Annotated in this window: 98 protein-coding genes, 1 tRNA gene, 5 pseudogenes and 1 riboswitch (1 of these 105 only partly in view); of the genes and pseudogenes, 63 read left to right on the forward strand and 41 right to left on the reverse strand. The window is 71.0% G+C overall.

The window, feature by feature from the left end:
- Positions 1–269: 269 nt before the first annotated feature.
- The 3 genes from ACWD3C_RS19620 to ACWD3C_RS19630 all read right to left on the reverse strand — a co-directional run bounded on the left by ACWD3C_RS19620 (position 270) and on the right by ACWD3C_RS19630 (position 2,641).
- The gene (locus tag ACWD3C_RS19620) at positions 270–626 is read right to left on the reverse strand and encodes a substrate-binding domain-containing protein (RefSeq protein WP_451145676.1); all 357 of its coding nucleotides are present in this window, start codon (positions 624–626) and stop codon (positions 270–272) included.
- A gap of 231 nt (positions 627–857) precedes the next feature.
- Complete coding sequence (locus ACWD3C_RS19625; RefSeq protein ID WP_451145489.1) at positions 858–1,808, reverse strand: DMT family transporter; 951 nt, start codon at positions 1,806–1,808, stop codon at positions 858–860.
- The gene (locus tag ACWD3C_RS19630; RefSeq protein WP_451145491.1) at positions 1,805–2,641 is read right to left on the reverse strand and encodes a phosphatase PAP2 family protein; all 837 of its coding nucleotides are present in this window, start codon (positions 2,639–2,641) and stop codon (positions 1,805–1,807) included. The genes ACWD3C_RS19625 and ACWD3C_RS19630 overlap by 4 nt, the downstream gene beginning before the upstream one ends.
- A gap of 178 nt (positions 2,642–2,819) precedes the next feature.
- Between ACWD3C_RS19630 and ACWD3C_RS19635 the strand changes: the two genes are divergently transcribed.
- Positions 2,820–3,434, forward strand: a complete 615-nt coding sequence (locus ACWD3C_RS19635) for a TetR/AcrR family transcriptional regulator (RefSeq protein ID WP_451145493.1) — start codon at positions 2,820–2,822, stop codon at positions 3,432–3,434.
- Positions 3,435–3,573: 139 nt separating this feature from the next.
- Here ACWD3C_RS19635 and ACWD3C_RS19640 read toward each other — a convergent pair whose 3' ends face one another.
- A complete protein-coding gene (locus ACWD3C_RS19640; protein ID WP_451145495.1) occupies positions 3,574–4,497 on the reverse strand; it encodes a DUF2510 domain-containing protein in 924 nt (307 codons plus the stop codon).
- Between the two features lie 182 nt (positions 4,498–4,679).
- Between ACWD3C_RS19640 and ACWD3C_RS19645 the strand changes: the two genes are divergently transcribed.
- Complete coding sequence (locus tag ACWD3C_RS19645) at positions 4,680–7,355, forward strand: ATP-binding protein (protein WP_451145497.1); 2,676 nt, start codon at positions 4,680–4,682, stop codon at positions 7,353–7,355.
- A gap of 233 nt (positions 7,356–7,588) precedes the next feature.
- Here ACWD3C_RS19645 and pcaDC read toward each other — a convergent pair whose 3' ends face one another.
- Genes pcaDC through ACWD3C_RS19680 form a run of 7 tightly spaced genes read right to left on the reverse strand, consistent with a single transcriptional unit; the run spans position 7,589 to position 14,068 of the window.
- On the reverse strand, positions 7,589–8,719 hold the full coding sequence (pcaDC, locus tag ACWD3C_RS19650) for a bifunctional 3-oxoadipate enol-lactonase/4-carboxymuconolactone decarboxylase PcaDC (RefSeq protein ID WP_451145499.1): 1,131 nt from the start codon (positions 8,717–8,719) through the stop codon (positions 7,589–7,591).
- Entirely contained in the window at positions 8,716–10,047 is a 1,332-nt protein-coding gene (gene pcaB / locus ACWD3C_RS19655) for a 3-carboxy-cis,cis-muconate cycloisomerase (RefSeq protein WP_451145501.1), read from the reverse strand. Before pcaB ends, pcaDC begins: the two co-directional genes overlap by 4 nt.
- The gene (gene pcaG / locus ACWD3C_RS19660; protein WP_451145503.1) at positions 10,044–10,649 is read right to left on the reverse strand and encodes a protocatechuate 3,4-dioxygenase subunit alpha; all 606 of its coding nucleotides are present in this window, start codon (positions 10,647–10,649) and stop codon (positions 10,044–10,046) included. The genes pcaB and pcaG overlap by 4 nt, the downstream gene beginning before the upstream one ends.
- 6 nt (positions 10,650–10,655) lie before the next feature.
- Complete coding sequence (gene pcaH, locus ACWD3C_RS19665) at positions 10,656–11,429, reverse strand: protocatechuate 3,4-dioxygenase subunit beta (RefSeq protein WP_451145505.1); 774 nt, start codon at positions 11,427–11,429, stop codon at positions 10,656–10,658.
- Positions 11,430–11,442: 13 nt separating this feature from the next.
- Positions 11,443–12,645, reverse strand: coding sequence for a thiolase family protein (locus tag ACWD3C_RS19670; RefSeq protein ID WP_451145507.1), 1,203 nt, complete (start codon positions 12,643–12,645; stop codon positions 11,443–11,445).
- The gene (locus tag ACWD3C_RS19675; RefSeq protein ID WP_451145509.1) at positions 12,642–13,286 is read right to left on the reverse strand and encodes a CoA transferase subunit B; all 645 of its coding nucleotides are present in this window, start codon (positions 13,284–13,286) and stop codon (positions 12,642–12,644) included. The genes ACWD3C_RS19670 and ACWD3C_RS19675 overlap by 4 nt, the downstream gene beginning before the upstream one ends.
- On the reverse strand, positions 13,286–14,068 hold the full coding sequence (locus ACWD3C_RS19680; RefSeq protein WP_451145511.1) for a CoA transferase subunit A: 783 nt from the start codon (positions 14,066–14,068) through the stop codon (positions 13,286–13,288). Before ACWD3C_RS19680 ends, ACWD3C_RS19675 begins: the two co-directional genes overlap by 1 nt.
- A gap of 249 nt (positions 14,069–14,317) precedes the next feature.
- Between ACWD3C_RS19680 and ACWD3C_RS19685 the strand changes: the two genes are divergently transcribed.
- Positions 14,318–14,782 (forward strand): MarR family winged helix-turn-helix transcriptional regulator, encoded by a 465-nt coding sequence (locus ACWD3C_RS19685; RefSeq protein ID WP_451145513.1) that lies wholly within the window; start codon positions 14,318–14,320, stop codon positions 14,780–14,782.
- Here the strand turns inward: ACWD3C_RS19685 and ACWD3C_RS19690 are convergent, their stop codons facing one another.
- Positions 14,783–15,787: a DUF3048 domain-containing protein gene (locus tag ACWD3C_RS19690; protein ID WP_451145515.1), complete on the reverse strand. Its 1,005-nt coding sequence runs from the start codon at positions 15,785–15,787 to the stop codon at positions 14,783–14,785.
- A 130-nt stretch (positions 15,788–15,917) separates the two neighbouring features.
- Positions 15,918–17,000, reverse strand: coding sequence for an ATP-dependent DNA ligase (locus ACWD3C_RS19695; RefSeq protein WP_451145678.1), 1,083 nt, complete (start codon positions 16,998–17,000; stop codon positions 15,918–15,920).
- 75 nt (positions 17,001–17,075) lie between these two features.
- Here ACWD3C_RS19695 and ligD point away from each other — a divergent pair, with 75 nt between their 5' ends.
- Entirely contained in the window at positions 17,076–18,101 is a 1,026-nt protein-coding gene (gene ligD / locus ACWD3C_RS19700) for a non-homologous end-joining DNA ligase (RefSeq protein WP_451145517.1), read from the forward strand.
- Positions 18,102–18,138: 37 nt separating this feature from the next.
- Here the strand turns inward: ligD and ACWD3C_RS19705 are convergent, their stop codons facing one another.
- The gene (locus ACWD3C_RS19705; RefSeq protein WP_451145519.1) at positions 18,139–20,340 is read right to left on the reverse strand and encodes an OmpL47-type beta-barrel domain-containing protein; all 2,202 of its coding nucleotides are present in this window, start codon (positions 20,338–20,340) and stop codon (positions 18,139–18,141) included.
- Positions 20,340–22,844, reverse strand: a complete 2,505-nt coding sequence (locus ACWD3C_RS19710; protein WP_451145521.1) for a ThuA domain-containing protein — start codon at positions 22,842–22,844, stop codon at positions 20,340–20,342. The genes ACWD3C_RS19705 and ACWD3C_RS19710 overlap by 1 nt, the downstream gene beginning before the upstream one ends.
- A 207-nt stretch (positions 22,845–23,051) precedes the next feature.
- Between ACWD3C_RS19710 and ACWD3C_RS19715 the strand changes: the two genes are divergently transcribed.
- The gene (locus tag ACWD3C_RS19715) at positions 23,052–23,999 is read left to right on the forward strand and encodes a multicopper oxidase domain-containing protein (RefSeq protein WP_451145523.1); all 948 of its coding nucleotides are present in this window, start codon (positions 23,052–23,054) and stop codon (positions 23,997–23,999) included.
- Between the two features lie 141 nt (positions 24,000–24,140).
- Positions 24,141–25,181 carry a LacI family DNA-binding transcriptional regulator gene (locus ACWD3C_RS19720; RefSeq protein WP_451145525.1) on the forward strand — a complete coding sequence of 347 codons (1,041 nt, stop codon included), beginning with the start codon at positions 24,141–24,143 and terminating at the stop codon, positions 25,179–25,181.
- Between the two features lie 3 nt (positions 25,182–25,184).
- Here the strand turns inward: ACWD3C_RS19720 and ACWD3C_RS19725 are convergent.
- Together ACWD3C_RS19725 and ACWD3C_RS19730 are read right to left on the reverse strand one after the other, a co-directional pair.
- Positions 25,185–25,385 (reverse strand): annotated as a pseudogene (locus tag ACWD3C_RS19725) (beta-1,3-glucanase family protein); the annotation flags it as partial.
- A 135-nt stretch (positions 25,386–25,520) separates the two neighbouring features.
- The gene (locus ACWD3C_RS19730; RefSeq protein ID WP_451145527.1) at positions 25,521–26,312 is read right to left on the reverse strand and encodes a VOC family protein; all 792 of its coding nucleotides are present in this window, start codon (positions 26,310–26,312) and stop codon (positions 25,521–25,523) included.
- A 297-nt stretch (positions 26,313–26,609) separates the two neighbouring features.
- Between ACWD3C_RS19730 and ACWD3C_RS19735 the strand changes: the two genes are divergently transcribed.
- On the forward strand, positions 26,610–26,858 hold the full coding sequence (locus ACWD3C_RS19735; RefSeq protein WP_451145680.1) for a WhiB family transcriptional regulator: 249 nt from the start codon (positions 26,610–26,612) through the stop codon (positions 26,856–26,858).
- Between the two features lie 286 nt (positions 26,859–27,144).
- Here ACWD3C_RS19735 and ACWD3C_RS19740 read toward each other — a convergent pair whose 3' ends face one another.
- The 5 genes and pseudogenes from ACWD3C_RS19740 to ACWD3C_RS19760 form a co-directional block, all read right to left on the reverse strand.
- Complete coding sequence (locus tag ACWD3C_RS19740; RefSeq protein WP_451145529.1) at positions 27,145–28,119, reverse strand: acyl-ACP desaturase; 975 nt, start codon at positions 28,117–28,119, stop codon at positions 27,145–27,147.
- Between the two features lie 200 nt (positions 28,120–28,319).
- Positions 28,320–29,096, reverse strand: coding sequence for a dimethylargininase (gene ddaH / locus ACWD3C_RS19745; RefSeq protein ID WP_451145531.1), 777 nt, complete (start codon positions 29,094–29,096; stop codon positions 28,320–28,322).
- A gap of 222 nt (positions 29,097–29,318) precedes the next feature.
- A pseudogene (locus ACWD3C_RS19750) lies at positions 29,319–29,533 on the reverse strand (hypothetical protein); the annotation flags it as partial.
- A gap of 204 nt (positions 29,534–29,737) precedes the next feature.
- Positions 29,738–31,354, reverse strand: coding sequence for an ABC-F family ATP-binding cassette domain-containing protein (locus ACWD3C_RS19755; RefSeq protein WP_451145533.1), 1,617 nt, complete (start codon positions 31,352–31,354; stop codon positions 29,738–29,740).
- A 261-nt stretch (positions 31,355–31,615) separates the two neighbouring features.
- Complete coding sequence (locus ACWD3C_RS19760; RefSeq protein WP_451145535.1) at positions 31,616–32,035, reverse strand: SsgA family sporulation/cell division regulator; 420 nt, start codon at positions 32,033–32,035, stop codon at positions 31,616–31,618.
- Between the two features lie 304 nt (positions 32,036–32,339).
- On the opposite strand from ACWD3C_RS19760, the pseudogene ACWD3C_RS19765 reads away from it, so the two are divergent.
- The 4 genes and pseudogenes from ACWD3C_RS19765 to mmpA all read left to right on the forward strand — a co-directional run bounded on the left by ACWD3C_RS19765 (position 32,340) and on the right by mmpA (position 34,914).
- A pseudogene (locus ACWD3C_RS19765) lies at positions 32,340–33,486 on the forward strand (oxidoreductase).
- A 106-nt stretch (positions 33,487–33,592) separates the two neighbouring features.
- Positions 33,593–33,919 carry a plasmid stabilization protein gene (locus ACWD3C_RS19770; RefSeq protein ID WP_451145537.1) on the forward strand — a complete coding sequence of 109 codons (327 nt, stop codon included), beginning with the start codon at positions 33,593–33,595 and terminating at the stop codon, positions 33,917–33,919.
- Between the two features lie 50 nt (positions 33,920–33,969).
- A complete protein-coding gene (locus tag ACWD3C_RS19775; protein ID WP_451145539.1) occupies positions 33,970–34,659 on the forward strand; it encodes an endonuclease V in 690 nt (229 codons plus the stop codon).
- Positions 34,660–34,767: 108 nt separating this feature from the next.
- The gene (mmpA, locus tag ACWD3C_RS19780) at positions 34,768–34,914 is read left to right on the forward strand and encodes a morphogenic membrane protein MmpA (RefSeq protein ID WP_451145541.1); all 147 of its coding nucleotides are present in this window, start codon (positions 34,768–34,770) and stop codon (positions 34,912–34,914) included.
- A 14-nt stretch (positions 34,915–34,928) separates the two neighbouring features.
- Here mmpA and ACWD3C_RS19785 read toward each other — a convergent pair whose 3' ends face one another.
- Positions 34,929–36,107 carry a saccharopine dehydrogenase family protein gene (locus tag ACWD3C_RS19785; RefSeq protein WP_451145543.1) on the reverse strand — a complete coding sequence of 393 codons (1,179 nt, stop codon included), beginning with the start codon at positions 36,105–36,107 and terminating at the stop codon, positions 34,929–34,931.
- Between the two features lie 101 nt (positions 36,108–36,208).
- Between ACWD3C_RS19785 and ACWD3C_RS19790 the strand changes: the two genes are divergently transcribed.
- From ACWD3C_RS19790 to ACWD3C_RS19810, 5 genes are all read left to right on the forward strand, one after another.
- The gene (locus tag ACWD3C_RS19790; protein ID WP_451145545.1) at positions 36,209–36,589 is read left to right on the forward strand and encodes an MmcQ/YjbR family DNA-binding protein; all 381 of its coding nucleotides are present in this window, start codon (positions 36,209–36,211) and stop codon (positions 36,587–36,589) included.
- Positions 36,590–36,747: 158 nt separating this feature from the next.
- Complete coding sequence (locus ACWD3C_RS19795) at positions 36,748–37,884, forward strand: CaiB/BaiF CoA transferase family protein (protein WP_451145546.1); 1,137 nt, start codon at positions 36,748–36,750, stop codon at positions 37,882–37,884.
- A 121-nt stretch (positions 37,885–38,005) separates the two neighbouring features.
- Positions 38,006–39,220, forward strand: a complete 1,215-nt coding sequence (locus ACWD3C_RS19800) for an acetyl-CoA C-acetyltransferase (protein WP_451145548.1) — start codon at positions 38,006–38,008, stop codon at positions 39,218–39,220.
- A 46-nt stretch (positions 39,221–39,266) separates the two neighbouring features.
- Positions 39,267–41,441, forward strand: a complete 2,175-nt coding sequence (locus ACWD3C_RS19805) for a 3-hydroxyacyl-CoA dehydrogenase NAD-binding domain-containing protein (RefSeq protein ID WP_451145550.1) — start codon at positions 39,267–39,269, stop codon at positions 41,439–41,441.
- A 312-nt stretch (positions 41,442–41,753) separates the two neighbouring features.
- The gene (locus tag ACWD3C_RS19810) at positions 41,754–42,479 is read left to right on the forward strand and encodes an SDR family NAD(P)-dependent oxidoreductase (RefSeq protein ID WP_451145552.1); all 726 of its coding nucleotides are present in this window, start codon (positions 41,754–41,756) and stop codon (positions 42,477–42,479) included.
- Between the two features lie 15 nt (positions 42,480–42,494).
- On the opposite strand, the gene ACWD3C_RS19815 is transcribed toward ACWD3C_RS19810, so the two are convergent.
- Positions 42,495–43,190 (reverse strand): MerR family transcriptional regulator, encoded by a 696-nt coding sequence (locus ACWD3C_RS19815; RefSeq protein WP_451145554.1) that lies wholly within the window; start codon positions 43,188–43,190, stop codon positions 42,495–42,497.
- Between the two features lie 181 nt (positions 43,191–43,371).
- Between ACWD3C_RS19815 and ACWD3C_RS19820 the strand changes: the two genes are divergently transcribed.
- The 3 genes from ACWD3C_RS19820 (at position 43,372) to ACWD3C_RS19830 (ending at position 47,385) form a co-directional block, all read left to right on the forward strand.
- Positions 43,372–43,848: a F0F1 ATP synthase subunit B family protein gene (locus ACWD3C_RS19820; RefSeq protein WP_451145556.1), complete on the forward strand. Its 477-nt coding sequence runs from the start codon at positions 43,372–43,374 to the stop codon at positions 43,846–43,848.
- 319 nt (positions 43,849–44,167) lie between these two features.
- Entirely contained in the window at positions 44,168–46,129 is a 1,962-nt protein-coding gene (locus ACWD3C_RS19825) for a Xaa-Pro dipeptidyl-peptidase (protein WP_451145557.1), read from the forward strand.
- Positions 46,126–47,385: a M14 family metallopeptidase gene (locus ACWD3C_RS19830; RefSeq protein ID WP_451145559.1), complete on the forward strand. Its 1,260-nt coding sequence runs from the start codon at positions 46,126–46,128 to the stop codon at positions 47,383–47,385. The genes ACWD3C_RS19825 and ACWD3C_RS19830 overlap by 4 nt, the downstream gene beginning before the upstream one ends.
- Before the next feature lie 59 nt (positions 47,386–47,444).
- Here the strand turns inward: ACWD3C_RS19830 and ACWD3C_RS19835 are convergent, their stop codons facing one another.
- Positions 47,445–48,395 carry an FAD-dependent oxidoreductase gene (locus ACWD3C_RS19835; RefSeq protein ID WP_451145682.1) on the reverse strand — a complete coding sequence of 317 codons (951 nt, stop codon included), beginning with the start codon at positions 48,393–48,395 and terminating at the stop codon, positions 47,445–47,447.
- Between the two features lie 95 nt (positions 48,396–48,490).
- On the opposite strand from ACWD3C_RS19835, the gene ACWD3C_RS19840 reads away from it, so the two are divergent.
- Both ACWD3C_RS19840 and abc-f read left to right on the forward strand, forming a co-directional pair.
- The gene (locus tag ACWD3C_RS19840) at positions 48,491–49,519 is read left to right on the forward strand and encodes an oxidoreductase (RefSeq protein WP_451145561.1); all 1,029 of its coding nucleotides are present in this window, start codon (positions 48,491–48,493) and stop codon (positions 49,517–49,519) included.
- A gap of 70 nt (positions 49,520–49,589) precedes the next feature.
- Complete coding sequence (gene abc-f, locus ACWD3C_RS19845) at positions 49,590–51,230, forward strand: ribosomal protection-like ABC-F family protein (RefSeq protein ID WP_451145563.1); 1,641 nt, start codon at positions 49,590–49,592, stop codon at positions 51,228–51,230.
- A 297-nt stretch (positions 51,231–51,527) separates the two neighbouring features.
- Here abc-f and ACWD3C_RS19850 read toward each other — a convergent pair whose 3' ends face one another.
- The 3 genes from ACWD3C_RS19850 to ACWD3C_RS19860 all read right to left on the reverse strand — a co-directional run bounded on the left by ACWD3C_RS19850 (position 51,528) and on the right by ACWD3C_RS19860 (position 55,715).
- On the reverse strand, positions 51,528–53,939 hold the full coding sequence (locus ACWD3C_RS19850) for a Tex family protein (RefSeq protein WP_451145565.1): 2,412 nt from the start codon (positions 53,937–53,939) through the stop codon (positions 51,528–51,530).
- 165 nt (positions 53,940–54,104) lie between these two features.
- The gene (locus tag ACWD3C_RS19855) at positions 54,105–54,260 is read right to left on the reverse strand and encodes an LPFR motif small protein (protein WP_451145567.1); all 156 of its coding nucleotides are present in this window, start codon (positions 54,258–54,260) and stop codon (positions 54,105–54,107) included.
- A gap of 588 nt (positions 54,261–54,848) precedes the next feature.
- On the reverse strand, positions 54,849–55,715 hold the full coding sequence (locus tag ACWD3C_RS19860) for an SCO6745 family protein (RefSeq protein WP_451145569.1): 867 nt from the start codon (positions 55,713–55,715) through the stop codon (positions 54,849–54,851).
- A gap of 179 nt (positions 55,716–55,894) precedes the next feature.
- Between ACWD3C_RS19860 and ACWD3C_RS19865 the strand changes: the two genes are divergently transcribed.
- Together ACWD3C_RS19865 and ACWD3C_RS19870 are read left to right on the forward strand one after the other, a co-directional pair.
- Positions 55,895–56,848 carry a GlxA family transcriptional regulator gene (locus ACWD3C_RS19865; RefSeq protein WP_451145571.1) on the forward strand — a complete coding sequence of 318 codons (954 nt, stop codon included), beginning with the start codon at positions 55,895–55,897 and terminating at the stop codon, positions 56,846–56,848.
- Positions 56,849–56,975: 127 nt separating this feature from the next.
- Positions 56,976–57,611, forward strand: a complete 636-nt coding sequence (locus tag ACWD3C_RS19870) for a DJ-1/PfpI family protein (RefSeq protein ID WP_451145573.1) — start codon at positions 56,976–56,978, stop codon at positions 57,609–57,611.
- Between the two features lie 46 nt (positions 57,612–57,657).
- Here ACWD3C_RS19870 and ACWD3C_RS19875 read toward each other — a convergent pair whose 3' ends face one another.
- On the reverse strand, positions 57,658–58,401 hold the full coding sequence (locus ACWD3C_RS19875; RefSeq protein WP_451145575.1) for an enoyl-CoA hydratase/isomerase family protein: 744 nt from the start codon (positions 58,399–58,401) through the stop codon (positions 57,658–57,660).
- Between the two features lie 69 nt (positions 58,402–58,470).
- Here ACWD3C_RS19875 and ACWD3C_RS19880 point away from each other — a divergent pair, with 69 nt between their 5' ends.
- Together ACWD3C_RS19880 and ACWD3C_RS19885 are read left to right on the forward strand one after the other, a co-directional pair.
- On the forward strand, positions 58,471–59,106 hold the full coding sequence (locus ACWD3C_RS19880) for an HdeD family acid-resistance protein (RefSeq protein ID WP_451145577.1): 636 nt from the start codon (positions 58,471–58,473) through the stop codon (positions 59,104–59,106).
- Positions 59,107–59,279: 173 nt separating this feature from the next.
- Positions 59,280–59,828 carry an ATP-binding protein gene (locus tag ACWD3C_RS19885; protein ID WP_451145684.1) on the forward strand — a complete coding sequence of 183 codons (549 nt, stop codon included), beginning with the start codon at positions 59,280–59,282 and terminating at the stop codon, positions 59,826–59,828.
- Here the strand turns inward: ACWD3C_RS19885 and idi are convergent.
- The 3 genes and pseudogenes from idi to ACWD3C_RS19900 all read right to left on the reverse strand — a co-directional run.
- Positions 59,794–60,420 carry an isopentenyl-diphosphate Delta-isomerase gene (idi, locus tag ACWD3C_RS19890; RefSeq protein ID WP_451145579.1) on the reverse strand — a complete coding sequence of 209 codons (627 nt, stop codon included), beginning with the start codon at positions 60,418–60,420 and terminating at the stop codon, positions 59,794–59,796. The two genes, ACWD3C_RS19885 and idi, sit on opposite strands and share 35 nt — an antisense overlap.
- Before the next feature lie 258 nt (positions 60,421–60,678).
- Positions 60,679–61,617, reverse strand: coding sequence for a cation diffusion facilitator family transporter (locus ACWD3C_RS19895; protein ID WP_451145581.1), 939 nt, complete (start codon positions 61,615–61,617; stop codon positions 60,679–60,681).
- Between the two features lie 135 nt (positions 61,618–61,752).
- Positions 61,753–62,030, reverse strand: a pseudogene (locus ACWD3C_RS19900) (UDP-glucose 4-epimerase GalE); the annotation flags it as partial.
- 367 nt (positions 62,031–62,397) lie between these two features.
- Between ACWD3C_RS19900 and ACWD3C_RS19905 the strand changes: the two are divergent.
- The 18 genes from ACWD3C_RS19905 to ACWD3C_RS19990 all read left to right on the forward strand — a co-directional run bounded on the left by ACWD3C_RS19905 (position 62,398) and on the right by ACWD3C_RS19990 (position 82,827).
- A complete protein-coding gene (locus tag ACWD3C_RS19905) occupies positions 62,398–64,221 on the forward strand; it encodes a DUF5941 domain-containing protein (protein ID WP_451145686.1) in 1,824 nt (607 codons plus the stop codon).
- Positions 64,218–64,982 carry a phosphocholine cytidylyltransferase family protein gene (locus ACWD3C_RS19910; RefSeq protein WP_451145583.1) on the forward strand — a complete coding sequence of 255 codons (765 nt, stop codon included), beginning with the start codon at positions 64,218–64,220 and terminating at the stop codon, positions 64,980–64,982. Before ACWD3C_RS19905 ends, ACWD3C_RS19910 begins: the two co-directional genes overlap by 4 nt.
- Positions 64,970–66,031 carry an iron-containing alcohol dehydrogenase family protein gene (locus tag ACWD3C_RS19915; RefSeq protein WP_451145584.1) on the forward strand — a complete coding sequence of 354 codons (1,062 nt, stop codon included), beginning with the start codon at positions 64,970–64,972 and terminating at the stop codon, positions 66,029–66,031. Before ACWD3C_RS19910 ends, ACWD3C_RS19915 begins: the two co-directional genes overlap by 13 nt.
- Entirely contained in the window at positions 66,009–66,794 is a 786-nt protein-coding gene (locus ACWD3C_RS19920; protein WP_451145586.1) for a CDP-alcohol phosphatidyltransferase family protein, read from the forward strand. Before ACWD3C_RS19915 ends, ACWD3C_RS19920 begins: the two co-directional genes overlap by 23 nt.
- Positions 66,791–67,675, forward strand: coding sequence for a glycosyltransferase family 2 protein (locus ACWD3C_RS19925; RefSeq protein WP_451145588.1), 885 nt, complete (start codon positions 66,791–66,793; stop codon positions 67,673–67,675). The genes ACWD3C_RS19920 and ACWD3C_RS19925 overlap by 4 nt, the downstream gene beginning before the upstream one ends.
- A 96-nt stretch (positions 67,676–67,771) precedes the next feature.
- Entirely contained in the window at positions 67,772–68,707 is a 936-nt protein-coding gene (locus tag ACWD3C_RS19930) for an ABC transporter permease (RefSeq protein ID WP_451145590.1), read from the forward strand.
- Positions 68,700–69,491, forward strand: coding sequence for an ABC transporter ATP-binding protein (locus tag ACWD3C_RS19935; protein ID WP_451145592.1), 792 nt, complete (start codon positions 68,700–68,702; stop codon positions 69,489–69,491). The genes ACWD3C_RS19930 and ACWD3C_RS19935 overlap by 8 nt, the downstream gene beginning before the upstream one ends.
- Before the next feature lie 360 nt (positions 69,492–69,851).
- Positions 69,852–70,754, forward strand: coding sequence for a squalene synthase HpnC (gene hpnC, locus ACWD3C_RS19940; RefSeq protein WP_451145594.1), 903 nt, complete (start codon positions 69,852–69,854; stop codon positions 70,752–70,754).
- Positions 70,751–71,701, forward strand: a complete 951-nt coding sequence (gene hpnD / locus ACWD3C_RS19945) for a presqualene diphosphate synthase HpnD (protein ID WP_451145596.1) — start codon at positions 70,751–70,753, stop codon at positions 71,699–71,701. Before hpnC ends, hpnD begins: the two co-directional genes overlap by 4 nt.
- Entirely contained in the window at positions 71,701–71,841 is a 141-nt protein-coding gene (locus ACWD3C_RS19950; RefSeq protein WP_451145598.1) for a DUF6380 family protein, read from the forward strand. Before hpnD ends, ACWD3C_RS19950 begins: the two co-directional genes overlap by 1 nt.
- Positions 71,838–73,256 (forward strand): hydroxysqualene dehydroxylase HpnE, encoded by a 1,419-nt coding sequence (hpnE, locus tag ACWD3C_RS19955; RefSeq protein ID WP_451145600.1) that lies wholly within the window; start codon positions 71,838–71,840, stop codon positions 73,254–73,256. Before ACWD3C_RS19950 ends, hpnE begins: the two co-directional genes overlap by 4 nt.
- Positions 73,253–74,392, forward strand: coding sequence for a polyprenyl synthetase family protein (locus ACWD3C_RS19960; RefSeq protein ID WP_451145602.1), 1,140 nt, complete (start codon positions 73,253–73,255; stop codon positions 74,390–74,392). Before hpnE ends, ACWD3C_RS19960 begins: the two co-directional genes overlap by 4 nt.
- 133 nt (positions 74,393–74,525) lie before the next feature.
- On the forward strand, positions 74,526–76,523 hold the full coding sequence (gene shc / locus ACWD3C_RS19965; protein WP_451145604.1) for a squalene--hopene cyclase: 1,998 nt from the start codon (positions 74,526–74,528) through the stop codon (positions 76,521–76,523).
- Positions 76,523–77,293: a phosphorylase family protein gene (locus ACWD3C_RS19970; protein WP_451145606.1), complete on the forward strand. Its 771-nt coding sequence runs from the start codon at positions 76,523–76,525 to the stop codon at positions 77,291–77,293. Before shc ends, ACWD3C_RS19970 begins: the two co-directional genes overlap by 1 nt.
- A 5-nt stretch (positions 77,294–77,298) precedes the next feature.
- Entirely contained in the window at positions 77,299–78,321 is a 1,023-nt protein-coding gene (gene hpnH / locus ACWD3C_RS19975) for an adenosyl-hopene transferase HpnH (protein WP_451145608.1), read from the forward strand.
- A gap of 4 nt (positions 78,322–78,325) precedes the next feature.
- The gene (gene ispG, locus ACWD3C_RS19980) at positions 78,326–79,483 is read left to right on the forward strand and encodes a flavodoxin-dependent (E)-4-hydroxy-3-methylbut-2-enyl-diphosphate synthase (RefSeq protein WP_451145610.1); all 1,158 of its coding nucleotides are present in this window, start codon (positions 78,326–78,328) and stop codon (positions 79,481–79,483) included.
- 42 nt (positions 79,484–79,525) lie between these two features.
- On the forward strand, positions 79,526–81,421 hold the full coding sequence (gene dxs / locus ACWD3C_RS19985) for a 1-deoxy-D-xylulose-5-phosphate synthase (protein ID WP_451145612.1): 1,896 nt from the start codon (positions 79,526–79,528) through the stop codon (positions 81,419–81,421).
- The gene (locus ACWD3C_RS19990; protein WP_451145614.1) at positions 81,418–82,827 is read left to right on the forward strand and encodes an aspartate aminotransferase family protein; all 1,410 of its coding nucleotides are present in this window, start codon (positions 81,418–81,420) and stop codon (positions 82,825–82,827) included. Before dxs ends, ACWD3C_RS19990 begins: the two co-directional genes overlap by 4 nt.
- Positions 82,828–82,984: 157 nt before the next feature.
- Here ACWD3C_RS19990 and ACWD3C_RS19995 read toward each other — a convergent pair whose 3' ends face one another.
- Positions 82,985–83,782 (reverse strand): tyrosine-protein phosphatase, encoded by a 798-nt coding sequence (locus tag ACWD3C_RS19995; RefSeq protein ID WP_451145616.1) that lies wholly within the window; start codon positions 83,780–83,782, stop codon positions 82,985–82,987.
- Positions 83,783–83,963: 181 nt separating this feature from the next.
- Here ACWD3C_RS19995 and ACWD3C_RS20000 point away from each other — a divergent pair, with 181 nt between their 5' ends.
- From ACWD3C_RS20000 to ACWD3C_RS20015, 4 genes and pseudogenes are all read left to right on the forward strand, one after another.
- Positions 83,964–86,036 carry an alpha-galactosidase gene (locus tag ACWD3C_RS20000; protein WP_451145618.1) on the forward strand — a complete coding sequence of 691 codons (2,073 nt, stop codon included), beginning with the start codon at positions 83,964–83,966 and terminating at the stop codon, positions 86,034–86,036.
- 298 nt (positions 86,037–86,334) lie between these two features.
- A riboswitch (cyclic di-AMP (ydaO/yuaA leader) is annotated at positions 86,335–86,494 on the forward strand.
- 4 nt (positions 86,495–86,498) lie between these two features.
- On the forward strand, positions 86,499–87,515 hold the full coding sequence (locus ACWD3C_RS20005) for a M23 family metallopeptidase (protein WP_451145620.1): 1,017 nt from the start codon (positions 86,499–86,501) through the stop codon (positions 87,513–87,515).
- A 166-nt stretch (positions 87,516–87,681) separates the two neighbouring features.
- Positions 87,682–87,876 (forward strand): annotated as a pseudogene (locus tag ACWD3C_RS20010) (DUF6250 domain-containing protein); the annotation flags it as partial.
- Between the two features lie 141 nt (positions 87,877–88,017).
- Positions 88,018–88,803, forward strand: coding sequence for an SGNH/GDSL hydrolase family protein (locus ACWD3C_RS20015; protein WP_451145622.1), 786 nt, complete (start codon positions 88,018–88,020; stop codon positions 88,801–88,803).
- A 297-nt stretch (positions 88,804–89,100) separates the two neighbouring features.
- On the opposite strand, the gene ACWD3C_RS20020 is transcribed toward ACWD3C_RS20015, so the two are convergent.
- Both ACWD3C_RS20020 and ACWD3C_RS20025 read right to left on the reverse strand, forming a co-directional pair.
- Positions 89,101–89,733: a TetR/AcrR family transcriptional regulator gene (locus tag ACWD3C_RS20020; protein ID WP_451145624.1), complete on the reverse strand. Its 633-nt coding sequence runs from the start codon at positions 89,731–89,733 to the stop codon at positions 89,101–89,103.
- Positions 89,734–89,776: 43 nt separating this feature from the next.
- On the reverse strand, positions 89,777–90,955 hold the full coding sequence (locus ACWD3C_RS20025) for a Glu/Leu/Phe/Val dehydrogenase dimerization domain-containing protein (protein ID WP_451145626.1): 1,179 nt from the start codon (positions 90,953–90,955) through the stop codon (positions 89,777–89,779).
- A 140-nt stretch (positions 90,956–91,095) separates the two neighbouring features.
- On the opposite strand from ACWD3C_RS20025, the gene ACWD3C_RS20030 reads away from it, so the two are divergent.
- From ACWD3C_RS20030 to ACWD3C_RS20055, 6 genes are all read left to right on the forward strand, one after another.
- Complete coding sequence (locus ACWD3C_RS20030) at positions 91,096–92,319, forward strand: MBL fold metallo-hydrolase (protein ID WP_451145628.1); 1,224 nt, start codon at positions 91,096–91,098, stop codon at positions 92,317–92,319.
- A gap of 563 nt (positions 92,320–92,882) precedes the next feature.
- Complete coding sequence (locus ACWD3C_RS20035) at positions 92,883–94,649, forward strand: ATP-binding protein (RefSeq protein WP_451145630.1); 1,767 nt, start codon at positions 92,883–92,885, stop codon at positions 94,647–94,649.
- A gap of 56 nt (positions 94,650–94,705) precedes the next feature.
- Complete coding sequence (locus ACWD3C_RS20040; RefSeq protein ID WP_451145632.1) at positions 94,706–95,140, forward strand: roadblock/LC7 domain-containing protein; 435 nt, start codon at positions 94,706–94,708, stop codon at positions 95,138–95,140.
- 2 nt (positions 95,141–95,142) lie between these two features.
- Entirely contained in the window at positions 95,143–95,514 is a 372-nt protein-coding gene (locus ACWD3C_RS20045) for a DUF742 domain-containing protein (RefSeq protein WP_451145634.1), read from the forward strand.
- Positions 95,492–96,091 (forward strand): GTP-binding protein, encoded by a 600-nt coding sequence (locus ACWD3C_RS20050; RefSeq protein WP_451145636.1) that lies wholly within the window; start codon positions 95,492–95,494, stop codon positions 96,089–96,091. Before ACWD3C_RS20045 ends, ACWD3C_RS20050 begins: the two co-directional genes overlap by 23 nt.
- A gap of 28 nt (positions 96,092–96,119) precedes the next feature.
- Positions 96,120–96,698: a GAF domain-containing protein gene (locus ACWD3C_RS20055; RefSeq protein ID WP_451145638.1), complete on the forward strand. Its 579-nt coding sequence runs from the start codon at positions 96,120–96,122 to the stop codon at positions 96,696–96,698.
- 113 nt (positions 96,699–96,811) lie between these two features.
- On the opposite strand, the gene ACWD3C_RS20060 is transcribed toward ACWD3C_RS20055, so the two are convergent.
- Positions 96,812–98,698, reverse strand: coding sequence for a DUF2264 domain-containing protein (locus ACWD3C_RS20060; RefSeq protein ID WP_451145640.1), 1,887 nt, complete (start codon positions 98,696–98,698; stop codon positions 96,812–96,814).
- A 382-nt stretch (positions 98,699–99,080) separates the two neighbouring features.
- Here ACWD3C_RS20060 and tdh point away from each other — a divergent pair, with 382 nt between their 5' ends.
- The 5 genes from tdh (at position 99,081) to ACWD3C_RS20085 (ending at position 103,458) form a co-directional block, all read left to right on the forward strand.
- The gene (gene tdh, locus ACWD3C_RS20065; RefSeq protein ID WP_451145642.1) at positions 99,081–100,109 is read left to right on the forward strand and encodes an L-threonine 3-dehydrogenase; all 1,029 of its coding nucleotides are present in this window, start codon (positions 99,081–99,083) and stop codon (positions 100,107–100,109) included.
- 9 nt (positions 100,110–100,118) lie between these two features.
- The gene (locus tag ACWD3C_RS20070; protein WP_451145688.1) at positions 100,119–101,312 is read left to right on the forward strand and encodes a glycine C-acetyltransferase; all 1,194 of its coding nucleotides are present in this window, start codon (positions 100,119–100,121) and stop codon (positions 101,310–101,312) included.
- Between the two features lie 36 nt (positions 101,313–101,348).
- Complete coding sequence (locus ACWD3C_RS20075) at positions 101,349–102,254, forward strand: LysR family transcriptional regulator (protein WP_451145644.1); 906 nt, start codon at positions 101,349–101,351, stop codon at positions 102,252–102,254.
- Between the two features lie 62 nt (positions 102,255–102,316).
- A complete protein-coding gene (locus ACWD3C_RS20080) occupies positions 102,317–102,895 on the forward strand; it encodes a helix-turn-helix domain-containing protein (RefSeq protein WP_451145646.1) in 579 nt (192 codons plus the stop codon).
- Complete coding sequence (locus ACWD3C_RS20085) at positions 102,892–103,458, forward strand: N-acetyltransferase family protein (RefSeq protein ID WP_451145648.1); 567 nt, start codon at positions 102,892–102,894, stop codon at positions 103,456–103,458. The genes ACWD3C_RS20080 and ACWD3C_RS20085 overlap by 4 nt, the downstream gene beginning before the upstream one ends.
- Before the next feature lie 218 nt (positions 103,459–103,676).
- Here ACWD3C_RS20085 and ACWD3C_RS20090 read toward each other — a convergent pair whose 3' ends face one another.
- Positions 103,677–104,198, reverse strand: a complete 522-nt coding sequence (locus tag ACWD3C_RS20090; protein WP_451145650.1) for an ATP-binding protein — start codon at positions 104,196–104,198, stop codon at positions 103,677–103,679.
- Between the two features lie 185 nt (positions 104,199–104,383).
- Here ACWD3C_RS20090 and ACWD3C_RS20095 point away from each other — a divergent pair, with 185 nt between their 5' ends.
- Positions 104,384–104,743, forward strand: coding sequence for an MmcQ/YjbR family DNA-binding protein (locus ACWD3C_RS20095; RefSeq protein ID WP_451145651.1), 360 nt, complete (start codon positions 104,384–104,386; stop codon positions 104,741–104,743).
- Positions 104,744–104,804: 61 nt separating this feature from the next.
- Here ACWD3C_RS20095 and ACWD3C_RS20100 read toward each other — a convergent pair whose 3' ends face one another.
- A complete protein-coding gene (locus tag ACWD3C_RS20100; RefSeq protein ID WP_451145653.1) occupies positions 104,805–105,716 on the reverse strand; it encodes a transketolase family protein in 912 nt (303 codons plus the stop codon).
- Between the two features lie 92 nt (positions 105,717–105,808).
- A complete protein-coding gene (locus tag ACWD3C_RS20105; RefSeq protein WP_451145690.1) occupies positions 105,809–106,459 on the reverse strand; it encodes a transketolase in 651 nt (216 codons plus the stop codon).
- A gap of 252 nt (positions 106,460–106,711) precedes the next feature.
- On the opposite strand from ACWD3C_RS20105, the gene ACWD3C_RS20110 reads away from it, so the two are divergent.
- Positions 106,712–106,785: transfer RNA gene (locus tag ACWD3C_RS20110), tRNA-Pro, on the forward strand.
- A gap of 321 nt (positions 106,786–107,106) precedes the next feature.
- Here the strand turns inward: ACWD3C_RS20110 and ACWD3C_RS20115 are convergent.
- Together ACWD3C_RS20115 and ACWD3C_RS20120 are read right to left on the reverse strand one after the other, a co-directional pair.
- Complete coding sequence (locus ACWD3C_RS20115; RefSeq protein ID WP_451145655.1) at positions 107,107–110,247, reverse strand: DUF1349 domain-containing protein; 3,141 nt, start codon at positions 110,245–110,247, stop codon at positions 107,107–107,109.
- Positions 110,248–110,472: 225 nt separating this feature from the next.
- Entirely contained in the window at positions 110,473–111,240 is a 768-nt protein-coding gene (locus ACWD3C_RS20120) for a FadR/GntR family transcriptional regulator (RefSeq protein ID WP_451145657.1), read from the reverse strand.
- 131 nt (positions 111,241–111,371) lie between these two features.
- On the opposite strand from ACWD3C_RS20120, the gene ACWD3C_RS20125 reads away from it, so the two are divergent.
- The 3 genes from ACWD3C_RS20125 to ACWD3C_RS20135 form a co-directional block, all read left to right on the forward strand.
- Positions 111,372–112,487, forward strand: a complete 1,116-nt coding sequence (locus ACWD3C_RS20125) for an enolase C-terminal domain-like protein (RefSeq protein WP_451145659.1) — start codon at positions 111,372–111,374, stop codon at positions 112,485–112,487.
- Between the two features lie 99 nt (positions 112,488–112,586).
- The gene (locus ACWD3C_RS20130) at positions 112,587–113,951 is read left to right on the forward strand and encodes an ABC transporter substrate-binding protein (protein WP_451145661.1); all 1,365 of its coding nucleotides are present in this window, start codon (positions 112,587–112,589) and stop codon (positions 113,949–113,951) included.
- A gap of 12 nt (positions 113,952–113,963) precedes the next feature.
- Positions 113,964–114,171, forward strand: the start of a protein-coding gene (locus ACWD3C_RS20135; protein WP_451145663.1) for a carbohydrate ABC transporter permease. 713 nt of this gene lie beyond the right edge of the window; 208 of the gene's 921 nt are visible here — the first part of the coding sequence; the start codon lies at positions 113,964–113,966; its stop codon lies off the right edge, out of view.

Consider the following 114,171-nt stretch of genomic DNA (forward strand, 5'->3'; position numbering starts at 1 on the left):
GGAGCTGGACTGTCACTCATCCCCCCATTGTTGCCGCAACCCACACCCCGCCGGACCACGCATCCCCAGGTTGCCCCCTTCGAGGCATACGCCGCCGATCCCGGGCGCCCCGCCTCCGCCTGGGGCATGGCCTCAGGGCCGCCGTTCCGCCGTTCACCGCCCCGGCGGCCCCGGCGGCCCCGTCCGCCGCTACGCCCCCGGGTGCAGCCCCAGCCAACCGGGCGTCGCATCCGGCTTCCACCACGCGCACGCCACCGAAGTCCACACCCTCACCCCGAGGTTCGGACCCCACGACGGCAACCGCACACGGCCACGCCGCGCCCGAAGAGCCTGAAACCCTCAGGCACACACAGAGTTCCCGAGACGCTGACCTGGACCGACGGTCTGCTCCGATCGGTGATCCGTTCGAGGAGGAGGCGGGCGGTGTTCCTGCCGATCTCGTGGCCCGCGTGGTCGACGCTGGTCAGCGAGATCGGGCCGAGCGCGGCGAACGTGGTGTTGTCGTAGCCGGCCACCGAGACGTCGCCGGGAACGGAGAGCCCCGCTTCGGCGATCGTCTCCAGCACGCCCATGGCGACGACGTCCGCTCCGGCGAAGACGGCTACGGCGAGGAAGAGTTCTGCCAGGTCAGTCGTTCAGGCGCCGCTTGCCGAGCGCCGAACCCGGCACCCCCGACCACGGCGCCATGCGCCTGCTCGACGTGACCGCGCCCCAGCCCGCCGAGCGCTCGGCACGAAGACCGAACAACAACGACGCACACAGTTCTGACCAACGCTCAACTGAGCGTTTCGTCCCGTGGTGCATGTTTGATCCCGGCTCAGGTGTCCCGCCGGTTGGAAGGCTCGACGGACTCCTGTTCAGAGCGGGGTCAGGTGTCCCGGTGCCGGGGGAGCGGGCTGTCGGGGTACCAACGCGGGCTCGTGCGGCGCCGGTCGGGGTTCCAGGGCCAGGACGGCGGCCACCGGGTGGTCGTCGGCCACGGGCTGTTGCCGGGGTGTCACGCGGGTCAGCAGCACCACGCCGCGCGAGGCCACGGCGGCTCCGGCCAGGGCGAGGAGGATGCCCGCCGGGCCGCCCCGGAGTCCCTCGCCGAGGAGGGACAGGCCGATCACGGCGGCCGCGACCGGGTTGGCGATCGTGACCATGGCGAGCGGGGCGCCGAGGCCGTCGCGGTAGGCCGTCTGCGAGAGCAGCAGACCGCCTGCCGCGAAGACCGCGACCAGCAGGGCGACCGCGACCGTCCGGGCGCTGAGCAGAGCTTCCGAGCCGGCCGTCGCGGCCACCGTCACGGTCTGCGTGAGCGCCGACGCGACGCCCGAGGCGAAGCCGGACGCGGTCGCGTGCCGCAGCCCCGGCCGGACGCCGGGCCGGGCCAGGGCGCCGATCAGGACCGCCGTGATCCCGGCGACCGCCAGGGCCTCGGACGTGCTCAGCACGTCGTCGGGCGCGGGCCCGGACGCCGCGACCAGGATCGCGGCGAGCCCGGCCAGCGTGAGCGCCGTGCCGCGCCACTCCACCGCGCTGACCTTCCGCCCGGCGATCCGCGCCCCCAGCGGCACAGCGGCCACCAGCGTCAGCGCGCCGAGCGGCTGAACCACGGTGAGCGGGCCGTACTTGAGGGCCACGACGTGCAGCACCGCCCCGGACGCGTTCAGCAGGACCGAGCCCCACCAGGCGCCGTTGACGAGGAGCCGCCGTATCCCTGTCCCGCCGCTCCTGGAGGCGAGCCGCTCCTGCGCGACGGCGGCGGAGGCGTACGCGACGGCCGAGACCAGTGACAGGACGACGGCGACGAGGGTGGCGGTCATCGGCCCGCCCCCACGAGTACGGGCCGCTCGGCCGGTACGGGCTTCTGCTCGACGAGTTCGGCGGCCGTGGCCGTCCGGGACCGTTCCCAGAGGTGGACTGCCGCGAGGGCGAGCCCGAGCAGCGCGGCCGCCACGATCGCGTCCAGCCAGTAGTGGTTCGCCGTGCCGACGATCACCAGCAGGGTCAGCAGCGGATGCAGCAGCCAGAGCAGGCGCCCGCGGGAGCGGGTCGCGGCGATCATGCCGATCGCGACCATCAGCGCCCACCCGAAGTGCAGTGAGGGCATCGCCGCGAACTGGTTCGCCATCGAGTCGGTCGCGGGAGTAGCCCCGTACACCGTGGGCCCGTACACCTGCCCGGTGTCGACGAGACCCGCGGCGCCGAGCATGCGCGGTGGAGCCAGCGGGAACACGAGGTGCACCACCAGCGCGGCGGCGGTGACCGTGGCGAGGACCCGGCGGGCCCACACGTAGTGCGCCGGGCGCCGCAGACAGAGCCAGATCAGGAAGGCCGCCGTGGCCGGGAAGTGGACGGTCGCGTAGTAGGTGTTGACCACGTGCACGAGGGTGTCGCTGTACAGCAGGGCGTTCTGTACGGCGCCCTCGCCCGGCAGGCGCAGGGCGCGCTCCCAGTCCCACACGCGGTCCGCGTTGCGGAAGGCCTCGGCGGTGTGGCCGTTCGCCAGCAGCCGGCCGGACTTGTAGACGAGGAAGAGCCCCGCGACGAGCAGGAGCTCGCGCAGGAGGGGCGGCCGCGCGGCGCTGTCGTGCGACGGCGGCCGCCTTCTGGCCGCGTCGGGTGCGGCCTCTCCAGGCTCGGTTCGTGTGGTCATCCCCCGGCCCCCTTCGCTGGCGTTCGTGGACGTTCGTAGCGGCTCACCGATACGCGAGCGTGCCGATACTAAGTCGTTTCGATACGCCAGTGTACCGAAACGAATCTGTTTCGGTACACTGGCGTATCGATGGACTGTGTGAGACAGCCCACGGATCACGGACAAGGAGAAGAGAGCCATGACGTCGCAGGCAGCGGACGGACCGGAGCCGGTCGTCGCCTCGCGCCGCTCCAAGATCACACCCCAGCGTGAGCAGGAGTTCTACGACGCCGCGCTCGAACAGATCCGCGCCTGCGGCTACGACGCGGTCACCATGGAAGGCATCGCCGCGCAGACGCGCTGCAGCAAGTCCACGCTCTACCGGCAGTGGAAGACGAAGCCGCAGTTCGTGGCCGCCGCGCTGCGCGCCAGCCGCTGCCCCCGGTTCGCGGGCATCGACACCGGCTCGCTCGCCGGGGACCTGCGCGCGGTGGCCCGGGCCGGCGCCGAGTGGGTCGCCCAGGACACGCGGTTGTTCCAGGCGCTCGGTCACGCCGCCATGGAGGACGAGGAACTGCGGCAGGCGCTGCGCGACGCGCTCATCGAGCCGGAGATCGACGCGCTCCGGAAGATGCTCGACCGCGCCGTCGCCCGCGGTGAGATCCCGGCCGGCCATCCCGCGCTGGAGTACGTCCCCGCGCAGATCTACGGCGTCCTGCGGGTCCGCCCGGTCCTGGAGGGACGCGACGCGGACGAGACGTATCTCACCCGGTTCGTGGAGGCCGCCGTGCTCCCGGCGCTCGGTCTCACCTGATGCTCAGGCCGTCGTCCGTGAGATGACCGGACGGCCGCCTGACACGCGCCGCACCGTGGGGACGGGGGCGGCGCGTACCACCGGCCGGGTGGGGTTCCTCGGGAGCGGAGAGGAACCCCGCCCGGCCGATCCAACCGCGTTATACGTTCTGCCCGTTGCCACCGCTCACCGAGGCCGCCTTGATGCCCTCGGTGATCTCGTCGATCACGGCCGGCCCGGGGGACTCGTCGCTGACGTCGACGCCGAACCGGACCACGACGAGCGAGTCGGAGTCGGCCGGAGAGGGGAACGCGAGCGACTCGACATAGCCGTCGTCCCCCTTGCTCGTGATCACCTTCCAGCGGACCAGGTAACCCTTCTGCCCGGCCACGGTCACCGCCTCGGAGGCCAGCTCCTCGTGCGAGGTGATGCTCCCGTAGGTGGTGCCGCCGTAGGACTCCTCCGCGTTCTTGGAGATGTCCTCCTCGGCGGCGGCCCTGGCCGTGGTGGCGTCCAGGCCGTGCGTCCTGGCGGGTGCCGAGTACGCCCCGCCGCGCGTGCAGGACTTCGAGGTGTCGCCGGGGCACTCGTACGTGTCCTCCGACATCACTTGCGCGCCCACCGTTATGGCGCCGCCGCTCCAGCCGTCGGGAACGGGGATGCTGATGCCGCTGATCAGGTCGGTGGCGTACCCCTCCTCCTGCTGCGGCGGCCCGGACTGCCCGGGCGCCGGGTCCTGCCCGCCCTGGCCGTTCTGACCACTTGGTCCCTGCGAGGAGGAGGCGCCGCTCCCGCCGCCGTCCCTGGTGAGGACGAACGCGCCCACCCCGATGCTCGCCAGGACGGCCGCGGCCACGGCCACGGCTATGCCCGTGCGCAGTCCGCGCCGCCGGGGTGCGGGCGGGTACGCCGGATACGCCCCGGCGGCGTTCGACGGATGCGCCGGAGCACCCCATGCGTCGGCCGAACCCACGGGCCGGATCTGGTCCGTCCATGCCTTACCGTCCCACCACCGCTCGGTGGCGGGGCCGTCACTTGTCTGCCCGGGGTCGGGGTACCAGCCGGGAGGAGTCACCTGCGTCATGGGGACACGGTATGAGGTGAGCGTGAAAGTCCTATGAGAGGGGCTCAACCCACCTCGGGTCATGGCCAGTCGGACGGTCACCCGTGACGGCAACACGTGCCCGGACCCACCTCCACGGCGGCTTCCGGACGGCTACGCTCAATGGTCTGAACGTCGTTCGGGCGACCTGGGGAGGGAGCGGGATGACGGAGGCAGGACCCGGAGCGGTCGCCACGGCTTCCCTGTGGGAGCGCGACGAGGAGCTCACCGCCATCACGGAGGCGGTCGACGCCCTGCGCGCGGACAGGACGTCCCGCGGCGGCCTGCTGGTGTTCAACGGCGAGGCGGGCATCGGCAAGACCGCGCTCCTGGCCGCGGCACGCCGTATCGCGGAGCGCCGCGACTGCAACGTGTGGTCGGCACGCGGCGGTGAGACCGTCACGTCCGTTCCCTTCAACGTCGTACGGCAGCTGCTGCAACCGGCGCTGCTCTCCCTGCTGCCCGACGAGGCGCGGGAGTACCTCGGGGACTGGTACGACATCGCCGCCCCCGCCCTCGGGATAGCGGACCCGAGCGAACGCCAGGCCGACCCGCAGGGCGTGTGCGACGGCCTGGTCACGGCCGTCAGCAGGCTCGCCCGGCGCGACTGGCCGCTCGTCCTGCTGATCGACGACGCGCACTGGGCCGACCAGGAGACCCTGCACTGGCTGGCCACGTTCGCCGAGCACATCGACGAGCAGTCCGTCCTCGTCGTGGTCGCGCGCCGCGCGGGCGAGGCCACCGGTGAACGCGCCCGGTACCTCGACTCGGTGGCCTCGGCGGCCCGCCCCACCGCCCCGCTCAGCGCCCTGACGCCCGAGGCGACCGCCGGGCTCACCCGCGCCACCGTCGGCGCCCACGCGGACGCCCCGTTCTGCCGCGAGGTGTGGGCGGTCACCGGCGGTAACCCGTACGAGACCGTGGAACTCCTCGCCAAGGTGCAGGACAGCCAGCTCGACCCGGTCGAGGCGTCGGCCGCCGAACTGCGCGCCCTGAACCGCTCGGCCCGTGGCCGCGGCCTCGTCACCCGCCTCCAGTCACTCGGCCCGGAGGCCACGCGCTTCGCCTGGGCGGCCGCCATCCTCGGCACCGGCATATCCGTGGACCTCGTGGCCCGGCTCGCCACGACCGACCGGGAGGCGGCGCTGCGGTGCGCCGGCCTGCTCACGGCGGCGCGCATCCTCACCGAGCCCGACCCGGCCAACCGCCAGGCCGACGACGGCGAGCTGGAGTTCGTGCACCCGCTGATCGCCAGCGCCGTCTACAACTCGATCCCGGAGGGCGTGCGCACCGCGATGCACGGCGTGGCCGCGCAGGTCGTCACCGAATCCGGACTCGGCGCCGCGATGGCCTCCCGCCACCTGCTCGAAGTGCACCCGGACGACGACTCCGAACTCGTCGAGCAGATGCGCGAGGCGGCCCGCGAACACCTCGCCGTCGGCGCGCCGGACGCGGCCCGCCGCTGCCTGGAGCGCGCCCTGCTCGAACCGCCCCGACCCCACGTCCACGCGCGCGTGCTCTACGAGCTGGGCTGTGCCACGCTGCTCACCTCGCCCGCCACCACCGTCGACTACCTCCAGGCCGCGCTCGCCATGCCCGGCCTCGACGGCGACGAACGCGTCGACGCCGTCTACCGCCTCTCCCAGGCACTCCTCCACAACGACCAACTGGAGGAGGCCGTCCGCACGGTCGACGCGGAGGCCGCCCGGCTCGGGCCGGGGCCCGCCCGGATGCGGATGCATGCCGTGCACTACATGTGGGAGGGCATCCACGCGGGCGAGGAGCCGTCACCGGCCTGCTCCCGGGAACTCGCCGAACTCGCGGCCACCTGCACCGGCCGGGACAACTCCGAACGCGCGCTGCTGATTCTGCGCGGCTTCGACGCGATGACCCATGGCGAGAACGCCGAGGAGGTCGTCGAGTACTGCGACCACGCCCTCGTCAACGGCCGGCTCGCACCCGGACTCGGCTGGACCGACACCGAGTGGGGCATCGAACTGCTGATGATGCTGGGCAGCGCGTACGCCTACGCCGACCGCCTCGACCGGGCGGAGAGTCTGTTCTCCGACGCCCTGCGCTCCTACACCGGCGCGGGCTGGAGCGGCGGCCACCTCGCCCTGGCCCACGCGTTCGTCGGGCTCGCCCACCGCAGGCGCGGCCGCCTCAAGGACGCCGAGGCCTCCCTGCGCGACTCGCTGCGCATCGCCGAGCGGGTCGGGCGCGGGCTGCCCCTGTACTGGTCGGCGACCTGCGGACTCGTCGACACCCTGCTCGCCCGCGGACACGTCGGCGAAGCCTGGGAGATCGCCGAGCGGTACGGCTTCGCTCCGCCCTACCCCTCCACCATCGTCCTGCCCGACACCCGCTCCGTATGCGGCCGGCTCCTGCTCGCCACCGGCCGGACGAAGGAGGGCATCAACGAACTGGAGGCCGCGGAGAAGGCGACGGCGGCCCGGGGCCACCACAACACGGTGCTGGCACCCTGGGCCGGTGACCTCGCCCGCGCACTGGCCGTCGAGGACCCTCGGCGGGCGGCCGAACTGTCGGCGGCCGTGCGGCAGCAGGCGGAGCGGTTCGGTACGGATACGGCGATCGGCGAGGCGTTGCGCCTCGCCGCCGCGTTGGAGACGGGGCAGCGGGCGGCCGCGTTGTACGGGCAGGCGGTTACTTATTTGGAGGCGTCCCCTTGTGCTTATGAGCACGCGGCGGCTCGGGTTGAGTACGGGATTGCCATTCGGTCGGTAACCGAACTGCAGAAGGGGCTGACCCTGGCGCGGTCCTGCGGGGCGGACGGTCTGGTGGTGAAGGCGCAGGGGTGGCTGGACAACCGACGGGGTTAGAGCCTGTGTCATATCCCCGGTCGGATCAGCGCACGTCGTCATGGGGGTCCCCCCCGCTCGAGCGCAGCCGAGAGTGGGGGAGCGTGCGATCGCAAGGCGCCGGAAGGTCCTTGATGGGGGAGGAGCCACCAGGGCCTTCCGGCAACGCGGCTGGGGGTCCCCCCACGCCCTTAAGGCAGTGGGGGAGTGCGTGCCGGGCGGCGGGCGCCCGGCCGGGGATATGACACAGGCTCTTAGGGGGCGCTGGACTCGTCCTCTTCTGCCAGGACCCCTTGCGCTGCCGCGAACGCCGAGTTGGCCGCCGGGACCCCGCAGTACACCGCCGTCTGGAGCAGCACCGCGCCGATCTCCTCCGGTGTGAGCCCATTGCGTCGGGCGGCTCGCACATGCATCGCCAACTCGTCGTAGTGGCCGTGGGCCACCAGGGCCGTCAGCGTGATCATGCTGCGCTCGCGGCGGGTGAGGGTCGGGTCGGTCCAGATCTCGCCCCAGGCGTAGCGGGAGATGAAGTCCTGGAAGCGGGCGGTGAACGGGGTCTGGCGGGCCTGGGCGCGGTCGACGTGGGCGTCGCCGAGGACCTGGCGGCGGACTTCCATGCCGCGCGAGGCGTGCCCGTCGAAGTGGCCGCGCAGGGCGGCGAGGACGGCCTCCGGGCACTCGGCGGGTGCGAGGTGGGAGGCGCCCGCGAGTTCCGTGAGGGAGGACCCCGGCACCGCGTCGGCGATCTCGCGCAGATGGGCGGGCGGGGTCGCCGGGTCCTCACGTCCGGCGATCAGGAGCGTGGGGGCGGTGATCGCGGGAAGCTCGTCCCGGATGTCGAACGCGGCCAGGGCGTCGCAGCAGGCGGCGTACGCCTCCGGGTCCGCGGTGCGGTGGTCGTCGACCAGCTCCGGCACGGTGAACCCGGGCGTGAACCAACGGGAGCCGGCCGTCTCCGCGAGCCCGGCGAGCCCCTCCCGGCGGACCAGTTCGGCGCGCTCCTGCCACGGCTTGGACCCGTTGAAGTGGGCCGACGAGCAGATCACCGCGAGGGAGGACACCCGCTCGGCGTGATGGGCGGCCAGGTACAGTCCCACCGCCCCGCCCAGTGAGACCCCCGCGTACGCGAACCGCCCCACCCCGAGCGAGTCCGCGAGCGCCAGCACCAGGCCGGCCAGGTCGGCGACCGTCGCGCCCGGGCCGATGAGGCCGGCGGGGGAGCCGCCGTGGCCCGGCAGGTCCCAGCGGATCACCCGGTGGGTCACGGAGAGTTCGGGGGCCAGCTTGTCCCACAGCGCGGTGGACGTGCCGAGGGAGGGGCCGAGCAGGAGCGGGGGAGCGGACGCCGGGCCCTCCGCACGGTGGTTGAGCAGCTTGTCGGTCAACGTCGCTCCAGAGCACGGTCGGTGAGGGCTCCGGCGGAGCCGGTGTAGCGGGTGGGGTCGGTGAGGTCGGCCAGGTCGAGGTCCTTCAACTCGGGCTCCTCGGCGAGCAGTTCGCCCAGCGAGCGGCCCTCGGTGTGGGTGCGCTCGGCGACCTCGGTGAGCAGTTCCCTGGCACGGGCCCGGCCGAGCACGGGCGCCAGCTCGGCGGCCAGCCGCTCCGAGACGATCAGACCCCGGGTGAGGTCGAGGTGTTGGCGCATGACGTCCGCGCGCACCTGGAGCCCTTCGGCCAGTTCCACGGCGTCCCGGGCGGCGCCACCGGCAAGGCGGAGCAGATCACGCAGCGGCTCCCACTCGGCGTGCCAGGCCCCGGCCGGCCGTTCGTCCTCCGCGGCGAGAGAGCCGTACAGCGTGGCCGCGAGCTGCGGGGCGCGCCGGGCCGCCGCCGCGATCAGCGTGGACCGTACGGGATTCGCCTTGTGCGGCATGGCCGACGAACCGCCGCCGCTGCCCTCGGCGACCTCGGCGATCTCCGTACGGGAGAGGGCGAGCACATCGACCGCGATCTTGCCGAGGGCGCCCGCGGCGAAGGCGAGCGCTCCGGCGAGGTCCGCGACCGGGGTGCGCAGGGTGTGCCAGGGCAAGTCGGGCGCGGCGAGGCCGAGTTCACGGGCGTATGCGGCGGTGAGGGCCTCGGTGGTGTCCGCGCCGAAGACGGTGAAGGCGGCCAACGTGCCTGCCGCGCCCCCGAGTTGGGCGGGCAGCGCGTCCCGTACCGCTCTCACCCGGTCCCTGGCGTCCAGCACCAGCGACCGCCAGCCCGTCGCCTTCAGGCCGAACGTCGTCGGCACCGCGTGCTGGGTGAGCGTCCGTCCGGGCATCACCGTGTCCCGGTGCCCGGCGGCGAGACGCGCGAGGGCGGCCTCCGTACGGCCCAGGTCCGCCAGCACCACGTCCAGGGTGCGGGCGGCGACCAGCATCGTCGCCGTGTCCATGATGTCCTGGCTGGTCGCGCCCCGGTGGACGTACGGCCCGTACGCCTCGCCCACCGCCGCCGTGAGGTCCGCGACCAGCGGGATCACCGGGTTGCCGCCACTGCGGGCGCGCAGCGCGAGCGAGGCGACGTCGAAGCGGGAGATGTCCGCCGCCGCGTCCACCGCCGTGGCCGCCTCCGCCGGGGCGAGCCCCAGGGAGGCCTGGGCGCGGGTCAGCGCGGCTTCCGCGTCGAGCAGCGCCTGGAGGTAGGCGGTGTCGCTGGTGGCGGCCGACGCGGGGGAACCGGCCCACCCAGGGGCGAGCAGGCCGGTGTCGGAAACCGAAGGTGTCACTGGAACTCCAGGAAGACCGTCTCGCCTTCGCCCTGAAGGCGGATGTCGAAACGGTACGTCCCGTTGCCCTTGTCCTCGGCGATCAGCGTCGCGCGCCGCTCCTCGTCCAGCCGGGAGAGCAGCGGGTCGGCGGCGAGCGCGGCCTCGTCGCCCGGCAGATAGATCCGGGTGAACAGGTGGACGAGCAGGCCGCGTGCGAAGACGCACACGCTGAGGTAGGGGGCGCTCTGCCCGCGCGGACCGGGCCGCAGCGTGCGCGCCGTCCAGTGGCCGTTCGCGTCGACCTGGACGCGGCCCCAGCCGGTGAACTCCACGCCGTTGCGGCCCAGGAAGCCGCCGCTCGACGGGTCGCGCCGCATCGAGCCGTCGGCCTGGGGCAGGCTGCCGTCCGGGTCGGGACCCCACAGCTCGACGAACGCGTCCGGCAGCGGGTTGCCCTCGCCGTCGTACACGTATCCGCGCAGGGCGATCGTGTCCGGGTGGCCGAGAGGGGCGATGTCGCCGCCGCCGGGGAACGGCAGGGCGTGGCCGTAGAAGGGGCCCACCGTGTGCGAGGGGGTGGGGAGCACGGTCTCCGGACGGCTTGTGTCGATCTTCGTCATGGCAGGTCAGCGCCCTTCTTCGATCCAGGTGGCGTTCGGCCCGTCCAGCACGATGTCCCAGTGGTACCCCATCGAGAACTCGGGCACCGACAGGCTGTGGTCGTACGTCGCGATCAGCCGCTGCCGGGCGGCGTCGTCCGTCACGGACTGAATGATCGGGTCGTACGGGAACAGCGGGTCGCTCGGGAAGTACATCTGTGTCACGAGCCGCTGTGTGAACGCCGTACCGAACATCGAGAAGTGGATGTGGGCCGGCCGCCAGGCGTTGACGTGCTGGCTCCACGGGTAAGGGCCCGGCTGGATGGTCGTGAACCGGTACCGGCCGTCGTCGTCCGTGAGCGTGCGGCCGACGCCGGTGAAGTTCGGGTCGAGCGGGGCGTCGTGCTGCTCGCGCTGGTGGGCGTACCGGCCGGCCGAGTTCGCCTGCCAGATCTCGATGAGCTGGCCACGGACGGGGCGGCCGTCGCGGTCCAGCAGCCGTCCGGAGACCGTGATCCGCTCGCCGATCGGCTCGCCGGTGTGCTGCCGGGTCAGGTCGTTGTCGATCTCGGTGATGTCGCGCTCGCCGAAGGCGGGGGAGGCCAGCTCCACCAGTTCCGGGTCCTTGGCGACGTCGATCGCGACGGGCGGCTGCTTGGGGTGGCGCAGTACGGAGGAGCGGTACGGGGCGTAGCCCCGGCGCGGGTGGTGCTCGACGGGCGCGCCTTGTGCGACGCGCTTCTCGTACGCCTCGCGCGCCGCCGTCATCTCCAGGTCGATGTCGTGCTGGGTGAGAGTCATGACAGGTGAGTTCCTAACGCTCCAGGACGAGGGCGAGGCCCTGGCCGACGCCGATGCAGAGGGTGGCGACGCCGACGCCGGAGCCCTTGGCGGCGAGCTGGTGGGCGACGGTCCCGGCGAGCCGGGCACCGGAGGCGCCCAGGGGGTGGCCGAGGGCGATGGCGCCGCCCTGCGGGTTGAGGACGGCGGGGTCGAACTCGGGCCACTCGGCCACGCAGCCGAGCACCTGGGCGGCGAAGGCCTCGTTCAGCTCCAGGACCGACAGGTCGTCGAACCCCTTGCCCGCCTTGGTGAGTGCGCGGTTGACGGCCTCGACGGGGGCGAGACCGAAGTAGTGCGGGTCGGTGGCGGAGACGCCGGTGGCGGAGACACGGGCGAGAGGCTCGCGGCCGGTGGCGCGCAGGCCCTCCTCGTCGGTCAGCAGCAGGGCGGCGGCACCGTCGTTCAGAGGCGACGCGTTGCCCGCGGTCACCGTGCCGTTCTCCGTGCGGAAGGACGGCTTGAGCTTCGCCATGGTGCCCAGGGACGCGTCCGGTCGTACGCACTCGTCGGCGGCGAAGGAGACGGGCTCGCCCTTGCGCTGCGGGACGGGCACGGGGGCGAGCTCACCGTCGAAGGCGCCCGCGGCCTGCGCGGCGGCGGCCTTCCGGTGGCTGTGGAGCGCGAACTCGTCCTGCTGCTCCCGGCCGATCTTGTGCTTGTCGGCGATCAGTTCGGCCGACTCGCCCAGCGGGACGGTCCACTGCGGGTCCATCCGGGGGTTGACCATGCGCCAGCCGAGAGTGGTCGAGTACAGGTCGGTGTGCCCGGCGGGGAAGGCCCTGTCGTTCTTGGGCAGGACATAGGGGGCGCGGGTCATCGACTCCACCCCGCCCGCGAGGGCGATCGAGGCGTCGCCGAGGGCGATGGCGCGGGCGGCCTGGATGACGGCCTCCAGGCCGGAGGCGCACAGCCGGTTGACGGTCACCCCCGGCACGCTGGTGGGCAGTCCGGCGAGCAGGGCGGCCATACGGCCGACGTTGCGGTTCTCCTCGCCGGCGCCGTTGGCATTGCCGAAGTACACGTCCTCGATCCGGGACGGGTCCAACTCCGGTGTACGGTCGAGGAGTTGCCGGATGGCATGAGCGGCCAGGTCGTCCGGGCGTACGCATGCGAGGCCGCCGTTGTACCTGCCGAACGGGGTCCTCACGGCATCGACGATGTAGACGTCCTTCATGCGAGCTCCTCGGCGAGGCGGATCTTGGCGGCTGTCTTCTCGATGATCTCCTCGACCGGCACTCCCGGCGCGGTCTCCACCAGCACCAGTCCGTCGTCGCTGACGTCCAGCACGCCCAGGTCGGTGATGATCCGGTCGACGCAGGCCTTCCCGGTCAGCGGCAGCGCGCACTCGGCCAGGATCTTCGGCGAGCCGTCCTTGGCCGTATGGGTCATGACGACGATGACCGTACGGGCGCCGTGCACGAGGTCCATCGCGCCGCCGATCCCGGTGATCATCTTGCCCGGGATGGCCCAGTTGGCCAGGTCGCCCCGCTCGGAGACCTGCATCGCGCCCAGCACGGCGACGTCGATGTGCCCGCCCCGGATCATGGAGAAGGAAAGCGCCGAGTCGAAGTACGCGGCCCCCGGCAGGACCGTCACGGTCTCCTTCCCGGCGTTGATCAGGTCCGGGTCGACCTGGTCCTCGGTCGGGTAGGGGCCGGTGCCCAGAATCCCGTTCTCCGACTCCAGGGTCACCTCCACGCCCTCCGGGAGGTAGTTGGGGATGAGGGTCGGCAGTCCGATGCCGAGGTTCACGTACTGGCCGTCCTGGAGTTCGCGCGCGGCGCGGGCGGCCATCTCTTCCCTGGTCCAGGCCATCAGGAATTCACCGTTCCTCGTGCCGAAGGCGCGGAAATCGTGCGCTGTTCGATCTTCTTGTCGGCCGCCTGCTCCGGCGTCAGGGCGAGTACGCGCTGCACGAAGACGCCCGGCAGATGTACGGCGTCGGGGTCGATCTCGCCGGGTTCGACGAGTTCCTCGACCTCGGCGACGGTCACTCGTCCGGCCATCGCGGCCAGCGGGTTGAAGTTCCGGGAGGACTTGTTGAAGACCAGGTTCCCGTGCCGGTCGCCCTTCGCGGCCCGGACGAGGGCGAAGTCGGTGCGGATGCCGCGCTCCAGCACATACTCGACCCCGTCGAACTCCCGTACCTCCTTCGGCGGCGAGGCCAGCGCGACGCCGCCCTCACCGTCGTACCGCCACGGCAGCCCGCCCTCGGCGACCTGCGTGCCCACTCCGGCCGGGGTGAAGAACGCCGGGATGCCGGCACCGCCCGCGCGCAGCCGCTCGGCGAGGGTGCCCTGCGGGATCATCTCGACCTCCAGCTCACCGGCCAGGTACTGCCGGGCGAACTCCTTGTTCGCGCCGATGTAGGAGCCGGTGACCCGGGCGATCCGTCCGGCCGCGAGCAGGACCGCGAGGCCGGACTCCATCGCGCCGCAGTTGTTGGAGACCACACCGAGTCCCGAGACCTCGCGCTCGTACAGAGCCTGGATCAGCACGTTCGGCACACCGCTCAGGCCGAAACCGCCGACCGCCAGCGTCGCGCCGTCCGGCACATCGGCCACCGCCTCCAGGGCCGTGGCGACCACTTTGTCCATCCGTGAAGCCCCATCTCTCCCGAGCGTTCAGCGCCCCGACGACATCCCTGCCAATGAGGGATATTAATCAGGGCACTGAGTATTTCTGCGAGGTTTCACTCACGCTGCCATCCGATCCCGAGGCCGTCAAGACCTCGAATGAAACAGCAGGTGGAAGCGTGGGCGGTGGGCGAGACAGGCCGGGGTGCTGCCGGGTATCGTTCAGTGCACCAACGAATCGTTCGACCCCTGCCGAGCCGAGGAGCGCACATGGCCGCGGTGGACCTCTCCACCCACCCCGGGCACCTGGCCCGGCGGCTGCAGCAGGCGCACTACCTGCTGTGGAACACGATGGTCTCCGAAGAGATCACCTCACCGCAGTTCGCGGTCCTCAACGTGCTCGTCGCCGAGCCGGGACTCGACCAGCGCACGGTGGGGGAGCGGGTGGGGCTCGACCGGTCCACCATCGCCGAGGTCATCAGCCGGCTCAGCCGCCGCGGTCTGCTCGACAAGGTCCGCGACCCGCAGGACGGCCGCCGCTTCCTGCTCCGCCTCACGGACGACGGCGTCCGTACCCACCGCAAGCTCACCGTGCGCACGGCCCGCATGAACCAGGTCTTCCTGGCCCCGCTCTCCGCCGAGGAGCAGACCCTGTTCTTCGACCTCATCCAGCGGGTCGCGGACGCCGCCGAGGGGCTGCGCAACCCGGGGGAGACGCTCACGGCCCCGCGCTGATCAGGCCTTGGCGTACACCACCCATACCTGCCCCTCGGCGAAGTTCATCGGCGTACCGTCCGCCGTCGTGAACTCCGTCCCGTCCTCCGCCCGCTCCCGCTCCCAGCGTGCGTCGAACACCCGGCCGTCGCGCAGCACCTGGGCCTTCCCCGAACCCACGGTCTCCGTGTACGGGGTGAAGTTGCCGAGGGAGTCGTGGAACTCGGACTTCCGTACCGTCACGTGCTGCACGACCACCGTCGCCGCGGCCACCCTCGTACCGTTCGTCAGTACCGTCGGCGTGCCGTCCATGGATACAAGCCAGCGGTCCCGGTCCGCGGACCAGGTGAAGGTGAAGCGGGCCGCCGGATAGCGGACCGTGCGCGAGGTCTCCGGGGTGCCGCCGGTGGGCGCCGGGCCGTGGCGGAAGCCGGTCGTCAGCGCCGCGGCACCCGGCGCGGAGCCGATCAGCCGCTCGGGGCGCAGATAGAGGTTGTGCGGTGCGGGCTTGTCGGTGCCGCGGTAGTACGCGCCGGCCGCCTCCTCCGGCGTCCTCGGCCGCAGCGGCGCCTTGTCGATCAGCGGCATCAGCCTGCCCTGCGCGCCCGAGTAGGCGAGCGTCGGCTCGTCGAACTGCCGCAGCAGTTCCAAGTCGGACTCCCGCGCGCTGCGCACCGGCCCGATGGCCTCGGGCAGCTTGGTGGCGTACACCGCCATCAGCCGGCTCAGACCGCCCTCGACCTGCTCCGCGTACACGATGTCCGCCGCGTCGAGTCCGGTCTGGGGGCGGGCCGCGCGTACGTTGTCGATCTTCACGGCGAGTAGGGAACCGGCGCCTGTGGAACCGGTGGGCGCGGAACCGGTGGGTGTCGTACTGCTTCGGCCGTCCCCGGGCTTCTGCCCGCGTCCGTCGTCGATCCCGGACCCGCTCGCCGAGCAGCCTCCCGCCATCAGGGCACCCGTCGTCACCGCGGCGAGCAGCGCCCCGGTCACCCCACCGCGCCGCATCCGAGCTCTCAGTCCCATGCCCACCGTGGCCACCTTGTCTCGCGTCTTCGATTGTGCGCTTGTATGTTCAACGGTGGCCATACCCGATTAATCCTGATTTTGCGCACTTTGATAGGCCGGTCGGCCCAGTGCGAGACCACATCCGGCGCTACGGCGCGATGCCGGGCGCCGGGCCGAGGATCTCCGCCAGGTCGTAGTTCACCGGCTCCTCCAGCTGGGCGTATGTGCAGCTCTCGGCGGTGCGGTCCGGGCGCCAGCGGCGGAAACGGGCCGTGTGGCGGAAACGGACGCCGTTCTCCATGTGGTCGTACGCCACCTCGGCGACCAGCTCGGGCCGCAGCGGCACCCAGGAGAAGTCCTTCTTCGCCGACCAGCGGCTCGGGGCGCCCGGCAGCCGTGCCGTCTCGTGCGCGGCCTCGTCCGACCAGGCCGCCCAGGGGTGTTCCGCGACGTTCTCCATCCGCAACGGCTCCAGCTCCTCCACCAGCTCCGCGCGCCGCTTCATGGGGAACGCCGCCGACACGCCCACATGCTGGAGGACGCCCTCGTCGTCGTGCAGGCCGAGCAGCAGGGAACCGACGACGGGCCCGCTCTTGTGGAGGCGGTAGCCCGCGACCACCACGTCCGCCGTGCGCTCGTGCTTGATCTTGAACATCGCGCGCTCGTCCTGCCGGTAGCGCAGCGTCAGCGGCTTGGCGATCACACCGTCGAGGCCCGCGCCCTCGTACTGCTCGAACCACTCCTCGGCCACCGCACGGTCCGTCGTCGCCGGGGCGAGATGGACGGGAGCCGTGACGCCGGAAAGGGCCGCCTCCAGCAGGGCGCGCCGGTCGGTCAGCGGGACGTTCAGGAGCGACTCGTCGGCCAGGGCGAGCAGGTCGAAGGCGACGAAGGAGGCCGGAGTCGTCCCTGCCAGCATGCGGACGCGGGAGTCCGCCGGATGGATGCGCTCGGTCAGCGCGTCGAAGTCGAGCCGCCCGTCGCGGACGATCACGATCTCGCCGTCCACCACGCAGCGCTGCGGCAACCGCTCCTTGAACGCCTCGACCAGCTCGGGGAAGTACCTGGTCAGCGTCTTGCCCGTACGGCTGCCGAGCTCCACCTCCGCCCCGTCACGGAACACGATCGCCCGGAAGCCGTCCCACTTCGCCTCGTAGTGCATGCCCGGCGGGATCTTCGCCACGGACTTGGCGAGCATCGGCTTCACGGGCGGCATCACCGGCAGGTCCATGCCTTCGATTCTGCGACCATCTGTGGTCATTCGCCCGGTGTGCGAGGTATGCGCGGTACGCCTACCGTGGCTCGCATGGGCGATGCGGTGGAGCTGGAGGCGGCGGGCAGGACGGTACGGCTGTCCAGCCCGGACAAGGTCTTCTTCCCGGAGCGCGGTTTCACCAAGCTGGACCTCGCCCGGTACTACCTCGCCGTCGGGCCCGGCATCCTGCGCGCCCTGCGCGACCGGCCCACCACCCTGGAGCGGTACCCGGACGGTGTGACCGGCGAGTCGTTCTTCCAGAAGCGGGCCCCGAAGAACATGCCCGGCTGGATTCCCACCGCCCACATCACCTTCCCCAGCGGCCGCAGCGCCGACGAGATGTGCCCCACCGAGGTCGCCGCCGTCCTGTGGGCCGCCCAGTACGGCACGCTCACCTTCCACCCCTGGCCGGTCCGCCGCGACGACGTCGACCGCCCCGACGAACTCCGCATCGACCTCGACCCCCAGCCCGGCACCGACTACGCCGACGCCGTGCGCGCCGCCCATGAACTGCGCGCCGTCCTCCACGAGTACGGCGATCTGCGCGGCTGGCCGAAGACCTCCGGCGGCCGGGGTCTGCACGTCTTCGTACCGCTCGCACCCCGCTGGACCTTCACCCAGGTCAGACGCGCCGCCATCGCCGCCGGCCGCGAACTGGAGCGCCGTATGCCGGAACAGGTGACCACGGCCTGGTGGAAGGAGGAGCGGGGCGAGAAGATCTTCGTCGACTACAACCAGACCGCCCGCGACCGCACCATCGCCTCCGCCTACTCCGTACGCCCCCGCCCGCACGCCCCTGTCTCTGCACCCCTGACATGGGACGAGGTCGGCGACGCCGTACCCCGCGACTTCGACCTCGCGACCATGCCCGGCCGCTTCGCCGAACTGGGCGACGTGCACGCCGACATGGACGACCACGCCTTTTCCCTCGAAGCCCTGCTGGAGCTCGCCTCCCGTGACGAACACGACCACGGGCTGGGGGACCTGCCGTACCCGCCCGAGTATCCGAAGATGCCGGGGGAACCCAAGCGGGTACAGCCGAGCAGGGCTCGCAAAGAGAGGCCCGCGACTTCCTGAGGCCTACAACCCCTTGATCCCTACAGTTCCTTGATCTCTACAACTCCTTGATCCGGATGTCCCGGTACGACACCACGTCCGTCGTCCCGTGCACCTGGAGCCCGAGGTAGCCGGAGGCGAACCGCCGCCCGTCCGTGCCCGGGTCGTCCGAGCGGGGCGGGACGAAGTCCTGGCCGCCGATGTTGTCGAACTCGTTGATCAGCACGCCGTTGCGGTACACCGAGTAGTGCTGGTCGACCACGCGGATCTCGTAGTCGTTCCAGGTGCCCTTCTGCGTGACGCCCGCACCGGCGAGCCCGACCCGGTCGAAGCCGTAGACCGAGCCCGTCTTGTACATGTCGCCGTCGGGCCGGTCGAGCACCTGCACCTCGTGCCCGTACTTGATGGCGACCCACTCCGGCCGCGACTCCTCCGGGTGCCCGTGGACCCGGGGGAAGCGGACGAACACCCCCGAGTTGGCGTTCCCGGTGCCCGGCGCGTCGTCACGCCACTGGAGCCGCAGCGAGAAGTCGCCGTACTTCCGCTCGGGGAACCACAGCATGCCGAGCCCGCCCACCGTCGTACCCGAGGTGATCGACCCGTCGGCGTTCATGGCGAACGAACCGCCGCCCACGTGCTGCCACTTGGCGAACGACTCCGGCGTACCGTCGAGGATCTTCCGGTAGCCCTCGGTCTGGCCGGGCCTGCCGATGCCGGACTCCCGGGCCGCCGTCCGGACGGCCGTGTACTCGCGCTGGTCGACGACCCCTTCCCCGAGGAGCCTGTCGACGACCGTCTTCACGTGCTTCAGGAACAACGCGTGGGACGTCCACTCCTTCTCGTCCTCGATCAACTCATTGATACGGCAACGGTTGTTGGTGACCCGGTTCGGCACACCCGAGTCGACCGTGCCGACGATGACGGTCAACCGCTCGTCGTACTCGGCGCAGTTGGGCGCCGGCACCCCGCCGCCCGCGACGACCGTGAAGCTCACGGTCCGGGCCTCGGAGGTGTTGCCCGCCCGGTCGCTCGCCCGGTAGGCCACCGTGTGCGTGCCCGCGCGGTCGACCAGCACGGGTGCGGTGTAGGTGAGATAGGGGCCGCCGTCGAGCGAGTACTCGATCGTGGCGACGCCGGAGCCGCCGTGCTCGTCCGTCGCGCCGACCGTCACCCTCGCGCTGGAGATGTACGCCCCGTCGGAGTTCCGGTCCCCCTCGACGGTCACCCCGGTCACCGGCGCGTTCGTGTCCTCGACGGGCGGCGCGACCACCGTGAACTCCACGCTCCGCTCGGCGGACACGTTCCCCGCCCTGTCGGTGGCGCGGTAGCGCACGGTGTGCGCGCCGACCTCGTGCACCATCACCGGGACCGTGTACGGCTGCCAGGCGCCCGAGGCCCCGAGCGCGTACTCGATGGTGTTGACGCCGGAGCCGGTGTCGGACGCCGACACGGTGACGGTCGCCATGGCGACGTACTCACCCTGCGGGTTCTGCTCACCGGTCACCGTCGCGGACGTCTGAGGCGGTGTCGTGTCGTCCGTCGGCGGTGCGACCACCGTGAACTCGACGCTCTTCTCGTCCGCCGTGTTGCCCGCCCGGTCGATCGCCCGGTAGCGGACCTTGTGGTCACCGACCTGGTCGATCACGACGGGAGTGGTGTAAGGCTGCCAGGCTCCGTCGTCGCCGATCGCGTACTCGACGCGGTCGACCCCCGAGCCCTCGTCGGTGGCGCCGACGGTCACGGTCGCCGAGCCGACGTACGCACCGTCGGAGTTCTGCGTCCCGCTCACCGAGGACGACGTCTCGGGCGCGGTGGTGTCCTCGCCGCTGCCCTCGGTCACCACGAGGATGCCCTGCATCACCCCGTGGCCGGGGATCGCGCAGTAGTAGAGGTAGCGGCCGGGCGTGAGCGTCACCTCGGCGGTGTGGCGGCCGCCCTGGTCGTCGTTGGGGTTGGCCAGGATGTTCAGCGGGACGTCGTTGTTGTACTCCGGGTCGGAGACGTCGAACGTCAACGTGTGGGGCATTCCTATGGTGTTGCCGGTCGCCTCGCTGTTCTCGAAGACGATCGTCGTCGGCCCCGCCACCGCGGTCTGCGGGGCCGACGTGTACGCGTTGATGCCACCGTCGGCGGTCCAGGTCAGCACCTGGGCGGCCGAGTCCGTCGGGGCGTCGGTCTGGCCGACGGCGGACGTCGACGTGAGCCCGAGCACCATCAGCAAGGACGCCAGCAAGGCCGTCCACAAACGTCTCTCGCGCATCACTCCGCCTTCCTCGCCAGCTGATCGGCGGCAGGCGTCGGGCCACCGCCCGTGTAAGTGACCCGCCACAGCGCCGACTTGGAGTCCGAGGTGAAGAAGCCGCGCCCGTAGTCCAGGACGTACAGCGAACCGTCGGGCCCGAACTTCCAGTCCATGAGGTTCCTGATGCCGTCGTTGCCGATGGGCACGATCTTCTTCAGCGACTCCGCGTGGATCGGCAGCCCGCCGTCGCCCTCGGTCCTGGGGTCGGTGAGCACGGCGTGGCGCGGCTGGTCGGCGTCGTAGAAGTCACCGACGAACCACTTGCCGTCCCAATAGGCGGGCCACTGACCGTCGCCGGCGACCGAGGCGTCGTACCGGTAGACCGGCCCGTTCATCGCGGCCTGTCCGCCGCCCTTCAGCCACGGCAGCAGATAGGTGGCCTCCTCGCTGTTGTACGAGGGCACGCCGTTCGCGTCGCGCGGGAAGTCCGGGGCGCCGCCCTGGGGCGCGTACCAGATGTTGTTGCCGGTCACAGGGGGAAGGTTGACGAGGCCGTCGTTGTTCGGGGACTCGTTCTTCGGGTGGTCGCAGTCGTACCAGCCGAGCGGCTGCGACGGGTCCGGCAGATTGCGGTCCCGGTAGGGCTGCTTGTTGCCCATGCAGTACGGCCAGCCCCGGTTGCCCGCCTCGGTGATGACGGCGAACGTGTCGTACTTCGCCGGGCCCCACGTCGGTGAGGGCGTACTCGCGTCCGGGCCGACCCAGCCCGCGTAGAGGGTGTCGGTCTTCTGGTCGACGAAGATGCGGGCGGGGTTCCTGACTCCCATGACGTAGATCTCGCCGCGTGTCTTGCCGCCGCCCTCGTCGGTCTCCCTGCCCGTGAAGAGGTTGCCGTCGGGGAGGGTGTACGTGCCGTCGGGCTCCGGGTGGATGCGAAGGATCTTGCCGTTGAGGTTGTTGGTGTTGCCGGCGGTGCGGCGCGCGTCCGCGAACGAGACGCCCTTGTAGTTGGGCTCGGGGTTGTTGCCCGAGTAACCGTCGCTGAAGCGGCTGGAGTTGTTGTCGCCGGTCGCGATGTACAGGTTGCCCTGGGAGTCCCAGGCCATCCCGCCGCCCGCGTGACAGCAACTGTGGATCTGCACCGGCCAGTTCAGCAGCACCTTCTCGCTGCTCAGGTCCAGCTTGTTGGTGGCGAGGTCGAGCGTGAAGCGGGAGACGCGGCGCTCGGCCATGCGGGTGTCGCGGTTGATCTGCGAGTGGGGCGTGTAGTGCAGGTATACCCAGCCGTTCCGCTGGAAGGCCGGGTCCAGCTCGATGCCGAGCAGCCCCTCCTCGACCTTGATCAGCTCGTCGCCGCCGCCCTTGTTGCCGAAGACGGTGAGCGCGCCGGCCAGGGTGATCTGCCCGGTCCTGGGGTCGTAGACGTGGATCTCGCCCTGGCCCTTGCCGATGTCCGGGTCGTTCCAGTCGATGACCACGGGCTGGGACGCGTCGGCGCCGCCCCGGCCGATGTACAGGACCCGTCCGTCGGGCGCGGTCACCAGTCCGTGCGGCTCGCCGATCTGGTCGTTCCTGCCCGGCTGGTTGGGCTGGGTCAGGCGCTCCGCCTTGTAGTTGGCGTTGATCGTCGCCGTGCAGTCGGCCTGGCTCAGGCGCGTCGTCCACATCAGGGCGCCGCGCAGATGCGTACGGAAGTCGGTCTCGTCGTACGAGGAGACGGTGCCGCCCATGCCCGTGTAGAAGGAACGGCCGCCGTCGTAGTCACGGCACCAGCTCACCGGGTGGTCCCAGCCGTTGGCACTCGCCCCCGGCTGGTACGTCGACTCCCGCACCCGGGCGACGGTGTGGACGTCACCGGACGGGTTCTTCACCCAGTTGAACCACTGGTCGGGGCGCTTCCACTGCACCGGCAGGTCCTTCGTGGCCGGATGCCGCCGGTCGCCCACCTCAACGGTCGCCCGCTGCACGGCGGTTGGGCTCGAGGCGGCCGGGCGGGCGCCGATCAGGCCCGTGAACCAGTCCGAGTACGGCTCGGCGCGGGCCGCGTCATGGACGCCGAGGAAACCGCCGCCCGCCTCCATATAGGCCTCAAGGCCCGCCTCCTGCTCGGGGGCGAGGACGTCTCCGCCGCCGGTGAGGAAGACGACGGCGTTGAAGCGGCTCAGCCGGGTGTCGTTGGTGAACACGGAGGCGTTGTCGGTGGCGACGACGTCGAAGCGCTGGTCGGTCGGTCCGGACAGGCCGATCTTCTCGATGGCCTCGATGCCCGCGTTGACGAGCGGCGACTCCTCGCCGGGCGCCGCGGAGCCGTAGAAGAGCAGCACCCTCGGGGTGGCGCTGCCCGGCGGTGACGTGATGGACATCGTTGTCAGGGTCGGGTCGGGCGCCGGGAGCGCGCCCGCGGCGGGGCCCGTGAGAACCCCGGCGGTGACAACTCCGGCGGCCAGAGCGGCGGTCCAGCCGCGTCTGGCTCTGCTCAACCCTCTTATGGATAAGGGCGTTTGATGCGGTGTGCGCCGCATGTGGTCCTCCACCCCTCGTTGGTCACAGCAACAGCGCCAAGGAAGCTAGACCTCTTTTCGCGGCTCGCCAATAGGTATGACCGTGATTGCCCGAACTTTGTCCCGGGTGTGGAAAAACGAGAGGCGCACGGCTACCGTCTCACAGGTCCCTCTCTTTTCCTCTCTGTCATCCTCCGTCAAATTCCGTACCAGGGTGGGGAGTTCGGCATGGACAGACGCGGCTTCAACCGGCGGGTGCTCCTGGGGGGAGCGGCCATGGCGACATCGTTGTCGGCGGCCCCGCAGGCCCTCGGCGCCGAGGAGACGATCGTGCGTACGGCGCCCGCCGGGGGAGAGGTGAGGCACATCAAGCTGTACGCCGAGAGGCTCCCCGACGGGCAGATGGGCTACGGCCTCGAAAAGGGCAAGGCGTCCATCCCCGGGCCACTGATCGAGCTCAACGAGGGCGACACGCTCCACATCGAGTTCGAGAACACCATGGACGTGGCGGCCAGCCTGCACGTCCACGGCCTCGACTACGAAATCTCCAGCGACGGAACCAAGTTGAACAGGAGCGACGTCGAGCCCGGCGGCACCCGCACCTACACCTGGCGCACCCATGCCCCCGGCCGTCGCAAAGACGGCACCTGGCGTGCGGGCAGCGCCGGGTACTGGCACTACCACGACCACGTCGTCGGCACGGAGCACGGCACGGGCGGTATCCGGAAGGGTCTGTACGGCCCGGTGATCGTCCGCAGGAAGGGCGACGTCCTCCCGGACAAGACCGTCACCGTCGTCTTCAACGACATGATGATCAACAACAAGCCCGCCCACTCCGGGCCCGACTTCGAGGCCACCGTGGGCGACCGGGTCGAGTTCGTCGTGATCACCCACGGCGAGTACTACCACACCTTCCACATGCACGGTCACCGCTGGGCGGACAACCGCACAGGCATGCTGACCGGGCCCGACGACCCCAGCCAGGTCATCGACAACAAGATCACGGGCCCCGCCGACTCCTTCGGCTTCCAGGTGATCGCGGGCGAGGGAGTCGGCGCCGGCGCCTGGATGTACCACTGCCACGTCCAGAGCCATTCCGACATGGGGATGGTGGGCCTGTTCCTGGTACGGAAGCCGGACGGGACGATTCCGGGGTACGAGCCGCACGAGCATTAGTACGACCCGGAGGGGGCTGTGACCGGGGGCAAGTCCTGGACGTCTCCGGGACGGAGCGGGTTTGGTTGTCAGGGAGCGCTCTCAAGCACCGCTCCGGAGCGCCGGTATCCTGATCCGGAACCGCTCTGGAGGAGACCCGAAGTGACCGAGACAGCGTCGCGCCCCACGCTGGAGGCCGTGGCGGCGCGGGCCGGGGTGTCGCGGGCGACCGTGTCGCGGGTCGTCAACGGGGGCGAGGGCGTGCGCGAGCCGCTCGTGGAGCGGGTGCGCAAGGCTGTCGAGGAACTCGGGTACGTGCCCAACCAGGCCGCCCGGAGTCTGGTCACCCGGCGGCACGACGCCGTGGCCGTCGTGATCGCCGAGCCCGAGACCAGGGTCTTCGCGGATCCCTTCTTCGCCCTCCAGCTCAGGGGCATCAGCAAGGAGTTGACCGCGCACGACTCCCAGTTCGTGCTGCTGCTCACGGAAGGGCGGGACGACCACGCCCGCGTCGGGCGGTACCTCGCCGGCGAGCACGTCGACGGCGCGCTCGTGTTCTCGCTGCACCTCGACGACCCGCTGCCGGGCCTGATCCACGGCGCCGGTGTACCGACCGTGTTCGGCGGGCGGCCCGGCTGGGGGGACGGCACGCGCGGTGTCGTCTACGTGGACAGTGACAACCGGGGCGGCGCGCGGGACGCCGTACGGCATCTCGTCGCTCTGGGGCGTACCCGGACCGCCCATATCACCGGGCCCCTCGACCAGACCTCGGCGGTGGACCGGCTCGACGGGTTCCGGGACGTCATGGTGGATGCCGACCCCCGGCTGATCATCGAAGGCGACTTCACGCCCGCGGGCGGGGAGCGGGCGATGGGGGAGCTCCTCGACCGCTGCCCGGACCTGGACGCCGTGTTCGCGGCCAACGACCTCTCCGCGTCCGGTGCCCTGCGTGTCCTGCACGAGCGGGGGCGGCGCGTCCCCGAGGACGTTGCCGTCGTCGGCTTCGACGACATGCTGCCGGTGACCGAACAGACCGACCCGCCGCTCACGACGGTCCGTCAGGACATAGAGGAGATGGGGCGGTTGATGACCCGGCTGCTGCTGCGCGGACTGGAGCGCCGCGGCCCGGCCGAGCAGGGGGTGGGCGGCGCGCCCTCCAGCGTCGTCCTGCCGACCACGCTGGTACGACGCGCCTCCGCCTGAGGGCTACGCGCCCACACTCACCGTGAACCGCCGTGGGTTCCCGTCGTGTGCCGCGCCCGACACGTCCGGCTGACCGTCGGGCCGTACGTCGTCGTACGGAAACGCGTACCCGATGGGTGCGTCGGCGTGCACCACGCGCGTCCAGTGGTTCGTCACGGCGCCCTGGTCGTAGTCGGCGGCCGTGGGTCCGTTCGGCACAGGGGGTGAGGCCCCTGCCGTGGTGCACCCACTGTTCCCAGGGGGAATTGATTGGTCAGGACTTTCGACTGAGAGCGCTCTCACCGACGTCCCGACGGCCGACCGAACACTTCGGTGCCCGGCCGGTCTCGGGTCTCGGGGTCAGCCCTGCGGCGGCTCGCTCTTGAGCACCGCGAACCGTGCCCCGTACGGATCGGCGAGCTTGGCGAAACGGCCCACGCCCTCCATGGACGTCGCGGGCATACGGACCTTGCCGCCCTGCTCCCGCGCCCTGCCGACCGTGGCGTCCGTGTCCGTCACCTCGAAGTACGGCAGCCAGTACGCCCCGGTCTCCGTCTCGGTCGGGTCGTCGGCCAGCGGGACGATGCCGCCGAACATGGCCTCCGGCTCGGTCCCTGCCGGGTTGACGCACGTGTACGTGCCCTCGGGGAACGTGATGGCGGAGGTCTCCCAGCCGAACACGGCGTTGTAGAACCCGGCGGCCGCGGGCAGGTCCGGCGTGTAGAGCTCCAGCCAGCACAGCGAGCCGGGGGTCACGACGACATCGAGGCCCTTGATCCGCGCGGGCTGCCAGATGCCGAAGGGCACGCCCGCGGGGTCGGCGAGGATGGCCATGCGGCCGTGCTCCATCACGTCCATCGGCTGCATGAGCACCGAGCCGTGCGCCTGCTCGGCGGCCTTCGCCGTGGCGTCCGCGTCCGGGGTCTGGAAGTACACGGTCCAGGAGGGCGGGCCCTGCTCCGGTGGGTTCTGCATGCCGCCCGCGGCGGTCCTGCCGTCGAGCTGGAAGAAGCCGTAGCCGCCGGCCTCGGGCCCGCCCGACTGGAACTGCCAGCCGAACAGACCGCCGTAGAAGGACGAGGCGCCGTCGATGTCGGGGGTACCGAGATCGAGCCAGTTCGGGGCGCCGGTGACATAACGGGTGGTGAGCATCTTTGCCCTCCTCTGAAGGGTCCCCTTGCCTGCTCTGCCCGAGTCTTGCACCGCCCACTGACAACCGCCGCCGGGATGTGGCAGCGGGGTGGGTGACCAGGGTGGCGATGGGTGCGGTCCCGTTCGGTGATCGGCATGGACCGTGGCGTGGGTCGTGGCGCGGATCGTGTACGTGTGCGCCTCTCCCGCGCGCCGCCGTGCGCTGCCCGGTCGGGCGTGGGCAGGATCGAAGGCTGGGAACCACGCGTTGATGCGGCGTTGATCGAACGTTTTTCGCCGCCCGGCACCATCCTGCCCATGTACTACGACACGATCACCCCCTCTGTCATCGACTGGCAGGGGCAGGCGCTCTGCGCGCAGACGGGTGCCGACTTCTTCTTCCCCGAGCCTGGCAGTTCGGTGCGCGAGGCGAAGCGCATCTGCGGCATGTGCGAGATGCGCTCCGCCTGCCTCGAATACGCGCTCGCCAACGACGAGCGCTTCGGCGTCTGGGGCGGGCTGTCGGAGAAGGAGCGCCTGCGACTCAGGCGCACCGACCCCGGCTGACGGCCCCCCCGTCCGGCACCGGCCGTTTCCGGCCACCGCCGGACGCCGACCGCACCGACCCGAACGAGCACGGGTGGACGAACTCCCGGGTGAGCCGGTAACCGAACGGCGCCCCGAAGAGCGTCGGCACCGCCTCCACCCCCACGCCCTGGGTGACTCCCGTCCCGCTTTGCTCGCCCCCGGGCCCCCAGAGCCGTATCCACGCCGACCTGCGTGCCGCCTGGATCGCGTTCGCGGGCCCGCTGATCGCGTACGAGTAAGAGCCGCCGGGCGCGCGGCCCGTGTGTTACGCGCCCGCGCGCGCCGCCATCCGTGCCTTGCGCGCCGCGAGCTTCTCGTCGAACTTACTGGCCTCCGAGTCGAGCCCGTCCATGTAGAGCCCGAGCTCCTCCTGCGCGCGCAGGCCGTCCGGGCCCAGGCCGTCGATCTCCATGACCTTCAGGAAGCGGAGCACCGGCTGGAGGACGTCGTCGTGGTGGATCCGCATGTTGTAGACCTCGCCGATGGCCATCTGGGCGGCGGCGCGCTCGAAGCCGGGCATGCCGTGACCGGGCATGCGGAAGTTCACGACCACGTCCCGGACCGCCTCCATGGTCAGGTCGGGGGCGAGCTCGAAGGCGGCCTTGAGGAGGTTCCGGTAGAAGACCATGTGGAGGTTCTCGTCGGTCGCGATGCGGGCCAGCATGCGGTCGCAGACCGGGTCACCGGACTGGTGGCCGGTGTTGCGGTGCGAGATGCGGGTGGCCAGCTCCTGGAAGGCGACGTAGGCGACGGAGTGCAGCATCGAGTGCCGGTGGTCGTGCTCGAAGCCCTCGCTCATGTGCGCCATGCGGAACTGCTCCAGCTTGTCCGGGTCCACGGCGCGCGAGGCGAGCAGGTAGTCGCGCATCACGATGCCGTGCCGGCCCTCCTCGGCGGTCCAGCGGTGCACCCAGGTGCCCCAGGCGCCGTCGCGGCCGAAGAGCGTGGCGATCTCGTGGTGGTAGCTGGGGAGGTTGTCCTCGGTGAGGAGGTTGACGACCAGCGCGATCCGGCCGATCTCGGTGACCTTGGACTGTTCCTTGTCCCAGGCCTCGCCGTCCTCGAAGAGGCCGGGGAAGTTGCGGCCGTCGCTCCACGGCACGTACTCGTGCGGCATCCAGTCCTTGGCGACCTGCAGATGCCGGTTGAGTTCCTTCTCGACAACTTCCTCCAGCGCGTACAGCAACCGGGCGTCGGTCCAGGCGGACGGGTTGCCGAGATGGGGGGAAGTGATCGTCACGGTGGCTCCAGGGGACGTACGAGCGAGCGTGGCCACGAGCGCGTGGCCCGAACTTACGGCATCGTAGGCTACGAATCCGTAGGTTACGTATCCGTAGGTTAAGGGTGTCGTAAAGACCGCTGATCAGCAGGGCTCCCAAGGCCTGCGACACACCCCGCGGACCCGCAGGTCGCGGGGCAAAACGGGTGCGGGGTCAGACGTCAGGCGTACAGCTCCCGCAGCCGGACCGAGAGGCATGTCACACAGCCCTCGAGCTTCTCGAACTCGCCGATGTCCACGACGACGGGCTCGTAGCCCAGGTCCGCGAACAGCTCGGCGGTCTTCGGCGCGCTGGCCGCCATGAGCAGCTTGTCCCCGCCGAGCAGCACCACGTGGGAGCCGGACTCCTCCGGCACCGGCAGGAAGGGCGAGTACAGCGAGGGCGTGTCCATCTTCGGGATGTACCCGATGACCGTGCCGTCGGGCAGCGCGGTCACCGCCGACTTCAGGTGCAGCACCTTGCTCACCGGTACGGCGACGACCCGCGCCCCGAGCGGCTCGAAGGCCGCGCGCAGTTGCTGGATCCCGGCGGCGTTGGTGCGCCCGCCCCGTCCGACGTACACCGTGTCGCCGATCTTCAGGACGTCGCCGCCGTCGAGCGTGCCCGGTTCCCAGACCCAGTTCACCGAGCAGCCGAGCGCGGCCACGGCCTCCTCGACCCCGGCGGTCTCGTCGCGCCGCGAACTCGCGCCGGAGCGCGCGATCAGCGCCACATTGCGGAACATCACGACCGTGTCCTCGACGAACGCCGAGTCGGGGCAGTCGTCGGCCGGGTCCACCTCGATCGTCTCCCAGCCGTGCGTGCGCAGCGCCTCCGCGTACGCCTCCCACTGCTCGACCGCGAGATCGACGTCCACCTTCTCCCGTTCGATGTGCGTGACCAGCCCTTCGGCCAGACGAGGGCTGGGTCGGCGGATCAGGGCCTTCTTGCTGGACACGTGTGGTTCTCCGTCTCGGGGAAGTCGATCAGGGCACCTGTTCGAGGGGCTGACGGCGCACATCATGCAGGGCCGCGCCGGGGCGACGAAACCCCCGAGGGACAGCGTCACCGTCTCCCCACCGCCATCTCACCGTACGCGGGTGCGCGCGCCGGCCTCCAACCCGGGCCGGTTCCCCGGGCGCCGTGGGCTTCGCCCAAGCCGGGCCGGCCCCCCGGCTCCTCAAACGCCGGAGTGCCCCACCGCCCGTTGCAGGTGCTCCTCCGTGAACGACCCGCCCCCAGCAGCTCTGCACGCGTCCCCTCGAACACGCCCAGCCCGCCGTCCCCGCCGCCGTCCGGGCCCAGATCGATCAACCAGTCGGCGCGGGCGACGGCATCGAGGTCGTGCTCGACGACGATGACGGTGTTGCCCGCGTCCACCAGCCGGTCGAGGAGTCCGGTCGCCTCCGGGGCGCTACAGCGGGTCGAGAGGCCGACCGCGCTCAACCCTCGGGCCTCCGCGCGCTCGTCCTCCCGCCTCCGGCGCGCCCCCCTGCGGCTCGGGCAACTGCGTGGCCGGATCGATGCATTGGCACTCACCGAGGGAGGCGGCCCATGCCCACGGCATCGATGTGACTCATGCCGACGACGCCAGGCGGCCTACCCGACAGCCTCCGACGTGATTTCCCTCAGTTCTCCGTCCTCCAGCAGCAGCCACCGCGTGATCCCGACCGACTCCAGGAACGGCATGTCGTGACTGGCCACGATCAGTGCCCCCTCGTACGACTCCAGGGCCGTGGTGAGCTGCCGCACGCTCGCCATGTCCAGGTTGTTCGTCGGCTCGTCGAGCATCAGGAGCTGCGGGGCGGGCTCGGCGAGCATCAGCGCGGCGAGCGCGGCCCGGAAGCGTTCACCGCCGGAGAGCGTCGCCGCCTCCTGGTCGGCCCGGGCGCCCTTGAACAGGAAGCGGGCCAGGCGGGCCCGGACCCGGTTGTTGGTGGCGCCGGGCGCGAACCGGGCCACGTTCTCGGCGACCGTCAGCCCGTCGTCGAGCACGTCGAGCCGCTGCGGCAGAAAGCGCAGCGGTACGTGCGCCTTCGTCTCGCCGGCCACCGGCTCCAGCTCGCCCGCGACGGTGCGCAGCAACGTCGTCTTGCCCGAGCCGTTGCGCCCGATCAGCGCGATCCGCTCGGGGCCGCGCAGGTCGAAGCCGCCCGGGATGCGTGCGCCGTACCTCAACTCCAGGTCCTGGAGGGTGAGGACGGTACGGCCCGGGGGCACGGCCGTGTACGGCAGGTCGACGCGGATCTCGTCGTCGTCCCGTACGGCCTCCACGGCCTCGTCGAGGCGGTCCTTGGCCTCGGCGAGCTTCTCCTCGTGCATGATGCGGTGCTTGCCGGCGGAGACCTGGGCCGCGCGCTTGCGCGCCCCCATGACGATCTTCGGCTCGCGCTTCTGCTCGTACATCTTCTGTCCGTACCGCTTACGACGGGCCAACTTGACCTGGGACTCGATCAGTTCACGCTTCTGCTTCTTCATGTCGGCCTCGGCGACCCGCACCATCCGCTCCGCCGCCTCCTGTTCGGTGGCGAGCGTCTCCTCGTACGCGGAGTAGTTGCCGCCGTACCAACTCACCTCCCCGGAGCGGAGATCGGCGATCTGGTCGACCAGATCGAGGAGTTCGCGGTCGTGGCTGACCACGATCATCACCCCGGACCAGGACGCGACGGTGTCGTACAGGCGCCGACGCGCGTACAGGTCGAGGTTGTTGGTGGGCTCGTCCAGCAGGAGGACGTCCGGGCGGCGCAACAGCAGCGAGGCCACGCGCAGGAGCACCGATTCGCCGCCGGAGACCTCGCCGATCGTGCGGTCCAGGTCGATGTGGCCGAGGCCGAGTTCGCCGAGGGTGGCCCGGGCGCGCTCCTCCACGTCCCAGTCGTCGCCGACCGTCGCGAAGTGCTCCTCGGCCACGTCGCCCGCCTCGATGGCGTGCAGCGCGGCCCGGGTCGCGGCAATACCGAGCGCCTCGTCGACCCGCAGTCCGGTGTCGAGCGTGACGTTCTGCGGCAGGTGGCCGACCTCGCCCGCCACGCGGATCGTGCCCTCGGCCGGGGCGAGCTCTCCGGCGATCAGCTTCAACAGGGTCGACTTCCCTGATCCGTTGACGCCGACGAGCCCGGTCCGGCCGGGGCCGAACGCGATCTGCAGGTCGTCGAAGACGGTGGTGCCGTCGGGCCAGGCGAAGGAGAGGGACGTACAGGAAACGGAATATGACATGGGCGGCCTCGCGGTTGCTTGAGGTGGGTCAAGGGCAACGCGTGTGAGACACCGCGAGGGGGCATGAAAAGGGCCCCGCGCCGGAGGACGGCTCGTACGCCGAGGTCGCACGCAACGCACACACGCGGCGGTGTGTGACGCGGTGTCTCAGGACCTCAGACGAGCAACGTCCTTCTCCAATCGACGGCAACAGGACCGCTGTACAACGTAGGAGGGTGCGTAGGGGGTGTCAACGGATTAACACGGCCCCCGGCCCACCCGTCAGCACGCGTCGCGCATCAGCTCCGCCAGGTCGTGGTCCAGGTCGAGCTGGAGGTGTTCGAGACCGAGGGGCACCAGCTCGGTCGTACGGTCCAGGAAGCCCTGTACCTCACCGGACTTGACGTGCACGACGGCCGTGCCCTCGGGGGCGTGGAACTCCATGACCAGACGCTCGTAGCCGTAGTACGGCCGCACGCGGACGTCGCCCTGGCCGACGGCGCCCTCCATGCCGGACACCAGGAGGTCACGGGCGAAGGTCCAGCAGACCTCCACGCCCTCCAGGGTGGCCGGGGCCGGGAAGGTCATCCGGACGGCGAACGGGTCGCGCCGGTCGTACTGGAGCGTTGCGGGAATGCTCGGCATCCGCGGCGCGGCGGCGACGAGGCGGGCCTCTACGGGCTGCTCGATGACGGTGGACAACGCCTTGCTCCCTTGTGACGGCTGGACGGACTCCGGGTGTATGCGGCTGGGCACTTGAAGAGACGGCGGAATGGGCAGATCCGTGCACATGAAAGTCGAGTGACCTGTGTCACCGGGTTCATTCACTGTGGTGATCCAGCTCTCATCCCGTGCTCTCCGCGACATCGAATCGGACATCGCATCGGACATCGAATCGGAATCGCATCGGATATCGAAGAGGACATCCGAACACGCTCTCCGGTTCCCGTCGAGGCCATCTGGACGGCACCGGGGGAGTGCACCAGCTTCGCCCGCCATGAGGGGCATGGGGAAGTCGGGACGGGTGAGTCGGACGGTGACGGTGGGTCTGTGCGCGGTGGCGCTCGCCGCGGCACTGACGGCACCCACGCAGGCGTACGGCCCACAGCGGCCGTCGGGCGGGGGCGCGCAGCCGCACGGGGAGCCGAAGGACAGCGGCAGGCAGGACGTACGGTTCCGGGGCCTCGCTGCGGTCAGCCGGAGCACCGCCTGGCCGGCCGGCTCTCTGGGCACCGTGCTGCGCACGACGGACGGGGGCGCGAACCGGGCCGACGTGTCGCCGCCCGGCGCGGGGGAGTTGCAGTTCCGGGACATCGAGGCATTCGACGCGCGCCGGGCCGTGGCGCTCGCCATCGGTGAGGGCGAGGCCTCCCGGATGTACCGCACCGAGGACGGCGGCGCGACCTGGACGGAGTCGTTCCACAACACCGACGTGCGGGCCTTCTACGACTGCCTCATCTTCTTCGACCGCCGCCACGGGCTCGCCATGAGCGACCCGGTGAACGGAAAGTTCCGCATCCTCTCCGCCGGCGACGGCGACCGCTCCTGGACCGTGCTGCCCGACGCCGGGATGCCTCCGGCGCTGGAGGGCGAGGCCGGGTTCGCGGCGAGGGGGCTGTGCCTGGTCGGCGCCGGGCCTCGCGAGGTGTGGCCGGCCACCGGCGGGGCGGTACGCGCGCGTGTGCTGCACTCCGCCGACCGCGGTCTCACCTGGACGGTCACCGACACCCCGGTCCCGGCGGGCGACCCGGCCCGCGGCGTCTTCGCCCTCGCCTTCCGCGACCGCGCGCACGGCATCGCGGTCGGCGGCGACTACCGCCCCGGCCAGGCCTCGCCCCGGGCCGCCGCGACCACCCCGGACGGCGGCCGCATCTGGACCCCCGCGGCACAGCCCCCGCCCTCCCCCAGTGCTTGACGCCTGGGGGACCCCCATCCGCTCCGGCGTCACCTGGCTCCCGCACAGCCGCACCAGGCCCCTCGCCGTCGGCTCCACCGGCACCGACCTCACCACCGACGGCGGCCGCACCTGGCGGACCGTCGACACGGGCTCGTACGACACCGTGGACTGCGCCCCCGGCCGGAGTCCCGGTCGGGGAGGCCCGGGCTGCTGGGCGTCCGGCGAACAGGGGCGGGTGGTACGCCTGGAGCGCTGACTCCGCACACCTCGCACATCAGGTACTCGGAGCACATCAGGTACGGGGAGCACATCAGGTACTCGGACGATGGGGTACTCGGACGGCGAAAGGAGAGTGAGCGATCATGCCACGCGGTTCCAGCCCCAAGCGGGAACGCCAGTACGAGAAGATCAGGCAGAGCGCCCTTGACCGGGGAGAGAGCGGGGAACGCGCCAAGGAGATCGCCGCCCGGACCGTCAACAAGGAACGCGCCCGCTCCGGCGAGTCCGAGAAGGCCAGCCGTATCTCCACCCAGGACATGCCGTCCGGCAAGCGGGGCGGTCAGCGCTCCCACAAGGGTTCCCAGGGCCCCACCTACGACCAGCTGTACGAGGAGGCCAAGCGGCGGAACATCCACGGCCGCTCGGACATGAACAAGAGCGAGCTCCGGCGCGCCCTCGGAGACAAGTAGATCCCCGAAGGACACCGGCCGGGCGCCGGATGCGTACCCTCGACACCACCATGACGACCGTACGCATCCCGGCGGGCTGGCCCGCGACCGAAGAGCAAGCCCGCGCCGTGCAGGACGAGTTGCGGAGCAGGGTGGTGCTCGACGAGACCGGGCCGGCGCCCGGGACCGGTCATGTCACCGGCGTCGACGTCGCGTACGCCGACGAGCGGGACCTGGTCGCGGCGGCGGCCGTGGTGCTGGACGCGGCGACGCTCGACGTCGTCGCCGAAGCCACCGCCGTCGGCCGGGTCCCGTTCCCCTACGTGCCCGGCCTGCTCGCCTTCCGCGAGATCCCGACCGTCCTGGCCGCCCTCGACGCGCTCCCGTGCGAGCCCGGACTCGTCGTCTGCGACGGCTACGGCCTCGCCCATCCGCGCCGCTTCGGCCTGGCCGCCCACCTCGGCGTCCTCACCGCCCTGCCCACCATCGGCGTCGCCAAGAACCCGTTCACCTTCACGTACGACGACCCGGCCGCCCCGCGCGGCAGCGCCTCTCCGCTGCTCGCGGGCGCCGAGGAGGTCGGCCGCGCCCTGCGTACCCGGGACGGCGTCAAGCCGGTGTTCGTGTCGGTCGGCCACCGGGTGAGCCTCGACAACGCCTGCGCGCACACGCTCGCGCTCACCCCGGCCTACCGCCTGCCGGAGTCGACCCGGCGCGCCGACGCCCTGTGCCGCCGGGCACTCAGGGCCGCGACTGCCTGAGGTGACCTACCAGGTGACCTACGAGGTGACTGAGTACGTGAACTGAGTACGCGATCTGAGTACCTGTACGGATGTGGGCCCACATCCATGATCGGCAGGCTGTGCCCCATGACGACACACCGTGCCCCGAAGCCCGCCGCCACCCCGAGCCAGCCCGTCGAGCGGGTCGTACTCGCCGGGTTGCTCCTCGCCGTGGTCGCCGGACTGGCCTGGATAGGCGGGATGATCTACACGGTGACGGGCTGGGCCCAGTAACCCCCTTGGTTGGCCTACAACTTCCCCGCGACCCTGAAGGTGATCCCCGCCCGGCGCAACCGCTCGATCAGCGCATCGCCCATCACCACCGCCGTCGTGACCTGCCCGGACGTACGAGGCAGGTCGTCGAGCGCGAGACTGAGCGCCGACTCGGCGAGCATCTTCGCCGTCTCGTCGTAGCCGGGGTCGCCGCCCGAGACCTCGGTGAGGACGCGGCGCCCTCCGCCCTCGCCGACGAACCGCACCGAGAACCAGCTCTTCGCCCGCTTCTCGGCGCTCGGCCCCTCCCCGGGCTTGACCCGGTCCGACAACCAGCGCCGTACGGGCGGCAGTTGGGCGGCGGCGAGGACCGCGCCGACGCCGGCCGCCCCGCCCACGGCGAACGGCAGGCTCTTGACCGCCGCGTAGTGGCGGTAGCGGAAGCCGGGCCCGTACCGCTTCAGGACCCGTGCCGAGCGCTGCACCACCTGCGCGTCGATCGTGGGTAGGGGCAGCGCCCACGCCCCGACCTCCTTGGCGAACCGGGGCGCGCCCACCGGTGCGTACGCCCGCCGCCCCACCGTCCGCGGCTCGTGCCGCCTGCGGTCGCGGGCCGCGGCCAGCATCCGACGCCCGCGCGAGAACTGGTTGAGCGCGGAGGCGAACGTACCGCCCGAGAACATCGCGTCGGAGCGCACGAACCCGTCGACCGTCAGCGGCTCGCCCTCCGGCAGCTGTTGGACGGTGAAGTACACCCCGAGGTCGTGCGGGACCGAGTCGAAGCCGGCGGCGTGCACGAGCCGTGCCCCGGTCTCACGCGCGCGTGCGTCGTGCCGGACGTACATCAGGTCCACGAACTCGGGCTCGCCGCTGAGGTCCAGGTAGTCGGTACCCACATCGGCGCAGGCGGCGACCAGTTCCTCGCCGTACATCAGATAGGGGCCGACCGTCGTGGCCACCACGCGCGCGTGCAGGGCGAGTTCGCGCAGGGATCCCGGATCGGACACGTCGGCCCGGAGCACCCCGATCTCCTCGCCGCCGGGCAGCCGTTCGCGCAGCCGCTCCAGCTTCCGCGCGCTGCGCCCCGCCACCGCCCAGCGCAGCCCCTCGGGCGCGTGCGCGGCGAGATACTCCGCGGTGAGTTCCCCGACGAACCCGGTGGCCCCGAAGAGCACGATGTCGTACGGCCGCTCCGCCCTGCCCTGCCCGCTCATGGCACCCCTCGCACTCGCCCCCGAGCCATTGTCGGTGGCTGAGGCTAGCGTGAGGTACGAGCAGCCGGACGAGCGGGATCGCGTGGGACCAGGAGGTGGCCGTGGCCGTGGAGAGGAACGCGCTGAAAAAGTGGGAGAAGGTGCGCGGGTTCGCCCTCGGCCTGCCCGGCGCGGTCGAGGAGTTCCCGTGGGGCGGGAGCGTGGCGAAGGTCAACAAGAAGGTGTTCGTCTTCCTCGGCGCCGGCGACGGCAGCCATCCCCTGGGCGTCACGGTGAAGCTCAAGGACGAGGAGCTCCACGCCCATGCACTGACCTGTCCCGGCGCCGAGCCCGCGGGATACGGCCTGGGCAGGGCCGGCTGGGTGAGCGTCCCGCTGGAGGAGCAGGGCGCCCCCGCCACGGAGCTGTTGTGCGACTGGGTGGAGGAGAGCTACCGGGTGATCGCCCCGAAGAGGCTCATAGCGGAGCTGGACGCGGGCTGAGGCGCGCGGCCGGGGCCGACGGTGCACGGGACTTGGCCCTTGCGGCGGGACTCAACACAATGGCTAAGCGCTTGCTCGCCAAGGGCTTGTGCGGAGTGGAACACGTTCTTAGCATCGCTGGTGTTACATCAGTGGTGTCACACAGTGCTGGGGGCACGATGACAGTGGCAGGGACGCCCGCGCACGGCCCGCTCACCGGTGTGCGCGTGGTCGAGCTGGCCGGCATCGGGCCCGGCCCCTTCGCCGCCATGCTCCTCGCCGACCTCGGCGCCGATGTCGTCCGCGTGGACCGGCCGGGCGGCACCGGACTCGCCGTCAACCCCGAGTACGACGTCACCAACCGCAACAAGCGGTCCGTGATCGTCGACCTGAAGTCGCCGGACGGAGCGCACCGCGTCCTGGACCTCGTCGAACGCGCCGACATCCTCGTCGAGGGCTACCGCCCCGGCGTCGCCGAGCGCCTCGGCGTCGGCCCCGAGACGTGCCACGCCCGCAACCCGAGGCTCGTCTACGGCCGGATGACCGGCTGGGGCCAGGACGGCCCGCTGGCCCATCGCGCGGGGCACGACATCGCGTACATCGCCGTGACCGGCACCCTCGGCCTCATCGGCAGGCCCGACGAGCCGCCCGCGGTCCCCGCCAACCTCCTCGGCGACTACGCGGGCGGTTCGCTCTACCTCGTCGTCGGTGTCCTCGCGGCCCTGCACCACGCGCGCGCGACCGGCGCCGGACAGGTCGTGGACGGGGCCATCGTGGACGGCGCCGCACACCTGGCCGCGATGATCCACGGCATGCTCGCCGCCGGCCGCTGGCAGGACCGGCGCGGCGCCAACCTGCTCGACGGGGGCTGCCCCTTCTACGGCACGTACGAGACCGCCGACGGCCAGTACATGGCGGTGGGCGCCCTGGAACAGCAGTTCTACGGCGAGTTCGTGGAACTGCTCGGCCTCAAGGACGAGGCCCCGGCCCGGAAGGACCTGGCCCGCTGGGGTGAGCTGCGTGAGAAGGTCGCGGCCCGGTTCAAGACCCGTACGCGCGCGGAGTGGACCGCCGTCTTCGAGGGCTCCGACGCCTGCGTGGCACCCGTCCTGTCGCTGCGCGAGGCGCCCCGCCACCCGCATCTCGCCGCCCGCGGCACCTTCACCGACTTCGGAGGCATCACCCAGCCGGCCCCCACGCCCCGTTTCTCCACGACCCATACGTCCGTGCGCACCGGGCCCGCCCAGCCGGGCGCCGACACCGCGGACATCGCCCGCGACTGGGACATACCCGGCCTCCTGGACGGCGACGACTGAACCCTGCGGAACCCGCCCGCCTCTCCCCGGACCTCACCCGGCTCCTGATGTCCCGCGCGGCCGACCCTCTTGTCCTCCCCGTCACCCGACTTGCCCTCCCTGCACCCGAAAGGCCAGATTCGTGAGCACCGAAGCGTACGTGTACGACGCGATCCGCACCCCGCGCGGTCGCGGCAAGGCGAACGGCGCCCTGCACGGCACCAAGCCCATCGACCTGGTGACCGGCCTCATCCACGAGATCCGGCGCCGCTTCCCCGGCCTCGACCCGGCCGCGATCGACGACATCGTGCTCGGTGTCGTCGGGCCGGTCGGCGACCAGGGCTCCGACATCGCCCGTATCGCCGCGATCGCCGCCGGGCTGCCCGACACGGTGGCCGGCGTCCAGGAGAACCGCTTCTGTGCCTCGGGCCTCGAAGCCGTCAACATGGCCGCGGCGAAGGTCCGTTCCGGCTGGGAGGACCTGGTGCTCGCGGGCGGCGTCGAATCGATGTCCCGCGTCCCCATGGCCTCGGACGGCGGCGCCTGGTTCGCCGACCCGATGACCAACATCGCCACCGACTTCGTCCCGCAGGGCATCGGCGCGGACCTCATCGCCACCATCGAGGGCTTCTCCCGGCGGGACGTGGACGAGTACGCGACGCTGTCCCAGGAGCGGGCCGCGGCCGCCTGGAAGGACGGGCGGTTCGAGAGGTCCGTGGTGCCCGTGAAGGACCGCAGCGGACTCGTCGTCCTCGACCACGACGAGCACATGCGCCCCGGCACCACCGCCGACTCGCTCGCGGGGCTCAAGCCGTCGTTCGCGGACGTCGGGGAACTGGGCGGCTTCGACGCCGTGGCACTGCAGAAGTACCACTGGGTCGAGGAGATCGACCACGTCCACCACGCGGGCAACTCCTCCGGCATCGTGGACGGCGCCGCGCTGGTCGCCATCGGCTCGAAGGAGATCGGCGAGCGCTACGGCCTCACTCCGCGCGCGCGGATCGTCTCCGCCACCGTCTCCGGCTCCGAGCCCACCATCATGCTGACCGGCCCCGCGCCCGCGACCCGCAAGGCCCTCGCCAAGGCCGGACTGACCATCGACGACATCGACCTCGTAGAGATCAACGAGGCCTTCGCGGCGGTCGTGCTGCGCTTCGTGAAGGACATGGGCCTGTCGCTGGACAAGGTCAACGTCAACGGCGGCGCCATCGCCATGGGGCACCCGCTCGGCGCGACCGGCGCGATGATCCTCGGCACGCTCGTCGACGAACTCGAAGCGCGCGACCTGCGCCACGGCCTCGCCACGCTGTGCGTGGGCGGCGGCATGGGCATCGCGACGATCATCGAGCGCCTGTAACTCCCGGCGGACCACCAGACCTCAGACTTCGACGGAGACCCACGCCATGACCGAGAGCACCACCATCCGCTGGGAACAGGACGACACCGGCGTCGTCACCCTCGTCCTCGACGACCCCGACCAGTCCGCCAACACCATGAACGCGGCCTTCCGGACCTCCATCAGGGCGATCGCCGACCGGGCCGAGGCCGAGAAGGACTCGATCCGCGGCATCATCTACACGTCCGCCAAGAAGACGTTCTTCGCGGGCGGCGACCTGAAGGACATGATCAAGGCCGGTCCGGAGGACGCCCGGCAGGCCTTCGAGTTCGGCACGGAGGTCAAGAACGACCTGCGCCGCATCGAGACCCTCGGCAAGCCGGTCGTCACGGCGATCAACGGCGCGGCCCTGGGCGGCGGTTACGAGATCGCCCTCGCCAGCCACCACCGCGTCGCCCTCGACGCCCCCGGCTCCAAGATCGGCCTCCCCGAGGTCACCCTCGGCCTGCTCCCGGCGGGCGGCGGCGTCACCCGCACCGTCCGCCTCATGGGCATCGCGGACGCCCTCCTCAAGGTGCTCCTCCAGGGCACCCAATACAGCCCGCGGCGCGCCCTGGAGAACGGCCTCGTCCATGAAGTGGCCGCCACCCGCGAGGAGATGCTCACCAAGGCCCGCTCCTTCATCGACGCCAACCCCGAGTCGCGGCAGCCCTGGGACAAGCCGGGCCACCGCATCCCGGGCGGCACACCGGCCAACGCCAAGTTCGCCGCGAACCTCCCGGCGTTCCCGGCCAACCTCCGCAAGCAGCTGAACGGCGCGCCCTACCCGGCCCCGCGCAACATCCTCGCGGCCGCCGTCGAGGGCTCCCAGGTCGACTTCGAGACGGCGCTGACCATCGAGGCCCGCTACTTCACCGAGCTGGTCACCGGGCAGACCGCGAAGAACATGATCCAGGCGTTCTTCTTCGACCTCCAGGCCGTCAACTCCGGCGCCAACCGCCCCAAGGGCATCGAGCCCCGCCAGGTCCGCAAGGTCGCCGTCCTCGGCGCCGGGATGATGGGCGCGGGCATCGCCTACTCGTGCGCCCGCGCGGGCATCGACGTCGTCCTCAAGGACGTGTCCACGGAAGCCGCCGCGAAGGGCAAGGGCTACTCCGAGAAGCTCTGCGCCAAGGCCGTCTCCCGGGGCCGTACGACCCAGGAGAAGGCCGACGCGCTGCTCGCCCGCATCACCCCCGCCGCCGATCCGGCCGACCTCGCGGGATGCGACGCCGTCATCGAGGCCGTCTTCGAGGACGCGGCGCTGAAGCACAAGGTCTTCCAGGAGATCCAGCACGTCGTCGCGCCGGACGCCCTCCTGTGCTCCAACACCTCCACGCTGCCGATCACCGCCCTCGCGGAAGGCGTCGAGCGCCAGGCCGACTTCATCGGCCTGCACTTCTTCTCACCCGTCGACAAGATGCCGCTCGTCGAGATCATCAAGGGCGAGCGGACCGGAGACGAGGCGCTGGCCCACGCCTTCGACCTCGTCCGGCAGATCAACAAGACCCCGATCGTGGTGAACGACTCACGGGGCTTCTTCACCTCCCGTGTGATCGGCCAGTTCATCAACGAGGGTGTGGCGATGGTCGGCGAGGGCATCGAGCCGGCCTCGATCGAGCAGGCGGCGGCCCAGGCGGGCTACCCGGCGAAGGTGCTCTCGCTGATGGACGAGCTGACGCTGACGTTGCCGCGCAGGATTCGCGACGAGTCGAAGCGGGCCGTCGAGGAAGCGGGCGGTACCTGGACGGCGCACCCCGCCGAGGCGGTCGTCGACCGTATGGTCGACGAGTTCGGCCGCACCGGGCGCAGTGGTGGTGGCGGTTTCTACGACTACGGGCCCGACGGCAAGCGGGCCAAGCTGTGGCCCGGTCTGCGTGAGCACTTTGCCGAGCCGGGGTATCGGATTCCCTTCGAGGACATGCAGGAACGCATGCTCTTCTCCGAGGCGCTCGACACCGTGCGCCTTCTGGAGGAGGGCGTCCTGACGTCCGTCGCCGACGCCAACATCGGGTCCATCTTCGGGATCGGCTTCCCTGGTTGGACCGGTGGCGTTCTGCAGTACATCAATGGGTATGAGGGCGGGCCGGTGGGCTTTGTGGCCCGTGCGCGGGAGCTTGCCGGACGGTATGGGGAGCGGTTTGTGCCGCCGGTGTCGCTGGTGGAGAAGGCGGAGAAGGGGGAGCGGTTCACGGATGGGTGAGGCCGGGGGTGCGCGGGGGTTGGGTTTCGCCCCCGCCGCCCCTACCCGTCCCATCCTCCAGGGGCTCTGCCCCTTCGACCCCGTTGGGGCTTCGCCCCAGGGCCCGGTAGGGGGTGGGGGCGGGGGGTGTCGGCGGGCTGCGGGTTGTTTGTGGCTTGTCGCGCAGTTCCCCGCGCCCCTGAGGGGGGCGCGGCTATTGGGCCGGAGTCGTGCCCATGAGCCCGCGCTTTACCTCACCAGCCGTCACGGGGGCGTTTCAGCGAGGGGAATGCGCTCTTGCCCGGTGGCTGACGCCTCGTCAACACTCTGCGCATGGAGACGCGTACCGCCCTGGTGACCGGAGCGGCACAGGGGCTCGGGCAGGAGTTCGCTGTCGCGCTGGCCGGGCGTGGTTATCGGGTGGCGGGGATGGACCTTGTCCCGCAGCCGGAGACGGCCAAGAAGGTTCTGGACTATGTGGAGGTGATCGCCGATGCCACCGACGAGGGCCGGATACGGGAGGGGCTGGAGCGTGTCATCGACTGGTTCGGCACCCTGCACGTTCTGGTCAACAACGCGAGTGTCCACCCCGAGTCGGACTTCGAGGACACGACGCCGGAGGAGTGGCGGCGGGTCATGCGGGTCAACCTGGAGGCGCCGTTCCTGGTGACCCGCGCCGTACTGCCGTACCTCAAGGCGGCGGGGTGGGGCCGCATCGTGAACATCGCTTCCGCGGCCGTCCTCACCGCCCCGCCGACGATGGTCCCGTACGTGGCCTCGCAGATGGGCCTGATCGGCTTCACCCGCGCCCTGGCCTCGGCTCTCGGCCCGTACGGCATCACGGTCAACGCGATCGTGCCCGGCATGGTGCGCACCGGCACGGCCGAGCGGACGGTCGGCGTGGACGGGGGCTTCGAGCACGTACGCGCCCAGCAGGTCGTCGGGCGGACCCAGGAGCCGGGCGATCTCGTGTCCACGCTGCTGTACGTCGTCGACGAGGGGAGCGGGTTCCTGACCGGGCAGACCCTCAATGTGGCGGGAGGTTCCGCGTACTTGTGAGCCCCATGTGCGGGGTCAGGACTCCTTGAGCCACTCCCGCAGCTCCTCCTTGAGCGAGCGCTGAAAGGTGGTCAGGAGTGCCTGCACCACGAGCGGTTGCATGTGTGCCGAGAGGGACTTCACCGCCTGCGGCTCCCGTTCCGTGACCGCGTCGCGCAGGAGCCGCGACAGCTCGTGGGCCGCGGCGCGCGAGTGCTCCAGCAGGACGGTCCGCGCCGCGAGGATCGTCTCCTGGGACAGAGGTACGTCGAGGAGCTGGGCGCCGAGCCGGAGCAGGCCGGGATCGACGCGGAAGGTGTCACCGTCCCGCTCGACGAGCCCCATCGCCGTGAGCCGCTCCACGTCCTCCTCGGCCAGGGGGCGGCCCGCCCGCCGCTGGAGCTCCTCCCGCGTCACGCTCTCCACCGCGTCCGGCGCCCAGGAGGCCACCACGGCACGCTGCAGCGCGAGATCGTGCGGGGTCAGGTCCGGCGGCAGCTGCTGCAGATAACGTTCGATCGCCGCGAGCGTCATACCCTGACGCTGGAGCTCGTCGATCAGTGCCAGCCGTGCCAGATGCTCCCTGCCGTACCGGCCCACGCGGCGCGGGCCGATCACCGGCGGCGGCAGCAGTCCCTTGGTGCCGTAGAAGCGCACCGTGCGCACCGTGACGCCGGCCCGCGCGGCCAGCTCGTCGACCGTGAGCGCCGGCTCCTCGGTGTCCGTCGTCATGACCGCCCAGCCTTTCGGGTGTCCTGCGGCTACGCAGTGCAACAGTAGTGCCGTCTCACCAGTATTGTGACCGCTGACGTATACCTTGATCGTGTCATGTTCATCGCGATATGTCCGTTGTCGGTCGACTATGGTGCGGATGGGCGTAGCCGCCGCACGCGTGAGCGGGTAGATCGCGGATATGGACCTCATCCCGTACCCCCTGGGGCCGTTGAACCCGAGAGCCGAGCACCTGGCCGTCGCGGCGGGACTCTTCGCGCTCGCCTTCTTCGCCGTCTCCCGGCTGCTGCCCCGCCTCCATCGCGCCCTGGCGGAACGCGAGGACGCGATCAAAGGCGCCGCCGAGCGGGCCCGGTCCGTACGGGAGGAGGCGGAGAGCCGACGGGCGGATGCGGAGGCCCTCCTGGCCGAGGCCCGCCACGACGCGGCCCGTATCCGCCAGCGCGCCTTCGAGGAGGGCGCCGCACTGATCGCCGCCGCCCGCGAGGAGGGACAGCGCGAGCGCGATGCCGTCCTGGCCGAGGGCCGCGCCCGCATCGACTCCGAGAGCGCCATGGCCGAGGCCGAACTCCGCGTGCACGTTTCGGAGCTGGCCTCCAGCCTGGCGAGCCGCGTAGTGGGCGAGCGGATCGCGACCCCGGCGGAGCCGCGATCCTGAGGCACCCGGGATGCCTCATGGGCTCCAGGGCCTGTCCGGCGGACAGGGATCGCCGACAGCAGACAGGCGGTGAACGCGCCCGGCGCGATGAATCCGTGGTGCGCACAGCTCCAAGTCGTAGGGGACCGAAGTCCGTTCGGAGCCCGTCCATCCTCCGTGGCCCCGGACGCGCCCACGACCGTCCCTGTCACACGACCGCCGTTCGGCCGTCACGAGTCGTCCGGCCGTACGCACCTTTTCCGGCCACACCTTGGCCGAGTCCCCGCATGCCCCAAGGGCCCTCTTTTGCACAGGAGTTGACCGGGGTAGCTTCCCGCGCATGCCGATACGTGCGCGCCGCGGGCGCTTCACGACCTGGAGATCCTTCGCGACGGCGGCCACGGCCGCCCTGATGGCCACCCTTCTGACCCCGGCGGCCGCCCACAGCGCGCCCCGGACCAGTGAGCCGGTCTACTCGTACGAGAACGCGATCCGCGAATCCGTATGGGTGGACATCGGGTTCGACGGCGACAGCGACGGTCGCGACGACCGCGTCGCCGTCGACATCGTCCGGCCCCGTGAAACCGCCCAGCAGGGCCGCAGGATACCCGTGATCATGGACGCCAGCCCCTACTACTCCTGCTGCGGACGCGGCAACGAGGGCCAGCGCAAGACGTACGACGCGAACGGCAACGTTGTCCAGATGCCGCTGTTCTACGACAACTACTTCGTGCCCCGCGGCTACGCCTTCGTCGGCGTCGACCTCGCCGGCACCAACCGCTCCGACGGTTGCGTGGACATCGGCGGCCGCTCCGACATCCAGTCCGCGAAGGCCGTCGTCGACTGGCTGAACGGCCGCGCCAAGGGCTACACCACCCGCACCGGCGCCACCCGTGCCAAGGCGACGACCTGGACCAACGGCAAGACGGGCATGATCGGCAAGAGTTACGACGGCACCATCGCCAACGGTGTCGCCGCCACCGGGGTCGAGGGCCTGGAGACCATCGTCCCCATCGGCGCCATCTCCTCCTGGTACGACTACTACTTCGCCAAGGGCGCCCCCCTCTTCAACTCCGGTCCCGACTGGCTGTCCAACTACGTCGAGAGCCCCGGCGCCCGCGCCAAGTGCGCCGCCGTCCAGCAGAGGATCGTCGACGGAGCCCCGCGCACCGGCGACTGGACGTCGTTCTGGAGCGAGCGGGACTACCTGCCGGACGCCGACGAGGTCGAGGCCAGCGTCTTCGTGATCCACGGCATGCAGGACCTCAACGTCCGCCCCAAGCACTTCGGCCAGTGGTGGGACGCCCTCGCCAGGAACGGCGTCGACCGCAAGATCTGGCTCTCCCAGGTCGGCCACGTCGACCCCTTCGACTTCCGCCGCGCCGAGTGGGCCGACACCCTGCACCGCTGGTTCGACCACGAACTCCTCGGCTACGACAACGGAATCGACGACGAACCCATGGCCGACATCGAGCGCGAGCCCGACCAGTGGGTCACGTCGGACGTCTGGCCGCCCCGCGCCACCGGGACCACGACCCTGCGCCCCGGCAAGGGCACCCAGGCGGGTGTCGGCACCCTCGGCCTGCGCACGCGGACCGGCACCGAGACCTTCACCGACAACCCGCGGCTGAGCGAGACCGACTGGGCCGCGTACGTCGACCGGTCCACGCCCGACAAGGCCGGCTTCGTCACCAAGCCGCTCACCCGCGACCTCCGGCTGTCCGGCTCCTCCAAGGTGACCGTCACCGCGACCGCGACCACCTCGACCGCCCACCTCTCGGCGGTCCTCGTGGACCTCGGCCCGGACACCATCCGCGACTACGCCGACCCCGCCGAGGGCATCACCACGCTCACCGAACGCACCTGCTGGGGCCCGAGCACGACAGGCGACAGCTCCTGCTTCCGGGAGACCGAGGCGAAGACGGCCGACGTCGACTACACGATCTTCAGCCGCGGCTGGGCCGACCTCGGTAACCACGGCTCGGGCCTGACGGGCAAGCCGCTCACGCCCGGCACGCCGTACACGATCACGCTCGATCTGCACGCGAGCGACCACGTGATCCCGGCGGGCCACCGCCTCGCGCTGATCGTCGCGGGCACCGACGAGGACCTGATCGAGCCGCCGTCGAGCACCCCCACGCTCACCCTCGACCTGGCCCGCACCTCCGCCCGCGTCCCGCTGGTCGGCGGCGCCGAGGCGTTCGGGAAGGCGACCTCGGGAGCCGGCACCGCCCCGAGCGCGACCGTCCTCGACGGCGTACGCGAGCCGCGCACCGCCCAGCGCGTCCCGGAGGCCTCGTGAAGACCCGTATCGCCGCGGTGATCGCGGCCGCCCTCGCCGTCCCGCTGCTGCCGACGCCCGCACACGCGGCGGACACCCCGCCGCGCACGGGATTCGAGGAGTCGGGCGGCGCACGGTGGACCAGCCAGTCCGGGGAACGGGACTTCCTCGCCGCCGTCGACCGGGCGAGCGACCGCGTGTCGATCACCCGGATCGGCACCACCAAGCAGGACCGCCCGCTCCAACTCGTACGGCTCGGAACACGCCCCACCACCCGCACGGTCCTCCTGGTCTGCGGCCAGCACGGCAACGAGCCCTCCGGACGCGAGGCATGCCTCAGCACCGTCCGCGACCTCGCGTACGCCAGGGACAAGCGGACCGAGCGGTTCCTGAAGAGCACCACCGTCCTCGTCGTACCCACCGCCAACCCCGACGGCCGGGCCGCTGACACACGCGGCAACAGCGACGGCGTCGACATCAACCGCGACCACCTGTCGCTCCGGACGGCCGAGGCACGGGCGCTGGCCGCGGTCATCCGCGACCGGAAGCCCGACGTGGTCTACGACCTGCACGAGTACGGGGCCACACCCCCGTACTACGACAAGGACCTCTTCGACCTCTGGCCGCGGAACCTGAACACCGCCCCGGCCGTGCACGACGAGGCCCGGACCCTCTCGCTGGACCATGTGCGGCCCGCCGCGCAGGCCGAGGGGTACACGACCGGGACGTACGGCATCTGGACCGACCCCGTTACCGGCGAGCCGATCCGGCAGGTCGCCGGTGACGGTCAGGAACGCATCCTGCGGAACATGTCGGGCGTCAAGCACGCGGTCGGCCTGCTCATCGAGAGCCGTGTGCAACCCCTGGCCCAGGTACCGGAGCCCGTCAACAACCTGCGCCGGGTCACCTCCCAACTCGCTGCCCTGGACGGCCTGTTCGGCTTCGCGGCGGAGCGGGGCGGGCGCGTGGACGCGGCTACGAGAGCCGCCAGGCTGGCCGGCTGGCGCGACACCGGCCCGGTCTACGTCGGCGGCGCGGACAACGACCCGCCCGAACCCGCCGAGGTGATCCAGGACCCGCCATGCGGCTATCGGCTCACGGCGGATCAGTACGCGGAGTTCAAGGACGAACTCGCCCTGCACGGCGTGAAGGCGACCCGGACGGGTACGGGTGCCCTCGTCCCGCTGCGCCAGTCCTTGCGTGCGCTCGTCCCGCTGCTCTTCGACGAGCGGGCTCCGTACCACGTCACGGTGGGGGAGGCCGACACCGACTGCTGACCGGGTGAGATGGGGGGAGGCGGTCGGCCGGAGACCGACCGGGTCCGGTTCATCGGCCGTCACTGACCGGTGGCCAGCCTCGCCGCCTCCCCCGCGCACCCCCACGCCACCGTGATTCCCGCGCCCCCATGGCCGTAGTTGTGCACCAACGTCCGCCCGCCGGGCAGGAGTTCACGCTCCAGCCGCACCGCGTCGCGGGCGGGCCGCAGACCGACCCGGTGGTCGAGTACGCGGGCTCCGGCAATCTCCGGCAGCAGGGCCGTGCACCGCTTCACGATGGCCTCGGCGACGGCCGGGTCGGGCGTCAGCGACCAGTCGTCCTCCTCGGCGGTGCCGCCCAGGATCAGCCCGCCCGGCTGCGGCAGGACGTACGTGGTCTGCGCGGAGCCGTGGTCCACGGCACTGAGCCAGGTGGTGACACCGGGGTTCTCCACGACGACCAACTGCCCCCGAACGGGCCGTACGGACGGATCGGGAACGAGTTCGCGGGCGCCGAGCCCCGTGCAGTTGACGACGACCGGCGCCTCGGCCTCCGTGAGGTCGGTGACCGTACGTGTCTCGACGGTCCCGCCGGCGGCGGTGAGCCGTGAGCGCAGCCACCGCAGATGTGCCAGCATGTCGATCAACGGCAGCCGCGCCCACAGCCCGGTCCCCGCGTACTCCTCGGCCGTCGTCGCCCGCAGCCCCGGCACCCGAGCGGCCCACGCACCGAGCCCGTCCAGCGCGGCCCCACGGTGCACGCCCTCGACCATCCGCACCCCGGTCTCGTCGGGCCGCGCCGCCAACTCCTCGTACACGACCAGCGATTCGAGCGCCCACTCGCCGACGAGCACCTCCGGCTCGATGCGGTACGGCCACCACAGCCCGCCCGCGACCGCCGAGGTGGTCCGCTCGGCGGGCTCACGCGTCCACAGCCGTACGCGCCTGCCGCTCTCCGCCAGGACGGCCGCCGTCGTCAGCCCGGCGACCCCGCCACCGATCACGATCACATCATCATCGTTTTGATCCATTGCCACGTGGGCGACGCTAGCGGACCCGCGAAGAGGCGGTAGCGGAATACGCGGTGCCGTGCTCACAAGTGTCCCGCTCTGGGAATACTCACAGCATGTCTGCCGAGTACGCGACCTTCGGCCTGGCACCGGCGATGCGTGCCGGGGCCGTCCTCGCCGACGGCGCCTACCAAGCGCACCGGGACTTCGTCGACTTCATCGTGGACGGCCGCCCGCTGCTGTTCCAGCTCTCCGACCTCGACGCCGTCTCCCCGCTCGCCTCCGACATCCCGCCCTCGATCTTCACCGCCCACGTGCGCGGCCTCCTCCTGGAGACCGACGCCCCGCTGACGGGCGGACGCTATGTCATCTACGGCTGCCCCGAGTGCGCCGACCTCGCCTGCGGAGCCGTCACCGCGGTCATCGAGAAGGACGGCGACGACTACGTGTGGCGCGACTTCGCCTGGCAGACGGACGGGCGGGCCGATCTGGAGCTGAACGGCTACCACGGGATAGGGCCGTTCCGCTTCCACGGCCCCGAGTACCGCAGCGCGCTCGGATGCCTGCTGGAGGAGACCGCGGAAGAGCCCTCGGCCCGCCGCCGGGTCCTGCTCATCGGCGCCCGCGTCGCCGTCCTCGCCAAGCTCGCCGCAGCCCTGCGCACCATCGGCATCGGCGCCGAGATCGCGCACGACGCGGCCGGCGTCCCCGCCGAGGAACTGCGCACCTATGGCGCGGTGGCCTTCGGGCGGGCCGTCACCGAGGACCAGCGCGCCGCCGTACGGCAGTCCTTCGAGCACGCCGGGGTCGAGGTCGCGTACGTCAGCGGCCTCGCCCCGATCGTCCCTCTCCTCGTCGCCCAGATCGAACACGCCCTGGACCGCAGCCCGTTGGAACAGCGCCGCCTCACCCGCCTGGTCGCCGCCGACGGCGAGGCGGGCGTGGAGGTCACCTCCACCTGCCGGGTCCGGCTCACCGCGTACCGCCTGGACCGGCTGTACCGCACCCACACCCACGAGGTCTTCGACGGCGTACTGGAGACGGGCCGGCACCGCCTCGCCCTGGACCCGAAGGCGGTGAAGGGGGAGTCGTTCATCGTGGCCCGGGCGTCGGGGAACGTGCTGGTGGAGGCGATGGTGCGCTGAGGCCCTCCATGGGTTCTCCCGCGGATCTCCATTGGGAGGAGTGGCCCTCCAGTCGTTAGGATCGCCCCCTGTGACCGCCACCCTCGTCGTCAAGAACCTCGCCGCCGGCCACGGCGACCGCTCGCTCTTCTCCGGCCTCGACCTCGTCGTCGCGCCCGGCGATGTGATCGGGCTGGTCGGCGCCAACGGCGCGGGCAAGTCCACGCTGCTGCGCCTCCTCGCCGGCCTCCTCACCCCGGAACAGGGGGAGCTCCGCCTCTCCCCGCCCACGGCGAGCGTCGGCCACCTGCCCCAGGAGCCGGAGCGGCGGGAGGGCGAGACGGTACGGGAGTTCCTGGCGCGCCGCACGGGCGTCGCCGAGGCCCAGCGCGCCATGGACGAGGCCACCCAGGCCCTCGTCGACGGGGCGCCGGGCGCGGACGACGCGTACGCCACGAGCCTGGAGCGCTGGCTCGCCCTGGGCGGCGCCGATCTGGACGAGCGGGCCGAGGAGGTCGCCGACTCGCTCGGGCTCGGCGTCGGACTGGACCGGCCGATGACGGGCCTCTCCGGCGGCCAGGCGGCCCGGGCCGGACTCGCCTCCCTCCTCCTCTCCCGCTACGACGTCTTCCTCCTCGACGAGCCCACCAACGACCTGGACCTCGACGGCCTGGAACGGCTCGAACGCTTTGTGAGCGGCCTGCGCGCGGGCACGGTCGTCGTCAGCCACGACCGCGAGTTCCTCACCCGCACGGTCACCAAGGTCCTCGAACTCGACCTCGCGCAACAGCGGATCAACCTCTACGGCGGCGGATACGAGGCCTACCTGGAGGAGCGCGCTGTTCAGCGGCGGCACGCACGCGAGGACTACGACGAGTACTCCGACAAGAAGGCCGCCCTCCAGGACCGGGCCCAGACACAGCGCGCCTGGATGGACAAGGGCGTCAAGAACGCGCGGCGCAAGGCGGGCAACGACAACGACAAGATCGGCCGCAAGTTCCGCAGCGAGGCCAGCGAGAAGCAGGCCGCGAAGGCCCGGCAGACCCAGCGCATGATCGAGCGTCTCGACGTCGTCGAGGAGCCGCGCAAGGAGTGGGAACTGCGGATGGAGATCGCGTCCGCTCCGAGGTCCGGCGCCGTCGTCGCCACGCTGAGGGACGCGGAGGTACGGCGCGGGGACTTCCTGTTCGGCCCCGTGTCGTTGCAGATCGACTGGGCCGACCGGGTCGCCGTCACCGGCGCGAACGGCGCGGGCAAGTCGACGCTCCTGGGCGCTCTGCTCGGCCGGGTGCCGCTGGACTCCGGCCACGCGGCCCTCGGCTCCGGCGTCCTCGTCGGCGAGGTCGACCAGGCCCGCAAGCTCTTCCACGGCTCCGAGGCACTGCTGGACGCGTTCCGCGCGGCGGTCCCGGACACGGAGCCGGCGGAGGTCCGCACGCTGCTGGCCAAATTCGGCCTCAAGTCCGACCAGGTTCTGCGCCCGGCGGCAACCCTGTCCCCGGGCGAACGGACCCGGGCCGCCCTGGCCCTGCTCCAGGGCAGAGGCGTCAACCTCCTGGTCCTCGACGAGCCGACGAACCACCTCGACCTGCCCGCCATCGAGCAACTGGAATCGGCCCTGGACGCCTACGAGGGCACGCTGCTGCTCGTCACGCACGACCGCCGGATGCTGGACGCGGTACGGGTGACCAGGAGGTTCGAGGCGGCGGCGGGCAAGGTGACGGAACGCTGAGCGCTCCGTCGGCTGTGTCGATATGCGGCTCCGCCGCGGGGGCGCGATGTGCCGTCGATCGTCTGCGGCGCCATCGTGGCTGGTCGCTCCCCCAAGTTCTCGGCTTCGCTCGAACCCGGGGGGACCCCATCGCGGCGGAGCCGCATGGTGACGCCGCCCCGCGCCCCTTCAGGGCGCTGCCGAACCGCAGCGGCCTTCGCCCGACCTGCTGAGCAGGCGCCGGTGAGCGGCCCGAGCCCGAGGTCGGCCCCGGCACCGGGTGCCCTGTTGCCAGGGCCCCGGCACCGACGCCGAGGCTCACCGCCGCTTGGGGTCGACCAACCCGGCCCGCCGCAACGCATCCGCCATCGCGCTGTTGGCCGGCGGCGGAGCCTGGCGCGAGCCGCCGCCCTGGCGGCCCTGGGCACCGCCACCACCCTGGCGACCCTGCTGGCGCGGCTGAGGCGCACGCCCACCACGCTGCTGTTGTCGCCCACCGGAACCACCAGATCGCCCACCGGAACTGTCGGAAGACGCCCCTTGAGGCGCGGCCTCGTCGTCCAGCCGCAGCGTCAGAGAGATCCGCTTGCGCGGAATGTCGACGTCCAGGACCTTCACCTTGACGATGTCGCCCGGCTTCACCACGTCCCGCGGGTCCTTGACGAAGTTCTTGGACATCGCGGAGACATGGACGAGCCCGTCCTGGTGGACGCCGACGTCGACAAAGGCGCCGAACGCGGCGACGTTCGTCACGACACCCTCCAGGATCATCCCCGAGGACAGGTCGGAGATCTTCTCGACACCCTCCTTGAAGGTGGCCGTCTTGAAGGCGGGCCTCGGGTCGCGCCCGGGCTTCTCCAGCTCCCTGAGGATGTCGGTCACGGTCGGCAGACCGAAGGTCTCGTCCACGAAGTCGTTCGGCCTGAGCGACCGCAGCACCGACGTGTTGCCGATGAGGGAGGCGACCTCCTGGCCGGAGGTCTTCACCATGCGGCGCACGACCGGGTACGCCTCCGGGTGCACGCTCGACGAGTCCAGCGGGTCGTCACCGCCCCGGATCCGCAGGAAGCCCGCGCACTGCTCGTACGCCTTCGGCCCGAGCCGCGCCACGCCCTTCAGCTCCGAGCGGGACTTGAACGGCCCGTTGGAGTCGCGGTGGGCCACGATGTTCTCGGCGAGTCCGGAGGAGATGCCGGAGACGCGGGCGAGCAGGGGCGCGGAGGCGGTGTTCGCGTCCACGCCCACGCCGTTCACACAGTCCTCGACCACCGCGTCCAGCGACCTCGACAGCTTCACCTCGGACAGGTCGTGCTGGTACTGCCCCACACCGATCGACTTCGGGTCGATCTTCACCAGCTCGGCCAGCGGGTCCTGGAGGCGGCGCGCGATCGACACGGCACCGCGCAGCGACACGTCCATGTCCGGCAGCTCCTGCGAGGCGAAGGCCGACGCCGAGTACACGGACGCGCCGGCCTCGGACACCATCACCTTGGTGAGCTTCAGCTCCGGATGCTTGGTGATCAGCTCACCGGCGAGCTTGTCCGTCTCGCGGGACGCCGTGCCGTTGCCGATCGCGATCAGCTCGACCGCGTGCTCCTTGGCCAGCCGCGCCAGCTTGGCGATGGCCTCGTCCCACTTGTTGGCCGGGACGTGCGGATAGATCACGTCGGTGGCCACGACCTTGCCCGTCGCGTCCACCACGGCCACCTTCACGCCCGTACGGAAACCGGGGTCCAGGCCGAGCGTCGCGCGGGTGCCCGCCGGGGCGGCGAGCAGCAGGTCCCGCAGGTTCGCCGCGAAGACGTTGACCGCCTCGTCCTCGGCGGCCGTACGCAGCCGCAGTCGCAGGTCGATCCCGAGGTGCACGAGGAGGCGGGTGCGCCAGGCCCAACGGACGGTGTCCGTCAGCCACTTGTCGGCGGGCCGGCCGCGGTCGGCGATCCCGAAGCGATGGGCGACGATCCCCTCGTACGACGACGGCCCGTCCGTCGGCTCCTCCGGCTCCAGGACGAGGTCGAGGACATCCTCCTTCTCGCCGCGCAGCATGGCGAGGATCCGGTGCGAGGGCAGCTCGGTGAAGGGCTCGGCGAAGTCGAAGTAGTCGGCGAACTTGGCGCCCGCCTCCTCCTTGCCCTCCCGCACCTTGGCGGCCAGCCGCCCGCGCACCCACATGCGCTCGCGCAGCTCGCCGATCAGGTCGGCGTCCTCCGAGAACCGCTCGGTGAGGATCGCGCGGGCGCCGTCCAGCGCGGCCTGCGGATCGGGGACGCCCTTGTCGGCGTCGACGAAGGCCGCCGCGGCGGCGAGCGGTTCGACGCCCGCGTCGCCGAGCAGCCCCTCGGCGAGGGGCTCCAGACCGGCCTCGCGGGCGATCTGCGCCTTGGTCCGCCGCTTCGGCTTGAACGGCAGGTAGATGTCCTCCAGGCGCGCCTTGGTCTCGGCACCGCGGATCTGCGCCTCGACCTCGGGCGTCAGCTTGCCCTGCTCCCGCACCGACTCCAGAATCGCGGCCCGCCGCTCCTCCAGCTCCCGCAGATAACGCAGCCGCTCCTCGATCGTGCGCAGCTGCGCGTCGTCGAGCATCTCGGTCGCTTCCTTGCGGTAGCGGGCGATGAAGGGCACGGTCGAACCGCCGTCGAGCAGCTCCACCGCGGCCTTCACCTGCCGCTCCCGTACGCCGAGCTCCTCGGCGATCCTGCCTTCGATGGACCCTACGAGGGGTGTCGTCACGATCCCGTACCGCCTTCTCCACTGAGGTTGCGCGGCAATTGTGGCAGGTGGCGCCGACAACGGGGGATCAGGGCGGCCCCGGAGCCCGAAGAAAGGGCCGAGGCGCGCCGACGCGAGGGGAGCCGGACGCACGGTGACGTCCGGCTCTCCTTCGGCTGGCTGCGGTCAGGCCCGATGGGCTCGTCCGGTACGCCGCCCGGTGCGCCGCGTGGACGCCGAGGCACCGCCGAACAGCCGGGCCAGCGCCCGGAACGGCAACGTCACGACGGTGGCGACCGCCCCGCCGACCTGCCGCAACACGTCTGCGATTGCACGGAACACGCGCTTCCCCTTTCCTTTCCCGGCCGGGGAGACTGAGCCAGGTACGGGTACCGCGCATGGCGTCGATCATGCCCGGGGCAGCCCCGACCCCCGACTACGCGACTCCGGCCCCGACCGGACGTCCTGGCCTCGGCGGCGGCACGCGGTGCGCCCGCCTGCGAGCCGCCGGGCCCTTCGACGCCGTCCGCCGTCCGGCCCTGGCGTCTTGCCTCGCCGTCCGGCCTCGGCGTCGCTCGTCGTCTGCCGGGTGCGGTGCATCGCCGGGCCTGCCCCGCTGTGCGGGGACCGTCGAGTTCAAGCCCTCGTGGGAGCGGCGGAAAGCCACGACTCTTCGGCGGGGAATCGCGCTCCGGGTCCGGCCGATGCCGTCGGCAGGCCTTCGGGCTCGTCGCGGGCGGCCGCGACCCGGACCCGCCGATCACCGTCGCTCAGGGCCGACCGGATCGCCGACCCCGCGCGCTGCCACCTCAGTCGGGATGTGGCCCGCTGGAAACCCTCGCACGGGCGGCGGCCGTCCAACTCCCAGGCACCGCCCGGTCCGTCGAACCCCGAGACCGCCCGCGAGGCAGCCCGCGCACCCCCACCGCCTCACCCCTTGCCGATCATCGCGTCGGGGAAGGCGCCCGCCGCGATCGCGGTCTTGCGCAGGGTCGATGCCAGTTCTGTGAGCCGTTCCACGCCGGCCGCGCCCAGGTGCTCGTAGGGGGCCCGGTCGAGGCGGTCCGTCTCGGACTCGATGTCTTGGCGGAGGGTAATGCCCGCCTCGGTCAACTCGCCCTCGGCGTCGAGGAGTCCGCGCTCCCGGAGCCGGTCGGCCGCCGCGGCCCAGTCGTCGCGGGTCCAGCCGCGTGTGGCGAGCACCCACTTCGGGGCCATGCCCTTCCCGGTGGCGGTGTGGCTCACCAGGGCTTCCACCGGGTCGAGTTCGGCGTGGAGCAGCACCGCGAGGTGACCGTCGCCGCGGTGCTCACGCAGCAGGGTGGCCGCGTGCCACAGCGCGAGGTGGGGCTCGTCGGGTACCGGCAAGTCGGCGTGCGCCGCGTACAGGGGGCGCGCGGTCCTGACGCACGCCTCGGTCGCGCGCAGCGCGAGCTCCGCCGCCTCGGCCACCTCTTTGGAGGCGATCAGCTCCGCGCCGAGCAACCGCCGCAGGGTGGCGTCGACGGCACGCGCGCGTGCGGCCAGTACGACCTTTGGTGACGCGGTCTGCCACACGGCGGGCACGTGCCGCGCCACCAGGTCGTGCCGGAAGTTGTAGAACGTCGCCGTCACCGTGCCCGCGCCCACCGGCCCCATCGCCGCGGCCCGCACCGCGAGATAGGCCGCGTCGCGGTCCTCGACGCCCATGGCGGCCATCTCCCGCCCCAGGTCCGGCGAGAAGTAGTGCGTCGAGTGGAGCGGGTTGAGGGCGTTGTGGCAGCGCCGGGCGGCGCGCTCGGGCAGAGGAGTGGTCATGGCGGGCAGGTTACCGACTGCTTGGTATGCCGGGAAGTGGCGGACCCCACAAGGAACCGGCAGGGGCACGGCACAGGGGGACAGGGAACGGGCACACACTTCCCCGAGCCCGCGGCATGGCAGAAAAGGTGGGTTCCTCGTCATTGCGGCCATCCCATGCCCCGTCAAGAATCGAAGGCATGCGAACCGTCCTGGTCGTCCTCTTCGACGGCGTGCAGAGCCTCGACGTCTCGGGCCCGGTGGAGGTCTTCAACGGCGCCGAACTGCACGCCCCGGGGACGTACCGCATCCGTACGGCCTCCCCGGACGGCGCCCCCGCGCGCACCTCCAGCGGCCTCACCCTCGTCCCGGACCACGCCCTGACCGACGCCCCCGCCCCGCACACCCTGCTCGTCCCGGGCGGCCAGGGCACCCGGAGCCCCGCCCCGGACGTCGTCGCCTGGCTGCGCGAGCACGGCCCGCGCGCGGAGCGCCTGGTCTCGGTGTGCACCGGCGCCGTCCTGCTCGCCGAGGCCGGCCTCCTGGACGGCCGCCGCGTGACGACCCACTGGGCGTACTGCCACAAACTCGGCCGCGACCACCCGGCCGTCGAGGTCGACCCGGAGCCCATCTACGTCCGTGACGGACACATCGCCACCTCGGCGGGCGTCACCGCGGGCATCGACCTCGCCCTCGCGCTGGTCGAGGAGGACCTCGGCCGGGAGATCGCGCTCTCGATCGCCCGCCACCTGGTCGTGTTCCTCCGGCGCCCGGGAAACCAGGCCCAGTTCAGTGCCCAGCTCGCCGCACAGACAGCCCGGCGGGAACCGCTCCGCGAGGTCCAGCAGTGGATCACCGAGCACCCCGGCGACGACCTGAGCGTCGATTCCCTCGCCGCCCGCGCCCGCCTCTCGCCCCGCCACTTCGCCCGCGCCTTCCAGACCGAGACGGGCATGACCCCGGGCCGCTATGTCGACCGCGTCCGCCTCGAACACGCCCGCCGCCTCCTGGAGGACACCTCCGACGGCATCGAGCAGATCTCGCGGGCCTGCGGCTACGGCACCCAGGAGGCGATGCGCCGCGCCTTCGTGAAGGCCCTCGGGGCGGCCCCGGCGGAGTACCGGCGCCGCTTCCGCCCCCTCCACGCCGACTGAGCCACCCGAACCGGCTGAACCGGCTGAACCGGCTGAACCGGCTGAACCGGCTGAACCGGCTGAACCGGCTGAACCGGCTGAACCACCCGAACCGGCCGCACCGACCGAACCGACCGAAAGGAAGCCGATGCAGATCGCCATCGTCCTCTTCGACCGCTTCACCGCCCTCGACGCCGTCGGCCCGTACGAGACCCTCGGCCGCCTCCCGGACGCGGAGACCGTCTTCGTCGCCGAGGAGACCGGCCCTGTCCGCAGCGACACCGGAGCCCTCGCGCTCACCGCCGACAAGACGCTGTCCGAGGTGCCGGGCCCCGACATCGTGGTCGTCCCCGGCGGTCCGGGCCAATTCGCGCAGATGGAGAACGAGACCCTCCTCGGCTGGCTGCGCGCCGCCGACCGGGCGACCACCTGGACGACCTCCGTGTGCACCGGCTCCCTGCTGCTCGCCGGTGCGGGGCTCCTGGAGGGCCGCCGCGCCACCTCCCACTGGCTGGCCCTCGACTTCCTCCGGCAGTACGGCGCCGAACCGACGGGGGAGCGTGTGGTGATCGACGGCAAGTACGTCACCGCGGCCGGCGTCTCCTCCGGCATCGACATGGGCCTGACGCTGGTCGGCCGGATCGCGGGCGACGAACACGCCCAGGCCGTACAGCTGATGACGGAGTACGATCCCCAGCCGCCGTACGACGCGGGTTCCCCTCAGAAGGCGCCCGCGCACCTCGTGGAGGAGTTCCGCACGAACAGCCGCTTCGCCCTGATGTAGCTGATGCGGCTGATGTGATTGATGTGGCTGATGCAGCCGGGAGACCTCACACGGTCCATGTGAACCTCGGCTGCCGGCGCTCCAGGAACGCGGCGACGCCCTCGGCGGTGTCGCCGCTGCCGCGCGCCTGCTCCGCCCAGTAGGCGTCCCGGTCCGTCCGGCCGTTCGCGAACTCCTTGGCCGCCGCCTGCGTCAGCTGTGAGCGCGAGACCAGCACCCGTGTGAACTCCCCGACCCGCTTGTCGAGTTCACCCGGACGGAGGACCTCGTCCACCAGCCCTGTGCGCAGCGCCCGTTCGGTGCCGATCAACTCGCCCGAGAACAGCAGGTACTTGGCGGTCGCGGGCCCCACCAGCGCCGCCAGCCGCCGCGTGGAGGACGCCGGATAGACGATCCCCAGCTTCGCCGGTGTCACCCCGAACAACGCCCCCTCCTGAGCGAACCGCAGATCACAGGCCGCCGCCAGCTGCGACCCGCCGCCCACGCAGTACCCGCGGATCGCGGCGAGCGTCGGCTTCGGAAAGGCCGCGAGCGCCTCCTCGGCGAGCACCGCCAGCCCCTGTGCCTCCTCCGGCGACCCGCGCAGCGCCGAGATGTCGGCCCCCGCGCAGAAGGTCTCGCCCTGCCCGGTGAGCACGAGCGCCCGTACGGCGGGGTCGGCGGCGAGCGCGTCGAGCAGCGGCGGCAGCGCCCGCCACATCCCGGCGGTCATGGCATTGCGCTTGGCCGGGTAATCGATGAGGACGGTGGCGACCCCGTCGGCGACGCGGTGCGGCAACTGCGGCTCCATACGCCGGATGCTAGCCGCACCCCACGACCGTACGATCAAGAAGGGGGCCGGAACCCGAGGAGGCCCCGCATGGCCCGACGCAAGGACCAGACCGCCCAGCTCAGCCGCGGCTTCGGCTGGCTCGCCGCGCTCGGGGTGATCCTCGTGGTCGCAGGGCTCGTCGGGCTGGTCTACACCGGGGTCGCCACGCTGACCTCGATGCTCCTGTTCGGCTGGCTGCTGCTGATCGGCGGCGCCGTCGGCCTGCTGCACGCGGTGCAGGCGCGCGGCACCAACTTCTTCTGGCTGGGCGTCGTGGTCGCCGCCCTGAACATCGCCGCCGGTGCGGTCATCCTCCGCAGGCCGGAGGCGGCGGCCGAGGCGCTGACCATGTTCGCGGCCCTGCTGTTCCTGACCGGCGGCGTGTTCCGGCTGGTCGGCAGCCTCGTGGTGCGCGGCCCCCAGTTCGGCTGGACGCTGCTCCAGGGCGCCTTCGGCCTGCTCCTCGGCATCCTGGTACTGGCGTCGTGGCCGAGCAGCAGATACGTCATCGGGACCTTCTTCGCGCTCGCCCTGCTCTTCGACGGACTCGGCCTGATCGCCACCGGCTTCGGCGGGCGGCGCATCGTCGGCATGGTCTCGGACCGGCTGGCCGCCGACGAGGCCCGGAGCGCCACCGGGAACGAACCGGGCGAGTCCCCCACCAAACCCGTACAACCCGAATAGTTCCGAAATCGGCACGACAGGGGCGGGGCTGATCGCGCGGTCGACTGGTCCCGGCATTCGCGGTCATAAGCCGTCGATACGCGCTGACTTCTGTTCAGTCCTAGGGGTCGCAGCGGTCCGTTACCAACACTCGACGTGTGGTGACAATCGAGCGCGAGGGTGGCGACCGGACGATGGAGAACCAAGGGCGAGGGCCGGGCCCACGCCCTGCGGGCGACGGGGCGGCACCTCCCGACCCCGGAGCGCCGGGACCACTGCCGTACGAGGGGGTCTGGCGGTTCACCGCGCCCGCCGTCGACGTGTCGGTGCCGCAGGCCCGGCGCGCCGTGCGGGACCTGCTCGCCCGGCAGTGCGTGCCGGTCACGGACGAGCTGGTCCAAGGACTGCTGCTGATCGTCTCCGAGCTGGTGACGAACGCCGTCAAACACGCGGCGCTGCTGTCACCCATGCTCGCCGTGGAGGTCGCCGTCGGGGCGGAGTGGGTGCGGGTGTCCGTGGAGGACAACCATCCCTACCGCCCGACGGCCCTGGAGGCCGACCACGGTCGGACCGGCGGCCGGGGGCTGCTTCTGGTGAGCGAGATCACCAGGGAGGCGGGCGGGGCGTGCGACGTGGAGCACACCGCGAGCGGCGGCAAGGTGATCTGGGCCGCCCTGCCGCTGCCCTTCGACCGGCCCCCGGTCGGTCTCACCAGCCTGCGGACGGGCCCGTCAGCTCTCTGATCGCCGGCCGGGCCGAATCCAGCACGGTCATGAACCAGGACGAGAAGGTGTCCTTGGCGTGCCGCTCCGCGAGCTCGTCGGGCGTCACGAACGCCGTGGCCCCGACCTCCTCCGGGTCGGGCCGCAGCACCGACTGCACCATCCCGACGAAGAGATGGTTGAACTCCTGCTCCACCAGGCCCGACTCCGGGTCCGGGTGGTTGTAGCGGACCGTGCCCGCCTCGGCGAGCAGCGACGGGGAGACCCCCAGCTCCTCGTACGTCCGCCGCGCGGCCGCCGCGAAGGGCGCCTCGCCCGGATAGGGGTGGCCGCAGCAGGTGTTCGACCAGACACCGGGTGAGTGGTACTTGCCGAGGGCGCGCTGCTGGAGCAGCAGCCGTCCGTACTCGTCGAAGAGGAACACGGAGAAGGCCCGGTGCAACTGTCCCGGGGGTTGGTGGGCCGCGAGCTTCTCCGCCGTGCCGATCGTGGTGCCGTCCTCGTCGACCAGTTCCAGCAGGATCGCTTCCGTGGTGCCTCCCCCAGCGCCTTGAGGGCCGGGGAGGTGCCCCCATGGTGAACTGTGCATCTCGGTGGCAGGTGTGATCGGCATGCCCATCCTTCGCCTCGTTCGTCGAGCCTCAAGTCTGCCGTACGGAACCGGCACTCCCGGCACTTCGCGACGATCCGCATGTCCCGTCCGGACTCCCCCGGACAGGCCGTGCGCCCCGCGTGCGCCGGACGCCGGCAGCGGCCGGATGTCTGATCGTGCCCGGTGCCACGGACGCGGAACCGCCCCCCACGAGAGGCTGCGTCTTCTGGGGGACCGGCGTCCGGACTCCCCGGCGATCCCCGGGTAGTACCACCCGGGTCAGTGACACAGCCTCGCCTCGTGCTCCGCGTGGCCGCTCGGCTCCAGCTGGAAGGTGCAGTGCTCGACGTCGAAGTGGTCGCCGAGGCAGCCCTGGAGCTCGTGGAGCATCTTCTCGTGGCCGATGGCGTCCAGGGTGCCGGAGCCGACGACCACATGCGCGGAGAGGACGGGCATCCCGGAGGTGATGGTCCAGGCGTGCAGGTCGTGGACGTCCTCGACGCCGGGCAGCGCCAGTATGTGGGCGCGCACCTCGGCCATGTCGACGCCCTTGGGGGCCGACTCCAGAAGGACGTCGAGGGTCTCGCGCAGCAGCTTCACCGTCCGCGGGACGATCATCAGACCGATGACGAGCGAGGCGATCGGGTCGGCGGCCTGGAAGCCCGTGGCCATGACGACCACCGCGGAGATCAGCACCGCCAGCGAGCCCAGCGCGTCCGCGGCCACTTCCAGGAACGCGCCCCGCACGTTCAGGCTCTCCTTCTGCCCTCGCATCAACAGCGTGAGCGAGATCATGTTCGCGACCAGACCGACCAGGGCGAACACGACGGTCAGCCCGCCCCGGGTCTCGGCCGGGGCGATGAAGCGCTCGATCGCCTCGTACAGCACGTAGCCGCCGACGCCGAGCAGCAGCAGACAGTTGGCCAGCGCGGCCAGTATCTCGGCGCGTGCGTACCCGAAGGTGCGCTTCTCGCTGTAGGGCCGGTTGGCGAAGTGGATCGCGAGCAGCGCCATGCCCAGACCGAGCGCGTCGGTCGCCATGTGCGCCGCGTCCGCGATGAGCGCGAGCGAATCCGCGACGACTCCGCCCACGACCTCGACCACCATGACGGTGAGCGTGATCGACAGCGCGACCCGCAGCCTCGCCCGGTACGCGGCTGCCGCCGTACCGGTGGTCGGTGCGCCGTGCGCGTGCCCGTGATCGTGACCCGCCCTCATGGAGAACACCCTTCTGTGCGCGGTCGAGGAGCACAGTGAACTACGGGCGGGGGGTATGGGGCAACGCGGCACTGAACACCGTTGTCATATGCTCTGACCTGCGTAAACGAAGCGCAGGTCAGAGCATCGGGAAGATCACGCGCCCCGGTGCTGCCGCCGGCCCGCCCAGGCCGGCCCGACCGTCTCGCGTACCCCGCGCCCGGCCGTCCGGCCCAGCTCCCGGGCGGCCGGGCCGACCGAGGCGACCCGCGCGCGGGGCGTCACCGGGACGGCGTGGCTCGACGAGCGGGGGCCGCCGGTCGCCGGTCACCTCGGCGATGAGCGTGAGCAGTTCGCGTACCGAAACCGCGTGCACCGCGGCCGATGTTCACCGTCAGGTCGCCCGTGGCGCCCCGGCCGAGAGGTCGTCGAGCTTGACCACAGGCTCCCCGGCACCGGCCATGGCCCGCGTCGCATGCGCCCCGATGTATCCAGCACCACCTGAGATCAGCCATGTCAGTGGGCGCCCACCCTGTGCCGCCGTGTCCGGGGCCTGTCGGCAATGCCCTCAATGCCGTGATCTGCGACCACGAGTTTGTGAAGCAAGCCGAAAATCACCGATGATGATCGTGGCGGAGGAACAAGCAGTTCCGGTAGAGCGGGCCTTGAACGCGCGGTGAACGCAGGTTTCCCATCATCCGATAACCTCTGCCGACACGCCGCCCGGCCCTCGCGGCCCTGGGCGCGTCACCACGCACACGCCCGGCGCGGACGCGCCGACGTCTCAGGGAGTGAGTCCGTCTGTCGACCGCCATCCTCACCGGTCAGCCGGGCCCCGGATCGTCGCTGGAAGGCGATCTGCGGTCGCTCGGCTTCGACGTGCGGGTCGCTGCCGACGACGGTGACGCCGGGACGCTCCTCGCCGCGGTCCCTGCCGACCAACGGGTGGCCATCGTCGACGCCCGCTTCGTGGGCCACCTCCACGCACTCCGCCTCGGGCTCACCGACCCCCGCTTCCCGGCCGCCGCGCTGCCCGGCGCCGTCACGGTCCGGCCCGCCGCCCGCCAGGCCCTGACCCGGGCCGTGGTCGGCGAGGGCTCAGCCCTGTCCGGCACGACCGCCGTCGCCGTGGACAGCCTGGCCGACCGCGTCACCGCCGCCCTCGACGCCGACGGTGTCACCGTGCACCACCCCGAACTCGGCACCCTCGTCGCCGCCGTCCCCACCGACCCGCGTGCCCTGGGCGAGGCCCGCCGGGCCGTCGCCGCCGTCGACGACGAGGCCGTACGACTGCGCACGGCGGTGAAATCCCGCGACGGCTTCTTCACCACGCACTTCATCAGCCCGTACTCCCGCTACCTCGCCCGCTGGTGCGCCCGCCGCGGCCTGACCCCGAACCAGGTCACCACGGCCTCTCTGCTGACCGCCCTGATCGCCGCGGGCTGCGCGGCCACCGGCACCCGCGCCGGCTTCGTCGCCGCCGGCGTCCTCCTCATCCTCTCCTTCGTCCTCGACTGCACCGACGGCCAGCTCGCCCGCTACTCCCTGCGGTACTCCACGCTCGGCGCCTGGCTCGACGCGACCTTCGACCGTGCCAAGGAGTACGCCTACTACGCGGGCCTCGCGCTCGGTGCGGCCCGTGGCGGCGATGACGTCTGGGCCCTGGCGCTGGGCGCGATGGTCCTCCAGACCTGCCGCCACGTCGTCGACTTCTCCTTCAACCAGGCGAACGCCGGGGAGCCCGCCGCCACCACCGACAACAGCCCCGCCGCCGCCCTCTCCGACCGGCTGGACAGCGTCGGCTGGACGGTCTGGGCGCGCCGCATGATCGTCCTGCCGATCGGCGAGCGCTGGGCGCTGATCGCCGTCCTCACGGCGGTCACGACTCCCCGTATCACTTTCTCCGCGCTGCTCATCGGCTGCGCCTTCGCGGCCATGTACACCACGGCGGGCCGCGTGCTGCGTTCGCTGACGCGCACGGCGCGGCAGCGAACGGACCGGGCGGCGCGCGCGCTCGCGGACCTCGCGGACAGCGGCGGGCTCGCGGAAGCCGTCGTGCGCCTGCTGAAGAAGCTGCCCGCCCCCCCGCCGTTCGGCTCGCGCGCCTTCGTGGCGCTGCCCGGCGCCGTGATCCTTGTCGCAGTGGCCTGGTCCGCTCCGTACGGCAGCGGGTGGCCCGTCCTCGCCGCCGCGCTGTACGTCCTCACCTCGGCCGCGGCCGTCGCCCTCCCCCTCACCGGTGCTCTGGACTGGCTCGTTCCGCCTCTGTTCCGCGCCGCCGAGTACGTCACCGTCCTGGTGCTGGCGGCCAGATCAGGGGTGAACGGAGCCCTTCCCGCGGCTTTCGGGCTGGTGGCGGCCGTCGCCTACCATCACTACGACACGGTGTACCGCATCCGCGGCAACACCGGCGCGCCACCGCCGTGGCTGGTGCGGGCGATCGGCGGGCACGAAGGCAGGACGCTGCTGGTCACCGTTCTCGCCGTGCTGCTCGTCGGCACAGATTTCACGGTCGCGCTCACGGCCCTCGCCGTGGCCGTGGCCCTGCTGGTGCTCGCCGAGAGCATCCGTTTCTGGGTGTCCTCGCACGCACCCGCCGTACACGATGAAGGAGAACCCGCATGATCGGCCTCGTGCTGGCGGCCGGCGCCGGACGGCGTCTGCGCCCCTACACCGACACCCTGCCCAAGGCACTGGTGCCGGTGGGACCCGAAGGGTCCGTAGAAGGGGATGCGGAGAGCCTCACCGTCCTGGACCTCACGCTCGGCAACTTCGCCGAGATCGGTCTGACGGAGGTCGCGATCATCGTCGGGTACCGCAAGGAGGCCGTCTACGAGCGCCGCGAGGCCCTGGAGAAGAAGTACGGCCTGAAGATCACCCTCATCGACAACGACAAGGCCGAGGAGTGGAACAACGCCTACTCCCTGTGGTGCGGCCGTGACGCGATCAAGCACTCGGTGATCCTCGCCAACGGCGACACCGTGCACCCGGTCTCCGTCGAGAAGACCCTGCTCGCCGCCCGGGGCGGCGACAAGAAGATCATCCTCGCCCTCGACACGGTGAAGTCCCTCGCCGACGAGGAGATGAAGGTCGTCGTGGACCCCGAGAAGGGCATGACGAAGATCACCAAGCTGATGGACCCGGCCGAGGCGACCGGTGAGTACATCGGCGTCACCCTCATCGAGGGCGAGGCCGCCGACGAGCTGGCCGACGCGCTGAAGACGGTCTGGGAGACCGACCCGCAGCAGTTCTACGAGCACGGTTACCAGGAGCTCGTGAACCGCGGCTTCAAGATCGACACAGCTCCCATCGGTGACGTCAAGTGGGTCGAGATCGACAACCACGAGGACCTTGCCAGGGGACGTGAGATCGCGTGCCAGTACTGACGAGGCTCATCCCGTCGCCGATCGTCGTGGACATCCGCCCGGGTGCCCTCGACGATCTGGCGACGGTCCTCGCGGACCAGCGGATCTCGTCCTCCGGCCGGCTGGCCGTCGCGATCAGCGGCGGCTCCGGGGCCCGGCTGCGCGACCGGCTCGGCCCTGCCCTGCCCGACGCCGACTGGTACGAGGTCGGCGGCGGCACCCTGGACGACGCGATCCACCTGGCCGACGCCATGAAGCGCGGGCATTACGACGCGGTCGTGGGCCTCGGCGGCGGCAAGATCATCGACTGCGCCAAGTTCGCCGCCGCGCGCGTCGGGCTGCCCCTGGTCGCCGTCGCGACGAACCTGTCGCACGACGGCCTGTGCTCGCCCGTGGCGACCCTCGACAACGACGCGGGGCGCGGCTCGTACGGTGTGCCGACCCCGATCGCCGTCGTCATCGACCTCGACGTGATCCGTGAGGCCCCGGTCCGCTTCGTCCGTTCCGGCATCGGCGACGTCCTGTCCAACATCTCCGCGGTCGCGGACTGGGAGCTCGCCCACCGCGAGCGCGGGGAGTCCATCGACGGTCTCGCGGCCGCCATGGCCCGCCAGGCCGGTCAAGCCGTGCTGCGCCACCCCGGCGGCGTCGGCGACGACGGCTTCCTCCAGGTGCTGGCCGAGGGTCTGGTCCTCACCGGGATCGCGATGTCCGTCTCGGGCGACTCGCGTCCGGCCTCCGGTGCCTGCCACGAGATCAACCACGCCTTCGACCTCCTCCACCCCAGGCGTGCCGCCAGCCACGGCGAGCAGTGCGGCCTGGGCGCGGCCTTCGCCATGTATCTGCGCGGGGCGCGCGAGGAGTCGGCGTACATGGCCGGGGTGCTGCGCCGGCACGGGCTGCCCGTGCTGCCGGAGGAGATCGGCTTCGCGGTGGACGAGTTCGTCCGGGTGGTGGAGTTCGCTCCGCAGACCCGGCCCGGCCGTTACACGATTCTCGAACACCTCGACCTGAAGACCGACCAGATCAAGGACGCATACGCCGACTATGTCAAGGCCATCGGTAGCTGAACTCCGCCCCGTCGTTCACCCCGAAGGGGTGAAGGACCGGCGCAGCGGTGAGCACTGGGCGGGACGCCTGTACATGCGGGAGATCTCGCTGCGGGTGGACCGTTTCCTGGTCGACGCCAGGATCACGCCCAACCAGCTCACCCACCTGATGGTCGTCGCGGGCGTTCTGGCGGGCGTGGCCCTTCTGATACCGGGCCTGGCCGGGGCGCTCATCGGTGCCCTGCTCATCCAGCTCTACCTGCTGCTCGACTGCGTCGACGGGGAGATCGCGCGGTGGCGGGGGCAGACCTCGATCACCGGCGTCTACCTGGACCGCATCGGGCACTATCTGTGCGAGGCGGCCCTTCTCGTCGGCTTCGGCCTGCGCGGCGCCGACCTGTTCGGCGACTCGGGGAGCCCGCAGTGGCTGTGGGCCTTCCTGGGCACGCTGGCCGCCCTGGGCGCGATCCTGATCAAGGCCGAGACGGACCTGGTCGATGTGGCCCGCTCCCGCAGCGGCCTGCCCGCCGCCACGGACGAGGCGTCCGTGCCCCGCTCCTCCGGCCTCGCCCTCGCCCGCAGGGCCGCCGCCGCGCTGAAGTTCCACCGGCTGGTCGGCGGCGTCGAGGCCAGCCTGTTCATCCTGGTCGTGGCCATCGCCGACCTGGCCGCCGGTGACGGCCTGTTCTGGACGCGGCTCGGCATCGCCGTCCTGGCCGGCATCGCGATCCTCCAGACGCTGCTGCACCTCGTGTCCATCCTCGCCTCCAGCAGGTTGAAGTGAGCGGCCCAATGAAGGTCGGGGTGGTCATCATCACCATGGGCAACCGCCCCGACGAACTCCGTGCCCTCCTCGACTCGGTCGCCAAGCAGGACGGCGACCCGGTCGAGGTGGTCGTGGTCGGCAACGGCTCGCCCGTCCCGGACGTCCCCGAGGGCGTACGGACGGTCGAACTGCCCGAGAACCTCGGCATCCCCGGCGGCCGCAACGCCGGTGTACAGGCGTTCGGCCCGAGCGGCCGGGACGTCGACATCATCCTCTTCCTCGACGACGACGGCCTCCTCGCCCGCACCGACACCGCCGTGCTGTGCCGGGACGCCTTCGCGGCAGACCGGAGGCTCGGCATCATCAGCTTCCGCATCTGCGACCCGGACACCGGCGTCACCCAACGCCGCCATGTGCCCCGCCTGCGCGCCTCCGACCCGATGCGCTCCTCCCGGGTCACCACCTTCCTCGGGGGCGCCACCGCGATACGTACGAAGGTTTTCGCCGAAGTCGGTGGACTTCCGGACGAATTCTTCTACGCCCACGAGGAAACCGACCTGGCATGGCGGGCTCTCGACGTGGGCTGGATGATCGACTACCGGTCCGACATGGTGCTGTACCACCCCGCGACCGCGCCCTCGCGGCACGCGGTCTACCACCGCATGGTGGCGCGCAACCGGGTCTGGCTCGCGCGCCGCAACCTCCCCGCGCCCCTCGTGCCGGTCTACCTCGCCGTGTGGCTGCTCCTCACCCTCATACGCAGACCCACGCGTCCCGCCCTGCGGGCCTGGTTCGGCGGCTTCCGGGAGGGCTGGACCACCCCGTGCGGTCCCCGACGGCCCATGAAGTGGCGTACGGTGTGGCGTCTGACCCGGCTGGGCCGACCTCCTGTCATCTGACAAGCTCGATATCTGAGAGCATTCGGCGTACCCGGTCCCTGGTCAACTGCCTCGGCCCGGTCAGGTTGCGCACTTTGAGGACGAAAGTTTCCACTTGTGAGTGAGACAACGCATGACGGCAGGGTCGCGGTGAGCGAACGACCGTCACCCGATGCAGGGCTTTCCGCGGCCGAACTGGCCGCCAAGTACGGGCTCTCGGTCAGCGGAGCCCGGCCCGGGCTCGTCGAGTACGTCCGCCAACTGTGGGAGCGGCGACACTTCATCCTCGCCTTCTCGCGGGCGAAGCTCACCGCTCAGTACAGCAAGGCCAAGCTCGGTCAGCTGTGGCAGGTGGTCACTCCGCTGCTGAACGCGGCCGTGTACTTCTTCATCTTCGGCCTGCTGCTGGGCGCCCGGCGGGGTGTCCCGCACGAGATCTACGTTCCGTTCCTGGTGACGGGCGTGTTCATGTTCACCTTCACCCAGAGTTCGGTGCTGGCGGGCGTGCGTGCCATCTCGGGCAACCTGGGCCTGGTGCGCGCGCTGCACTTCCCGCGGGCCTCGCTGCCGATCTCGTTCTCGTTGCAGCAGCTCCAGCAACTGCTGTTCTCGATGGGCGTGCTGGTCGTGATCATGGTGGGGTTCGGCAGCTACCCGAGCCTGTCCTGGCTGCTGGTGGTGCCCGTGCTGGTCCTGCAGTTCATCTTCAACACGGGCCTCGCGCTGTTCTTCGCGCGCCTGGGCAGCAAAACTCCCGACCTGGCTCAGCTGATGCCGTTCGTCATGCGCACTTGGATGTACGCGTCGGGCGTGATGTTCAGCCTCCCGGCGATGCTTGAGAGGAGGAACGCGCCGGCCTGGCTCACCGACGTCCTCCAGTGGAACCCCGCCGCGGTCTACATGGACCTGGCCCGCTTCGCGTTGATCGACAAGTACGACTCCTCCTACCTGCCCCCGCACGTGTGGGCCTTCGCGCTCGGCTGGGCGCTGCTGGCCGGCGTGGTCGGCTTCGTGTTCTTCTGGAGGGCCGAGGAGAGGTACGGCCGTGGCTGACCTCGCCAAGGAGGGGAACCGGGTCCCCACCGTCATCGCGGACGACCTGCACATCGTCTACCGCGTCAACGGTGCCAGGGGCGGCAAGGGCAGCGCCACCGCCGCCCTGAGCCGCATCCTCAGGCGAGGATCCGACGACGAAGCGCGCGGGGTGCGCAAGGTGCACGCCGTGCGGGGTGTCTCCTTCGTGGCCTACCGAGGCGAGGCCATCGGCCTGATCGGTTCCAACGGCTCCGGCAAGTCCACCCTGCTGCGCGCCGTCGCCGGCCTGCTGCCCGCGGAGAGCGGCAAGGTCTACACCGACGGCCAGCCCTCCCTGCTCGGCGTCAACGCGGCCCTGATGAGCGATCTGACGGGCGAGCGGAACGTCGTCCTGGGCGGGCTCGCGATGGGCATGTCCCGCGAGCAGATCAGGGAGCGCTACGACGAGATCGTCGACTTCTCCGGCATCAACGAGAAGGGCGACTTCATCACCCTGCCCATGCGCACCTACTCGTCCGGCATGGGGGCGCGCCTGAGGTTCTCCATCGCGGCCGCCAAGGACCACGACGTCCTCATGATCGACGAGGCCCTGGCCACCGGTGACCGCAGGTTCCAGAAGCGCTCTGAGGCCCGCATCCGCGAGCTGCGCAAGGAGGCCGGCACGGTGTTTCTGGTCAGTCACAGCAACAAGTCGATCCGCGAGACCTGTGACCGCGTCCTGTGGCTGGAGCGCGGGGAACTGCGCATGGACGGACCCACCGAAGAGGTCCTCAAGGAGTACGAGAAGTTCACGGGCAAGTAGCCCGTACGGCCCCGGGCCCCACCGGAACTGTTCCGGCGGGGCCCCGCGTCTGCAAAGGAAACGTCAACTCCGGCCGCCCTCAGGAATCTTGGGGGTCAATCGGTGTGTTGTTGTGATGTGCAGGACACCCGGGCAGAGCATGGCGCGTTGTACAACGTAAGCTGTACCGGTGCCGAATCGCGGCAAGTAGGGCCATAATGCGCGACACCCGGCATCCGCCGCCCGCGCGGACCGTCGGGCGGCGTGTCCGAAACATTGTGTATTGGGTCGGCAGTGTAGAACGGGAGATGTGACGGCAATGGCTACGGATACTCTCCACCTCCGCGACGCTCGTGCCGTCCCCGCGCCGGGTGGCGAGCGGTGACCGAAGCCGGTACGGCGCACACCGGTGACCCGGAGCGCGGCACCCTCGCCAAGGCCGCGGACGAGAACTTCCCCGTGGCACCGTTCTTCCTGCCCAGGGCCTGGCGCGACGACCTGATGGCCGTCTACGGCTTCGCCCGCCTCGTCGACGACATCGGTGACGGCGACCTCGCCCCCGGCGGTGCGGACGCCCGTCTGCTGGGCGTCGGTCCGCGGGACGCCGAGGACCGACTCGTCCTCCTCGACGCCTTCGAGGCCGACCTGCACCGGGCGTTCGACTCCACTCCGCGCCACCCGCTGCTGCGGCGCCTGAAGCCGACCGTCCGCCGCCGCTCCCTCACGCCCGAGCCCTTCCTCGGCCTGATCGCCGCCAACCGCCAGGACCAGCTCGTCAAGCGGTACGAGACGTACGACGATCTCCTCGCCTACTGCGAGCTGTCCGCCAATCCCGTCGGCCGCCTCGTGCTGGCCGTCACCGGCACCTCGACCCCCGAGCGCGTCCGCCACTCCGACGCGATCTGCACCGCGCTGCAGATCGTCGAGCACCTCCAGGACATCGCCGAGGACCTGACGCGGGACCGTATCTATCTGCCCGCCGCGGACATGAAGCGCTTTCACGTCCAGGAGGCGGACCTCACCGCGCCCACGGCAGGCGCATCGGTGCGCGCACTGGTTGCATACGAAGCAGAACGCGCCCTGAACCTCCTGAATGAAGGCACCCCCCTCGTGGGTAGCGTCCACGGCAGGCTGAGGCTGCTCCTAGCGGGGTTCGTGGCGGGGGGAAGGGCGGCAATCCAGGCGATCGCCGCCGCTGAATACGACGTACTTCCCGGCCCGCCCAAGCCCGGCAAGCTCCGGCTGCTGCGCGAGGTGGGCGTGACTCTGCGAGGAGAGGGGTGATCCGGACCGTGGAGTCCGACCAACACGTGTCCGCACCGGTACTCGCCGCCTACAGCTACTGCGAGGCCGTCACCGGACAGCAGGCCCGCAACTTCGCGTACGGCATCAGACTTCTGCCGACGCCCAAGCGTCGCGCGATGTCGGCGCTCTACGCGTTCTCCCGGCGTGTCGACGACATCGGCGACGGCGCGCTGGCACCCGAGAGCAAGGCGGCCCGGCTGGAGGACACCCGGACGCTGCTCGCCCGGATCCAGGACGGCTCGGTCGACGAGGACGACACCGACCCGGTCGCGGTCGCCCTCGCCCACGCGGGCAGACAGTTCCCGATCCCGCTCGGCGCCCTCGACGAACTCATTGACGGCGTTCTGATGGACGTACGCGGCGAGACCTATGAGACCTGGGACGACCTGAAGGTCTACTGCCGCTGTGTCGCCGGGGCGATCGGCCGGCTCTCGCTCGGCGTGTTCGGTACGGAACCGGGGGCGCGGGGCGCGGAGCGGGCGCCGGAGTACGCGGACACGCTGGGGCTCGCGCTCCAGCTCACCAACATCCTCAGGGACGTCCGCGAGGACGCCGAGGGCGGGCGGACCTATCTGCCCTCCGACGATCTCGCCAAGTTCGGCTGTTCGGCCGGGTTCAGCGGGCCGACGCCACCGCCCGACTCGGACTTCGCGGGACTCGTGCACTTCGAGGTGCGCCGGGCCCGTGCCCTCTTCGCCGAGGGCTACCGGTTGCTGCCCATGCTCGACCGGCGCAGCGGTGCCTGTGTCGCCGCCATGGCAGGCATCTACCGCCGTCTTCTCGACCGCATCGAGCGCGAGCCGGAGGCCGTGCTGCGCGGCCGGGTCTCGCTGCCCGGGCGCGAGAAGGCGTATGTCGCCGTGCGCGGGCTGTCGGGTCTCGACGCCCGCCATGTGTCCCGCCGGACCACCAGGAGGCGTGTCTGATGGACACATCGACCCAAGGTGATACCGGTGGCGAAAAGCGGCACGCAACCCTCCGCCACCAGGCCGCGTCCCTGACTGCGACGACCGGCCGTGGACCGCTCGACCACCACGGCGGGCCAGCCGGGGAGGGGGCACGATGACCGACGGCACACAGCCCGAGGGGCTGCTCGACGCGGACAGTCCCGGGCGGACGGCCGTGGTGATCGGCGGGGGACTGGCGGGGATCACCACCGCGCTCTCGCTCGCCGACGCCGGGATGCGCGTCACGCTGCTGGAAGGGCGGCCGAGGCTGGGCGGGCTCGCCTTCTCGTTCCAGCGCGGCAACCTGACCGTCGACAACGGGCAGCACGTGTACCTGCGGTGCTGCACGGCGTACCGCTGGTTCCTCGACCGCATCGACGCGGCAGCGCTCGCACCGCTGCAGGATCGTCTCGACGTGCCCGTGCTCGACGCCCAGGGCACACCGGGACGACGGCTCGGCAGACTCAGCCGCACCGCGCTGCCCGTACCGCTGCATCTGGCGAGAAGCCTCGCCACCTATCCGCACCTGTCGCTGGCCGAACGCGCCAGAGTAGGACGTGCCGCACTGGCGCTCAAGGCACTCGACCTCGCGGACCCGGCGCTGGACACGCAGGACTTCGGCAGCTGGCTGGCCGCGCGCGGCCAGTCGACGCGTGCCGTCGAGGCACTGTGGGACCTCGTGGGGGTCGCCACCCTCAACGCGGTGGCCGAAGACTCCTCTCTCGGGCTCGCCGCGATGGTGTTCAAGACAGGTCTGCTCTCCGACCCGGGAGCGGCCGACATCGGCTGGGCACGCGTCCCCCTGGGCGAACTGCACGACCGGCTTGCCCGCAAGGCGCTCGACTCGGCGGGCGTCCGTACCGAACTTCGTACACGCGTCACCTCCATCTCCCACAACGGAAACGGGCGTTGGAACGTTCAGGTTCCCGGCGAGAATCTCGACGCCGACGTGGTCGTCCTCGCCGTACCGCAGCGGGAAGCGCACGAACTGCTGCCCGAGGGCGCGCTCGACGCACCGGAGCGACTGCTTCAGATCGGCACCGCGCCGATCCTCAACGTCCATGTCGTCTACGACCGCAAGGTGCTCAAGCGGCCGTTCTTCGCGGCACTCGGCACCCCGGTGCAGTGGGTCTTCGACCGGACCGGGGCATCCGGGCTGTCCGACGGCCAGTACCTGGCGCTGTCGCAGTCGGCCGCGCAGGACGAGATCGACGAGCCGGTCTCCGTGCTGCGTGAGCGGTATCTGCCGGAACTGGAGCGGCTGCTGCCCGCCACGCGCGGCGCTCAGGTGAAGGACTTCTTCGTGACCAGGGAGCGCACGGCGACGTTCGCCCCCACCCCCGGCGTCGGACGGCTGCGGCCCGGCGCCCGCACCAAGAATCCCGGCCTCTACCTGGCCGGAGCGTGGACCGCCACAGGGTGGCCCGCGACCATGGAGAGTGCGGTCCGCAGCGGCATCAGCGCGGCGGACGCCGCGCTGAGCGCCCTGGGCCGGCCCCGCGAGCACCTCTTCGACGTGGAGGAGGCGGCGTGACGCTCGATCAGCGCGCGGCGGGCCCCCGCACCCCCGGTACCGCAACAAGAGGAGAGACTGTGCCCACTGTGCCCCCGACGGCCTCCACGGCCGATCGAGAGACCGCGGTGGACGTGACCGCGCTCCTGGAGCGCGGCCGGACCCTGGCCACACCGGTGCTGCGGGCGGCCGTCGAACGCCTGGCAACGCCCATGGACACCGTCGCCGCCTACCACTTCGGCTGGATCGACGCACAGGGCAACCCGGCGGACGGGGACGGCGGCAAGGCCGTACGCCCCGCGCTCGCCGTGCTGTCCGCCCAGGTCACCGGGGCCGCGCCCGAGGTCGGCGTGCCCGGTGCGGTCGCGGTCGAGCTGGTGCACAACTTCTCGCTGCTGCACGACGACCTGATGGACGGCGACGAACAGCGCCGCCACCGCGACACGGTCTGGAAGGTGCACGGCCCCGCCCAGGCCATCCTCGTCGGCGACGCCCTGTTCGCCCTCGCCAACGAGATCCTCCTCGAACTCGGCACCGTCGAGGCCGGCCGCGCCACCCGCCGCCTGACCACGGCAACGCGCGCCCTCATCGACGGGCAGGCCCAGGACATCTCGTACGAGCACCGCGAGCGGGTCACCGTCGAGGAGTGCCTGGAGATGGAGGGCAACAAGACCGGCGCCCTGCTCGCCTGCGCCTGCTCCATCGGCGTGGTCCTCGGCGGCGCGGACGACCACACCGCCGACACGCTGGAGAAGTACGGCTACCACCTCGGCCTCGCCTTCCAGGCCATCGACGACCTGCTGGGCATCTGGGGCGACCCGGAGGCCACCGGCAAGCAGACCTGGAGCGATCTGCGCCAGCGCAAGAAGTCCCTGCCGGTCGTGGCCGCGCTCGCGGCGGGCGGCCCGGCCTCCGAGCGGCTCGGTGAACTGCTCGCCGCCGACGCCAAGAGCAGCGACTTCGAGAACTTCTCCGAGGAGGAGTTCGCCGCCCGCGCCGCCCTCATCGAGGAGGCGGGCGGCCGGAGCTGGACCGCCGAGGAGGCGCGCCGCCAGCACACCACCGCCATCGAGGCCCTGGACTCGATCCGGATGCCGGACCAGGTGCGGGCCCAGCTCGTGGCGCTCGCCGACTTCGTCGTCGTACGGAAGAGATGATCACTATCGCGAAGGGGGCGACCCCTATCGGTCGAATAAGCCTCGCGTAGTCGCCGGCCGGTGCTGCGAGCGGACGAGCACCGGCCGACGGCTGACCCACAGCAGAGACATGCCACTGCACGAAGGGGAAGCCATGACAGCGACGACCGACGGAAGCACCGGGGCCCTGCCGCCCCGCGCTGCCTCGGCCAGCGAAACCGACACCGCCATCGACACCCCAGTGGCGGCAGGGGTCCAGGATGCCGCCGCGCGCGCCATACAGCGCGCCACCGACTTTCTTCTCTCCCGCCAGGACGCCCAGGGCTGGTGGAAGGGCGACCTGGAGACCAACGTCACCATGGACGCCGAGGACCTGCTGCTCCGTCAGTTCCTGGGCATCCGCGACGAGAAGACCACACACGCCGCCGCCCTGTTCATCCGCGGCGAGCAGCGCGAGGACGGCACCTGGGCCACGTTCCACGGCGGGCCGGGCGAACTCTCCACCACCATCGAGGCGTACGTCGCCCTGCGGCTGGCCGGGGACGCTCCGGACGCGCCGCACATGGCGAAGGCGTCGGCGTGGGTCCGCGCGCGGGGCGGTATCGCCTCAGCCCGTGTCTTCACCCGGATCTGGCTGGCCCTGTTCGGCTGGTGGAAGTGGGAGGACCTGCCCGAACTCCCGCCGGAACTCATCTACTTCCCGCCGTGGATGCCGCTGAACATCTACGACTTCGGCTGCTGGGCGCGGCAGACCATCGTGCCGTTGACGGTCGTCTCCGCGAAGCGGCCCGTGCGGCCCGCGCCCTTCCCGCTCGACGAACTGCACACCGACCCCGGCAACCCCAACCCGGTCAAGCCCTTTGCTCCGGCGGCCAGTTGGGACGGCGTCTTCCAGCGGCTCGACAAGGCGGTGCGCGCGTATCGCAAGGTCGCGCCGCGCCGACTGCGCAGGGCGGCCATGAACAGCGCGGCCCGCTGGATCATCGAGCGGCAGGAGAACGACGGCTGCTGGGGCGGCATCCAGCCCCCGGCGGTGTACTCCGTCATCGCCCTGCACCTGCTGGGCTACGACCTCCAGCACCCCGTCATGCGGGCCGGGTTGGAGTCCCTCGACCGGTTCGCCGTGTGGCGCGAGGACGGGGCCCGGATGATCGAGGCCTGCCAGTCGCCGGTCTGGGACACCTGCCTCGCGACCATCGCCCTCGCCGACGCGGGCCTGCCCGCCGACCATCCGCGACTGGTGCGGGCCGCGGACTGGATGCTGGGCGAGCAGATCGTCCGGCCCGGCGACTGGTCCGTGAAGCGGCCTCAACTCCCGCCTGGCGGCTGGGCGTTCGAGTTCCACAACAACAACTACCCCGACATCGACGACACCGCCGAGGTCGTCCTCGCCCTGCGCCGCGTCAAGCACCACGACCCGGAGCGCGTCGAGCGGGCGATCGGGCGCGGAGTGCGCTGGAACCTCGGGATGCAGTCGAAGAACGGCGCGTGGGGCGCCTTCGACGTAGACAACACGAGCGCCTTCCCCAACCGGCTGCCGTTCTGCGACTTCGGCGAGGTCATCGACCCGCCGTCCGCCGACGTCACCGCACACGTGGTGGAGATGCTCGCCGTCGAGGGGCTCGCGCACGACCCGCGCACCCGCCGGGGCATCGAGTGGCTGCTCGCCGAACAGGAGCCCAACGGCTCGTGGTTCGGACGCTGGGGCGTCAACTACGTGTACGGCACCGGGTCGGTGGTGCCCGCGCTGGTCGCCGCCGGGCTGCCCGCCGCGCACCCCGCGATCCGCCGGGCCGTGGCCTGGCTGGAGACCGTGCAGAACGACGACGGCGGCTGGGGCGAGGACCTGCGCTCTTACCACGACGTCGCCGAGTGGAGCGGCAAGGGCGCCTCCACCGCCTCCCAGACCGCGTGGGCCCTGCTCGCGCTGCTGGCGGCGGGGGAGCGGGAGTCCAAGGCCACCGAACGCGGGATCGCATGGCTCGCGAGCACCCAGCGCGAGGACGGCTCCTGGGACGAGCCGTACTTCACGGGGACCGGGTTCCCGTGGGACTTCTCGATCAACTACCACCTCTACCGGCAGGTGTTCCCGCTCACCGCGCTCGGCCGGTACGTCAACGGAGAGCCCTTCTCGTTCGGCAGGGCGAGCTGATGAGCCCCGCTCCCGCCCCGGCCCCGCTGCTGATCGCCTGCGCGCTCGGCATCGAGCGGCTCGCCCTGCGCGGCGGCGACCGTGGCGTGAGGCGGAGGGGCGCGCCGGTGTCGAGAGGCCGAGCGCGCGGAGGCCCCGACGAAGGAGGGGCTGAGCACGGTCGGGCTCTCGACACCGGCTTTCAGCGCCCCGCAGCCGAACCGAACAGGTGGGTCGCCGGGGGCCCGGTCACCGTGCTGCGCACCGGCATGGGGCCCCAGGCCGCCGAGAGCTCCGTCACCCGGGCGCTCGCCGACCCGGCGCTGAGCGAGGCGGCCGTGCTGGCCACCGGGTTCTGCGCCGGGCTCGCGCCGGGCATGCACCCCGGTGACCTGGTCGTCGCCGAGGAGACCCGGGGGCCGGGCGACGTCACCACGCCGTGTGTGGGCACCGACCTGCTGGTCAAGGAGCTGGTGCGGGCCGTGCCAGGACGCACCGTGCACACCGGGCCCCTCACCGGCTCCGACCATGTCGTACGCGGACACGAACGGTCGGAACTGCTCGCCACCGGCGCAATCGCGGTCGACATGGAGTCGGCGGCCACGCTCCACAGCGCCGTGCGCACGGGCGCGCGCCCGGTTGCGGCCGTACGGGTGGTCGTGGACGCTCCAGAACATGAACTGGTCCGGATCGGCACGGTGCGCGGTGGAATATCGGCTTTCCGCGTCCTTCGTGCCGTCCTTCCCGCTTTCTTCGAATGGCACCGTTCTTTGCTGCTCCCCAGGAGGTGAGCCAGATGGCCATGCCGCTCCGCCAGTCCATCAAGGTCGCTACGTACTTGGCTGAACAGAAGCTCCGCAAGCGGGACAAGTTTCCGCTCATCGTCGAGCTGGAACCGCTCTACGCCTGCAATCTGAAGTGCGAGGGCTGCGGCAAGATCCAGCACCCGGCGGGTGTGCTCAAGCAGCGCATGCCGGTGGCCCAGGCCGTGGGCGCCGTACTGGAGTCCGGTGCGCCGATGGTGTCGATCGCCGGTGGGGAACCCCTGATGCACCCCCAGATCGACGAGATCGTGCGTCAGTTGGTGGCCAGGAGGAAGTACGTCTTCCTGTGCACCAACGCCATGCTGCTGCGCAAGAAGATGGACAAGTTCACGCCCTCGCCGTACTTCGCCTTCGCCGTGCACATCGACGGGCTGCGCGAGCGGCACGACGAGTCCGTGGCGAAGGAGGGGGTGTTCGACGAGGCCGTGGCGGCCATCAAGGAGGCCAAGAAGCGTGGCTTCCGGGTGACCACCAACTCGACCTTCTTCAACACCGACACCCCGCAGACCATCATCGAGGTCCTCAACTACCTCAACGACGACCTCAAGGTCGACGAGATGATGATCTCGCCCGCCTACGCCTACGAGAAGGCGCCCGACCAGGAGCACTTCCTCGGCGTCGAGCAGACCCGCGAACTGTTCAAGAAGGCCTTCTCGGGCGGCAACCGGCGCCGCTGGCGGCTCAACCACTCCCCGCTCTTCCTGGACTTCCTGGAAGGCAAGGTCGACTTCCCGTGCACGGCGTGGGCGATCCCGAACTACTCGCTCTTCGGCTGGCAGCGGCCCTGCTATCTGATGAGCGACGGGTACGTCACGACGTACCGGGAGCTCATCGAGGACACCGACTGGGACAAGTACGGCCGCGGCAAGGACCCGCGCTGCGCCAACTGCATGGCGCACTGCGGCTACGAGCCGACGGCCGTTCTCGCCACCATGGGCTCCCTCAAGGAGTCCCTGCGGGCCATGCGCGAGACCGTCTCCGGAAACCAGGGGTGACGCCATGACCGCCGTTTCCCTGGGCGTCCCCGAGGTGCCGGTCCGGCCGATCGCGGAGCGCCGCGTGTCGCGGCAGATCATGGTCGGCCCCGTGGCGGTGGGCGGGGACGCGCCGGTGTCGGTGCAGTCGATGACGACGACGCGTACGTCGGACATCGGCGCCACGTTGCAGCAGATCGCGGAGCTGACGGCGTCGGGCTGCCAGATCGTGCGGGTGGCCTGTCCCACGCAGGATGACGCGGACGCGTTGGCGACCATCGCGCGTAAGTCGCAGATCCCGGTGATCGCGGACATTCATTTCCAGCCGAAGTACGTGTTCGCGGCGATCGAGGCGGGCTGTGCGGCGGTGCGGGTGAACCCGGGCAACATCAAGCAGTTCGACGACAAGGTCAAGGAGATCGCCGGGGCGGCGAGGGACCATGGCACGCCGATCCGGATCGGGGTGAACGCGGGGTCGCTGGACCGGCGGCTGCTGCAGAAGTACGGCAGGGCGACGCCGGAGGCGCTGGTGGAGTCGGCGTTGTGGGAGGCGTCGTTGTTCGAGGAGCACGGGTTCCGGGACATCAAGATCTCGGTGAAGCACAACGACCCGGTGGTCATGGTCAACGCCTACCGGCAGCTGGCCGCGCAGTGTGACTATCCGCTGCACCTGGGTGTGACGGAGGCGGGCCCGGCGTTCCAGGGGACCATCAAGTCCGCCGTCGCCTTCGGGGCGCTGCTGAGCGAGGGCATCGGCGACACGATCCGCGTCTCGCTGAGCGCGCCGCCCGCCGAGGAATGCAAGGTCGGCATCCAGATCCTTCAGTCGCTGGGCCTCAGGCAGCGGCGCCTGGAGATCGTGTCGTGCCCCTCGTGCGGGCGGGCGCAGGTCGACGTGTACAAGCTGGCCGACGAGGTCACGGCCGGTCTGGAGGGGATGGAGGTGCCGCTGCGCGTCGCCGTCATGGGCTGTGTGGTCAACGGTCCCGGTGAGGCACGCGAGGCGGACCTCGGCGTGGCTTCCGGCAACGGCAAGGGGCAGATCTTCGTCAAGGGCGAGGTCATCAAGACGGTTCCCGAGTCGAAGATCGTGGAGACCCTCATCGACGAGGCGATGAAGATCGCCGAGCAGATGGAGCAGGACGGCGTCGCGTCGGGGGAGCCGGCGGTCACCGTGAGTTGAGAAACACGGGTTGAACAGCACGGACCGAGAGGGGGCCCGAGCGTGACGATTCTGGAGAGCATCCGGGGACCACGCGACCTGAAGGCGCTGTCCGAGGCGGAACTCGGTGAACTGGCCGAGGAGATACGGGAGTTCCTGGTGCACGCGGTCGCCAGGACCGGCGGTCACCTGGGGCCCAATCTGGGGGTGGTGGAACTCTCCATCGCGCTCCACCGGGTCTTCGAGTCACCCGTCGACCGCATCCTGTGGGACACCGGACATCAGAGCTACGTCCACAAGCTTCTGACGGGACGCCAGGACTTCTCCAAGCTGCGCGGCAAGGGCGGCCTGTCCGGCTACCCGTCGCGCGAGGAGTCGGAGCACGACATCATCGAGAACAGCCACGCCTCCACCGCCCTCGGCTGGGCGGACGGCCTCGCCAAGGCCCGCCAGGTGCAGGGGGACAAGGGGCACGTCGTCGCGGTCGTCGGGGACGGCGCCCTCACCGGCGGCATGGCCTGGGAGGCCCTGAACAACATCGCGGCCGCCAAGAACCGGCCGCTGATCATCGTCGTCAACGACAACGAGCGCTCGTACTCGCCCACCATCGGCGGCCTCGCCAACCACCTCGCGACCCTGCGCACGACCGACGGTTACGAGCAGGTCCTGGCCTGGGGCAAGGACGTCCTGCAGCGCACACCCGTCATCGGCAACACCCTCTACGAGGCCCTGCACGGTGCGAAGAAGGGCTTCAAGGACGCCTTCGCCCCGCAGGGCATGTTCGAGGACCTGGGGCTGAAGTACGTCGGGCCGATAGACGGTCACGACCTGGGCGCCGTCGAGTCGGCGCTGCGCCGCGCGAAACGGTTCCACGGACCTGTGCTCGTCCACTGCCTCACCGAGAAGGGGCGCGGATACGAGCCCGCCCTCGCGCACGAGGAGGACCACTTCCACACGGTCGGCGTGATGGACCCGCTCACCTGCGAGCCCCTCGCCCCGTCCAACGGGCCTTCCTGGACCTCGGTGTTCGGCGAGGAGATCGTCCGGATCGGTCAGGAGCGCGAGGACGTCGTGGCCATCACGGCGGCCATGCTGCACCCGGTGGGGCTGGGCAGGTTCGCGGAGCGGTTCCCGGACCGGATCTGGGACGTCGGCATCGCCGAGCAGCACGCCGCGGTGTCGGCGGCCGGGCTCGCGACCGGCGGGCTCCACCCGGTCGTCGCGGTGTACGCGACGTTCCTCAACCGGGCCTTCGACCAGCTCCTGATGGACATCGCGCTGCACCGGTGCGGGGTCACCTTCGTACTGGACCGGGCCGGGGTCACAGGAGTCGACGGCGCGTCGCACAACGGCATGTGGGACATGTCGATCCTCCAGGTCGTGCCCGGCCTGCGGATCGCCGCGCCGCGCGACGCCGACCAGCTGCGGGCGCAGTTGCGGGAGGCGGTCGCGGTCGACGACGCGCCGACGCTGATCCGCTTCCCCAAGGAGTCGGTGGGACCCGCGATCCCGGCGGTCGACCGGGTGGGCGGACTGGACGTACTGCACCGGGCCGACCGGCGGGACGCGCTCCTCGTCGCCGTCGGGGTCATGGCGCCCGTCTGTCTGCAGGCCGCCGAACTGCTTCAGGCCCGCGGCATCGGCTGCACCGTCGTCGACCCGCGCTGGGTCAAGCCCGTCGACCCGGGGCTGCCCGGGCTGGCCGCCGAGCACCGGCTCGTCGCGGTCGTCGAGGACAACAGCCGGGCGTCCGGGGTCGGCGCCGCGGTGGCGCTCGCGCTGGGGGATGCCGAAGTCGACGTGCCCGTACGGCGGTTCGGGATTCCGGAGCAGTTCCTCGCACACGCCAAGCGCGGGGAGGTGCTGGCGGACATCGGCCTCACGCCCGTCGAGATCGCCGGGCGGATCAGCGCGTGCCTGGCCGCCAAGGATGAGCTGTCCAAGGAGAAGCAGGAATGACGACCGTGGAACCCGCAGCCGCGACCGAGGAGTTCGACCTCGGCAAGCTACTGGCCGAGCGTGGCGCCGAGCGCTACGAGCTCCACGCTCGGCACCTCAACCACCAGCTCCCGCGCATGCTGCACACCATCGGCTTCGACAAGGTGTACGAGCGGGCCGAGGGCGCGTACTTCTGGGACGCGGACGGCAACGACTACCTGGACATGCTCGCCGGCTTCGGGGTGATGGGCGTGGGCCGCCACCACCCCGTCGTCCGCAAGGCGCTGCACGACGTCCTCGACGCCTCGCTCGCCGACCTCACCCGCTTCGACTGCCAGCCGCTGCCGGGGCTCCTCGCCGAGCGGCTCCTCACCCACGGCCCGCACCTGGACCGGGTGTTCTTCGGCAACAGCGGCACGGAGGCCGTCGAGACCGCGCTGAAGTTCGCCCGGTACGCCACCGGCAGGCCGCGCGTGCTGTACTGCGCGCACGCCTTCCACGGGCTCACCACCGGCTCGCTCTCCGTGAACGGCGAGGACGGCTTCCGCGACGGCTTCGCACCGCTGCTGCCCGACACGGCCGTACCCCTCGGTGATCTCGACGCCCTGGCGCGGGAGCTGAAGAAGGGCGACGTCGCCGCCCTCATCGTCGAGCCCATCCAGGGCAAGGGCGTGCACGAGGCCCCGCCCGGATATCTGCGCGCCGCCCAGGAGTTGCTGCACAAGCACAAGGCGCTGCTCATCGCCGACGAGGTGCAGACCGGGCTCGGGCGGACCGGGGACTTCTACGCCTACCAGCACGACGAGGGCGTGGAGCCGGACCTGGTGTGCGTCGCCAAGGCGCTCTCCGGCGGCTATGTGCCGGTCGGGGCGACCCTGGGCAAGGAGTGGATCTTCAAGAAGGTCTACTCGTCCATGGACCGCGTTCTCGTCCACTCCGCGAGCTTCGGCTCCAACGCGCAGGCCATGGCGGCCGGCCTCGCCGTGCTGTCGGTGATGGAGAACGAGCAGATCGTGGCGGGCGCCCGGGCCACCGGGGAGCAGTTGAAGTCCCGGCTGGCGGCGCTGGTCGACAAGTACGAGCTGCTGAGCGACGTACGCGGCCGGGGGCTGATGATCGGCATCGAGTTCGGCAAGCCCAGGTCGCTGAAGCTGCGCAGTCGTTGGACGATGCTCCAGGCGGCACGCAAGGGGCTGTTCGCCCAGATGGTCGTCGTACCGCTGCTGCAACGGCACCGCATCCTCACCCAGGTCTCCGGCGACCACCTGGAGGTGATCAAGCTGATCCCGCCGCTGGTCATCGGCGAGCGGGACGTCGACCGGTTCGTCGACGCCTTCACCGAGGTGATGGACGACGCGCACAGCGGGGGTGGGCTGATGTGGGACTTCGGGAAGACGCTGGTGAAGCAGGCGGTCGCCAACCGGTAGGGGCCATTCACGCTCAATCCGAGACAACCGAGGCGGGCGGCTGGACGTACTGACGGGGCGGCGGAGCTGCGCCTCGGCGACACCGCGTGGTGCGGAGCACCGCCGGGTCACTCCGGGAAGACCTGGCCAGGCTCGCCGTGTCGTCGGGGACGGGGGATCAGGCCAGCAACCGCCCTCGCAGCCGCTCCCGGACCTCCGGCGTGACCTTCAGGCCCTGTTCCAGGTACACGTCCGTGCCGCCCCACGTCTCCTCGATCGTCTCGAACGCCGCGTGAAGGTACTCGGCGCGGGCGTCGAAGAGAGGGCTGAGCAGCTCCATGACCTCGGGGGTGTACGCGTTCGTGGAGCTGCCGCTGCGGTGGACCTTGTAGCGGCGGTGGGTGGCGTTCGACTCCAGGTAGTCGGTGACGATGGCCTCGGGCTCGACGCCGAGGGCGAGCAGCGTCACGGCTATGGACAGGCCCGCGCGGTCCTTGCCGGCCGCGCAGTGCATGAGGGCGGGCACGCTGTCCTCGGCGAGCGCGTGCAGCACCTGGGAGTGCTCGGCCGTGCGGCTCTTGATGATCACGCGGTAGGAGTCGACCATCCGGCCCGCCGCCCTGCCGTCCGACAGGAGCGAGCGCAGCTGCTCGATGTCGCCGTCGCGGACCATCTTCCAGAACTCGGCGCCGTCCGCCGGGTCGGTGAGCGGCAGGTTCACGTTCCGCACACCCGGCAGCTCGACGTCCGGACCTTCCAGCTGCTGGTCGGCCGCGTTGCGGAAGTCGAAGATCGTGTGCAGGTCGAGGGAGGTCAGGAACGCGGCGTCGTCGTCGGTCGCGTGCGCCAGATGACCGCTGCGGAACAGCACCCCGTGCCGAACCCGCCGTCCGTCGACCGTCGGCAGTCCGCCCACATCGCGGAAGTTGCGCACACCGGTCAGCTCGGGCTCGGTCGACGGGATCTGCTGCGTCACGAAGGGCTCCTCGCATTCGGCCGTCGGCGCCGATCGTCGACGGGGCGCGCACTCGACGATACGACATCGATGCCCACGGCAATGAGTTGTCCACAGGCGTTTGCCTGCGAACCGCCGCGCCCCTGATGATGTTGGGGGCTGATCAGACCTGATCGCACCTGTTCGAATATGTGAGGGCTTGATGTTGGAAATCGGCGGAGACGGCCGCACCTGGCTTCTCTCGGGGCCCACCAGCAGCTACGCGCTGCGTCTCACCGAGGCCGATGAGCTGCTGCACCTGCACTGGGGCCCGCGCATCGCCCTCGTCGACGCCGAGGCGCTCGCCACCCTGCCGTTGCGGGGTTCCTCGGCCTTCGAGTCCCCGCTCGACGGGCACGAGGAGTACCCCGTCGAGGGCGGCAACCGCTTCGTACGGCCCGCTCTCTCCGTACGGACCGACGAGCGGCGCGGCACCGAGTGGACCTTCGCGGGGTACGAGGCCGAGGACGACGAGCTGCGGCTGCGGTTCGCCGACGACGGGCTCGGCATCACCCTGCACTACCGGATGCGCGACGACGTCGTCGAACGCCGGGTGACCCTCACCAACGAAGGGACGGCCGCGGTGGAGCTGCTGCGCGCCGACTCCGCGACCTGGACGCTGCCGCCGCGCGAGGGCTGGCGGCTCTCCCAGCTGCACGGGCGCTGGGCGGCCGAGTCCCGGCTCGTGCGCACCGACCTCACCTACGGTGAGAAGGTCATCGGCAGCCGGCGCGGGCACACCGGGCACCAGCACCTGCCATGGGTCGCGCTCGACACCGAGGCGACCGAGGAGAGCGGCGAGGTCTTCGGGTGCGCGCTCGGCTGGTCGGGCTCCTGGCGGATCGCCGTGGCCCAACTCCCCGACGCGGGCGTGCAGATCACCGGCGGCGCCGGATACGACGACTCGGGCCTGCTGCGGCTCGGCGCCGGGGAGACGTTCACCACCCCCGTCTTCGCGGGGCTGTGGAGCGACGGCGGGTACGGCGGGGCGAGCCGGGCCTGGCACGCGTACCAGCGCGCGTACGTCATCCCGGACGCGGACCAGGACCGGCCGGTGCTGTTCAACTCCTGGGAGGCCACCACTTTCGACATCTCCGAGGACCAGCAGCGGGCGCTGGCGCGGCGGGCCGCGGACATGGGCGTCGAGCTGTTCGTGGTCGACGACGGCTGGTTCGGGGCGCGCACGAGCGACCGGGCGGGGCTCGGTGACTGGACGCCCAACCCCGACCGCTTCCCGTCCGGGCTGGGGCCGCTCGCCGACGACGTGCACGCGCTCGGCATGCAGTTCGGCATCTGGGTCGAGCCCGAGATGGTCAACGCGGACAGCGACCTGTACCGGGCGCATCCCGACTGGGCGCAGTTCCAGCAGGGGCGCCGGCGGACCGAGATGCGTAACCAGCTCGTACTCAACCTCGCGCGCGAGGACGTTCAGGAGTACCTGTGGGAGCAACTCCACGGGCTGCTCTCCAGCGCGCCCATCGACTACGTGAAGTGGGACTTCAACCGCTGCTTCACGGACGCGGGCTGGCCCGGTGAGCCGTACCCGCAGAAGCTGTGGGTCGAGCACGTGCACGCCTTCTACGGTCTCCTCGACCGGCTGCGGGCCGCGCACCCGGGGGTCGCCTTCGAGTCCTGCTCGGGCGGTGGCGGCCGGATCGACCTGGGAGTCATGGCGCGTACGGACCAGGTGTGGACCTCCGACAACACGGACCCGCTCGACCGGCTCGCCATCCAGCACGGCTTCAGCCAGCTCCACCCGGCGCGGGTCATGGCGGCCTGGGTCACCGACAGCCCGAACACGCAGCTCAACGACCGGGTCAGCTCGCTGCGGTTCCGGTTCGTGAGCGCCATGGCCGGGGTGCTCGGCGTCGGCGGCGACCTCACCGAGTGGAGCGAGGAGGAGCTCGCCGAGGCCCGGGACTGGGTGCGGCTCTACAAGGAGATCCGGCCGGTCGTACAGCGCGGCGACCTCTACCGGCTCAGCCCGCCGGCCGGCGGGCTGAGCGCGGTGCAGTACGTCCTCGGCGACGAGGTCGTCGTCCTCGCCTGGCTCCAGGCCCAGCACTACGGAGAGCCGGTCGCCCCGCTCCGGCTGCGCGGCCTCGACCCGACGGAAGCGTACGAGTGCCGCGAAACGGGCGAAGTGCACCGAGGTGCGGTGCTGTTGCATCACGGGTTGCGGACGGGGCTGCGTGGTGACTTTGATGCGGCAGTTATCCGCCTGCGTCGCATCTGAGCGTTCTGCCCGAAATGGAGCCTGAATTCCAACTGGCCCTGGAATAAACCGCACTGAGTCGATGCCGGGTGACCAGGGTCATATTCGTGACCGTGCGTGGCCGCCATGCTCACGTAATTTGTGCGCGCTTTCAGGGTGGTTAGGAAAAGGTAAAGATCGCTCATTTACGGAGGGTGACCGTGAATAGGCGCATGGATCACAGAAGGAGACGCACAGGAAATCCCAATGGTTGTCCCGAGTGGCACAAGTCGCTTACGTTCTGCCTCAATCCGGACGGACGCCCAATCCTGCCGCCGACCGGAGCCGCAGACCGACCCTGAACGGCAGGAGCGGGGGACCCACAGGTATGACGCCTGTTCCGGTCTCCGGAACGGCTAGGGGTTAAGTCGTGCGCAAGCACGGCCGGGCATCTCCAGTCCGCACCCGACAGCTCACCTCGCAGGCGCCGGAGAGGAATTCGTCATGCCCGCGAAGGGTAAGCACCGCCGTCCGAAGTCCCAGCGTTTCACCCGCTCGATCGCCGTTGCCGGAACCGGCGGCGCCGCGCTCGCCCTTCCGCTGATCGGGGCCACCGGAGCCAATGCCGCCACTCCGGCGGCCGCGGTTTCCCAGAGCACGACCTCGGTTTCGCAGAAGGCCGCCACCGAGAAGTCGGCGACGCCCCGGAAGGCCGCGGAGAGCGCCGCCGAGAAGCCCGCCGCCACGAAGAAGGCGTCCACGCGGACCTATTCGGTGAGGGCCGGTGACTACCTCTCGAAGATCGCCGTGGAGCAGGACGTCAACGGCGGCTGGAAGAAGCTCTACTCGGACAACCGTGAGGCGATCGGCGCCGACCCGTCGCTGATCCACCCGGGCCTGAAGCTCACGCTCGGCGGCAAGGCCCCCTCCACTGGCGGTGGCGCGCCGACCGGGACCACCCGGTCGTCGAACACGTCGAGCGAGGCGAAGGCCGAGTCCAACGCCGGTTCCGAGGCCGAGGCCGAGTCCAAGGCCAAGTCCTCCTCGTCGGAGAAGGCCGAGGAGCCGACCTCCCCCACGTCGACCACTCAGACCGCCGACACCGTCGGCGCCTCGGGCTTCGGCCTCCCCCTTCAGGGAGCCACCGTGGGCACCGCCTACAAGACCGCGGGCAGCATGTGGTCCAGCGGTTACCACACCGGCGTCGACTTCGCGGCCCCGACCGGCACCAGCCTGAAGGCCGTCGGCGCGGGCGCCGTCGTCTCGGCGGGCTGGGGTGGCGCGTACGGCAATCAGGTCGTCATCAGGCTCGCCGACGGCTACTACGCCCAGTACGCCCACCTGTCCTCGATCTCCGTCTCGGCGGGCCAGTCCGTGTCCGCGGGCCAGCAGGTCGGCCTCTCCGGCGCGACCGGCAACGTCACCGGGCCGCACCTGCACTTCGAGATCCGTACGACCCCGGACTACGGCTCCGACCTCGACCCGCTGGCGTACCTGCGGTCGAAGGGCGTCACCATCTGACGTTCACCTCGCTCCGAAGGCCGGACCCCACGATCCCCGGGGTCCGGCCTTCGGCGTTTCCGCGTGGCCCCGAGGGGTGGAAGAGGGAAGGAGCGCGGACAAGTCCGGGCCGATCCTTGGGCAGAGCCCGTATGCGGCGCCACTGGCTGTGACGCATGTGCCGACAACCGAGCCGTTGCTCGTCGCGAACGAGCCGCACCGCGTCCGGATCGTCTCGGACGGCTCGACCGTCCAGTGGTGGAACAACGGACGGCTGGTCTTCGACCACGTGGACCAGGAGCCTTGCACGAGTGGGCACTTCGCCTTCCGGACGGTGTGGAGCCATTTCCGGATCACGGGCTTCCGGGTCTGGCGCAGTTGACGGCCGTATTCCAAGTTGGCCAAGACTTGACGAGTGGCCTATCTCACCGCGCGTCAACCCTTTCCTACGGTCGCGTAGCTCACACCCAAAGGTGAATCATGTTCCGATGTGGCAGACGATTCGAAGAATGACAGCAGATCAGTGATCGGGTCGTACGTGGCGGTGGGGGACAGCTTCACCGAGGGCGTCGGCGACCCCGGCCCCGACGGGGCGTTCGTCGGCTGGGCCGACCGGTTCGCGGTGCTCCTCGCCGACCGGCGGCCCGAGGGCGACTTCGACTACACCAACCTCGCCGTGCGCGGGAAACTGCTCGACCAAGTCGTCGAGGACCAACTCTCGAAAGCCAAGGAGCTCGCACCGGACCTGGTCTCCTTCTGCGCGGGCGGCAACGACATCATCCGGCCGGGCACCGACCCCGACGAGGTCGCCGAGCGCTTCGAACGCGCGGTCGCCGATCTCACCTCGTCCGTCGGCACCGTCATGGTGACCACCGGCTTCGACACCCGTGGCGTACCCGTGCTGAAGCATCTGCGCGGCAAGATCGCCACGTACAACCTGCATGTGCGCGCCATCGCCGACCGGTACGGCTGTCCCGTACTGGACCTGTGGTCGCTGAAGACCATCCAGGACCGGCGTGCCTGGGACGACGACCGGCTGCACCTGTCGCCCGAGGGGCACACACGCGTGGCGCTGCGGGCCGGCCAGCTGCTCGGCCTGGACGTCCCCGCCGACCCGGACCAGCCGTGGCCTCCGCTGCCGCCGCGCGGGACCCTGGAGGTCCGCCGCGACGACATCCACTGGGCGCGCGAGTACCTCGCGCCGTGGATCGGGCGGCGGCTGCGCGGGGAGTCCTCCGGGGACCGTGTGGTGGCGAAGGGACACCTGTCCCCGGACGACATCAAGACGAGGATCGGGGAAGCGGTCTGATCACCGCGGATGCGGTGAGGACCGGGTACTGCTCCGGTTCCGGCGACGCTGTGGGCGAAGCCGTTGCGAGGGAGTGTTCAGCCGGGGGAATGTGACGCTCTCCGCGAGAGGGCCACATTCGCCGGGGCCTGGCTGGCGAGCTGTGCGGCGGTAGGTTGTGCGCGCACTCATCAAGGTGCGGCATTCGCCCCGGTGTCGCCGGGCGGGGTGTGTCGCCGCTGCCGTCGGACGGGACCTGCGCACCGCATCGCCGCGCGCGAGGAGCCCGGCGGCGCCCTGCCTCCCCGGAGCGCCGCCTCAGCCCTTCGTGGCCGTTGCCGTCGCGGTCAACGCCTCGCGTTCCAGGCCCAGTTCCCGCGCGAGGGCCTCGTCGACCCACTCCAGGGCGCGTGACCGGGGGAGGGCGCCCTCGTATGCCGTCATCTGCACGGCGAGGCCGTCGAGGAGCGCGGTCAGGCGCAGGGCCGTGGCCGCGGGGTCGGCGCAGCGGAACTCGTCGGCGGCGGCGCCCTCCGCGATGACGTCGGTGATCGCGGCCTTCCACCGCCGGTCGAGGTCGCGTGTGACCTCCCGCAGGGCGGGCTCGCGCAGGGCCGCCGCCCAGCCCTCGATCCACAGCCGCCAGCCCTTGGCCTGCCCGGTCGGCGCGTACCAGCGCACGGCCGCCCGCAGCCGCTTGAGGGCCGACGTACGGCGACCGAGCAGCTTGCGCAGATGGGCGAGATCGTCCTCCGCCGCGTATGTGAACGCCTCGGCGACCAGCTTCTCCTTGGTCGAGAAGTGGTACAGCACCAGCGCGTTGCTCACGCCGAGCGACGAGGCCACGTCGGCGATCCGCACCGCCGCCACACCCCGCGCCTCGATCTGCTCGATGGCGGCCCGCAGCAACTCCTCACGCCGCTCCGCCACGCTCAACCGCACTCTGGCCACGTGACAACCCTAATGCGCTGCCGAAAAACGGCATGGCCGGCCGTCACCCGTACCGGCCGAACCGCTCGGCGATGACCGGCAGCCGGTCGGCGACGATCGCGTGCGCGGCGGCGCGCGGTGTCGTCCCGTCGGACTCCGCACGCGACAGCATCAGGTCGACGAGGGCGCGCATGGAGCGACGGGTGTATGCGAACGCCTCATCCGCGTCCGGGCCGATGTCGCCGAACAGGGTCCACCACCACCAGGCGTTGGTCCCGGAGTTGACGACGACGTCCGGCAGGACGGTGATCCCGCGCGCGTGTAGCTGTTCCTCCGCCTCCGGCAGGACGGGCATGTTGGCCGCCTCGGCGATCCAACGCGCCCTGATGTCCCGCTGGTTGCCGGTGTCGATCGCGTACGAGACCGCCGCGGGCACCAGCACCTCCGCGTCGGCGGACAGCCAGGCCTCGCCCGGCAGTTCGAGGTCGGCCGGGCGGAGCGCGGACCGGTCGACGGTGCCGTACGCGTCACGGGCGGCGAGCAGTGCCTCGACGTCCAGGCCGTCCGGGTTGGCGATCGTGCCCTTGATGTCGGCGACGGCCACGATCGTGAGCCCCGCGCGCGCGAGGAAGCGTGCCGTGGCCCCGCCCATGGTGCCCAGGCCCTGCACGGAGACCCGTGTTCCGGCGTACGGGACCCGGGCCCGGTCCAGGGCGGCGAGCACCGACTCGGCGACACCACGGCCGCCGGCCAGCTCGTCGAGCCCGATGCCGTCCACCTCGACCGCGAAGGCGTCCGCGAGCCGCCGCCGGGCCGCGGCCTCGTCGTCGAGCAGGGGGTACACGGCCTGGACCGGCGAGACGAGCCCCGCCTCGGCGGCGGCCCGGTCCAGCAGGTTCTGGCTGAGGCCGAGGTCCTCGCCGGTGGTCCAGAAGCTCTCGATGTACGGGCGCATCGCGCGCAGGTAGCGCACCAGCAGTCCGTACGCCTCCGGGTCCCGGGGGTCGCAGTCGATGCCGCCCTTGGCGCCGCCCAGGGGGATGTATCTGCCCCGGGGGTTGTAGTGCAGCGCCTCCTTCATGGTCATGCCCCGGGCGAGCCCGGTGACCTCCTCCAGGGTGCAGCCCGCCCGCATCCGCAGCCCGCCGCTGGCCACACCACGCACCAGGCGGTCGACGACGAGGTGGCCGCACCTGCCGGTGACGTGGTCGGTCCAGGTCAGGGCCAGCAAGGGGGCGGTCATCGAGGTCTCCTCAGGGAGATGTGAGCAGAGCCGTAACTGAATCGCGGGTCAGTATGGCATCGCTCTGGGGCCCCGCGGCCCCGTGTTGTCACAGGGGCGGACCATAATGGAATGCCTCATCGACTCCACCTGGAGGTGCCGTGTCCGGTTTCCGTTCCCCGAGCTCCGGGCTCCGCGCTCTGCGGCCCGCCTCCTTCGGCGCGGATCCGTCCGGCGCGCGTCTGGAGCGCATCCGCAGATCGCCGAACTTCGCAGGCGGTGTCTTCGTGAACCCGGAGGGCACGCGTGTCCGCCCCTCCGGCGGTTCCTCCCTGGAGATGGCGAAGGCGTTCTTCCGCAAGGAGGAGCGCACCCTGCGCGCACCGACCGGCCCGGTCCCGCTGCACGCCACGACCCTCGCCGACCTGGCCAAGCCCCCGGCGAGCCGGCTGCGGCTCACCTGGATGGGGCACTCCAGCGTGCTCGCCGAGATCGACGGGCACCGGGTGCTCTTCGACCCCGTCTGGGGCGAGCGCTGTTCGCCGTTCAACTTCGCCGGACCCAAGCGGCTGCACCCGGTCCCGGTGCCGCTGGCCGCGCTCGGCCCGGTCGACGTCGTCGTCATCTCGCACGACCACTACGACCACCTCGACCTGCCCACGATCAAGACCCTGGCCGGCTCGGACACCCTCTTCGCGGTGCCCCTCGGCGTCGGCGCCCACCTGGAACACTGGGGCGTGTCCGAGGACCGGATCCGGGAGCTCGACTGGAACGAGTCGACCCGGGTCGGCGGCCTCACCCTGACCGCCACACCCGCCCGGCACTTCTGCGGCCGGGGCCTGCGCAACCCCCAGCACACCCTGTGGGCCTCGTGGGCCGTCGCGGGCCAGGAGCACCGGATCTACCACAGCGGGGACACCGGCTACTTCAAGGGCTTCGCGGACATAGGCGCCGAGCACGGCCCGTTCGACGCCACGATGATCCAGATCGGCGCGTACAGCGAGTTCTGGCCCGACATCCATATGACGCCCGAGGAGGGCATGCGCGCCCACGTCGACCTCCAGGGCGGGCAGGCGGGCCACGGCCTGATGCTGCCGATCCACTGGGCCACGTTCAACCTGGCGCTGCACCCCTGGGCGGAGCCCGGCGAGGGCACGATCGCCGCCGCCCGCGCGGCCGGCTCGCGGATCGGCCTGCCCCGCCCCGGCGAGCCCTTCGAACCCACGGCCGAGACGGTCCCCGCCGAGCCCTGGTGGCGCGGTGTGGCCGAGGAGCCGAAGGGCGGTTGGCCCGTCGTCGAGGAGAGCGCCGGGGCCACGGCGGATGATCTCCGGAAGGAAGCTCCGGAAGACACCGGAGAGCCGGAAACGATCCCCGCAGGGTGAATTTCCGATCGAAATCGAGGGCCGAGGAGCATTTCGCTCCCCGGCCCTCTTCATTCATTTCCGGCAGCTTCTGGCCTCTTCTGACCAGCACTGATCGCAATCGGATTCTTGGGCGAACAGACGTTTGAGGATTATCGGCCTGTCGTACGAACCCTCATACCAGAGCGGGACGCTTTGTGGGGGAGTTTGTCAACTGCCCACCGCACATGATGCGTTGGCGACTACTGTGAGTGGCCGCCGGACGACGCAGGGCCGAATTCTTCGGCTCTCCCGACCGGCACGCGATGGCGCATGCCCGGGTCGCGCAGACGCGGGAGCCCCCACGCCCCCGACGGATCAGTACGAGGACACCGATGTCTCACCTTCGCGCACCGGCCGCACGCGCAGAACGCGCAGAACGCGCAGAACGCGCAGAACGCGCAGAACGCAGGGAACCGGCCGCACGCGCAGACCGCAGAGAAGGCGGGCGGCACGGGCGACCGGTCGCCCGTGCCGCCCCCTCGCCCGCCGAGAGCCCCATACGGTCGCAGCTGCTGCGCCTCGCGGTCCTGCCGCCCATCGCCGTGGCCCTCAGTGCCTGCGCGGCCGTGCTCTTCACCGTCCGCTCCACCGGAGCCCGACCCGGCCCCATCCTGTGGGCCGTGCTCGCGGGCGCCGTCGGCGTGGCCCTCGCGGGCATCGTGATCGCCGCCGTGGCGGCCAACCGCACCGCCCGGCAGGTACGCGACCGCCTCGACACCCTGCGCCGCAGCAGCGCCCGCGGCGAGGCCGACCTGCGGGCCCTCGTCGAGGCGCTCCGGCGCGGGGAGGGAGTTCCGGCCCGCACACCGCGCGCCAAGCCCGCCCCGGACGCCGATGACTTCGAGCTGCTCACCGCCGACCTCGCGCGCGCCCACGACAACGCCGTCGGCGCGGTCGTCCAGGCCTCGCAGCTGTCCAGCCACGCGGGCAACGAGCAGAAGGTCGAGGTCTTCGTCAACCTCGCGCGGCGCCTTCAGTCCCTCGTGCACCGGGAGATCTCGATCCTCGACGAGCTGGAGAACGAGATCGAGGACCCCGACCTGCTCAAGGGCCTCTTCCACGTCGACCACCTCGCCACCCGCATCCGCCGCCACGCCGAGAACCTCGCCGTCCTCGGCGGCGCCGTCTCCCGCCGCCAGTGGAGCAACCCCGTCTCCATGACCGAGGTGCTGCGCTCCGCGATCGCCGAGGTCGAGCAGTACTCGCGGGTCAAGCTGGTGCCGCCCATCGACGGCACCCTGCGCGGGCACGCCGTCGCCGACGTCATCCACCTGCTGGCCGAACTCGTCGAGAACGCCACGGTGTTCTCCGCCCCGCACACCCAGGTCCTGCTGCGCGCCAACCTCGTCACCTCCGGGCTCGCCGTAGAGGTCGAGGACCGCGGCCTCGGCATGCCCGTCGCCGAGCAGAACAAGATGAACGCCCTGCTCGCCGACCCCGACCAGGTGAACGTGGCGAGCCTGCTCCAGGACGGCCGCATCGGCCTGTTCGTGGTCTCGCAGCTCGCCCGGCGGCACGGCATCCACGTCCGGCTCCAGACCAATATCTACGGCGGCGTCCAGGCCGTACTCGTCGTGCCGCAGGGGCTGCTGGGCTCGGAGCCGGGCGCCCCCTCCGGGGATGTACCGCAGACGCGGCCGCAGCAGACGACCGGCGCACGGCAGCCGCCCGTGAGCCACCGTGCCCCGCAGCCCGCGCCGGCCGGTCAGGGCGCGGCGCACGCCGTACCCCGGCAGCAGGCCCCGGCCTCCGGCAGCGGCGGCCCGCTCCCCGTCCGCGGGACCCGCGAGGAGCGGCCCAACCCGGCGGACGCCCTGCCCGGCATCTGCCCCGACGACCGGCGGACCGTGGTGGAGAACGCCGCCATGCCGCCGACCCCGCGCACCGGCACGGTCCGGGGCACCATGGGCAAACCCCAACTGCCCCGGCGGCGCGCCCAGGAGCACATCGCACCCCAGCTCCGCGGCGGCCCCGCGTCCGTGCCCCGACCCGACCCCGACCAGCACGTCGGCCACGACCCGGGGCTGATGGCCGCCTTCCAGCGGGGCATCGGACTCGCCGAGGCCGCGGGCCCCAGGGACATGACGGCCTCCATGGGCGTATCCGCGATGGACGCGCCGCTGGACCTGTCGTCGGACCTGCCGTCGACGGCGACCCCCATAGCCGTACCGCCGTCCATGGAGGCGGCGCACATAGGCGACGCGTACACGACGCACTCGACGGCGTCCCGCGAAGCGCACGCGGCGCGCGAGACCGCGCCCGGACACGACCTCACCCCCCGGCACGACGGGAGCACCCCGACCGGATGATCACGCCCACCCCCTCCGCTCCCGCAGACCTTCGTACCCCAAGGAGTCGATCCACCATGGCGAGCGATGCGCCGACCGGCCATGTATCCGATCTCGACTGGCTGATGAGCGGCCTCGTGCAGCGCGTACCGCACACCACCAGCGCGGTGCTGCTGTCCTGCGACGGGCTCGTGAAGTCGGTCCACGGCCTCGACCCGGACAGCGCCGACCACATGGCGGCACTGGCCTCCGGCCTCTACTCCCTCGGACGCAGCGCGGGCGTCCGCTTCGGCGACGGCGGCGACGTACGCCAGGTCGTCGTCGAACTCGACTCGACACTGCTGTTCGTCTCGACCGCGGGCTCCGGCACCTGCCTGGCCGTGCTCGCCGGGCGCGAGGCGGACGCGGCGGTGCTCGGCTACGAGATGGCGATGCTGGTCAAGAGCGTCCGCCCCTACCTGATGACCGCCCCGAGGCAGGCCGCCGTCGAACCCTCGGCGATGAGGCCTTGAACGTGGCCGCGACCGGCGACGGTCCCCTGTTCGACGACGCGGCCGGTCGGCTGGTGCGCCCTTACACGGTCAGCAACGGCCGGACCAAGCCGACCGCCGCGCTCGATCTCCTGTCGCAGGTGATGGCCACCGGAGCCACCCCCCTCGGCTATCTCGGCCCCGAGCACGAGCAGGCACTCGAACTGTGCCGGGCCCCCATCTCGGTGGCCGAGATCGCCGCCCACCTCAGGCTGCCGGCGGCGGTCACCAAGGTGCTGCTGTCCGACCTGGTCGACTGCGGGGCCCTCACCACCAAACCCCCGACCTTCCACCACAACCCGACAGACCGGTCTCTTCTGGAGGCAGTGCTCGATGGACTACGACGACAGCTCTGACCCCTTTCCCACCGCGCTCAAAATCCTGGTGGCGGGCGGATTCGGAGTCGGCAAGACGACTTTCGTCGGCGCGGTGAGCGAGATCGCGCCGCTGAGCACGGAGGAGCTTCTCACCACGGTCAGCGCCGCGACCGACAACCTCGACGGCATCGAGAACAAGGTCGAGACGACCGTGGCGATGGACTTCGGCCGCATCACCCTCGACCAGGAACACGTGCTCTATCTGTTCGGCACCCCCGGGCAGCAGCGGTTCTGGTTCATGTGGGACGAGCTTTCCGAGGGCGCGCTCGGCGCCGTCATCCTCGCCGACACCCGCCGTCTGGAGGACTGCTTCGCGGCCGTCGACTTCTTCGAGCAGCGCGGCCTCGCCTTCATCGTCGCGATCAACGAGTTCGACGGTTCCTACCGCTACGACCCCGAGGAGGTGCGCGCGGCCATCGACCTGGACCCCGCGATCCCGGTCGTGCGCTGCGACGCCCGGATCTCCAGCTCCGGCGTACAGACCCTGCTCACCCTCGTACGGCACCTCCTCGCGCACACCCCCGCGCACGCCCCGAGCCACGGAGCCCACACATGACGTACGACATGAGCCGCGGAGCCCGGCCATGACCTACGACCCCCCGCGCCCGGCCGGCCGGCTGCTGCTGACCCCCGAGGACAAGGACGCCCCCGCGCGCGTGCGCCGGCTGCGCCGACTCGGCCTCGGTGAACACGCCGAACCGGCCTTCGACGCCTTCGCGGCCAGGCTCGCGGAGGTCGCCTCGGCACCGTACGCGATGGTCAACTTCATCGACGAGAACCGGCAGTTCTTCGCGGGGCTGCACACACGTGAGCGGGCCCGCTGGGGCGGTGGGGAGACCGCCGTGTTCGGGGCGGACCGCTATCTGGCCCGTGATCACGGCTTCTGCCCCCATGTGGTCGTCCGGCGCAAGGCCCTGGTACTCGAAGACGTCTCCGAATACCCGCGCTTCGCCGGCAACCCCATCGTCGACGACTACGGCATCCGCTCCTACCTGGGCGCCCCGCTCCTCGACCGCACGGGCATCGCCCTCGGTACCGTCGGCGTCGTCGACGTGGAGCCGCGCCCGTGGGGGAGGGCCGGCCTGGAGACCATCAAGGCGATGGCGGCGGAGCTGGGGGAGCAGATCGGGCGGCGGGAGGACGGGGGGTATGCGGGTATCTGACGGGTACGGGTGCACGGGTATCTGACGGCTCGTCAACAGCCGTGTGTCTCCCGCTCATACGACTGCTGTATGACTGCTCGTACGCCTGCTTACACGCCTGCTCATACGCCTGCTCACACAACGACGGTGTCCCCTTCGGGGAACGTGATCCGCACCTCCTCGCCGGCCACCTCGCACCGCACCGACTCACGCAACGCCTGCGGATGCACGGTGTCCCGGGTCAGCGCCAGCAGCGTGACGAAGACACCGCCGCCGCCCGGCGGACCGGCGGCGCACCGCAGATACGGTGTCGCCGAGTGCGGGCCGAAGGCGTTGGCCTCGGCCTCGCGTGCGATGCCCGTGTCCGTGTCCCAGCCGTACAGGGCGACGACGGCACTGGTCAGCCCCTGCGGGGTCCGGGCGAGTGCCCAGCCGGTACCACGCTCGGCCGAGGGCCGGGCCTGCGCCGCGACCGCGTAGCCGCCCTCCCGGACCGCCGCCCCGGCCGGGGGCCGCAGCCGGTGCACCCGGATCTCCCACGGCCCGCGCAGCACGCTCGTCGTCTCCACCGGGAACTCCTCGTCGCTGCCTGGGAGTCGAGCCTCGTACTGGGACACCGCGACCTGCCCGGCGCAGCGCACCGGACGGATGCGGTGCCTGCGCGATGCGGCGCCGTCCGGTGTGAGGAGCGTCAACTGGCCGTCCACATTCCGCTTCTGGGCGTGCGAGCCCGCCTCCGGTGCCGTCGCCGTCGAATAGCCGAGCTTCACGAGATGCGGGTCCTCGTCGTCGGGGTCCCGCGGAGAGCTCCCGTGGTTGACCAGCCGGACGATGCCGTCGTGCCGTGTGCCGTGCAGCAGCCAGCCCGGTGCCGGGAGGGCGGTGTACTGGTCGGACTCCTCGACGGGCAGAGGCTGTTCGCGTTCCGTCCACGTCGGGTGGTCCGGAGGCAGCAGCAGCCCCAGGAACGCCGTGCTCGCCCAGTACGGCGAGGCGGGGCCCGAGGACGCCTCGGTCGAGGGCAGAAACGTTCCGTACCAGCCGAGCGGCAGCAGCCCCCGCTCGTCGGGCACCCCGCGCTCCACGAAGTGACGTACGGCACCGGAGGCGAGACGCCGGGCGAGGCCGGGCGCCAGCGGAGTGCAGCCCGCGAGGGCGCCCAGCCACACCGGCGCGGTAGCGGCGAACCGGTACGTCAGGGAGCGGCCGTGGTGCACGGGCGCGCCGTCCGCGCCGAAGAACTGCGGGTAGGACGCGAGGAACTGGGTGAGCCGCCCACGGTAGACCCGGGCCCGGCCGCCGTCGTCACGGCCCGCCATACGGGACCACAGCAGCGGGTACAGATGCAGGGCCCACGCGTTGTGGTAGTCGAACGCGCGGCCGCCGCCGTCGCTGTACCAGCCGTCGCCGACGTACCAGTCCTCGATGCGGTCGAGTCCGCTCTCGATGTCCTCTCGGCGGTGCGGCGCGCCGACCGAGGCCAGGAACTGTTCGGTGAGCACCTGGAACAGCCGCCGGTGGTCGTCCTCGGTACGGCGGCCCACGAAGCCCCACAGCCAGTCCACGATCCGCTCCTGGACCCCGGGCGCCAGCCGGTCCCAGATCCAGGGCCGCGTCTCGTGCAGCCCGATCGCGATCGCCGCCGCCTCGGCCATCTGCGGGGAGCGGTCGGTGAGTTCGGGCCAGGCCTCGTGGCTGTCCCGGTCCGTGCCCGTTGTCAGACCCCGCACGTAACGTTCGGTGAGACGTGGATCGATGGTGCCGCCGACCCGGCCGGCCCCCGCGATCCGGAAGGAGGCCAGCAGGAATGAGCGTGCGTAGCCTTCGAGGCCGTCCGCGACCACACCCGACGTCGAGCCGCGGCCGGGCAGACGGTACTGCGCGAAGCCGGGCGTCGCGTACGGGAAGAGCGCGGCCAGCAGCCGGTCGGCGAGCACCTCCCAATGAGCCCGGGTCCAGCCGGTGTACGGCGACAGGACTCGGTCGGCGGGCGGCAGGGCCATGTGCGGTGCGGGCAGCATGACGGGTTTCCGACTCCTTGGGGTGCGGGGACAGGTCGAAGGATGAATACGGGCAGGTCTGAAGGATGAATACGGTGAGCGGCCGTCATCCGATCAATGCGGAGCCGTTCAAGATCGTCGGTTTCCGGCCATGATGTGGGGGTGAGGGTGGGGATGAGGGTGTGAAGGAAAGCTGCGGCCGCGCTTAAGAAAACCTCGATGGACCCGGGGTGCCGTCGTACGGCAGATTCTCCTTCCGTCGGCACCGGGGCGCCGCAGCCGCTGACACAGCGCCCCCGCACGGATCGACTCGCCGTGCGCTGTCGCCACTTCACTCCCTGTCCCGGCGCGGGCCTCCTTCGGCATGCCCCGCTCCGGGACCTCACCCTCAGGAGCCGTAGCGTTGAAGGCGCTGGTCAAGGAGAAGGCGGAGCCCGGCCTGTGGCTCGCGGACGTCCCGGAGCCGGAGACCGGCCCCGGCGACGTACTGATCAAGGTCCTCAGAACCGGGATCTGCGGCACCGATCTGCACATCCACGGCTGGGACGGCTGGGCGCGGCAGGCGATCCGCACCCCGCTCGTGATCGGTCACGAATTCGTCGGCGAGGTCGTCGAGACCGGCCGCGATGTCACCGATATCAAGGCCGGCGACCGGGTCAGCGGTGAGGGCCACCTGGTGTGCGGCAAGTGCCGCAACTGCCTCGCCGGACGGCGCCACCTGTGCCGTGCCACGGTCGGCCTCGGCGTCGGCCGCGACGGAGCGTTCGCCGAGTACGTGGCCCTGCCCGCCGCCAACGTGTGGGTGCACCGCGTCCCCGTCGACCTCGACGTCGCCGCGATCTTCGACCCGTTCGGCAACGCGGTGCACACGGCCCTGTCGTTCCCGCTGGTCGGCGAGGACGTCCTCATCACCGGCGCCGGCCCGATCGGCCTGATGGCCGCCGCCGTGGCCCGGCACGCGGGCGCCCGCAACGTCGTCGTCACCGACGTCAGCGAGGAGCGCCTGGAGCTGGCCCGCAAGATCGGCGTGAGCCTGGCGCTGAACGTGTCGCGGACGTCCATCGCCGACGGTCAGCGCGTACTCGGCCTGCGCGAGGGCTTCGACATCGGCCTGGAGATGTCGGGCCGCCCCGAGGCGATGCGCGACATGATCGCCAACATGACCCACGGCGGCCGGATCGCCATGCTCGGCCTGCCCGCCCAGGAGTTCCCGGTCGACTGGGCCCGGATCGTCACCTCCATGATCACTATCAAGGGCATCTACGGCCGGGAGATGTTCGAGACGTGGTACGCGATGTCGGTGCTGCTGGAGGGCGGCCTCGACCTCGCACCGGTGATCACCGGACGCTATGGCCACCGCGACTTCGAGGCGGCGTTCGCGGACGCGGCGAGCGGGCGCGGCGGCAAGGTAATCCTGGACTGGACCCGATAAGGACTGATGATGTTCGACTCCGTGCGCGACGACCTGCGCGCCACCCTCGACGAGATCCGCGCCGCCGGCCTGCACAAGCCCGAGCGGGTCATCGGCACCCCGCAGTCCGCGACGGTGAACGTGACCGCGGGCGGCCGCCCCGGGGAGGTGCTCAACTTCTGCGCGAACAACTACCTCGGCCTCGCCGACCACCCCGAGGTGATCTCGGCCGCCCACGAGGCCCTGGACCGCTGGGGCTACGGCATGGCCTCGGTGCGGTTCATCTGCGGCACGCAGGAGGTGCACAAGGAGCTGGAGCGGCGGCTGTCGGCGTTCCTCGGCCAGGAGGACACGATCCTGTACTCCTCCTGCTTCGACGCGAACGGCGGTGTCTTCGAGACGCTGCTCGGCGCGGAGGACGCGGTCATCTCCGATGCGCTCAACCACGCCTCGATCATCGACGGCATCCGCCTGTCCAAGGCCCGCCGGTTCCGGTACGCCAACCGTGATCTGGCGGACCTGGAGCGGCAGTTGAAGGAGGCGTCCAGTGCGCGCAGGAAGCTGATCGTCACGGACGGCGTCTTCTCCATGGACGGCTATGTGGCTCCGCTCCGCGAGATCTGCGACCTCGCCGACCGCTACGACGCCATGGTCATGGTCGACGACTCGCACGCCGTCGGCTTCGTCGGCCCCGGCGGCCGCGGTACGCCTGAGCTGCACGGCGTCATGGACCGCGTCGACATCATCACGGGCACCCTCGGCAAGGCGCTCGGCGGCGCCTCCGGCGGTTACGTGGCCGCCCGCGCCGAGATCGTCGCCCTGCTGCGCCAGCGGTCACGGCCGTACCTCTTCTCGAACACGCTCGCCCCGGTGATCGCGGCCGCTTCCCTGAAGGTGCTCGATCTGCTGGAGGCGGCGGGCGACCTGCGCGAGCGGCTCGCCGAGAACACGGCCCTGTTCCGGCGCCGGATGACGGAGGAGGGCTTCGACCTCCTGCCCGGCGACCACGCCATCGTGCCCGTGATGATCGGCGACGCGGCGAAGGCGGGACGGATGGCCGAGCTGCTCCTGGAGCGCGGCGTGTACGTGGTCGGCTTCTCGTACCCGGTCGTGCCGCAGGGCCGGGCCCGCATCCGTGTGCAACTGTCCGCCGCACACTCGACGGACGACGTGAACCGCGCGGTGGACGCGTTCGTGGCGGCGCGGGCGGAGCTGGACGCCTGAGCAGGAGGAATCCGGCGATTTGAGAGAATCGATCTCATGATCGAAGCGCGGCGGCTCCACATCCTCCGTGCGGTGGCCGACCACCGCACGGTGACGGCGGCTGCCGCCGCGCTCTACCTCACGCCCTCGGCGGTCTCCCAGCAGCTGACCGCCCTGGAGCAGGAGACCGGTCACCGACTCGTCGAGCGCGGCGCGAAAGGCGTACGACTGACGCCCGCCGGCGAGATCCTGCTCGCCCACACCCACGCGGTCCTCGCCCAACTGGAGCGCGCCGAGGCCGAATTGGCGGCGTACAGCTCGGGCTCGGCCGGCACGGTCACCGTCGCCTCCTTCGCGACCGGGATCGGCCTGGTTGTGGCCCCGGCGCTGGCCCGCCTCGCCGGCACGGCCCCCGGTATCCGCGTCCGTGTCCAGGACGCCGAGGGCGACGCCAGTCTCCCCATGGTGCTGGACCGGCAGGTCGACATCGCGGTCGCCGTCGAGTATCGGGGCGCCCCCGACGCGGACGACCCGCGCCTCACGCACATCCCGCTGTACGCCGAGCCCTTCGACGCGGTCGTCCCGGTCACGCACCGGCTCGCCGACGCGGCCGAGGTCCCGCTCGCCGAGCTGGCCAAGGACCCGTGGATCGGCCCGTACCCCGGCAACCCCTGCCACGACGTGGTGGTCCTGGCCTGCGAGAACGCCGGGTTCCGGCCCCGCCTCGAACACTCCTCCGACGACTTCCGAGCGGTTGTCGCCCTGGCCTCGGCCGACGCGGGCGTCGCCCTCGTGCCCCGCTCCGCCCTGCGCGGCATGGACCTCACCGGCGTCGTCGTACGCCCTGTCGACAGCACCGCCCCCACGCGCCGGGTCTTCGCCGCCGTACGCCGTGGCGCGGAGGGCCATCCCCTGATCCATCCGGTGCTGGATGCGCTGGGTGAGGCGGCGGCGGTGGACTGAGGGGGCGGCGGTGGACTGAAGGGTCTCGACGGGTATCCCGAATCTGGGATATGGTCTCGAATATGGGAAGCGATCAAGATCCGTCGACCGGCGTGGACGCCCGCCTCGCCGCCCGCCTGGCCGAGCTGCGGGCCGAACACGGCTGGTCCCTGGGGGAGTTGGCGGAGCGGAGCGGGGTGAGCCGGTCGACCCTGTCCCGGGCCGAGCGCGTGGAGATCAGCCCCACGGCCGCGCTCCTCAACCGCCTCTGCCATGTGTACGGGCGCACGATGTCCCAGCTCCTCAGCGAGGTCGAGGCCGAACCCGTCACGGTCGTCCGCGCGGCCGACCAGGCCGTCTGGGAGGACAGGGCCTCCGGATTCGTACGGCGGTCCGTGTCGCCGCCGCATCCGGGGCTGCGCGGCGAACTGGTCGAGGGGCGGCTCGCCGCGGACGCAGACATCGCGTACGACCGGCCGCCCGTCCCCGGCCTCGAACAGCACATCTGGGTCCTCGACGGGACCCTCGACGTCACCGCCCAGGACGTGGAGCACCGGCTGACGGCCGGGGACTGCCTGCGACTGCGCGTCTGGGGCGCGACGCGGTTCCGCTGCCCCGGGCCTGAGGACGTGCGGTACGCGCTGGTGGTGGTGCTGCCATGACCGTGATCTCCCGGCTCGACGGAACCGAACTGCTCGCGCGCGCCGATGAGCTGGCCGACCTGCTGACCGACACCGTGCACGGCGGAGCCTCGATCGGCTTCCTCGCGCCCCTCGACCACGCGGCGGCCGTCGCCTGGTGGAAGGGGCGCGCGGCAGCCGTGTCCGCCGGTGAACTCGCCGTGTGGGTCGCGCGCGACGGAGACCGGGTGCTCGGAACCGTGAGCCTCGCCTTCCCCGACAAGCCCAACAGCCGCCACCGCGCCGAGCTGGTGAAGCTGATGGTCCACCGGGACGGCCGCGGGCAGGGCCTCGGCCGGACGCTCCTGACGACCGCCGAGCGCGCCGCCGCGGACGTGGGCGTCACCCTGCTCCACCTCGACACTGAGACGGACAGCCCGGCCGAGTCCCTCTACCGTTCCGCGGGTTGGACCTGGGTCGGGATGATCCCCGACTACGCGGCGAGCCCGGACGGGGTGTTGCGGCCGACGTCGCTCTACTACAAGCACGTGGGGGTGGCGGCTCCGGCCGCGGGTATTGCTGGGGCCGTGCCTCTGGCTGGGTGACGGTGGTGAGGGGCGGCGGAATTGGCCGGGCGATGCTCGGTGGTGGTGGGGGCGGCGGAGCTGAGCGGGCGATGCTCGGTGACGTGCGACTTTTCGGGGTAGATGACACCGCGGTGCTGGGCTGAGCTGGGCCCCTGGTTGAGCCTGTTCGCACTACTCGACACCGGAAGGTCGTTCTCTGTTGCCACCTGCGCCTGTTTTCGCGGGGCGGGCGGACCTCAACTCTTGACAGCCTGTGCGATCTGCAGGGCGGCCTGGGCGGGCGTGAGGTGCGTGGTGTCGACGACTTCGGCCTCGCCGTGTAGCCACGTGCGGGCCGCCTCGGCGTAGGGCTCGAGGTATTTGAGACGGAACGGGGAGGGGCCAAGAAGAGTGTCCCCCTCGATGCGCCCGCGGAGGGTGTCCTGGTCAGCGTGGAGGACGAAGTGCCGTACCGGAATGGCATGTTGGGCGAGGCCCGTGCTGATCTCGCGCCAGTACTGCTCGACCAGGACAGTCATGGGCATCACCAGAGTGCCGCCGGTGTAGTCGAGCACGCGGCGGGCGGTCTCGACTACGAGCGGCCGCCACGGCGGCCAGTGCTGGAAGTTGTCCGTCACGGGCAGCCCCGGCGTGATGTCCATGAGTGTCTCGCCGACCTTCTCGGCGTCGAACACCCGTGAATCCGGGATCAGCTGCTGCACGAGTGCACTGGTCGTCGTCTTGCCTGCGCCGTGGGTGCCGTTGAGCCATACGATCATGGGACCCGACGCTAGCGCTGTGCGGGCCGCGGGAACGGGCACAGCAGAAATCCGGTACGGCTTCGGCGTTTCTCAGGTGGTGTCAACCACCAAGATCAGGTGTCACCTATCTCGAAAAGTCGCATGACGGTGGGGCGGTGGCTCTGACCGGGCGATTGTCAGTGGCATTGGCTACGGTGCGTCTCATGCTGGATGCCGAACACGTACGCCGTATCGCCCTTTCCCTGCCGGACACGATGGAGAAGATCGCTTGGAGCATGCCCACGTTCCGGGTCTCCGGGAAGATGTTCGCCACGCTGCCCGAGGACGAGACGTCCATTGCCGTGCGCTGCCCAAAGGAGGAGCGCGACGAACTGGTCCTGGCCGAGCCCGGGAAGTTCTGGATCGCCGACCACGAGGCGGGCTTCGCCTGGGTACGGGTGCGGCTGGCGGCCTTGGAGGACGAGGCCGAACTCCGTGACGTTCTGGCCGACTCCTGGAGACAGGCCGCGCCGTCGCGGTTGCTGGAGGCGTACCCGGAACTGGGGGTTGCGGCGGCGGACTGAGGGGCGCGGAGGCGCGGGGGAGGGCGTGTGCCGGAGAGGCGGCGAGTGACGGGGCTCGGACTCAGGCGCACACGCCACCGGACAGGAACACGCCGATCCGCTCCCGCAGTGCCCCCGCGTCCAGCCCGTGCGCCGCCATGTGCTCCTCGACCCGCCCGTACCGTCGCAACTCCCGTCGCCCCACGCCGAGTCCGAGCACCCTGTGCGGCACATCGGCGAGCGCGTCGTTCGCGGCGGCCGTGGACGTGCCCGCCAGATATGGCTCGACGAGGACGACATCCGTGCCGGCCGCCTCTGTGGCGCGGCGCAGGGCGACGGCGTCGAAGGGCCGGACAGTGGTCGCGTACAGCACCGTGACGCCGAGGCCCTCCGTGGCCGCGAGCACACCGTCGAGCATCGGCCCGACGGCGACGACGACGCCGCGCCGCCCTTCCCGGACGGTGCGGAACCGTGCCCCGTCGACCGGGAGCCCTTGCACGTTCGACTGCACGGACAGCCGTACGTACACCTTGTCGTCGCCCGCGCCCACCGCACGCCGCAGCAGGGCCTCGGCCTCGTCGGGGTGCCCCGGAACGTGCACGGTCCAGCCGTCGAGCGTGTCGAGCAGGGCCACGTCACCGGGCGCCATGTGCGTGTAACCGCCGGCGGGCCAGTCGAAGGAGGCGGCCGCGCTGACCAGCACCGCGCCCGCGTCCTGGTGCCCGAGGTCCAGCTTGACCTGCTCGAACGGCCGCTCGACCAGAAAGCTCGCGAAGGTGTGCAGCACGGGCCGCATCCCGGTCAACGCCAGACCCGCGCCCGCCCCGACGAGCAGTTGCTCACGGATACCGACGTTGATGACCCGGTCCGGGTGCCTTCGCGCAGCCTCCGCGAAGCCGTCCCTGCCGATCTCGGCGAGGACGACCGCGACCCGGGGATCCTCGTCGAGCAGCCGGGAGATGGCGGGGGCGAAACGGTCGCGCATGGTGTCCATGGGGGCAGTTCCCTTCAGAGGCGTAGAGCGGATCAAGGGCGTACGGACTGGATCAGGGGCGTACGAGGGGAGGCGTAGGACGTACGAGGCCATCAGGCGTACTTGGACTCGACGCGGGCGACGACCACGCGGGGCCGACCCGGATGAGGTGCGACGAAGGCGGCGTGCAGCGCCTCGTGATCACGGCCGTCGACCGTCTCCGCCGACCACCCCGCCGCCTCGAACCGCGCGGCGATACCGCCCGGCCGGGCGTGGCTGGCGGAGGAATTGTCGACCACGACGGTGTGCAGCCGGTCGAGGCCAACGGCACCGGCGTACGCGATCGCCTCGTGATTGCTGCCCTCGTCCAGCTCGGCGTCCCCGACCAGCACCCACACCGCCGGATCGTCCAGCCCCTGGGCCCGCAGCCCCAGCGCCGTGCCCACCGCGATCGGCAGCCCGTGCCCCAGCGACCCGCTGCCGATCTCGGCGCCCGGCACCAGCACACGATCCGGATGGTGGCCCAGGGGCGAGTCGTACGACCCGAAGCCCGCCAGCCAGTCCACGGGCACGAACCCCTTCGCGGCGAGCACCGCGTAGTACGCCATCGGCCCGTGCCCCTTGGACAACAGGAACCGGTCCCGCTCCGGATCCTCCATCCGCTCGGGCCCGACCTGCAGCACCCGGTCGTAGAGCACCCACAGGACGTCCAACGTGGATGTAGCGGCGGGCCCGTGCTTCTCGTCGCCCGTCATCCGGGCCATGAGCCGGGGCAGGTCCCTGTATCCGTATCCCTGTCCGCGTTCGAGTACGCGTTCGAGTGTGCGTCCGTGTTCGCGTGCGTGATCCGCTGTGATCGACATGTCCCTGATCGTGCAACCTCAATCAAGCTTGAGGTCAAGCGTCGCTCCTGGGCACCCGCCACCCCCGAATAAACGAGTGCGCGATCACCGGCCCGAGTGCGGTATTGTTTCCGTGCACGTTCGGCCAGGGGAAACCCCAGGTCAGACGGGCATCGGGACGTGGCGCAGCTTGGTAGCGCACTTGACTGGGGGTCAAGGGGTCGCAGGTTCAAATCCTGTCGTCCCGACGGTGCGAAGGGTCTTCGCAGGCGAGAGCCTGTGAGGGCCCTTTGTCGTGTAGGTCGCATTCGGGCTTCGGGGTTGAGCATGCCGCTCATCAGCCCCTTGTACTTGTTCAGCGCGGCGACGCCGACCGCGTCTCGACCATCCACGCCTGGAACGCCTCCACATGCGGAGATGCCGCGCCGCTACCGAGTACGGGATGTCGTCCGCGGGGCCTCCCCGCTGTCGTTGACGCCCGTGGAGGTGCCCCGCGTGGTGGTGCGGGTGCCGCAGCACCACGCGGGGCCGGTCGCCGGAGCCGTGACGGCTCCGGCGGGTCCGCTGCCTCAGCCGATGGAGAAGTCGCTGAAGTTCGCCGTACCGGGTGTTCCCGCGTGTGCCGTGAAGAACATTCCCGCGTCCTGGGTGCTGTCCGCTCCGGTCGGTGTCGCGGTGCCGACGGTGGTCCATGTGGTGCCGTCGGCGGAGTAGGAGCCGGTGACCGACGTGCCGTTCCTGACCAGGCGGAGCCAGACCGGGGCGACGGCGGCGCTGCCGGTCCTGGCGGTGTAGCGGTCGACGTAGCCGTCACTGTCGGAGTCCCACTGCAGGGCGACACCGTTGCCGGGGGTGACGGCGAGGACGGCGTACCCGGTGGAGGAGCCGGTGCCGGTGATGTCGTTACGCAGCATCAGACCGGCCTTGGCCCAGCCGTTGGTGTTGTCCTGGCTGTCGACGCGGACCGTGACGGTCGAGGACTGTCCCACGGCGTCCGGCTGGTAGGCGGCGGAGTACTCGTCGTCGTGTGCCACGCCGCTGGCCCACACGTCGATGCCCGCGTTGGTCAGGGAGGTCACCCCTTGGCGCTGGCCCACCGCGGCCGGAATGGAACTGTAGGCATTGTGGGGCGAGGTGACGATCTGCAGGTTGCTGAAGGTCGCGCTGCCGGCGGTTGAGCTGTGGGCGGTGTGGATGACACCGGCGTCCTGGGTGGCTGCCATGGACGGCAGGGTCACCGTGGAGCCGATCTTGGTGAAGGTGGATCCGTCGGTCGAGTAGTGGGCGGACACCTGGGTGGCGGTGCGGCTGAGCCGAACCCAGACCGGCGCCTTGACCGTGGAGGCCGTGGACGTGAACTTGTCGAGGTAGCCGTCGGCGTCGGAGTCCCACTGGAAGCTGACGCCTCGGCCAGGGGTCGCCGCCACGACCGCGTATCCGGGGGAGGAGCCGTCATCGGTGAGGCTGTTGCGCAGGACGACACCGGCCTTGGCCCAGTCGTCGGTGCTGTCGATGTGGTCGACCCGGGCGGTCACCGAGGTGCCGTTGACGGCGGCGTCCGCCTGGTAGACGGTGCCGTAGGCGTCGTCGAGCTGTCCGCCGGCGCCCCAGATGTCCGCGCCCGCGTCGGTGATGGTGAGGTGGCTGCCGCTCTGGCCGATGCGGGCGGGGGTGGAGGAGTGGGTGCTGTAGGGGGAGGTGACGGCGTCGGTGGTCAGGGGCCGGTAGCGGGGCTGGATGCCGGCGTTGTCCATGACCGTTCGTGCGCCGGACGGCCAGTTGCCGTCGGTGACGACGACGGTGCCGGTCACCACGTTGCCACGGGTGCCGTTGGTGATGTTGGTGTTGCTGTTGGTCGTCCAGTTGTCGGTCAGGGTCTGGGCACCGGTGTTGTTGGTCGACGAGGCGTTCCCGTTGGCCCACCGGCCGATGTTGCGGAAAACGTTGTTGGTGTCGGTGAAGTCCCTGGATCCCTCGTCGTGGTAGAAGCCGAACCAGTTGTTGCTGGTCTGGCAGTAGTTGCGTTCGAAGGTGCTCCCGGGCGAGGCCGACAGGGTGTACATGCAGCCGCCGTCGGTCATCTCCCGCATGACGTCGTGGATGTAGTTGTCCGTGACGTGGTTGTTCCTGGCGGTGGTCGCGGTCTCGTAGACGGGCTGATAGTTGTACAGGCCCCGGTTGGCGTACTCCTGGCTGCCGCCGACGTCGTTGGCGCCCCAGCCGTAGCCGATGGCGATGCCGGAGTAGGGCAGGTTGTACACCTCGTTGTGCGCGATGGTGGCGCCGTTCACGTAGGTGGCCAGAATGGCCGACATGTCGCGGTAGTCGAGCGCCACGTCGTGGATGAGGTTGTTGCTCAGCGTGATGTCGCGGTTGGTCATCCGGGTGTCGCCTGGGTGGTGTGCGTCGGCCTGGACGCCGCCGACGGCGATGCCGCCGCCCGCGTTCTGGGTGAAGACGTTGCCGGTCGCCGTGATGGTGTCGGCGCCGAGTCCGACGCCGGTGGCGTGCGCGTTGGCGTCGTTGCCGATGCCGAGGCCGTTCTGCCCGAGCTGGGTGAACCGGTTGCCGGTGAAGGTGATGTGGTCGGCGGCCGAGACCTGGACGGCGGAGGGCATCTGGTGCCAGTGGGGGCGCGTCGCCTCGAAGAGCCGGCAGCCCTCCTGGCATGAGGTCAGCGCGTCCGAGGGGCGCTCCCAGGTGCCGGAGATGTACGCGCCGGTCTGCTGGTTGGTGTAGCCGTGGCTGTTGGGGCCGAGCCAGCTGGTGCCCGAGAACTGCAGCCCGGAGAAGGCGATGTGGCTGGCGGGGGAGGAATAGGTGCCCCCGACGCTGATGAGTGACTGCAGCTTCGGGACCTCGACGTCCGCGGTCGTCACGTCCTGTCCCGAACGCGGCTTGTAGTACAGGGTGCCGGTGCCGTTGTCGAGATACCACTCGCCGGCCGTGTCGATGAACTCATAGGCGTTCTCGATGGAGAACGAACCGGCGTGGAAGGGCCTGGTCAGGGTGTCCCAGCCGAAGGTGTTGTTGTCCCAGGCGGGCTGGTCCATGGTGATGGTGCCGTTGCTGATGCCGGACACCGGGGAGTAGCGGTCGGTGAAGGAATTTACCCCGTGGATCTCCGTACGGCCCGGGTCGGCCAGGGCGTTGAGGTGGTTCAGTGAGCTGCTGGTGAAGGTGTAGCCGGTGGTGGTCGCAGTGAGGTCGGAACGGTTGATCGCGGAGCGGGCCCTGGTCGCCTGGACGCCGTCGACGTACAGCTGCCGGGTGTCGAAGCCGGTGCCGACGTCGGCCTTCCAGATGTTCTTTCCCGAGTCGTGCACGGTCCAGCCGGTGGCCTGCACGGCTCCGGTGAGGACGGGGCGGGCGCCGAGTGCGGCCTTCCAGGTCACCGTGTGGCCGCCGGTGCCGGAGTCCGCGGAGGTGAAGGTGAGCGGCTGTGTCAGCCGGTAGGTGCCGTCGGCGAGTTCGACGGTGATGTCGTCCGTCATGGCGTCGTTGAGCGCCCGGACTTCGGTCTTGGCCTGGGTGAGGGAGCAGGGCTGGGTGGCGGAGCAGGTGGTGCCGGTGCCGCCCGGAGCCGCGTAGAGCGTTGTTGTGGCTGCGAACGCGGGGCCGGCCTGGGTGAGGACGGCCGCGGCCGAGGCGGTGAGGACCGTGACCGCGGCCAGACCTGATCTGAGTCGGTCAGGTATTGCGGGACGCATACGTGTTGATCGCACCTGAGACCTTCCGGTTGATGCAGAGGACCTGTGGGTGTCCCTGGCCAGGGATGGGGAGCCCGGCGGTGCGGGCGGGAGGTGAAACAGCGATGTAACGTTAGTCGTCATACGTATGTCGTCAATAGGTGTGACCGTCACTGTGCGGCAAACCCGAGCGGAGACGCGGGCGCCCCCGGCCTGTCGGCGCGGGGGCGGGGCGGTGGGCCGTGCTCAGGAGGCGGCAGGGCTCGGGTTCGGTGAGCGGCGGCGGCGCCAGGCCCCTTCGATGTGAGCCGCCATGGCCTGCGCGGCCCCTTGGGGGTCGCGTGCCAGGAGCAGCTCGGCCACCTGCCGGTGCTCCGCGTTGGCCTGCTCGCAGGCGTGGATGTCGGGAGTGCCGGTGTACAGGTAGGTGGTGCGGGCCTGGCCGTGGACGGTGCGGATGATGGAACGGCCGAGCCGGTTCCGGGACGCCTGCATGATCCGGTCGTGGAAGGCCACGTCGGTCTCGATGAAACGGGCGGGAGCGGCGGTCTCCTCGTCGAGCCGGCTGAGCAACCGCTCGATGGCCCGTATGTCGTCGTCGGTGGCGACCTCGGCGGCCTGGGCGGTCATCTGGGCCTCCAGCGCCGACCGGATCCCGACGAGCTGGTCCAGGACGACGAGTTCGTCGTCGTGCTGGACGGTCGCGGCGAGGACGACGGGGTCCAGGAGGTTCCACTCCTCGGGCGGGGTGACGGTCGTGCCGGAGCCCTGCCGGGCCAGTACCAGCCCCTTGGCCTCCAGGGACTTGACCGCCTCGCGGACGGTGATGCGGCTGACGCCGAACGTCTCGCACAGCTCGGGTTCGACCGGGAGGGTCGAGCCCGGCTGGATGGCACCCGACACGATGGTGTCGACGAGGGATTCCACGACGGCGTGGGCCAGTCGGGCGGGGCGTTTGGGCCAGGGTTTGAGGACCGCCGGGTTCCCGGCACCGCCGCTGCCGTTCTTGGCCATGTGGCATCCCCCTCGTTGGTGTGGACGGCTCTTGAGTCTACTGCGCTGGAAGCCTTGACAGCATTCGTATGACGACTTACGTTACACCAAAATTTCGCAGCAGTAACTGCCGCCGCAAGGGGTGTAACGCCGTGCGCATTACCGAAGTCGAGAGCTATCCGGTCCGGGTGCCGGCAGTCAGTCCGCCGTTCGTCTGGCGGGACGGGCTGCTGGGCAGCCCGCCGGAGGGCGAGGCGGCGGTGCTGCGCATCTGCACGGACGAAGGGGCCGAGGGGGTGGCGATGGCACCCCGCCGGGGCAGCGCCGTCATCCTGGCGGACCTGCTGGACCGCGTCCTGCGCAAGGAACTCGTGGGCCAGGACCCGCTGCAGCGGGAATGGCTCTGGCATCGCATGTGGGAACTGGACCGCACCGAGGAACTGCCGCTCTACCTGCTCGGTCTGGTCGACATCGCGCTGTGGGACCTGGCCGGGCGACTGGCCGACCGGCCCACCTGGCAGATGCTCGGCGGTTACCGCACCGCCATCCCCGCCTACGCCTCCACCGTCACCTACTCGTCGGTCGAGGAGTACCTGGACGTCGCCGACCAGGCCCTGGAACTCGGATATCCCGCCATCAAGCTCCACGCCTGGGGCGACGCCCGCCGCGACGCCCGGCTTTCGGCGGCCCTGCGGGAACACGTGGGGGACGAGATCCCGCTGATGTTCGACGCGTCGGCCGGATTCGACCTCCCCGACGCCATCTACCTAGGGCACGCTCTCTCCGACGCCGGTTACCTCTGGTACGAGGAGCCGATCCGGGAGTTCAGCATCACCGCGTACAAGCGCCTCGCCGACGCGGTGGCAGTGCCCCTCCTGGTGGCCGAGACCTCCGACGGGGTCCACATGAACTCGGCCGACTTCATCCAGGCCGGCGCCGCCACCTTCGGGGTCCGCGCCTCCACCCAGCTGCGCGGCGGCTTCACGGGCGCCATGCGCACTGCCCACCTCGCCGACGCCTACCGGCTGCGCGCCGAGGTGCACGGGCCGGAGATCCCCAACCGGCACCTGTGCATGGCCATCTCGAACACCACGTACTACGAGTCCCTGGTCATGGGCAACCCCATCAGCCGCGAAAGCGGCATCGACGACCACGGCCTGGTGCACGCCCCGAGCGGACCGGGCGTCGCCCTGCCCGCGGGACTCGATTACCCTCCGGCCCTTCAGCGGTTTGTCGACAAGGAGACTGTCACCCCGCCGAGGGCCTGATCCCCGCGTCTCACCAGTCCGACCCCGACCCTTCCGCACCTCCGGCACCCGGCGCTTGCGCCGCCGCCTCGCAGACATACCGCAGACATGAGGTCAGCCATGAACAACGATGCTCTCGCCACCTCCCGCCGCCAGTTCAGACGCGGGGCCGTCGCAGCCCTGGGCGCCGTCTCCCTGCTCGCCCTCGCCGCCTGCGGCAGCGCGGACCCCGCACCTACGGAGAGTTCCTCCCCCGCGGCCTTCAAGCCCGTCGCACAGGAGGAAGGCAGTGAGATCACGGTGTGGGCGGACGCCACCCGCGTCCCCGGCGTGGAGGCGTACCAGAAGGCTCACCCGGACGTGAAGATCAAGATCGTCACGTACAGCGGGAACGCCAACGGCGCCACCGATCTGCAGACCAAGATCCGGCTGTTCGACCGGACCGGCAGTGGCTGGCCCGACGTCGCCTTCACCGCCAACGTCAACGACGCCAGCTGGGCGTCCCAGGGCAAGACCCCGTATGCCGCGCCCCTCAACCAGGACCTGATACCCGAGTCCACGCTGAGCGGCTTCGCGGACGGCGCGCTGGACCCCTGCACCTTCAACGGCAACACGTACTGCCTGCGCAACGACCTGGCCCAGAACGTGCTCTGGTACAACAAGAAGCTCATGGACAAGTTCGGGTACTCCGTTCCGACCACCTGGGAGGAGTACCAGGCCCTCGGTGAGAAGGTCGCCGAGGAGCATCCCGGTCACCTGGTCGGCACCGCCGGGGACGCCTGGGCCCCCGAGGTGTACTTCTGGGCGAGCCAGTGCCCTGCCAGCACCGCGACCGACGCCAAGAAGGTCAAGGTGGACCTGCGGGACCCCAAGTGCACCCGCATGGCCGAGCTGCTCGACACTCTGATCGCCAAGAGTTCGGTGTCCAAGGACACCGTCTTCAGCGCCGGCTTCATCAAGAACCAGGCCAGCAAGGTGCTCATGCTCCCCGGACCCTCCTGGTACGGGCAGGTGCTGTTCAACTCCACCTTCAAGATCCCCAAGGGCCAGATCGCCGCGGCCGCACCGCTGAAGTTCGAGGGCGACACCAAGAACTACACCGGCAACGTCGGCGGCGGGCTGTGGTTCACCTCCTCCCACAGCAAGAACCTCAAGGCGGCCACCGACCTGGTCACCTGGATGACGACCTCCAACGCCTACCAGGGCACCGCGGGCACCTACCCGGCGTACAAGAAGGCCGCGGTCACCTGGCTGGCCAACCAGAAGCAGACCGGCTACTTCGCCGAGGACGTCAGCCCCGTCTTCCAGGAAGCCGCGGAACTCATCTGGCCCGGCTGGTCCGCCACCCAGTACAGCCAGGAAGCGATCTACTCCTCCACCGTGGTCCCCGCCCTGAACTCGGGCAAGACCCTCACCGACACCCTGGACCCCTGGCAGACGGCCATCACCAACAAGGCCGAGTCCCTCGGATACACCGTCAACTAGCGAAGCGGACCGATGACCACCCACCTCGCGACGGAGCGGAGCGGCCGCCGACGCGGCCGCTCCGCCCGCAACCCGGCCGGACGCGCCGGCTACGTCTTCGTCTCCGGCTACGTCCTGCTCCTGCTCGCCTTCGGCGTCCTGCCCGCCTGCTACGCGGTATGGCTGGCACTGTCCAACTCCCGCGGCCAGCTCGTTGGGATCGGCAACTTCACCCGGACGT

It is taken from the genome of Streptomyces sp. NPDC002845 (genome assembly GCF_053591955.1).

Coding starts and splice junctions, on each gene's coding strand:
- ACWD3C_RS19635 (WP_451145493.1), top strand. CDS start 2,820: ATGACGTCGCAGGCAGCGGACGGACCGGAGCCGGTCGTCGCCTCGCGC.
- idi (WP_451145579.1), bottom strand. CDS start 60,420: ATGCCGATCACACCTGCCACCGAGATGCACAGTTCACCATGGGGGCAC.
- ACWD3C_RS20130 (WP_451145661.1), top strand. CDS start 112,587: ATGAACAACGATGCTCTCGCCACCTCCCGCCGCCAGTTCAGACGCGGG.
- ACWD3C_RS20105 (WP_451145690.1), bottom strand. CDS start 106,459: ATGGCCCGGATGACGGGCGACGAGAAGCACGGGCCCGCCGCTACATCC.
- ACWD3C_RS19770 (WP_451145537.1), top strand. CDS start 33,593: ATGCCACGCGGTTCCAGCCCCAAGCGGGAACGCCAGTACGAGAAGATC.
- ACWD3C_RS19825 (WP_451145557.1), top strand. CDS start 44,168: ATGCCGATACGTGCGCGCCGCGGGCGCTTCACGACCTGGAGATCCTTC.
- ACWD3C_RS19730 (WP_451145527.1), bottom strand. CDS start 26,312: ATGCTCACCACCCGTTATGTCACCGGCGCCCCGAACTGGCTCGATCTC.
- ACWD3C_RS19875 (WP_451145575.1), bottom strand. CDS start 58,401: ATGGAGCCGCAGTTGCCGCACCGCGTCGCCGACGGGGTCGCCACCGTC.
- hpnH (WP_451145608.1), top strand. CDS start 77,299: ATGGCCATGCCGCTCCGCCAGTCCATCAAGGTCGCTACGTACTTGGCT.
- ACWD3C_RS19685 (WP_451145513.1), top strand. CDS start 14,318: ATGGCCGCGGTGGACCTCTCCACCCACCCCGGGCACCTGGCCCGGCGG.
- ACWD3C_RS20085 (WP_451145648.1), top strand. CDS start 102,892: ATGACCGTGATCTCCCGGCTCGACGGAACCGAACTGCTCGCGCGCGCC.
- mmpA (WP_451145541.1), top strand. CDS start 34,768: ATGACGACACACCGTGCCCCGAAGCCCGCCGCCACCCCGAGCCAGCCC.
- ACWD3C_RS19795 (WP_451145546.1), top strand. CDS start 36,748: ATGACAGTGGCAGGGACGCCCGCGCACGGCCCGCTCACCGGTGTGCGC.
- ACWD3C_RS19675 (WP_451145509.1), bottom strand. CDS start 13,286: ATGGCCTGGACCAGGGAAGAGATGGCCGCCCGCGCCGCGCGCGAACTC.
- ACWD3C_RS19775 (WP_451145539.1), top strand. CDS start 33,970: ATGACGACCGTACGCATCCCGGCGGGCTGGCCCGCGACCGAAGAGCAA.
- ACWD3C_RS20040 (WP_451145632.1), top strand. CDS start 94,706: ATGGCGAGCGATGCGCCGACCGGCCATGTATCCGATCTCGACTGGCTG.
- ACWD3C_RS20025 (WP_451145626.1), bottom strand. CDS start 90,955: ATGACCGCCCCCTTGCTGGCCCTGACCTGGACCGACCACGTCACCGGC.
- ACWD3C_RS19880 (WP_451145577.1), top strand. CDS start 58,471: ATGGCCCGACGCAAGGACCAGACCGCCCAGCTCAGCCGCGGCTTCGGC.
- ACWD3C_RS19640 (WP_451145495.1), bottom strand. CDS start 4,497: ATGACGCAGGTGACTCCTCCCGGCTGGTACCCCGACCCCGGGCAGACA.
- ACWD3C_RS19645 (WP_451145497.1), top strand. CDS start 4,680: ATGACGGAGGCAGGACCCGGAGCGGTCGCCACGGCTTCCCTGTGGGAG.
- shc (WP_451145604.1), top strand. CDS start 74,526: ATGACAGCGACGACCGACGGAAGCACCGGGGCCCTGCCGCCCCGCGCT.
- ACWD3C_RS20000 (WP_451145618.1), top strand. CDS start 83,964: ATGTTGGAAATCGGCGGAGACGGCCGCACCTGGCTTCTCTCGGGGCCC.
- ACWD3C_RS19885 (WP_451145684.1), top strand. CDS start 59,280: ATGGAGAACCAAGGGCGAGGGCCGGGCCCACGCCCTGCGGGCGACGGG.
- ACWD3C_RS19785 (WP_451145543.1), bottom strand. CDS start 36,107: ATGAGCGGGCAGGGCAGGGCGGAGCGGCCGTACGACATCGTGCTCTTC.
- ACWD3C_RS19630 (WP_451145491.1), bottom strand. CDS start 2,641: ATGACCACACGAACCGAGCCTGGAGAGGCCGCACCCGACGCGGCCAGA.
- ACWD3C_RS19710 (WP_451145521.1), bottom strand. CDS start 22,844: ATGCGGCGCACACCGCATCAAACGCCCTTATCCATAAGAGGGTTGAGC.
- ispG (WP_451145610.1), top strand. CDS start 78,326: ATGACCGCCGTTTCCCTGGGCGTCCCCGAGGTGCCGGTCCGGCCGATC.
- ACWD3C_RS19920 (WP_451145586.1), top strand. CDS start 66,009: ATGTCAAGGCCATCGGTAGCTGAACTCCGCCCCGTCGTTCACCCCGAA.
- ACWD3C_RS20090 (WP_451145650.1), bottom strand. CDS start 104,198: ATGATCGTATGGCTCAACGGCACCCACGGCGCAGGCAAGACGACGACC.
- pcaG (WP_451145503.1), bottom strand. CDS start 10,649: ATGACGAAGATCGACACAAGCCGTCCGGAGACCGTGCTCCCCACCCCC.
- ACWD3C_RS19690 (WP_451145515.1), bottom strand. CDS start 15,787: ATGGGACTGAGAGCTCGGATGCGGCGCGGTGGGGTGACCGGGGCGCTG.
- ACWD3C_RS20080 (WP_451145646.1), top strand. CDS start 102,317: ATGGGAAGCGATCAAGATCCGTCGACCGGCGTGGACGCCCGCCTCGCC.
- ACWD3C_RS19840 (WP_451145561.1), top strand. CDS start 48,491: ATGTCTGCCGAGTACGCGACCTTCGGCCTGGCACCGGCGATGCGTGCC.
- ACWD3C_RS19865 (WP_451145571.1), top strand. CDS start 55,895: ATGCGAACCGTCCTGGTCGTCCTCTTCGACGGCGTGCAGAGCCTCGAC.
- ACWD3C_RS20060 (WP_451145640.1), bottom strand. CDS start 98,698: ATGCTGCCCGCACCGCACATGGCCCTGCCGCCCGCCGACCGAGTCCTG.
- ACWD3C_RS20075 (WP_451145644.1), top strand. CDS start 101,349: ATGATCGAAGCGCGGCGGCTCCACATCCTCCGTGCGGTGGCCGACCAC.
- ACWD3C_RS20005 (WP_451145620.1), top strand. CDS start 86,499: ATGCCCGCGAAGGGTAAGCACCGCCGTCCGAAGTCCCAGCGTTTCACC.
- ACWD3C_RS20070 (WP_451145688.1), top strand. CDS start 100,119: ATGTTCGACTCCGTGCGCGACGACCTGCGCGCCACCCTCGACGAGATC.
- ACWD3C_RS19625 (WP_451145489.1), bottom strand. CDS start 1,808: ATGACCGCCACCCTCGTCGCCGTCGTCCTGTCACTGGTCTCGGCCGTC.
- pcaH (WP_451145505.1), bottom strand. CDS start 11,429: ATGACTCTCACCCAGCACGACATCGACCTGGAGATGACGGCGGCGCGC.
- hpnE (WP_451145600.1), top strand. CDS start 71,838: ATGACCGACGGCACACAGCCCGAGGGGCTGCTCGACGCGGACAGTCCC.
- ACWD3C_RS20100 (WP_451145653.1), bottom strand. CDS start 105,716: ATGGACACCATGCGCGACCGTTTCGCCCCCGCCATCTCCCGGCTGCTC.
- ACWD3C_RS20050 (WP_451145636.1), top strand. CDS start 95,492: ATGGACTACGACGACAGCTCTGACCCCTTTCCCACCGCGCTCAAAATC.
- ACWD3C_RS20120 (WP_451145657.1), bottom strand. CDS start 111,240: ATGGCCAAGAACGGCAGCGGCGGTGCCGGGAACCCGGCGGTCCTCAAA.
- ACWD3C_RS19950 (WP_451145598.1), top strand. CDS start 71,701: ATGGACACATCGACCCAAGGTGATACCGGTGGCGAAAAGCGGCACGCA.
- ACWD3C_RS19910 (WP_451145583.1), top strand. CDS start 64,218: ATGATCGGCCTCGTGCTGGCGGCCGGCGCCGGACGGCGTCTGCGCCCC.
- ACWD3C_RS19735 (WP_451145680.1), top strand. CDS start 26,610: ATGTACTACGACACGATCACCCCCTCTGTCATCGACTGGCAGGGGCAG.
- ACWD3C_RS20115 (WP_451145655.1), bottom strand. CDS start 110,247: ATGCGTCCCGCAATACCTGACCGACTCAGATCAGGTCTGGCCGCGGTC.
- ACWD3C_RS19835 (WP_451145682.1), bottom strand. CDS start 48,395: ATGGATCAAAACGATGATGATGTGATCGTGATCGGTGGCGGGGTCGCC.
- ACWD3C_RS19810 (WP_451145552.1), top strand. CDS start 41,754: ATGGAGACGCGTACCGCCCTGGTGACCGGAGCGGCACAGGGGCTCGGG.
- ACWD3C_RS19805 (WP_451145550.1), top strand. CDS start 39,267: ATGACCGAGAGCACCACCATCCGCTGGGAACAGGACGACACCGGCGTC.
- ACWD3C_RS19705 (WP_451145519.1), bottom strand. CDS start 20,340: ATGCGCGAGAGACGTTTGTGGACGGCCTTGCTGGCGTCCTTGCTGATG.
- ACWD3C_RS19695 (WP_451145678.1), bottom strand. CDS start 17,000: ATGGACCTGCCGGTGATGCCGCCCGTGAAGCCGATGCTCGCCAAGTCC.
- ACWD3C_RS20095 (WP_451145651.1), top strand. CDS start 104,384: ATGCTGGATGCCGAACACGTACGCCGTATCGCCCTTTCCCTGCCGGAC.
- ACWD3C_RS19815 (WP_451145554.1), bottom strand. CDS start 43,190: ATGACGACGGACACCGAGGAGCCGGCGCTCACGGTCGACGAGCTGGCC.
- ACWD3C_RS19895 (WP_451145581.1), bottom strand. CDS start 61,617: ATGAGGGCGGGTCACGATCACGGGCACGCGCACGGCGCACCGACCACC.
- ACWD3C_RS19715 (WP_451145523.1), top strand. CDS start 23,052: ATGGACAGACGCGGCTTCAACCGGCGGGTGCTCCTGGGGGGAGCGGCC.
- ACWD3C_RS19670 (WP_451145507.1), bottom strand. CDS start 12,645: ATGAAGGACGTCTACATCGTCGATGCCGTGAGGACCCCGTTCGGCAGG.
- ACWD3C_RS19970 (WP_451145606.1), top strand. CDS start 76,523: ATGAGCCCCGCTCCCGCCCCGGCCCCGCTGCTGATCGCCTGCGCGCTC.
- ACWD3C_RS19680 (WP_451145511.1), bottom strand. CDS start 14,068: ATGGACAAAGTGGTCGCCACGGCCCTGGAGGCGGTGGCCGATGTGCCG.
- ACWD3C_RS20055 (WP_451145638.1), top strand. CDS start 96,120: ATGACCTACGACCCCCCGCGCCCGGCCGGCCGGCTGCTGCTGACCCCC.
- ACWD3C_RS19990 (WP_451145614.1), top strand. CDS start 81,418: ATGACGACCGTGGAACCCGCAGCCGCGACCGAGGAGTTCGACCTCGGC.
- ACWD3C_RS19870 (WP_451145573.1), top strand. CDS start 56,976: ATGCAGATCGCCATCGTCCTCTTCGACCGCTTCACCGCCCTCGACGCC.
- ACWD3C_RS19755 (WP_451145533.1), bottom strand. CDS start 31,354: ATGTCATATTCCGTTTCCTGTACGTCCCTCTCCTTCGCCTGGCCCGAC.
- ligD (WP_451145517.1), top strand. CDS start 17,076: ATGGGCGATGCGGTGGAGCTGGAGGCGGCGGGCAGGACGGTACGGCTG.
- ACWD3C_RS19820 (WP_451145556.1), top strand. CDS start 43,372: ATGGACCTCATCCCGTACCCCCTGGGGCCGTTGAACCCGAGAGCCGAG.
- ACWD3C_RS19860 (WP_451145569.1), bottom strand. CDS start 55,715: ATGACCACTCCTCTGCCCGAGCGCGCCGCCCGGCGCTGCCACAACGCC.